Source organism: Mesorhizobium sp. M0833 (genome assembly GCF_040319905.1).
Taxonomy (GTDB): Bacteria; Pseudomonadota; Alphaproteobacteria; order Rhizobiales; family Rhizobiaceae; genus Mesorhizobium.
Genome location: NZ_JAMYOQ010000005.1, coordinates 56581 through 166204, shown reverse-complemented (window position 1 = coordinate 166204; position 109624 = coordinate 56581). Strand labels below are relative to the sequence as shown.

General features: G+C 63.1%; 120 protein-coding genes and 1 tRNA gene (1 of these 121 cut by a window edge). 55 read left to right on the top strand and 66 right to left on the bottom strand.

Annotated features, from left to right (window positions below):
* A protein-coding gene (locus NKH98_RS08335; protein ID WP_352897616.1) for a molybdopterin-dependent oxidoreductase crosses the window boundary here: on the bottom strand, positions 1 to 1890 show its 5' portion. Its footprint begins 864 nt before the window's first position; only the first 1890 of its 2754 coding nucleotides appear in the window; it begins with the start codon at positions 1888 to 1890; its stop codon lies beyond the left edge, outside the window.
* On the bottom strand, positions 1890 to 2750 hold the full coding sequence (locus tag NKH98_RS08330; protein WP_352897614.1) for an FAD binding domain-containing protein: 861 nt from the start codon (positions 2748 to 2750) through the stop codon (positions 1890 to 1892). Before NKH98_RS08330 ends, NKH98_RS08335 begins: the two co-directional genes overlap by 1 nt.
* A 272-nt stretch (positions 2751 to 3022) precedes the next feature.
* Here NKH98_RS08330 and pncA point away from each other — a divergent pair, with 272 nt between their 5' ends.
* Both pncA and NKH98_RS08320 read left to right on the top strand, forming a co-directional pair.
* On the top strand, positions 3023 to 3622 hold the full coding sequence (gene pncA / locus NKH98_RS08325) for a bifunctional nicotinamidase/pyrazinamidase (RefSeq protein WP_352506043.1): 600 nt from the start codon (positions 3023 to 3025) through the stop codon (positions 3620 to 3622).
* Between the two features lie 40 nt (positions 3623 to 3662).
* Complete coding sequence (locus NKH98_RS08320; protein ID WP_352808107.1) at positions 3663 to 5090, top strand: sodium:proton antiporter; 1428 nt, start codon at positions 3663 to 3665, stop codon at positions 5088 to 5090.
* Here NKH98_RS08320 and NKH98_RS08315 read toward each other — a convergent pair whose 3' ends face one another.
* The 8 genes from NKH98_RS08315 to gcvA (NKH98_RS08280) form a co-directional block, all read right to left on the bottom strand.
* Positions 5091 to 5834 carry an ABC transporter ATP-binding protein gene (locus NKH98_RS08315; protein ID WP_352800869.1) on the bottom strand — a complete coding sequence of 248 codons (744 nt, stop codon included), beginning with the start codon at positions 5832 to 5834 and terminating at the stop codon, positions 5091 to 5093. It abuts the gene before it with no gap.
* On the bottom strand, positions 5827 to 6555 hold the full coding sequence (locus NKH98_RS08310; RefSeq protein WP_352897612.1) for an ABC transporter ATP-binding protein: 729 nt from the start codon (positions 6553 to 6555) through the stop codon (positions 5827 to 5829). The genes NKH98_RS08315 and NKH98_RS08310 overlap by 8 nt, the downstream gene beginning before the upstream one ends.
* Complete coding sequence (locus tag NKH98_RS08305; RefSeq protein ID WP_352800871.1) at positions 6552 to 7514, bottom strand: branched-chain amino acid ABC transporter permease; 963 nt, start codon at positions 7512 to 7514, stop codon at positions 6552 to 6554. The genes NKH98_RS08310 and NKH98_RS08305 overlap by 4 nt, the downstream gene beginning before the upstream one ends.
* Positions 7511 to 8392: a branched-chain amino acid ABC transporter permease gene (locus NKH98_RS08300; protein ID WP_352897610.1), complete on the bottom strand. Its 882-nt coding sequence runs from the start codon at positions 8390 to 8392 to the stop codon at positions 7511 to 7513. The genes NKH98_RS08305 and NKH98_RS08300 overlap by 4 nt, the downstream gene beginning before the upstream one ends.
* A gap of 107 nt (positions 8393 to 8499) precedes the next feature.
* The gene (locus tag NKH98_RS08295) at positions 8500 to 9804 is read right to left on the bottom strand and encodes an ABC transporter substrate-binding protein (RefSeq protein WP_352477007.1); all 1305 of its coding nucleotides are present in this window, start codon (positions 9802 to 9804) and stop codon (positions 8500 to 8502) included.
* A gap of 160 nt (positions 9805 to 9964) precedes the next feature.
* A complete protein-coding gene (locus NKH98_RS08290) occupies positions 9965 to 11422 on the bottom strand; it encodes a hypothetical protein (protein WP_352897607.1) in 1458 nt (485 codons plus the stop codon).
* Positions 11423 to 11444: 22 nt separating this feature from the next.
* Positions 11445 to 12749: a nicotinate phosphoribosyltransferase gene (gene pncB / locus NKH98_RS08285; RefSeq protein ID WP_352477005.1), complete on the bottom strand. Its 1305-nt coding sequence runs from the start codon at positions 12747 to 12749 to the stop codon at positions 11445 to 11447.
* A 192-nt stretch (positions 12750 to 12941) separates the two neighbouring features.
* Positions 12942 to 13916, bottom strand: a complete 975-nt coding sequence (gene gcvA / locus NKH98_RS08280; RefSeq protein WP_352477004.1) for a transcriptional regulator GcvA — start codon at positions 13914 to 13916, stop codon at positions 12942 to 12944.
* 183 nt (positions 13917 to 14099) lie between these two features.
* Between gcvA (NKH98_RS08280) and speB the strand changes: the two genes are divergently transcribed.
* The 4 genes from speB (at position 14100) to NKH98_RS08260 (ending at position 17426) form a co-directional block, all read left to right on the top strand.
* On the top strand, positions 14100 to 15161 hold the full coding sequence (gene speB / locus NKH98_RS08275) for an agmatinase (protein ID WP_352897605.1): 1062 nt from the start codon (positions 14100 to 14102) through the stop codon (positions 15159 to 15161).
* A gap of 136 nt (positions 15162 to 15297) precedes the next feature.
* Positions 15298 to 16107, top strand: a complete 810-nt coding sequence (locus NKH98_RS08270; protein ID WP_352897604.1) for a transporter substrate-binding domain-containing protein — start codon at positions 15298 to 15300, stop codon at positions 16105 to 16107.
* Positions 16108 to 16113: 6 nt separating this feature from the next.
* Positions 16114 to 16782 (top strand): amino acid ABC transporter permease, encoded by a 669-nt coding sequence (locus tag NKH98_RS08265; protein ID WP_254815843.1) that lies wholly within the window; start codon positions 16114 to 16116, stop codon positions 16780 to 16782.
* Positions 16779 to 17426, top strand: a complete 648-nt coding sequence (locus tag NKH98_RS08260; RefSeq protein WP_352897603.1) for an amino acid ABC transporter permease — start codon at positions 16779 to 16781, stop codon at positions 17424 to 17426. The genes NKH98_RS08265 and NKH98_RS08260 overlap by 4 nt, the downstream gene beginning before the upstream one ends.
* Before the next feature lie 17 nt (positions 17427 to 17443).
* Here the strand turns inward: NKH98_RS08260 and NKH98_RS08255 are convergent, their stop codons facing one another.
* Positions 17444 to 18847 carry an MATE family efflux transporter gene (locus NKH98_RS08255; RefSeq protein WP_352897602.1) on the bottom strand — a complete coding sequence of 468 codons (1404 nt, stop codon included), beginning with the start codon at positions 18845 to 18847 and terminating at the stop codon, positions 17444 to 17446.
* A 230-nt stretch (positions 18848 to 19077) separates the two neighbouring features.
* Between NKH98_RS08255 and NKH98_RS08250 the strand changes: the two genes are divergently transcribed.
* A complete protein-coding gene (locus NKH98_RS08250; RefSeq protein ID WP_352897697.1) occupies positions 19078 to 19659 on the top strand; it encodes a histidine phosphatase family protein in 582 nt (193 codons plus the stop codon).
* A 19-nt stretch (positions 19660 to 19678) separates the two neighbouring features.
* On the opposite strand, the gene NKH98_RS08245 is transcribed toward NKH98_RS08250, so the two are convergent.
* From NKH98_RS08245 to gcvA (NKH98_RS08205), 9 genes are all read right to left on the bottom strand, one after another.
* Positions 19679 to 21265 carry an FGGY-family carbohydrate kinase gene (locus NKH98_RS08245; RefSeq protein ID WP_352897601.1) on the bottom strand — a complete coding sequence of 529 codons (1587 nt, stop codon included), beginning with the start codon at positions 21263 to 21265 and terminating at the stop codon, positions 19679 to 19681.
* Positions 21262 to 21945, bottom strand: a complete 684-nt coding sequence (locus NKH98_RS08240) for an HAD family hydrolase (protein WP_254815839.1) — start codon at positions 21943 to 21945, stop codon at positions 21262 to 21264. Before NKH98_RS08240 ends, NKH98_RS08245 begins: the two co-directional genes overlap by 4 nt.
* A 15-nt stretch (positions 21946 to 21960) precedes the next feature.
* Complete coding sequence (locus NKH98_RS08235; protein WP_352897599.1) at positions 21961 to 23439, bottom strand: mannitol dehydrogenase family protein; 1479 nt, start codon at positions 23437 to 23439, stop codon at positions 21961 to 21963.
* Positions 23440 to 23509: 70 nt separating this feature from the next.
* Complete coding sequence (locus NKH98_RS08230; RefSeq protein ID WP_254815837.1) at positions 23510 to 24280, bottom strand: L-iditol 2-dehydrogenase; 771 nt, start codon at positions 24278 to 24280, stop codon at positions 23510 to 23512.
* The gene (locus NKH98_RS08225; protein ID WP_352897597.1) at positions 24277 to 25281 is read right to left on the bottom strand and encodes an ABC transporter ATP-binding protein; all 1005 of its coding nucleotides are present in this window, start codon (positions 25279 to 25281) and stop codon (positions 24277 to 24279) included. Before NKH98_RS08225 ends, NKH98_RS08230 begins: the two co-directional genes overlap by 4 nt.
* Before the next feature lie 51 nt (positions 25282 to 25332).
* Positions 25333 to 26157 carry a carbohydrate ABC transporter permease gene (locus NKH98_RS08220; protein WP_352476993.1) on the bottom strand — a complete coding sequence of 275 codons (825 nt, stop codon included), beginning with the start codon at positions 26155 to 26157 and terminating at the stop codon, positions 25333 to 25335.
* 11 nt (positions 26158 to 26168) lie between these two features.
* On the bottom strand, positions 26169 to 27041 hold the full coding sequence (locus tag NKH98_RS08215; protein WP_031195183.1) for a carbohydrate ABC transporter permease: 873 nt from the start codon (positions 27039 to 27041) through the stop codon (positions 26169 to 26171).
* A 114-nt stretch (positions 27042 to 27155) separates the two neighbouring features.
* Positions 27156 to 28466 carry an ABC transporter substrate-binding protein gene (locus NKH98_RS08210; protein WP_254815834.1) on the bottom strand — a complete coding sequence of 437 codons (1311 nt, stop codon included), beginning with the start codon at positions 28464 to 28466 and terminating at the stop codon, positions 27156 to 27158.
* Between the two features lie 214 nt (positions 28467 to 28680).
* The gene (gene gcvA / locus NKH98_RS08205; protein WP_352647861.1) at positions 28681 to 29592 is read right to left on the bottom strand and encodes a transcriptional regulator GcvA; all 912 of its coding nucleotides are present in this window, start codon (positions 29590 to 29592) and stop codon (positions 28681 to 28683) included.
* 110 nt (positions 29593 to 29702) lie between these two features.
* On the opposite strand from gcvA (NKH98_RS08205), the gene NKH98_RS08200 reads away from it, so the two are divergent.
* Complete coding sequence (locus tag NKH98_RS08200) at positions 29703 to 29888, top strand: hypothetical protein (RefSeq protein ID WP_254815832.1); 186 nt, start codon at positions 29703 to 29705, stop codon at positions 29886 to 29888.
* A gap of 76 nt (positions 29889 to 29964) precedes the next feature.
* Here NKH98_RS08200 and NKH98_RS08195 read toward each other — a convergent pair whose 3' ends face one another.
* Complete coding sequence (locus NKH98_RS08195; protein ID WP_023722533.1) at positions 29965 to 30924, bottom strand: sugar-binding transcriptional regulator; 960 nt, start codon at positions 30922 to 30924, stop codon at positions 29965 to 29967.
* 362 nt (positions 30925 to 31286) lie between these two features.
* On the opposite strand from NKH98_RS08195, the gene NKH98_RS08190 reads away from it, so the two are divergent.
* Entirely contained in the window at positions 31287 to 31919 is a 633-nt protein-coding gene (locus NKH98_RS08190; RefSeq protein ID WP_352476991.1) for an HAD family hydrolase, read from the top strand.
* A gap of 22 nt (positions 31920 to 31941) precedes the next feature.
* Here NKH98_RS08190 and NKH98_RS08185 read toward each other — a convergent pair whose 3' ends face one another.
* The 7 genes from NKH98_RS08185 to ureC form a co-directional block, all read right to left on the bottom strand.
* Positions 31942 to 32709 carry a class II aldolase and adducin N-terminal domain-containing protein gene (locus NKH98_RS08185; protein WP_254815830.1) on the bottom strand — a complete coding sequence of 256 codons (768 nt, stop codon included), beginning with the start codon at positions 32707 to 32709 and terminating at the stop codon, positions 31942 to 31944.
* 81 nt (positions 32710 to 32790) lie between these two features.
* Positions 32791 to 33432: an urease accessory protein UreG gene (gene ureG / locus NKH98_RS08180; protein ID WP_254815829.1), complete on the bottom strand. Its 642-nt coding sequence runs from the start codon at positions 33430 to 33432 to the stop codon at positions 32791 to 32793.
* Positions 33429 to 33869 carry a DUF3995 domain-containing protein gene (locus tag NKH98_RS08175; protein ID WP_352476988.1) on the bottom strand — a complete coding sequence of 147 codons (441 nt, stop codon included), beginning with the start codon at positions 33867 to 33869 and terminating at the stop codon, positions 33429 to 33431. The genes ureG and NKH98_RS08175 overlap by 4 nt, the downstream gene beginning before the upstream one ends.
* On the bottom strand, positions 33866 to 34555 hold the full coding sequence (locus NKH98_RS08170) for an urease accessory protein UreF (protein ID WP_352476987.1): 690 nt from the start codon (positions 34553 to 34555) through the stop codon (positions 33866 to 33868). Before NKH98_RS08170 ends, NKH98_RS08175 begins: the two co-directional genes overlap by 4 nt.
* On the bottom strand, positions 34548 to 35132 hold the full coding sequence (gene ureE / locus NKH98_RS08165) for an urease accessory protein UreE (RefSeq protein WP_352476986.1): 585 nt from the start codon (positions 35130 to 35132) through the stop codon (positions 34548 to 34550). The genes NKH98_RS08170 and ureE overlap by 8 nt, the downstream gene beginning before the upstream one ends.
* A gap of 56 nt (positions 35133 to 35188) precedes the next feature.
* Positions 35189 to 35782, bottom strand: a complete 594-nt coding sequence (locus NKH98_RS08160) for a hypothetical protein (protein WP_352897595.1) — start codon at positions 35780 to 35782, stop codon at positions 35189 to 35191.
* A gap of 47 nt (positions 35783 to 35829) precedes the next feature.
* Positions 35830 to 37542: an urease subunit alpha gene (gene ureC, locus NKH98_RS08155; RefSeq protein WP_502894213.1), complete on the bottom strand. Its 1713-nt coding sequence runs from the start codon at positions 37540 to 37542 to the stop codon at positions 35830 to 35832.
* Between the two features lie 179 nt (positions 37543 to 37721).
* Here ureC and NKH98_RS08150 point away from each other — a divergent pair, with 179 nt between their 5' ends.
* On the top strand, positions 37722 to 38105 hold the full coding sequence (locus NKH98_RS08150) for a hypothetical protein (protein WP_023677006.1): 384 nt from the start codon (positions 37722 to 37724) through the stop codon (positions 38103 to 38105).
* 126 nt (positions 38106 to 38231) lie between these two features.
* Positions 38232 to 38726, top strand: coding sequence for a hypothetical protein (locus NKH98_RS08145; protein ID WP_352476984.1), 495 nt, complete (start codon positions 38232 to 38234; stop codon positions 38724 to 38726).
* A gap of 26 nt (positions 38727 to 38752) precedes the next feature.
* Here NKH98_RS08145 and NKH98_RS08140 read toward each other — a convergent pair whose 3' ends face one another.
* The 5 genes from NKH98_RS08140 to NKH98_RS08120 are packed head-to-tail and all read right to left on the bottom strand — an operon-like array spanning position 38753 to position 41145.
* The gene (locus NKH98_RS08140; RefSeq protein ID WP_352476983.1) at positions 38753 to 39058 is read right to left on the bottom strand and encodes an urease subunit beta; all 306 of its coding nucleotides are present in this window, start codon (positions 39056 to 39058) and stop codon (positions 38753 to 38755) included.
* Positions 39059 to 39065: 7 nt separating this feature from the next.
* On the bottom strand, positions 39066 to 39659 hold the full coding sequence (locus tag NKH98_RS08135; protein ID WP_352897693.1) for a HupE/UreJ family protein: 594 nt from the start codon (positions 39657 to 39659) through the stop codon (positions 39066 to 39068).
* A gap of 35 nt (positions 39660 to 39694) precedes the next feature.
* Positions 39695 to 39952 (bottom strand): DUF1272 domain-containing protein, encoded by a 258-nt coding sequence (locus NKH98_RS08130; protein ID WP_352897594.1) that lies wholly within the window; start codon positions 39950 to 39952, stop codon positions 39695 to 39697.
* A 19-nt stretch (positions 39953 to 39971) separates the two neighbouring features.
* Entirely contained in the window at positions 39972 to 40274 is a 303-nt protein-coding gene (locus tag NKH98_RS08125; RefSeq protein ID WP_023677011.1) for an urease subunit gamma, read from the bottom strand.
* 28 nt (positions 40275 to 40302) lie between these two features.
* Positions 40303 to 41145 carry an urease accessory protein UreD gene (locus NKH98_RS08120; protein WP_352897592.1) on the bottom strand — a complete coding sequence of 281 codons (843 nt, stop codon included), beginning with the start codon at positions 41143 to 41145 and terminating at the stop codon, positions 40303 to 40305.
* 203 nt (positions 41146 to 41348) lie between these two features.
* Here NKH98_RS08120 and NKH98_RS08115 point away from each other — a divergent pair, with 203 nt between their 5' ends.
* From NKH98_RS08115 to NKH98_RS08105, 3 genes are all read left to right on the top strand, one after another.
* Positions 41349 to 41603, top strand: coding sequence for an acyl carrier protein (locus NKH98_RS08115; protein WP_023677013.1), 255 nt, complete (start codon positions 41349 to 41351; stop codon positions 41601 to 41603).
* A 4-nt stretch (positions 41604 to 41607) separates the two neighbouring features.
* Positions 41608 to 42816 (top strand): beta-ketoacyl-[acyl-carrier-protein] synthase family protein, encoded by a 1209-nt coding sequence (locus NKH98_RS08110; protein ID WP_352879303.1) that lies wholly within the window; start codon positions 41608 to 41610, stop codon positions 42814 to 42816.
* Between the two features lie 135 nt (positions 42817 to 42951).
* The gene (locus NKH98_RS08105; protein WP_352897591.1) at positions 42952 to 43656 is read left to right on the top strand and encodes a glutathione S-transferase family protein; all 705 of its coding nucleotides are present in this window, start codon (positions 42952 to 42954) and stop codon (positions 43654 to 43656) included.
* A 21-nt stretch (positions 43657 to 43677) separates the two neighbouring features.
* On the opposite strand, the gene NKH98_RS08100 is transcribed toward NKH98_RS08105, so the two are convergent.
* The gene (locus NKH98_RS08100) at positions 43678 to 43806 is read right to left on the bottom strand and encodes a hypothetical protein (RefSeq protein WP_352509367.1); all 129 of its coding nucleotides are present in this window, start codon (positions 43804 to 43806) and stop codon (positions 43678 to 43680) included.
* On the opposite strand from NKH98_RS08100, the gene NKH98_RS08095 reads away from it, so the two are divergent.
* Complete coding sequence (locus tag NKH98_RS08095; RefSeq protein ID WP_352897589.1) at positions 43799 to 44080, top strand: hypothetical protein; 282 nt, start codon at positions 43799 to 43801, stop codon at positions 44078 to 44080. The genes NKH98_RS08100 and NKH98_RS08095 overlap by 8 nt on opposite strands.
* Before the next feature lie 43 nt (positions 44081 to 44123).
* Here NKH98_RS08095 and NKH98_RS08090 read toward each other — a convergent pair whose 3' ends face one another.
* Positions 44124 to 44744, bottom strand: coding sequence for a nucleoside triphosphate hydrolase (locus NKH98_RS08090; protein ID WP_254815818.1), 621 nt, complete (start codon positions 44742 to 44744; stop codon positions 44124 to 44126).
* 76 nt (positions 44745 to 44820) lie between these two features.
* Positions 44821 to 45927 carry a hypothetical protein gene (locus NKH98_RS08085; protein ID WP_352897587.1) on the bottom strand — a complete coding sequence of 369 codons (1107 nt, stop codon included), beginning with the start codon at positions 45925 to 45927 and terminating at the stop codon, positions 44821 to 44823.
* Positions 45928 to 46149: 222 nt separating this feature from the next.
* Between NKH98_RS08085 and NKH98_RS08080 the strand changes: the two genes are divergently transcribed.
* On the top strand, positions 46150 to 47043 hold the full coding sequence (locus NKH98_RS08080; protein ID WP_352897585.1) for a D-alanyl-D-alanine carboxypeptidase family protein: 894 nt from the start codon (positions 46150 to 46152) through the stop codon (positions 47041 to 47043).
* A 37-nt stretch (positions 47044 to 47080) separates the two neighbouring features.
* Here the strand turns inward: NKH98_RS08080 and NKH98_RS08075 are convergent, their stop codons facing one another.
* The gene (locus tag NKH98_RS08075) at positions 47081 to 47890 is read right to left on the bottom strand and encodes an AraC family transcriptional regulator (RefSeq protein WP_352897583.1); all 810 of its coding nucleotides are present in this window, start codon (positions 47888 to 47890) and stop codon (positions 47081 to 47083) included.
* A 291-nt stretch (positions 47891 to 48181) separates the two neighbouring features.
* On the opposite strand from NKH98_RS08075, the gene NKH98_RS08070 reads away from it, so the two are divergent.
* The 5 genes from NKH98_RS08070 to NKH98_RS08050 all read left to right on the top strand — a co-directional run bounded on the left by NKH98_RS08070 (position 48182) and on the right by NKH98_RS08050 (position 51354).
* Positions 48182 to 49102 carry a zinc-binding dehydrogenase gene (locus NKH98_RS08070; RefSeq protein ID WP_352897581.1) on the top strand — a complete coding sequence of 307 codons (921 nt, stop codon included), beginning with the start codon at positions 48182 to 48184 and terminating at the stop codon, positions 49100 to 49102.
* Positions 49103 to 49264: 162 nt separating this feature from the next.
* A tRNA-Arg gene (locus tag NKH98_RS08065) sits at positions 49265 to 49341 on the top strand.
* Between the two features lie 258 nt (positions 49342 to 49599).
* Complete coding sequence (locus tag NKH98_RS08060) at positions 49600 to 50589, top strand: DUF2332 domain-containing protein (protein ID WP_352897579.1); 990 nt, start codon at positions 49600 to 49602, stop codon at positions 50587 to 50589.
* 288 nt (positions 50590 to 50877) lie between these two features.
* Complete coding sequence (locus tag NKH98_RS08055) at positions 50878 to 51087, top strand: hypothetical protein (protein WP_352800915.1); 210 nt, start codon at positions 50878 to 50880, stop codon at positions 51085 to 51087.
* Positions 51088 to 51120: 33 nt separating this feature from the next.
* Positions 51121 to 51354 carry a hypothetical protein gene (locus NKH98_RS08050; protein ID WP_352897577.1) on the top strand — a complete coding sequence of 78 codons (234 nt, stop codon included), beginning with the start codon at positions 51121 to 51123 and terminating at the stop codon, positions 51352 to 51354.
* 109 nt (positions 51355 to 51463) lie between these two features.
* Here the strand turns inward: NKH98_RS08050 and NKH98_RS08045 are convergent, their stop codons facing one another.
* Together NKH98_RS08045 and NKH98_RS08040 are read right to left on the bottom strand one after the other, a co-directional pair.
* The gene (locus tag NKH98_RS08045; protein ID WP_352897713.1) at positions 51464 to 51772 is read right to left on the bottom strand and encodes a hypothetical protein; all 309 of its coding nucleotides are present in this window, start codon (positions 51770 to 51772) and stop codon (positions 51464 to 51466) included.
* A gap of 74 nt (positions 51773 to 51846) precedes the next feature.
* The gene (locus tag NKH98_RS08040; protein ID WP_352897575.1) at positions 51847 to 52365 is read right to left on the bottom strand and encodes a metallophosphoesterase; all 519 of its coding nucleotides are present in this window, start codon (positions 52363 to 52365) and stop codon (positions 51847 to 51849) included.
* A gap of 236 nt (positions 52366 to 52601) precedes the next feature.
* On the opposite strand from NKH98_RS08040, the gene NKH98_RS08035 reads away from it, so the two are divergent.
* Positions 52602 to 52931, top strand: coding sequence for a hypothetical protein (locus NKH98_RS08035; RefSeq protein ID WP_352897573.1), 330 nt, complete (start codon positions 52602 to 52604; stop codon positions 52929 to 52931).
* A gap of 94 nt (positions 52932 to 53025) precedes the next feature.
* Positions 53026 to 53574 (top strand): DNA-3-methyladenine glycosylase, encoded by a 549-nt coding sequence (locus NKH98_RS08030; protein WP_352897571.1) that lies wholly within the window; start codon positions 53026 to 53028, stop codon positions 53572 to 53574.
* Positions 53575 to 53606: 32 nt separating this feature from the next.
* Here NKH98_RS08030 and NKH98_RS08025 read toward each other — a convergent pair whose 3' ends face one another.
* Positions 53607 to 53873, bottom strand: coding sequence for a DUF3606 domain-containing protein (locus NKH98_RS08025; RefSeq protein ID WP_352476970.1), 267 nt, complete (start codon positions 53871 to 53873; stop codon positions 53607 to 53609).
* Positions 53874 to 54042: 169 nt separating this feature from the next.
* Between NKH98_RS08025 and NKH98_RS08020 the strand changes: the two genes are divergently transcribed.
* A complete protein-coding gene (locus NKH98_RS08020; RefSeq protein WP_352897569.1) occupies positions 54043 to 54537 on the top strand; it encodes an EF-hand domain-containing protein in 495 nt (164 codons plus the stop codon).
* 171 nt (positions 54538 to 54708) lie between these two features.
* Positions 54709 to 55050, top strand: coding sequence for an antibiotic biosynthesis monooxygenase family protein (locus NKH98_RS08015; protein ID WP_352897567.1), 342 nt, complete (start codon positions 54709 to 54711; stop codon positions 55048 to 55050).
* Positions 55051 to 55070: 20 nt separating this feature from the next.
* Here NKH98_RS08015 and NKH98_RS08010 read toward each other — a convergent pair whose 3' ends face one another.
* The 11 genes from NKH98_RS08010 to NKH98_RS07960 all read right to left on the bottom strand — a co-directional run bounded on the left by NKH98_RS08010 (position 55071) and on the right by NKH98_RS07960 (position 67210).
* Positions 55071 to 55904, bottom strand: coding sequence for an SMP-30/gluconolactonase/LRE family protein (locus NKH98_RS08010; RefSeq protein WP_352897565.1), 834 nt, complete (start codon positions 55902 to 55904; stop codon positions 55071 to 55073).
* A gap of 14 nt (positions 55905 to 55918) precedes the next feature.
* Positions 55919 to 57694 (bottom strand): CoA-transferase, encoded by a 1776-nt coding sequence (locus NKH98_RS08005; RefSeq protein ID WP_352897564.1) that lies wholly within the window; start codon positions 57692 to 57694, stop codon positions 55919 to 55921.
* Positions 57691 to 58476, bottom strand: coding sequence for an enoyl-CoA hydratase/isomerase family protein (locus NKH98_RS08000; RefSeq protein ID WP_352897563.1), 786 nt, complete (start codon positions 58474 to 58476; stop codon positions 57691 to 57693). Before NKH98_RS08000 ends, NKH98_RS08005 begins: the two co-directional genes overlap by 4 nt.
* A gap of 2 nt (positions 58477 to 58478) precedes the next feature.
* Positions 58479 to 59684 (bottom strand): CaiB/BaiF CoA transferase family protein, encoded by a 1206-nt coding sequence (locus NKH98_RS07995; protein WP_352897562.1) that lies wholly within the window; start codon positions 59682 to 59684, stop codon positions 58479 to 58481.
* A 17-nt stretch (positions 59685 to 59701) separates the two neighbouring features.
* Positions 59702 to 60487 (bottom strand): SDR family NAD(P)-dependent oxidoreductase, encoded by a 786-nt coding sequence (locus NKH98_RS07990; protein WP_352897560.1) that lies wholly within the window; start codon positions 60485 to 60487, stop codon positions 59702 to 59704.
* A gap of 1 nt (position 60488) precedes the next feature.
* Complete coding sequence (locus tag NKH98_RS07985; protein ID WP_352897559.1) at positions 60489 to 61484, bottom strand: ABC transporter permease; 996 nt, start codon at positions 61482 to 61484, stop codon at positions 60489 to 60491.
* A gap of 30 nt (positions 61485 to 61514) precedes the next feature.
* Positions 61515 to 63047: a sugar ABC transporter ATP-binding protein gene (locus tag NKH98_RS07980; RefSeq protein ID WP_352897557.1), complete on the bottom strand. Its 1533-nt coding sequence runs from the start codon at positions 63045 to 63047 to the stop codon at positions 61515 to 61517.
* On the bottom strand, positions 63037 to 64020 hold the full coding sequence (locus NKH98_RS07975; RefSeq protein ID WP_352897556.1) for an ABC transporter permease: 984 nt from the start codon (positions 64018 to 64020) through the stop codon (positions 63037 to 63039). The genes NKH98_RS07980 and NKH98_RS07975 overlap by 11 nt, the downstream gene beginning before the upstream one ends.
* Positions 64021 to 64161: 141 nt before the next feature.
* On the bottom strand, positions 64162 to 65193 hold the full coding sequence (locus NKH98_RS07970) for a sugar ABC transporter substrate-binding protein (RefSeq protein ID WP_352897555.1): 1032 nt from the start codon (positions 65191 to 65193) through the stop codon (positions 64162 to 64164).
* Between the two features lie 23 nt (positions 65194 to 65216).
* The gene (locus tag NKH98_RS07965; protein ID WP_352897553.1) at positions 65217 to 66068 is read right to left on the bottom strand and encodes an IclR family transcriptional regulator; all 852 of its coding nucleotides are present in this window, start codon (positions 66066 to 66068) and stop codon (positions 65217 to 65219) included.
* On the bottom strand, positions 66068 to 67210 hold the full coding sequence (locus tag NKH98_RS07960) for an extracellular solute-binding protein (RefSeq protein WP_352897552.1): 1143 nt from the start codon (positions 67208 to 67210) through the stop codon (positions 66068 to 66070). The genes NKH98_RS07965 and NKH98_RS07960 overlap by 1 nt, the downstream gene beginning before the upstream one ends.
* A 633-nt stretch (positions 67211 to 67843) precedes the next feature.
* On the opposite strand from NKH98_RS07960, the gene cyoA reads away from it, so the two are divergent.
* The 6 genes from cyoA to NKH98_RS07930 all read left to right on the top strand — a co-directional run bounded on the left by cyoA (position 67844) and on the right by NKH98_RS07930 (position 73687).
* A complete protein-coding gene (gene cyoA / locus NKH98_RS07955) occupies positions 67844 to 68767 on the top strand; it encodes a ubiquinol oxidase subunit II (protein ID WP_352897550.1) in 924 nt (307 codons plus the stop codon).
* A 2-nt stretch (positions 68768 to 68769) separates the two neighbouring features.
* A complete protein-coding gene (locus NKH98_RS07950) occupies positions 68770 to 70776 on the top strand; it encodes a cbb3-type cytochrome c oxidase subunit I (RefSeq protein WP_352897548.1) in 2007 nt (668 codons plus the stop codon).
* Positions 70773 to 71411 carry a cytochrome o ubiquinol oxidase subunit III gene (gene cyoC, locus NKH98_RS07945; RefSeq protein ID WP_352897546.1) on the top strand — a complete coding sequence of 213 codons (639 nt, stop codon included), beginning with the start codon at positions 70773 to 70775 and terminating at the stop codon, positions 71409 to 71411. The genes NKH98_RS07950 and cyoC overlap by 4 nt, the downstream gene beginning before the upstream one ends.
* Complete coding sequence (gene cyoD, locus NKH98_RS07940) at positions 71408 to 71836, top strand: cytochrome o ubiquinol oxidase subunit IV (RefSeq protein ID WP_352476953.1); 429 nt, start codon at positions 71408 to 71410, stop codon at positions 71834 to 71836. The genes cyoC and cyoD overlap by 4 nt, the downstream gene beginning before the upstream one ends.
* 281 nt (positions 71837 to 72117) lie before the next feature.
* The gene (locus NKH98_RS07935) at positions 72118 to 73305 is read left to right on the top strand and encodes a DUF3182 family protein (RefSeq protein ID WP_352897545.1); all 1188 of its coding nucleotides are present in this window, start codon (positions 72118 to 72120) and stop codon (positions 73303 to 73305) included.
* Positions 73306 to 73465: 160 nt separating this feature from the next.
* Positions 73466 to 73687, top strand: coding sequence for a hypothetical protein (locus tag NKH98_RS07930; RefSeq protein WP_254815792.1), 222 nt, complete (start codon positions 73466 to 73468; stop codon positions 73685 to 73687).
* 41 nt (positions 73688 to 73728) lie between these two features.
* Here NKH98_RS07930 and NKH98_RS07925 read toward each other — a convergent pair whose 3' ends face one another.
* Together NKH98_RS07925 and NKH98_RS07920 are read right to left on the bottom strand one after the other, a co-directional pair.
* Complete coding sequence (locus NKH98_RS07925; RefSeq protein WP_352476950.1) at positions 73729 to 74052, bottom strand: hypothetical protein; 324 nt, start codon at positions 74050 to 74052, stop codon at positions 73729 to 73731.
* A gap of 109 nt (positions 74053 to 74161) precedes the next feature.
* On the bottom strand, positions 74162 to 74599 hold the full coding sequence (locus NKH98_RS07920; protein ID WP_352476949.1) for an Lrp/AsnC family transcriptional regulator: 438 nt from the start codon (positions 74597 to 74599) through the stop codon (positions 74162 to 74164).
* A 128-nt stretch (positions 74600 to 74727) separates the two neighbouring features.
* On the opposite strand from NKH98_RS07920, the gene rocF reads away from it, so the two are divergent.
* Complete coding sequence (gene rocF / locus NKH98_RS07915) at positions 74728 to 75648, top strand: arginase (protein WP_352476948.1); 921 nt, start codon at positions 74728 to 74730, stop codon at positions 75646 to 75648.
* 3 nt (positions 75649 to 75651) lie between these two features.
* Entirely contained in the window at positions 75652 to 76719 is a 1068-nt protein-coding gene (gene ocd / locus NKH98_RS07910) for an ornithine cyclodeaminase (protein ID WP_352897544.1), read from the top strand.
* A 16-nt stretch (positions 76720 to 76735) separates the two neighbouring features.
* Here ocd and NKH98_RS07905 read toward each other — a convergent pair whose 3' ends face one another.
* On the bottom strand, positions 76736 to 76897 hold the full coding sequence (locus tag NKH98_RS07905) for a hypothetical protein (protein ID WP_352897543.1): 162 nt from the start codon (positions 76895 to 76897) through the stop codon (positions 76736 to 76738).
* A 270-nt stretch (positions 76898 to 77167) separates the two neighbouring features.
* Here NKH98_RS07905 and NKH98_RS07900 point away from each other — a divergent pair, with 270 nt between their 5' ends.
* From NKH98_RS07900 to NKH98_RS07885, 4 genes are all read left to right on the top strand, one after another.
* The gene (locus NKH98_RS07900; protein ID WP_254815786.1) at positions 77168 to 79117 is read left to right on the top strand and encodes a PrkA family serine protein kinase; all 1950 of its coding nucleotides are present in this window, start codon (positions 77168 to 77170) and stop codon (positions 79115 to 79117) included.
* 19 nt (positions 79118 to 79136) lie between these two features.
* Positions 79137 to 80459: a YeaH/YhbH family protein gene (locus NKH98_RS07895; RefSeq protein WP_352647931.1), complete on the top strand. Its 1323-nt coding sequence runs from the start codon at positions 79137 to 79139 to the stop codon at positions 80457 to 80459.
* Positions 80459 to 81997, top strand: coding sequence for a SpoVR family protein (locus tag NKH98_RS07890; protein ID WP_254815784.1), 1539 nt, complete (start codon positions 80459 to 80461; stop codon positions 81995 to 81997). Before NKH98_RS07895 ends, NKH98_RS07890 begins: the two co-directional genes overlap by 1 nt.
* 211 nt (positions 81998 to 82208) lie before the next feature.
* Positions 82209 to 82583 (top strand): DUF1772 domain-containing protein, encoded by a 375-nt coding sequence (locus tag NKH98_RS07885; protein ID WP_352897542.1) that lies wholly within the window; start codon positions 82209 to 82211, stop codon positions 82581 to 82583.
* A gap of 67 nt (positions 82584 to 82650) precedes the next feature.
* Here NKH98_RS07885 and NKH98_RS07880 read toward each other — a convergent pair whose 3' ends face one another.
* Positions 82651 to 82896 (bottom strand): hypothetical protein, encoded by a 246-nt coding sequence (locus tag NKH98_RS07880; RefSeq protein WP_352897540.1) that lies wholly within the window; start codon positions 82894 to 82896, stop codon positions 82651 to 82653.
* Positions 82897 to 82945: 49 nt separating this feature from the next.
* Positions 82946 to 84946, bottom strand: a complete 2001-nt coding sequence (locus NKH98_RS07875) for a protein-L-isoaspartate(D-aspartate) O-methyltransferase (protein WP_352897538.1) — start codon at positions 84944 to 84946, stop codon at positions 82946 to 82948.
* Between the two features lie 304 nt (positions 84947 to 85250).
* On the opposite strand from NKH98_RS07875, the gene NKH98_RS07870 reads away from it, so the two are divergent.
* Together NKH98_RS07870 and NKH98_RS07865 are read left to right on the top strand one after the other, a co-directional pair.
* A complete protein-coding gene (locus NKH98_RS07870) occupies positions 85251 to 87662 on the top strand; it encodes a phosphoketolase family protein (RefSeq protein ID WP_352897537.1) in 2412 nt (803 codons plus the stop codon).
* Positions 87662 to 88843 carry an acetate/propionate family kinase gene (locus NKH98_RS07865; protein WP_352897692.1) on the top strand — a complete coding sequence of 394 codons (1182 nt, stop codon included), beginning with the start codon at positions 87662 to 87664 and terminating at the stop codon, positions 88841 to 88843. Before NKH98_RS07870 ends, NKH98_RS07865 begins: the two co-directional genes overlap by 1 nt.
* Positions 88844 to 88877: 34 nt before the next feature.
* Here the strand turns inward: NKH98_RS07865 and NKH98_RS07860 are convergent, their stop codons facing one another.
* On the bottom strand, positions 88878 to 89960 hold the full coding sequence (locus tag NKH98_RS07860; protein ID WP_352897535.1) for a sensor histidine kinase: 1083 nt from the start codon (positions 89958 to 89960) through the stop codon (positions 88878 to 88880).
* A gap of 130 nt (positions 89961 to 90090) precedes the next feature.
* Positions 90091 to 90306: a KTSC domain-containing protein gene (locus tag NKH98_RS07855; protein ID WP_352897534.1), complete on the bottom strand. Its 216-nt coding sequence runs from the start codon at positions 90304 to 90306 to the stop codon at positions 90091 to 90093.
* Between the two features lie 128 nt (positions 90307 to 90434).
* On the opposite strand from NKH98_RS07855, the gene NKH98_RS07850 reads away from it, so the two are divergent.
* Complete coding sequence (locus tag NKH98_RS07850; protein ID WP_352897532.1) at positions 90435 to 91052, top strand: alpha-ketoglutarate-dependent dioxygenase AlkB; 618 nt, start codon at positions 90435 to 90437, stop codon at positions 91050 to 91052.
* Between the two features lie 42 nt (positions 91053 to 91094).
* Here NKH98_RS07850 and NKH98_RS07845 read toward each other — a convergent pair whose 3' ends face one another.
* Entirely contained in the window at positions 91095 to 91559 is a 465-nt protein-coding gene (locus tag NKH98_RS07845; RefSeq protein WP_352647946.1) for an NUDIX hydrolase, read from the bottom strand.
* Between the two features lie 124 nt (positions 91560 to 91683).
* Here NKH98_RS07845 and ku point away from each other — a divergent pair, with 124 nt between their 5' ends.
* From ku to NKH98_RS07825, 4 genes are all read left to right on the top strand, one after another.
* Entirely contained in the window at positions 91684 to 92517 is an 834-nt protein-coding gene (ku, locus tag NKH98_RS07840; RefSeq protein ID WP_352476937.1) for a non-homologous end joining protein Ku, read from the top strand.
* 93 nt (positions 92518 to 92610) lie between these two features.
* Positions 92611 to 94011: a PAS domain-containing HWE histidine kinase family protein gene (locus tag NKH98_RS07835; RefSeq protein ID WP_352647949.1), complete on the top strand. Its 1401-nt coding sequence runs from the start codon at positions 92611 to 92613 to the stop codon at positions 94009 to 94011.
* A gap of 75 nt (positions 94012 to 94086) precedes the next feature.
* Positions 94087 to 94458: an avidin/streptavidin family protein gene (locus tag NKH98_RS07830; RefSeq protein ID WP_352897530.1), complete on the top strand. Its 372-nt coding sequence runs from the start codon at positions 94087 to 94089 to the stop codon at positions 94456 to 94458.
* 130 nt (positions 94459 to 94588) lie between these two features.
* Positions 94589 to 95005, top strand: a complete 417-nt coding sequence (locus NKH98_RS07825) for an HD domain-containing protein (protein ID WP_352897529.1) — start codon at positions 94589 to 94591, stop codon at positions 95003 to 95005.
* A 31-nt stretch (positions 95006 to 95036) separates the two neighbouring features.
* Here the strand turns inward: NKH98_RS07825 and NKH98_RS07820 are convergent, their stop codons facing one another.
* On the bottom strand, positions 95037 to 95447 hold the full coding sequence (locus NKH98_RS07820) for a DUF427 domain-containing protein (RefSeq protein WP_352820311.1): 411 nt from the start codon (positions 95445 to 95447) through the stop codon (positions 95037 to 95039).
* A 181-nt stretch (positions 95448 to 95628) separates the two neighbouring features.
* Here NKH98_RS07820 and NKH98_RS07815 point away from each other — a divergent pair, with 181 nt between their 5' ends.
* From NKH98_RS07815 to NKH98_RS07785, 7 genes are all read left to right on the top strand, one after another.
* Positions 95629 to 96444, top strand: coding sequence for an endonuclease/exonuclease/phosphatase family protein (locus NKH98_RS07815; protein ID WP_302893445.1), 816 nt, complete (start codon positions 95629 to 95631; stop codon positions 96442 to 96444).
* A 63-nt stretch (positions 96445 to 96507) separates the two neighbouring features.
* Entirely contained in the window at positions 96508 to 97908 is a 1401-nt protein-coding gene (locus NKH98_RS07810) for a phospholipase D family protein (RefSeq protein ID WP_352897528.1), read from the top strand.
* Between the two features lie 471 nt (positions 97909 to 98379).
* Complete coding sequence (locus tag NKH98_RS07805) at positions 98380 to 98682, top strand: hypothetical protein (RefSeq protein WP_352897526.1); 303 nt, start codon at positions 98380 to 98382, stop codon at positions 98680 to 98682.
* A 190-nt stretch (positions 98683 to 98872) separates the two neighbouring features.
* Positions 98873 to 99844: an SDR family oxidoreductase gene (locus NKH98_RS07800; RefSeq protein WP_352897525.1), complete on the top strand. Its 972-nt coding sequence runs from the start codon at positions 98873 to 98875 to the stop codon at positions 99842 to 99844.
* Positions 99845 to 99848: 4 nt separating this feature from the next.
* The gene (locus NKH98_RS07795; protein ID WP_352897524.1) at positions 99849 to 101564 is read left to right on the top strand and encodes an HAD family hydrolase; all 1716 of its coding nucleotides are present in this window, start codon (positions 99849 to 99851) and stop codon (positions 101562 to 101564) included.
* A gap of 107 nt (positions 101565 to 101671) precedes the next feature.
* Positions 101672 to 101824, top strand: coding sequence for a peptide ABC transporter permease (locus tag NKH98_RS07790; protein ID WP_254815765.1), 153 nt, complete (start codon positions 101672 to 101674; stop codon positions 101822 to 101824).
* 24 nt (positions 101825 to 101848) lie between these two features.
* Positions 101849 to 102292: a PPC domain-containing DNA-binding protein gene (locus NKH98_RS07785; protein WP_352897523.1), complete on the top strand. Its 444-nt coding sequence runs from the start codon at positions 101849 to 101851 to the stop codon at positions 102290 to 102292.
* Positions 102293 to 102302: 10 nt separating this feature from the next.
* On the opposite strand, the gene NKH98_RS07780 is transcribed toward NKH98_RS07785, so the two are convergent.
* Together NKH98_RS07780 and NKH98_RS07775 are read right to left on the bottom strand one after the other, a co-directional pair.
* On the bottom strand, positions 102303 to 103565 hold the full coding sequence (locus tag NKH98_RS07780; protein WP_352897522.1) for a DUF763 domain-containing protein: 1263 nt from the start codon (positions 103563 to 103565) through the stop codon (positions 102303 to 102305).
* A 103-nt stretch (positions 103566 to 103668) separates the two neighbouring features.
* Entirely contained in the window at positions 103669 to 104373 is a 705-nt protein-coding gene (locus NKH98_RS07775; protein WP_352897521.1) for an MgtC/SapB family protein, read from the bottom strand.
* A 226-nt stretch (positions 104374 to 104599) separates the two neighbouring features.
* Between NKH98_RS07775 and NKH98_RS07770 the strand changes: the two genes are divergently transcribed.
* A complete protein-coding gene (locus NKH98_RS07770) occupies positions 104600 to 104767 on the top strand; it encodes a hypothetical protein (RefSeq protein ID WP_254815761.1) in 168 nt (55 codons plus the stop codon).
* 30 nt (positions 104768 to 104797) lie between these two features.
* Entirely contained in the window at positions 104798 to 105796 is a 999-nt protein-coding gene (locus tag NKH98_RS07765) for an ATP-dependent DNA ligase (protein WP_352897520.1), read from the top strand.
* 101 nt (positions 105797 to 105897) lie between these two features.
* On the opposite strand, the gene NKH98_RS07760 is transcribed toward NKH98_RS07765, so the two are convergent.
* Both NKH98_RS07760 and NKH98_RS07755 read right to left on the bottom strand, forming a co-directional pair.
* Positions 105898 to 106425, bottom strand: a complete 528-nt coding sequence (locus NKH98_RS07760; RefSeq protein ID WP_254815759.1) for a YciE/YciF ferroxidase family protein — start codon at positions 106423 to 106425, stop codon at positions 105898 to 105900.
* 168 nt (positions 106426 to 106593) lie between these two features.
* Entirely contained in the window at positions 106594 to 107343 is a 750-nt protein-coding gene (locus NKH98_RS07755; protein WP_502894212.1) for a Crp/Fnr family transcriptional regulator, read from the bottom strand.
* A 498-nt stretch (positions 107344 to 107841) separates the two neighbouring features.
* Between NKH98_RS07755 and NKH98_RS07750 the strand changes: the two genes are divergently transcribed.
* Positions 107842 to 108039, top strand: coding sequence for a hypothetical protein (locus NKH98_RS07750; protein ID WP_254815757.1), 198 nt, complete (start codon positions 107842 to 107844; stop codon positions 108037 to 108039).
* A gap of 292 nt (positions 108040 to 108331) precedes the next feature.
* Here NKH98_RS07750 and NKH98_RS07745 read toward each other — a convergent pair whose 3' ends face one another.
* Positions 108332 to 108496, bottom strand: coding sequence for a DUF3309 family protein (locus NKH98_RS07745; protein ID WP_023677107.1), 165 nt, complete (start codon positions 108494 to 108496; stop codon positions 108332 to 108334).
* Between the two features lie 308 nt (positions 108497 to 108804).
* On the opposite strand from NKH98_RS07745, the gene NKH98_RS07740 reads away from it, so the two are divergent.
* A complete protein-coding gene (locus tag NKH98_RS07740) occupies positions 108805 to 109116 on the top strand; it encodes a hypothetical protein (protein ID WP_352647970.1) in 312 nt (103 codons plus the stop codon).
* 77 nt (positions 109117 to 109193) lie between these two features.
* Here NKH98_RS07740 and NKH98_RS07735 read toward each other — a convergent pair whose 3' ends face one another.
* Positions 109194 to 109436, bottom strand: a complete 243-nt coding sequence (locus NKH98_RS07735) for a hypothetical protein (protein WP_352897514.1) — start codon at positions 109434 to 109436, stop codon at positions 109194 to 109196.
* Between the last annotated feature and the right edge of the window lie 188 nt (positions 109437 to 109624).

The window sequence follows — 109624 nt, the reverse complement described above, 5'->3', positions numbered from 1 at the left end:
GCCCGATATCGAGATGCCGACCTTGATGGTCGACGGATTGGGCAGCGAGGTGTTGCCGCAGCCGTACCAGCAAGAAGCGATGCCGACGCCGCGTTTTTTGATGCCGCTACCGGCATTGAACGCTTCGGCATCGCGAACGGCACGCTGCCAATGTGAACGGAGGGCCTCCAGGCAGTCGGCGATGCCGACGCCCGACTCAAGCCGCTGCCCGGTAACTGTTTCGGATCCGTTCCGAAGGCAGTTCTTCAGGCGAAAGTCGAGCCGATCCATGCCGAGCTTGTCGGCCAGCTCGTCATAAAGGGTCTCCTGCATGATCGTCGCCTGCGGCACGCCGAAACCGCGAAAGGCGCCGGCAATCGGGCCGTTGGTGTGGATGGCACGGCCTTCGGCGCGATAGTTCGGCGTAGCATAGGGGCCGGAGGCGTGCACCGGCACGCGGCTGGCGACCGTCGGCCCCCAGCTGGCATAGGCGCCGGTGTTGAAATCGCCGGCGAAGACCATGCCGGTGACACGGCCGTCGGCATTGGCGCCGATGCTCGCTCTCATCAGGGCTGGATGGCGCTTGGTGGTCGAGATCATCGATTCGGTGCGGCTGTAGGCGAGCGCCGCCGGTCGGCCGGTTTTCATGGCGACGAGGCCGATGAGCGGTTGCAGCGAGACGTCGAGCTTCGAGCCGAAGCCGCCGCCGGTCGCGGTCGGCACGATGCGCACCTTTTCCGGGGTAAGGCCGAGCACTTTTGCCGTGTCGTCACGGTCCATATAGGGCGCCTGCGTGCAGGCGACGACGACCAGCGTGTCGCCGTCCATGAAGGCATAGCCGGCTTCCGGTTCGATATAGGCGTGCTCGACATAGGAGGTGTCGATGGCGCCAGAAACGACGAAAGCCGCACCGGCAAGCGCGGCTTCGGGGTCGCCACGCTCGACAAAGCCGGAGGTGAGCAGGTTCGCGGGCCGGTTTTCATGGACCAGCGACGCGCCGCCGGCCTGCGCTTCGCCAGTTTCCAGAAAATGCGGCAACTCGGTCCAACTGACAGGGAAATCGGCTAGGTCGAGATCGAGGATAGCCTCGCGTTCGCCGGCAACCAGCGCCACCGCCTCGCCGCGAAAGCGCGAAACCCCTTCGGCCAGCGCCGGCTGGTCGGCGAAGTGCGCGATGACGCCGAAACAATTCTTTCCCGGAATGTCGGCGGCGGTGAAGACGCCGGCAATGCCGGGACGGGATTTCACCCAGCTGCCGAGATCGCCGAAGCTGAAGGCGGCATGATAGTGCGGTGAGCGGACCACCAGCACGGACAGCGCATCGGCGGGGAAGGAATCGCCGCCGAATTTTTCGCCGCCAGTGACTTTCGGCACGCCATCGAGGCGGATCGGGGAGGAGCCGACGGCATGGCCAGAGGATGGCATGCGCTGATCGAGACCGCCGTCGTGGCGCCAGGCATCCATCACCGCCGCGACGATCTTGCGGTAGCCGGTGCAGCGGCAGAGTACACCGCCGAGCGCATCCTGCGTTTCAGCCTCGCTCGGGTAAGGCGTCCTGTCCAGGAGTGCCGTTGCGGCGACCAGCAGGCCGGGCGTGCAGGCGCCGCACTGTGCTGCGCCATGGCTGAGGAACGAGGCCTGCAGTGCCGACAGCCTGCCATTGCCGAGACCTTCGACGGTCGTCACCACGGTGCCCGAGGCGGAAGCCGCGGGCATCAGGCAGGCGCAGACCGGCTCGCCGTCGACCAGCACCGTGCAGGCGCCGCAATCGCCGGCATCACAACCGATCTTGGTGCCGGTCAGCCGCAGCTCGTCGCGCAACACCGCGGACAGCCGCCGCACCGGCGGCACGCAAACGCTAACGGCGGCGCCGTTGACCTCGAAGGCGATGTCGGCGCGCTCCATCCCCATCAGGCCGCCGCCCTTTCCCCAGGGACTGCGCCCACCGCACCAAGCACAGCACGGGCAACGATCTCGCGCGCCGCATCCAGCCGATATTCGGCGCTGCCGCGCACGTCGCCGATCGGCGACAGCTCGTCCATCGGCGCGGATTGGATCGCACTGGCCAGCGCGGGGCCGACGGGCAGGCCGCGCAGTGCCGCCTCGACACTCGCCAGGCGCCTGGCGACGACCGAGCAGGACCCGACGGCGACGGCCGCGTTCCTGACGATACCATCTTCGACGGCCAGGCGTGCGGCGGCCATGGCGATGGAGATGACGAGATAACGCCGCGCGCCGAGTTTCACGAAGGCGGAGCCGCCGGCGGTCGCAGGTTTGGGAATACGGATTGCCGTCACCATTTCGCCGGCCTGCAGAGCCGTGCGACGATTGCCGAGGATGAACTTTGCAAGGGGCAGATGCCGGGTCGCGACCGAGGAACGCAGTTCGACTTCGGCATCGAGCACCAGCAGCGCCGGCACACCGTCGGCGGCCGGCGAGGCATTGCAGAGATTGCCGGCAATCGAGGCAACGTTCTGGATCTGCACCGAGCCGACTTCCCGCGCCGCCTGCTTCAGCGCATCGAAGGCCGCCGGCAGCGGATGGCGGATGAGATCGGTCCAGGCGGTGCGGGCGCCAATGAGCCAATGGTTCTCGGCTTCGGCAATGCCGCGCAATGCCGCCAAGCCATTGATGTCGAGGATATTGTCGCGGAAAGGCTTGCTGCCTTGAGCCGGATAGAAATCGGTACCACCGGCAAGGATGCGCCATTGCCCTTCGCCCAGCAACGCGAGGGCGTCGTCGACCGTGGTGGGTTTTGCGTAACGGATCACGCTTTGCCTTCCCAGAATGGGCTTCCCGAGAGGGGATCCTGCCGAAAGACTTTCCCGAGCATTCAAGGCAGGAAATTCATTCGTATGCAAATGATATCAAGCCGGCAGGAATTGTCAAAGCCAGAGTTTGCACGGCTGTTGGCACCGGTGCGCCCGGAACGCATTTGTTATGCCGTGAGAGGTTGACGCAGCCGGCCATCTGGTCAAGTTTCTGCGTCCGGTCGCGTTTTCATTGGAGCCTAAGCTCAGGACGAAGAAAATAAGGAGGCTCCATGGCCGACGAAGCGCTTGTCATTATCGACCTGCAGAACGATTTCTGCCCAGGTGGCGCCCTGGAAGTGGCCGGTGGCGACGAAATCGTGCCGTTGGTCAATGATCTGATCCGGCGGACCGAGCACGTCCTGCTGACGCAGGACTGGCACCCTGCCGGCCATTCGAGCTTTGCCTCCAGCCACCCCGGCAAGCGACCGTTCGAAACGATCGACATGCCTTATGGCGAGCAGACGCTGTGGCCTGATCACTGCATCCAGGGCAGCCTTGGTTCGGACTTCCATTCCGGCTTGGCCTGGAGCAAGGCCGAGCTGGTGATCCGCAAGGGGTTCCGTCCTGCAATCGACAGCTATTCGGCATTCTTCGAGAACGACCGGACGACGCCGACCGGCCTTGCCGGCTATCTCCGGGAGCGAAATATCGATACGCTGACCCTGGTCGGCCTGGCGACGGATTTCTGCGTCGCCTTTTCGGCACTCGACGCGGTCAAGCTCGGCTTTGCGACATCAGTGCGGCTCGACGCCTGCCGCGGCATCGATCTCAACGGCTCCATGGAGACGATGCTGGGCCGGATGCGCGATGCCGGCGTGGCACTGATTTGAACGTCATCCAGCCGAACCTGACGGACTTTTGAGGGGCTTCATGCGGTTTGCGGCGTTGACGGCAAGTGCTGCACTTACTGCCGCAATCCTTTCTCCAGGAGCGGTTCTCGCGGCCGAAGCGCACGAATTGCCGGGCGCCGCCATGTCGCTGTGGTGGGTGTTGCCGTTTGCCGGGCTGTTGCTTTGCATCGCGACCGGCCCGCTGCTGTTCCATCATGCCTGGGAGCACCATTACGGCAAGATCGCTGCCTTCTGGGCGGCATTGGTGACCGGGCCGCTGGCAATCGCCTTCGGCATCCCGTCGGCCACGCAGGCGGTGCTGCATGCGCTGCTCACCGAATACATGTCGTTCATCATCCTGTTGTTTGCGCTGTTCACCATTTCGGGCGGCATCTTCGTTGCCGGCAACATACACGGCACGCCGCTGGTCAATGCCGGGCTGTTGCTGGGCGGGGCGGTGCTTGCCTCGATCATCGGCACAACCGGCGCCTCGATGATCCTGATCCGGCCGCTCATCCGCGCCAACGATAACCGGCGCTTCAACGCCCATGTCGTCATCTTCTTCATCTTCCTGGTGTCCAACATCGGCGGCTCGCTGACGCCGCTCGGCGATCCGCCGCTGTTCGTCGGCTTTCTGCGCGGCGTCGATTTCTTCTGGACGACAGTTCACCTGTTGCCCGAGACGCTGTTCGTCGCCGGCGTGGTGCTGGTGGTTTTCCTGGCGATCGACATCATCATGCATCATCGGGAGGAAGGCGCGCCGAAGATCAAGGATCCGACGCCCGACAGCAAGGTGCGCATCCGCGGCCTGGCCAACATCCCGCTGCTGGCCGGTGTAATCGCCGCGATCCTGATTTCTGCTGCCTGGAAGCCGGGAGTGAGTTTCGCTTTTCAGGGCGTCAGCCTCGAGCTGCAGAATCTGGTGCGCGACGCCGTCATCCTGATACTGGCCTTCATGTCGCTTGTCGTCTCGCCGAAGGAGTTTCGCGGCGCAAACGCCTTCAGCTGGGGGCCGATCGCCGAGGTGGCGAAGCTGTTCGCCAGCATCTTCATCTGCATCGTTCCGGTCGTCGCCATATTGCGGGCCGGCCTCGATGGCGCGCTGGCGCCGTTGGTGCTGCTGGTCAGTTCGCCGACCGGCGCGCCCGACAATCTCGCGTATTTCTGGCTGACCGGGGCGCTGTCATCCTTCCTCGACAATGCGCCGACCTATCTGGTGTTCTTCGAACTGGCCGGCGGCGATGCGCAGCATCTGATGACCGAGCTCGCCTCGACGCTGGCGGCGATCTCGGCAGGCGCGGTGTTCATGGGCGCCAACACCTACGTCGGCAACGCGCCGAATTTCATGGTCTACGCCATTGCCAGGCATCGCGGCATCAAGATGCCGAGCTTCTTTGGCTATATGGCGTGGTCGGGCGCCGTGCTGATCCCGACTTTCCTGCTCGCCGGCTTGCTGTTTTTTGCCTGATCAGCCGACGCCGACATAGCGACGGACCGCCGAGGGATCGGCACGCAGTTCCTCGACATCGACCGTCTCGCGGTTGCGGCCGTTTTCGATGAAGCAAACGCGGTCTGCGACCGAGAGCACGGCATCGACGCGCTGCTCGACAAGAATTGTCGACACGCCGAGCGCTCGCAGTTTCGACACGGTTTCACGGATCTTGGCGATCATCGACGGCATCAGCCCTTCGGTCGGTTCATCTAGCAGGAGCACCTGCGGTTCCAGACACAGGGCGCGGGCCATGGCCAGCATCTGCTGCTCGCCGCCGGACAGCGTGCCGGAACGCTGCCTGAGGCGCTGGCGCAGCAGCGGGAAAAGATCGAGCACGTTCTCGCGCGTCGCCTTGCCCTTGTTGCGGGCCATCAGGCCGATCTCGATGTTTTCCGCCACGGTCATCTCGGCGAACAGCCGCCGGCCCTGCGGCACGTAGGCGACGCCAGCCTTGGGCACCTCATGTGCCGGCAGACCGGTCAATTCCCGGCCTTCGAGCCGGATCGAGCCGGCGCTTGCCGGCACTAGGCCCATGATCGCCTTCAGCGTCGTCGTCTTGCCGGCGCCGTTGCGGCCGAACAGGCAGAGCACCTCGCCCTCGTTCAACACAAGATCCAAGCCATAGAGCACCTGGACTTCGCCATAGAAGCAATCGAGCCCGGATATGGCCAACGCCTTGGACTGGGCCTTGGACTGAGCCTTGGACTGGACCTCAGCCATGGGTGGTCCCCAGATAGGCGTCCTGCACCGCGGCATTGGCGCGGATCTGCTCGGGCGTGCCTTCAGCCAAGATCCGGCCGGCGTTGAAGACGGTGATGCGGTCGGCGAGTTGCATGACCACCGGCATGTTGTGCTCGATCAAAAGCACGGTGGCACTATCGGCGATCTCGCGCACCAGCTCGATGAAATTGTCGATCTCGCTATCGGCCAGCCCTTGCGTCGGTTCGTCGAGGATCAGAAGCCGCGGCTTCAGTGCCAGTCCCATTGCCACTTCCAGCAGCCGCTGGTGACCGTAGGACATTTGCCCGGCCGGCATTTGCGCGCGGTCGGCAAGGCCGGTGCGCTCGAGAGCCGCCATGACGCCGGTGTGAACCGCGCCCTTCGAGCGGCCGTCGGTCAGCGTGCGCTGCACCGGCAGGGCAACATTGTCGTAGGCGCTGAGATTGGCAAAGACGCTGGTGATCTGGAACGTGTAGGCGATGCCAAGGCGAACTCGGGCGTAGGCAGGCAGGCTGGTGATGTCGGCGCCGTCGAAGACGATCATGCCCGACGAGGGCTGGATGCGGCCGCTGACCAGGCAGACGAAGGTGGTCTTGCCGGCACCGTTGGGGCCGATGATGGCGCGGATCTCGCCCGGCATCAGCGCGAAGTCGACGCCGTCGACGGCGCGCAAGCCGCCGAAACTGCGCGACAGGCCTTTGGTGGTAAGCAGCGGCATCATGGCAACCACCCGAGCCAGCGCTGGCGGATGCTGCCGAGAATGCCTCTCGGGAAGAACAGCACCAGCAGGATGAGCGCTATGCCGACGATCAGCAGATAGGCCGAGGTGTAGCCGCTGGCGATGTCGATGACATAATACATGAACAGCGTGCCGATCAGCGGACCGAGCGTGGTGGCGGCACCGCCCAGCAGCACCCAGAGCAGCGGCAGGATGGAATACTGCACCGAGGCGAAGCTCGAGCCGACATAGCCGAACAGCAGCGCATAGGCGGCGCCAGAAGCCGCGCAGATGCTGCCGGAGATGACGACGGCGGCAAGCTTGCTGGAGAACGTGTCGTAGCCGAGCATCTTGGTCCGCTCCTCGTTCTCGCGGATGGCGACCAGCACACGGCCATAGCCGGAGCGGACTATCGCCAGGCTTATGAGCAGCACGATCGAGAACAGTGCCAGCGCACTCATATAGCGCACGGTCGGGTTGGTGAGGTCGAATGACGTGCTGCCCAGGACAAGGACCCGCATCGGCTGCGGCACCACCAAGCCCTGGTCGCCGCCGGTCCAGGCGGCGAAATAAAGAATGAGGAGATAAAATACCTGAGCGAACATCATGGTGACGATCATGAAGGCGACGCCGGAGGTGCGCAGCGCCAGCAGCCCGATCACCAGCGCAAGCAGCGCGCCGCAGGCAAGCCCGGCTGCGAAGGCGGCCGGCACGCTCCAGCCGAGATGGATGACGGCAAGGCCGGCGCCATAGAGCCCGGCTGAAAAGAACATGGCATGGCCGAGGCTGAGCAGCCCGACATAGCCGAACAGCAGATTGTAGCCCATGGCGAAGACCGCCAGCACCATAATGCGGGCGAGCAGGCCGTGATGATATTCCGGCAGGACAAAACTAAGCCCGAAAAGCAGGGCGATGACGCCGAGATGCAGCGCATATGGCTTTGCCGGCGAAGCATCCTTCATCGCGATGCTGTCCCGAACAGGCCTTGCGGCCGGAACACCAGCACCATGGCGACAAGCAAGGTGGCTATGATCTTGGCCAGCGTCGGCGAGAAGAACACCGAGATAATGCCGTCGGACAGTCCGATCAGCACCGCGGCGACCACCGTACCGCGCAATGAGCCGAGGCCGCCGATGATGACGACGATGAACGAGAGCAGCAGCGGGTCCTGCCCCATCAGATAATGCGCCTGGCTGATCGGCACGATCAGCACCGCGGCCACAGCCGCCAGCATGGCGCCGAGTGCGAAAACGCCGGCATAGACTCTGGTCACCGGGATACCGAAGGCCTGCGCCGTCTCGCTGTCATATTGCGTAGCGCGCATGACGAGGCCGATTTTCGTGCGCGTCAGCACCAGCCAGGTCGCGATCAGCAGCAGCGCCGACGCGGCGATGATCGACAGCTTGTAGCCGGAATAGCCGAACCACGGCAGGAGGATGCGGTAGCTGAACGGCGGCTCGACCGGCCGCGCCTCCGGGCCGTAGAAGGTCAGCGCCAATTGCTGGATGATGTAGAGCATGCCGATGGTGGCGACGATGGTGGCTTCCGGATTGTAGTTGAGCCGGCGCAGCACCAGCCGTTCGGCGACCAGCGCGATCAGGCCGACGATCAGCGGCGCCAGCACCAGGGCGGCCAGGAAGCCGAGCGCCGGATGGCCGGATATCGCCGTAGAGATTGCCCAGGCAAGCACCGCGCCCAGCATGAAGAACTCGCCATGCGCGACATTGACAACGCGCATGACGCCGAACACCAGCGACAGGCCGAGCGCCGTCAGCGCCAGCACGGCGGAGGTGACGAGACCTTCGAGGGCGGCGAGGAGCAGGTGAGGTCCGAAGTGCATCGGCTAAGCACCGGCGGATGCGCAAAGCACCCCCCTCTGGCCTGCCGGCCTGGCCGCAAGGCCAGAGGGGGGTGTCTTGGCGCTCACGCTTGCTGCGGCAGCCAAGCTCACAGCGCCTGCGTCGTGTAATCCCCTTCCGGCTCGTAGAGGCCGTCCTCGATCTTGGTCTTGTGGACGACATTCAGCCGGCCGCCTTCGACCTTGGAGATGTTCTGGATGCCAAAACACTGGTGGATCTTGCCGTTGAAGGTTTTCGGCCCCTGCGGATGCTCGGGCCCTTCGGCGAACTCGGTCAATGCCTCGGTCGCCTCGACCAGCTTGGCGCGGTCTTCCGGGCCCTTGTAGCCGGCATCTTCCATCGCCTTCTTGACGACATAGAGCGTTTCCCAGCAGCCGAACATATGCGCGGCGGTGGAGACGTCCTTGGGGTCGCCGACGGCGGCACCATTGTCGTCGATGCTGACGGCGGCGCGATAGGCCTTCTGCGCGGGGGAATCGTCGGGCTGGGCGTAGCGCGGCGAGCCTTCCCAGAAATGGCTGCCGTCGAGGAATTCGAGGCCGGGGCTGTTGATGTCCGTAGCTTCGAGCGAATCGATGAAGCCGAACAATTGTGGCCGATTGGAGCCGTAGAACTCGCCGAGCTCCTTGACAAAGGTGAGCACCGCCGGGCCGACCATGACGTGGTAGATCACCTCGGTCTCCGCGGGGATCTGCGGGAAATATTTGGTGAAGGAGGATTCCGTCGGGGGGATGGCGATCTGGGCGATAACCTCGGCGCCTTGCGCCTTCAGGGCCGGCGGCAGGTAGTCGCGATGGTCGTAGCCGAACGCGAAATCGGGAAATATCTGCGTCACCTTCTTGCCGGCATTGGCGGCAATCCACGGCGCCATCGACTGGATCTGGCTCTTCACATCGGTGATGCCGGGCTGGAAGACGTAGCGGTTCAACTTGGTCGACGCGACGTGGTGGCCTTCGCTAACGACGAAATAGGGCATCTTGGCCTCGCCGGCGGCCGGCGCCGAGCCGATGACGACATGCGAAAACAGCGTGCCGTAGACGATGTCGGTCTTGTGCTGGGAGGCGAACTTGCCGACGACTTCGGCGCCCCGGCCGGGATCGGTGCCGTCATCCTCGATGATCACCTCGACCGGCCGGCCGTTGATGCCGCCAGCATCGTTGATAGCCTTGACGGCAGCGGCCGTGGTCTTCTCGTACCAGCGGCCATAGGCGGCGCCGATGCCGGTGCGGTGCGACTGAAAGCCGATCTTGATCGGCGCCGAGCTCTGCGCCTGGCTGTAACGCACGAAACCCGGCGCGACGGCAAGACCGGCGCCGGCGGCAAGGCCCTTCAGCGCCGTGCGGCGGGTGAGAGCGGATCTGGAGAGATCGAAAAACCCATTCTTGTCAGTCACGGCAGTTCCCCTTTTTTGAGCTTTGACCAATGGCTGTAGCAGGCAGGCCACTCTTGTTAAGAGGGGCGAAAATTGCATGTGTACAAACTAAATCACCAAAGCTCTGACGTGGCAAGCGAGCTTTCCCCAAGGTTCGATTGACGGCCATCGCGCACCTCGTTCATCCGGCGCTCGGCGTCGCAAGCAGCCATAGGCCGAGCACGGTATAGGCAATCATCAGCACGGTGAGCGGGAACTGGCTGAGCGCGGCGCGAGCCGGACCGGGATGCAGCCGCCAGGCCAAGCCATGAGCGACAAGCACTGCAAGCATGTGGCCGGCAATGATGACGCCGGCCTGGAGGTTCCACAGCCACCACGCCGAGCCGGCGCCGGCGACAACCCCGGCTTCAATTGGCATATCGGCGGTACCGAACAGGTTCCAGCCCAGCGCAAACGGGTCGGAAAGAGCGGCAATCGCATATTGGCCGTCGACCAGCAGCGCCGTCAGATAATGCGCGAAGTGGTAGGCGAGCGCGATCGGTACGATCGACCAGACCAAAAGCCCGGCGGCGTGACCGAGCGAATGCTTGCTGCCGGCAAGGTGCTGGCCAAGAAAGACGGCGAGCGCGAACACGGCCGCAAGCACGGCAAAGCTCAGCGCAAGGCCGAAACTGCCGATGCCGATCAAAGCGGTGCGTCCAGGAAACTCCAGCGGATTGATGCCGAACCAGCCTAGCCAGAGGAAGGTTTTCGACAGGCCGTCGAAGGACACAGACGATAGCGCAAGCAGCAGGAAAGCGACGCCGCTGAGCGGTAGCGGCGCGGCGCCGAGCAGCTTGGCACCCGGCCAGCAGAGTTTGAGCCGGCCGTCCTCGTTACGCTCGACGATGGCGAAGTGCGCTACCATGGAAAAGAACACCGTCAGGAACTCGCCGCGCTGGCTCCAGTCGCGGTATCCGAAGACCTGCATGGCGGCAAAGCTCAGCAGCCAATAGGCGCCGGCGGCCCAGGCCAGCCGCGCCGGATCGTCGGGCGCAGGGTCGATCAGCTCGAACCAGGCGAAGGCGAAGAACAGCACGAAAGCCGGCCAATAGCCGAGCCACTGGGGGAGCAACTGCGGCTGCGATCTGCCGAACAGCTGCGAGACGATACGGCACGGCCCGTACCAGGGGTTGAGCCACGACCAGAGATCGCCGGCGAGCCCCTGCAACAGAGCCAGGCCAACCCAGAGCAATGTCCATACGGTTAGCGGCAGCGGATTGGAGAGCGGATCGCGGCTGCCGAACAGGCCGGCGGCAATCAGAATTGCAAAGCCGGCAAAGGATACCAGGCTGACGGCAGTCCGCGCGCCGTCGCCGAAGGCGAAAAGCGGCAAGCGTTTGCGCCAGAAGCGGTCGAGGGAGTCCGGCGGGAGTAGGGCGAGGATCAGGAAGCTGGCGGCAACCGCGAGCGCGCCACCGACGACGTAGTAGCCGGTGGGAAGCAGCAGGACGTGGCCACGGTCGGAGGCGTGGGCGAAGGCACGGGTGGGCGAGAATGCAAAGGCAACAACGACGAGAGCTAAACTGTAACGACGGCGCTCTACGGCGCCCCCCTCTGTCCTGCCGGACAGGACAGAGGGGGGCGCGAAGGAACTCATACTACGCAAGAGTTCCCCTACCTCACACTTTCACCAGTTGCTCCACGCGATCCTTCTGGCCGAATATCCGCAAATAGCGCTCGATCTCTTTCTCGTCGCCGGTCGACTTGGCCGGATTGTCGGAAAGCTTGACCGCCGGCCTGCCGTTGGCTTCGGTGACCTTGCAGACCAGCGAGATGGCGTCTAGCCGGTTGGTCTCGGTCGGCGCGCAGCCCTCGAAATCATTGGTCAGGTTGGTGCCCCAGCCGAAGGACATGCGCACCTTGCCGCGGAAGTGGCGGTAGGTCTCCTCGATGGTCTCGACCTCGAGCCCATCCGAGAAGATGAGCAGCTTCTGCTTGGGGTCCTTGCCCTTTTCGCGCCACCAGGAAATGATCTTCTCGCCGCCTTCGATCGGCGGCGCGCTGTCGGGGCGGAAGCCGGTCCAGTCGGCGACCCAGTCCGGTGCATCGCGCAGGAACGCCGCGGTGCCGAAGGTGTCCGGCAGTACGATAAGCAAGTTACCGCCGTAGTAGCGCTGCCAGTCCTGCAGCACGTTGTAGGGGGACTGTTTCAATTCCTTTTCCGAATTGGTGAGCGCGGCGAACACCATCGGCAGTTCATGCGCGTTGGTGCCGAGCGCCTCGAGATCGTTGTCCATGGCGAGCAGCACATTGGAGGTGCCGGTGAAGGCCTCGCCGATGCCCTCCTTCAACGCTTCGACGCACCAGCGCTGCCACAGGAAAGAATGGCGGCGGCGGGTGCCGAAATCCGAGATGCGGATGCCGGGCAGCGCCTTCAGCCGCTCGGTCTTGGCCCACATCTTGGCCTTGGCGCGGGCATAGAGCACGTCGAGCGCGAACGGCCCGAACGCCCGCATGGCCGCGCGCGATCGAAGTTCATTGATAATTGCCAGCGCCGGGATCTCCCACAGCGTCGTGTACATCCACGGGCCGCTGAAGGCGAGTTCGTATTGGCCGTCGCGCTTGGAAAGCTCGTATTCGGGCAGTCGGAAATTTTCCAGCCAGGCGAGGAATTCCGGTTCGAAGATCTGCTTGCGGCCATAGAAGGTGTTGCCGCCGAGCCAGATCATCTCTTTCTTCGAGAAGCGCAAGGTGCGGGCATGGTCGAGCTGCTCGCGCAGCTCCGTCTCATCGATCTCCTCGGCAAGGCGGACCGAGGTGGTTCGGTTGATCAGCGTGAAGGTGGCGTCGACCTTGGGATACATGCCCCAGATCATCTGCAGCATCAGAAGCTTGTAGAAATCGGTGTCGAGCAAGCTACGGACGATCGGGTCGAGCTTCCAGGTGTGGTTGTAGACGCGCCGCGCTATATCGGTCTTTGCCATCGCTCAATGCGCCTTCGCTGCTCGCTCTAGCTTTTGTCTATCGCAATTCCGGACGGAAAACCGCTGCGCACTTTTCCTGGAATTGCTCCAAATGCCTCTTAGCATCGAATTTTTGAACGCGCCTCCCGCTTTGCGGGCTGGCCCGACAAAAAGAAGCCCCTGCGGCAAGCGGCGCCCGCGGCAGTTTCGGCCTCAGGATGCAGTCTTGGAGCCGACCACCTTGAGCGCTGGACGCTTGCGGCGAATGCCGATGCGACCTGCCACCGGCGCGTCGGCGCGGCGGTCGGCCTGCTCTTTCTCGGCAAACAGCCAGTCGATGAACAATTGCACGATCGGCGCCGACCGCATCTCGTTGCGGCAGACGACGTAGAAATCGTCGACCGCCGGCACGGAAAGGCTGAACGGGGCGACAAGCAGACCCCGGGCGAGCAGTCCGCTTGCCGTCACCGTATCGCCGAGCGCCACGCCATGGCCGTGAACCGCGGCCTCGGTCGCCATGCGCGCATCGCCGAGATGATGGCGGCGGCCGCGCTCGAGGTCCAGTGCGTCGGCGGCGGCCAGCCAGGTGTGCCATTCGCGGCCGTCATCGCCATGCAGGAAGACGTGATCGGCGAGGTCGCGGACGGTGCGGATCGGGCGGTTGTTGATCAGCGTCGGACTGACCACCGGGAACAGTTCGAGACCCGACCATTTGCGCATCCAGCAGTCGGTCCAGCTGCCGTCGCCATAGTGCACGCAGACATCGATGTGCGGGGCGCGGACGTCCTTGGCGTCATTGGATGGGATCAGCGTCAGCCTGATATCCGGATATTGCGAGGTGAAGCTGCCCAGCCGCGGGATCATCCACAGCAACAGCAGAGCCGGCACGCACGATACCGACAGCGCGCCGGTGCTGGCCGGCCGTGTCATGCGCTGCGTGGCGGCGGCAATGCCGTCGAAGGCGGTCGACACCGCCGGCAGCAACTCGGCGCCGTGCGGCGTCAGCTTCACCCGCTGGCCGGCACGCTCGAACAGCTTGACGCCCAATGATTGCTCGAGCGCCTTGATCTGATGACTGATGGCGCCGTGGGTGACGTTCAGCTCGGCCGCCGCCTTGCTCAGTGAGGCATGGCGCGCCGTCGCCTCGAAGGCGCGCAGCGGGTTGAGCGGTGGCAAACGCTTGGCCATTTGGAACCTGAGCTCTGTGAGATTTTCTCACAGCGAACACCCTAACAATATCAATTGATTTTTCAATGCAGCTACAGGACACTTTGCCCAGGCATTGCATCAAGACGTGAAATCCGCAGACAGCCGGCGGCTGCGGCTATCGAGGCCGCCGCCCGCGCACCGCACCAGCCATGGAGGACCGACATGGGTTACGACCGCGGCAAGCTCGAAGCGTTGCGCCGCAAATATGGCGAGAGCCATGGCGGCGAAATGTTCGACCCGAAATTCCAGCGTGTCGCCGACAAGATTTTCTCCAAGACCGGCACGCGGCTGGCGCCCTATTCCGGCATCCCGACCTTCCTCGCGGCGCCTTATCGTGAGATCGCCGCCGACAATCCGGATTTCGGCGATCTGCAGGTGGCAATGATCGGCGTGCCGATGGATCTTGGCGTCACCAACCGGCCGGGCGCCCGTTTCGGGCCACGGGCGTTGCGCGCCATCGAGCGCATCGGCCCCTACAATCATTTGCTGGAATGCGCGCCGACGCATGAGCTGAAGGTCGCCGACATCGGCGACGTGCCGTTCCAGAGCCGCTACCGGCTGGAGACCAGCCATGACGACATCGAACGCCGCACCAACCAGATCGTCGACGCCGGCGTCCTTCCGCTTTCAGTCGGCGGCGATCATTCGATCAGCCACCCGATCCTGAAGGCTGTCGGCAAGAAGGCGCCGGTGGGCATGATCCATATCGACGCCCACTGCGACACCAGCGGCCTGTTCGACATGACCAAGTTCCACCATGGCGGGCCGTTCCGCAACGCGGTGCTGGACGGCGTGCTCGACCCGAGCCGCACCATCCAGATCGGCATTCGCGGCTCGGCCGAATATCTGTGGGAGTTCACCTATGAGTCCGGCATGACCGTGGTGCATGCTGAAGAGGTGACCGGCCTCGGCATTCCCGCCATTATCGAGAAGGCGCGCAGGATAGTCGGCGACGGCCCGACCTATGTCTCCTTCGACATCGACAGCATCGATCCGGCCTTCGCACCGGGCACCGGCACGCCGGAGGTCGGCGGGCTGACGACGCGGGAAGTGCTCGAGCTGCTGCGCGGCCTGAAGGGCCTCAACATCGTCGGCGGCGACGTCGTCGAGGTGGCGCCGCAATATGACGCGACCACCAACACGGCGCATGCCGGCGCGCAGGTGCTGTTCGAGATCCTCAGCCTGATGGTGTTCAGCCCGGCGATTGCCGGCAGGGCAGGCTGACGCAGCTCGACCATGATCCCGAAAGTGGGAACCGGTTTTCGGAAAAGATCATGGTCCACTAGAGAATCCAAAGGCGACCGCCGCGCTGGAGCCGGCGGTTGCATTCAACAAACAAGCTTCCAGCAGGGGAATGACAATGACACTTCACATGAAGCTCAAATCATCCATCGTCGCCGTGCTGATGTTCGGCGCGACCGGTCTTGCTTTCACCACCCAGGCCGCCAATGCCGACGCCATCGACGACATCGCCAAGGCCGGTGCCATCAATGTCGGCATCTTTTCCGACTTCCCGCCCTTCTCCTCGGCCAGCGCCGACATGAGCATCAAGGGCTACGACATCGACGTGGCGCAATCCATCGCCGACCAGCTCAAGGTCAAGCTCAACCTGGTCAGCGTGACCGGCCAGAACCGCATTCCGTACCTGACCGACAAGCGCGTCGACCTGCTGATGAGCGTCGGCTACTCCAAGGAGCCTGAGCAGGTGATCGATTTCGCCGCCGCCTACGCACCCTACTACATCGCCGTCATCGGCCCGGCAGCACTCTCGGTCAAAGGCAAGGAAGACCTTGCCGACAAGTCGATCGCCGTCAATCGCGGCACGCTGGAGGACACCTCGCTGACCGAGGCGGCACCCGCCTCGGCCGACATCCGCCGTTTCGACAACTATAATTCCGTCATCCAGGCGTTCATCTCGGGCCAGACCCAACTGATGGTGGTCGGCAACGATGTCGGCGCCCAGGTGCTGGCTCGCCAGGAGGAACTGAAGCCGGAGCAGAAATTCCAGCTTCTCACCTCGCCCTCGCATATCGGGCTCAACAAGAAGGAAGACCGCCTCAAACAAGCGGTCAACGATGCGGTCGCCAAGATGCTGGCCGACGGCAAACTGGACGAAAGCTCGAAGGCCTGGCTGAAGACACCGCTCGATCCCGCCAATCTCAAGGATTGACGGCCAGTGACCTATAGCCTCGACTTCGGCTGGCTTGCCGGGGCGACAGGGGCGATCGCGCGCGGCGCGGCCACGACGATCCTGCTGATCGCTGTGACCACGCTGGCGGGAACGTTGCTCAGCATCCTCGGCGCGGCAGGGCGGCGGAACGGTCCGCTGCTGCTCAAGCGGGCGATCGGCTGGTATGTCGAGGTGATCCGCAACACGCCGTTCCTGGTGCAGCTGTTCTTCATCTTCTTCGGGCTGCCCAGCATCGGCGTCAGGCTCGATCCGGTGCTGGCGGCCATGTTGGCGATGACGCTCAACATGGCCGCCTACACGATCGAGATCGTTGGCGCCGGGCTCGACGCGGTGCCGCCCGGGCAGACGGAAGCGGCACTGGCGCTTGGGCTCAGGCCACGCCAGGTCTTCATCAAGATCGTGCTGCCGCAGGCGCTCAAGGTGATCTATCCGGCGCTGACCAGCCAGATCGTCATCATGATGCTGGAATCCGCCGTGGTGTCGCAGATCGCGGTGCGCGAGCTGACCTATGAAGCCGACATGCTGCAGGCGCGCACGTTCCGGGCTTTCGAGACCTATTTCGTGGTGACGATGGTCTATCTCGCCCTGTCGATTGGGCTGCGCCGGCTGCTGGTCGGCGGCGGCCGCCGGCTTCTTGGAGCCGGCGTGTCATGATCGAATTCACCTTCTGGGACATTCTGCGCAACCTGCTACTGGCCGCGCGCTGGACGGTGCTCTTGTCGTTGGCCGCCTTTGTCGGCGGCGCCGTGGTTGGTATGGTCGTGCTGTTCTTCCGGATCGCCAAGAATAAATGGGCGCGGCGGCTTGCCTCCGGCTACATCGCGCTTTTCCAGGGCACACCGCTGCTGATGCAGCTCTTCCTGATGTTCTTCGGCTTGCCGATGCTTGGCTTGCGCATCGAGTCGTGGACCGCGGCGGTGCTTGGCCTGACCTTCTTCGCCAGCGCCTATCTCGCCGAGATCTGGCGCGGCGGCGTCGATGCGCTGCCGCCCGGCCAATGGGACGCCGGCGCCAGCCTCGGCCTGCACTACCTGCAGGAGCTCAGGCTGATCATCCTGCCGCAGGCGTTTTCGATCACCCGCGCGCCGACCGTCGGCTTCCTGGTGCAGCTGATCAAGTCGACCGCGCTGACCTCGATCATCGGTTTCGAGGAGCTGGTGAGGACATCCAACGCGATCAACAATGCGACCTTCGAACCGTTCAAAGTCTATGGGCTGGTAGCGCTGATCTTCTTCGTCATGTGTTTCCCGCTAACGCAATACGCACGTTCGCTCGAGCAGCGGGCGGCGGCCCGCTGAGCCGGGCGACCAGCAATTCAACGCCCGAACGCCAGCGGCGGCGCGATTCTGTCGCGCCTCAGCCAGCGCGCCAGCAGGAGTGCAGCAACCACCGCCAGTCCCGACGACAGGCCGATCCAGATGCCGACGCCATGGAAGCCGAAACGGAAGGCGAGCAGCACGCCGAGCGGCAGGCCGATGCCCCAATAGCCGATCGCGGCGTAGATCATCGGCACCTTGGTGTCGTGCAGCCCGCGCAGCATGCCGCTGGCTACCGCCTGCGCGCCGTCAAAAACCTGGAACAGCGCGGCAAAAGCGAGGAACGACACGGCAAGCGCCACCACCTCGGCATTAGCCGGATTGCCCACATCGATGAAGGCGCCGATCAAGAGATGCGGCCACAAGATCATCACCAGCCCCATCAGCGCCATGAAGGAGACACCGACGACATAGGCGGTCCAGCCAGCCCGGCTGACACCTTCCGGATTGCCGGCGCCGTGGGCGAGCCCGACGCGCACCGTCACCGCCTGGTTGAGGCCGAGCGGCACCATGAAGGTGACCGAGGCGATCTGGATGGCGATCGCATGGGCGGCAAGCGAAGCCGCATCGATCAGGCCCATGAGAAAGGCCGCCGCGTTGAAGATCGTCACCTCGAACGCCAGCAGGCCGGCGATCGGCAGGCCGAGCCGCAGCAGGCCCTTGAAGCGCGGCCAATCGGCGCGCCAGAAGCGTCCGAACAGACGATAGCGCCGGAACTTCTTCTCAAGCATCACCACCGTCGCCATGCCGGCGAACATCAGCGTACTGGACAGAGTGGTGGCAAGGCCGGAGCCGGCGATGCCCATCGATTGGATGCCGAGATTGCCGAACATGAACAGCCAGTTGAAGAAGGCATTGCAGGCGACGGCAACGAAAACGATGATCAGTGCCCAGCCCGGCCGCTCCAGCGCCGAAATGAACGAGCGCAGGACGATGTAGCCGAAAAAGGGCAGCACCGCCCATTCGAGCCAGCGCAGATAGATACCCGCCTGGTGCGCCAGCGCAGGCTCCTGACCCATGGCCAGCAGCACGCTCTCGCCGTGCCAGAGAAGGGCCCATATCGGAAGGCAGATGAGGATCGCCAGCCACAGACCCTGGCGCACGGTGCGGCGCAGGTCGCGCACCGAGTGGCGGCGACGGCCGAGCTCGGTCGCCATCATCGGCGAGGTCGCCAGCATCAGGCCAAGTCCAAAGATCAGCGGCATGAAATAGAGGTTGGCGCCAAGCGCGCCGCTGGCCAGCGTGTCCGGCCCCAGCCGCCCCATCATCATGACGTCGGTAGCGGTCATCGCGGTCTGGCCGAGATTGGTCAGCACCATCGGCCAGGCGAGCGCCAGCATCGCCCTGATTTCCCGACGCCAAAGGTTTTCCGGCGCGCGAGCGTCGGCTTCGATCGCAGACATTCCAGTTTTCCGCCTATCCGATTGCGGCACGTCGGCAAGGGCCGGAAGCCGCGTCTCAGCGCGGAAACGGCCACGATCGGCCGGATTCCGCATTACGACGGGTTTGTCTATGAAATAGGCACCGGTGGCAAGGGGCTGACTTGCGAAAGGGTTAAGCCAGTCAGCTCAATGCAGGCTGTTGGAGAGGCTGGAAGCCGCTATGGTCACGGTGGATTCATTTGAAAGGCACCCTGATGAGCGCGTTTCCCGAAATCTATCTGGTTCGGCATGGCGAGACGGAATGGAGTGCGTCCGGAAAGCATACCGGCCGGACCGACATACCGCTGACGCCGGCCGGCGAAGACGCTGCGAGGCGGGTCACTGAGCGGCTAAAGGGCCTGTCCTTCTCGGCGGTGTGGTCGAGCCCGTCGCAGCGCGCCTTCAACACCTGTGCGCTGGCCGGCTTCGGCTCTTCGGGCGTAAAGAAGGACGATCTGGCGGAGTGGGATTATGGCGCCTATGAGGGATTGACCACCAGGCAAATCCTTGCCGAACGTCCAGGCTGGCGTCTCTTTCGCGACGGTTGCCCGAGGGGCGAATCAGCCGCAGATGTCGGCTCGAGGGCGGACCGCATCGTCAGCCAGCTGCGCCAGGCCAACGGCAACATCCTGGTGTTTTCAAGCTCGCATTTCCTGCGAGTGCTGGCTGCGCGCTGGCTCGGCCTGCCGCCGCAAGCCGGCGCGCTGTTCGTGCTGGATACCGCCAGCATAAGCGTGCTCGGCTATGAGCATGATCTCGACGAGCCGGTTGTTCGGCGTTGGAACCAGCGATAGCGCGTGAAAGCCGTTGGACCTATATGATCGCGTCCAGCGCCCGCCTTTGCCTGTGCATTTCGAGGAACACGCGGTAGTCGCGGTCGAACCGGCCGGCGGCAGCCGGATTGGGCTCTCGCGTCCTGCCGCCTTGCTGCATGGCGACGCAGGCGGCATTCAAATCGGGAAAAAGCCTGGCCGCGGTGGCGGCAATCATGCCGGTGCCGAGCAGCACCGCCTCGTCCGCCAGCGGCTCGACCACCGTGCAGCCGGTGGCGTCGGCATAGAGTTCCATCAACAGCGGGTTCTTGGTGTGGCCGCCGGTGACGTGCAGCGTGTCGATCAGATAGCCGTTCTCGTTCAGTGCTTCCAGCACATGGCGGACGCCAAGCGCGATGCTGACGGCGGTGCGCCAGTAAAGCTTGCACAGGCTGTCGAAGGAGGAATCCAGTGTCAGTCCGCTGATGACGCCGACGGCATGCGGGTCGGCAAGCGGCGAGCGGTTGCCATGGAAATCCGGCAATACATGCAGCCTTGCGGCGAGGTTGCCACCCTCGGCGGCGCGCAGCTCGGCGACGCGGCGGGCGATCCTGGCATGCATGACGGCATCCGGCTCGCCGCCGGCGCCATGCCAGCGGATAATGTGATCGAGCAGCGCTCCGGTGGCCGACTGGCCGCCTTCCGACAGCCAAAGGCCGGGAAGGGCTGCGCCATAATATGGCCCCCAGACACCGGCGAAAGGCTGCGGATCTGGCGACATCGCCATGACGCAACTCGACGTACCGGCAATCAGGGCCAGATGGCGGCCGATGTTCGTCGCGTCACCGGCGAAACCGCCGAGCACGCCGAGCGCGCCGGCATAGGCATCGATGACGCCGGCGCCGACCCGGCATTTTCCGGTGAGGCCAAGCTCCGCCGCGGCTTGCGCGCTGAGCGGACCGATATCTGCGCCGACCGGGCTCGCCTTGTCCGGCAAATTGCCGTGCTCGAAAAGGTCGCCGAGCCCGACCGCTTCGAAGAAGTCGCGCCGCCAGCCGGTCGCTTCATGGGCCAGATAGGTCCATTTGGCGGTCAGCGTGCATTGCGAACGAGCGAGCGAGCCGGTCGCCTTCCAGGTGAGGAAGTCGGTGAGGTCGAACAGGTAGCCGGCTTCGTTCCATGTTCCGGGCAAGTTGCGCTTCAGCCACATCAGCTTCGGCGTTTCCATTTCCGGCGACATGACGCCGCCGATATAGTCGAGCACGGCGTGGCCGCTTTCGGTGCATTCATCGGCCTCGGCAATTGCGCGATGGTCGAGCCAGACGATGGTGTCCCAGCGCCTTCCGCCTGTAACGGACACGCTGAGCTGGCCGCCATGCCGGTCCCGCACCACCAGCGAGCAGGTGGCGTCAAAAGAGATGCCGACGATATCCTCAGCCTTCACGCGCGCCTTTTCGCGGGCAGCACGCACGGCACTGCACACCGCCGACCAGATATCCTGCGAATCGTGTTCGGCGTGATCGGCCTTCGGCTGTTGCATGGCGATCGGGTGCTCGGCGCGGCCGAGCAAGGCGCCACCGGTGTCGAGAATGCCGGCACGGGCGCTTCCGGTGCCGACATCGACCGCGCAAACGAAACTGTTGGTCAAGGTGTTCTTGCTCTCGCTCCCAGGCCTGCAATCAGATCGGGCAATTGCAGCATGTCAGCGAATATAAAGTCCGGCTCACTCGACGCAAGCCGAGCTTTCAAGGCCGGGTTGCCGGTGTGCGAGCCGCCGGTGAAGGCAAGGACGCGCATGCCGGCCGCCCGCGCCGCTTCGATGCCGGCCGGGCTGTCCTCGACGACGAGGCAGTTTCGCGGGGCCGCTCTCATTTTATCTGCTGCATGGAGAAAGAGATCGGGCGCCGGTTTGCCCCGCGCCACCATGGCAGCGCTGAACAGATGCGGCTCCAGCAGCCCAAGCAGCCCCGTAACCTCGAGCGCATAGCGGATGCGCTCCAGCGTGCCGGAGGAGGCGACGCAGCACGGCACGCCGAGCTTCGGCAGGACCTGTGCGATGCCTGGCATCGGTTTCAGCTCCTGGCGGAACTTGCGCATCAGTTCGGAGCGCATCTCGGTCAGATGCTGGTCGGTGAGATCGAGCCCGAAGTCGCTTGCGAGGATTTCGCGGACGCTCTTCATGCTCTTGCCGAGGAAGTGCTCGTAGGCAATGTCCTCGCTGACGTTGCCGCCGGCAAGCGCGATCATCTCCAGCAATGCCGAGACGGACAGCATCTCACTGTCCACCAGCACGCCGTCACAGTCGAAAATGACCAGTTCAGGCGTCATCGCGCTGGATCGGCTTCAGAGGTCGCCGGCGAGATAGCGCGTCAGTGTCGCGCGCGCGCCGTCCGCCCACAGCGATTTGAGCGCATGGGCGAACGCTTCGGCGAAGGGCGGCGAGCGGCCGACATCGCCATAGATGTCCTCCATGGCAAGCCAGGCGCCAGGCATGTCCCTGGCCGCCTTGGCCGTCGCCTGCAACCGGCCCCAGTTAGGGTCGTTGGGCTCGGTGACGGCACCGGAATCCGTCGTGCCGAAGCAGTAGCGACACCAGAGCGCAGATTCCAGCGCCAGGCCGGTGACGCTCTTGCCAGCCTTCAGCCGGTCGGCGATCGTCGGAATGATGAATTTCGGCTGGCGGTTGGAGCCGTCGAGGCAAAGCCGGCGTATGGTGTCGCCGATCTTCGGATTGGAGAAGCGGTGCTCAATGAGCTGGTAGTAATCGTCGAGGTCGGTGTCCGGAACCGGCGGCACGGTCGGGATGATTTCATTATGCTCGAGCTTGTCGAGGAAGCCGCGTACCAGTGGCTCCTGCATCGCCTCATGGACGAAATGGATGTCCATCAGCCCGGCCGGATAGGCGATGGTCGCATGGCCGCCATTGAGAATGCGGATCTTCATCAGCTCATAGGGCGCGACGTCGCTGACGAACTGCACGCCGACCTTTTCCAGCGGCGGGCGGCCGTCGGTGAAACGGTCCTCCAGCACCCACTGCTTGAACGGTTCGCAAAACACCGGCCAATTGTCGTCGAGGCCGAACTCGCTGGCGAGAATGCCGCGCTCGCGGTCGGTGGTGGCCGGCGTGATGCGATCGACCATGCCATTGGGAAAGGCAACCTTCTCGCTCACCCAGTTTGCCAAACCTTCGTCGATCAGCCGCGCAAGGCCGATGACGCCATCTGAGGTGACATGGCCGTTATGGGGGATGTTGTCGCAGGACATGACGGTGAAGGGCACGATACCGTCGGCGCGGCGGCGTAGCAGCCCGGCGAGGATGAGGCCGAAGACGGTCTTCGGCGTCGCCCCCGGCTCAGCGTCTGCAACGATGTCGGGATGTGTCGGATTGAAGACGCCAGAAGCCGGATCGATGAAATAGCCGCCCTCGGTGATGGTCAGGGAAACGATCTTGATCGCCGGATCGGCAAGCCGCTCGACGATTGCGATCGCGTCGCCAGGCACCAGGAAGTCGATCATGACGCCGGTGACACGCGCGCTCATATGGCCGCTGTCCTGCTCGACCACGGTGGTCAGCCAGTCCTGCTCCTGCAGCTTGCCGCGGCCGACCTTCTCGCCCTCGAAGACGCCGGCGCCGACAATAGCCCAGTCGTGGCCAACCCCCGAGTTGAACAGATCGTCGAGGTAGACGGCCTGGTGCGAGCGATGGAAATTGCCGACGCCGAAATGCACGATGCCGGCCTTAAGCGCGGCGCGATCGTATTTCGGGCCGGCGACCTTGGGCGGCAGCTTGCCCAGGATGGAAGAAGAGAGTTTCACGGTCATCTGCTTTACCCTTTAGCGGGACGGCTCTTCCCCCCGTGGAGGAGACGGGGAGAAGAGCGCCTTCGCCCCCTCAACTCATCCACTGGCCGCCATCGACATTGTAGGTCTGGGCGACGATGTATTCGGCCTCATCGCTGGCCAGGAACACCGCCATGCCGGTGAGGTCTTGCGCCGTGCCCATGCGGCCATAAGGCACGGCTTCGCCGACCAGTCTCTTCTTCTCGCCCCTCGGCCGGTTCTCGAACTTGGCGAACAAGGCATCGACATGATCCCAGTGCTCGCCGTCGACGACCCCCGGTGCTATCGCGTTGACATTGATGCCGTGTTTGATCAGGTCGAGCCCTGCCGACTGGGTGAGCGAGATGACCGCCGCCTTGGTGGCGCAATAAACGGCGACCAGCGCCTCGCCGCGGCGCCCGGCCTGGCTTGCCATGTTGATGATCTTGCCGCCCTTGCCGCGGGCAATCATAGAACGGGCGGCGGCCTGCAATGTAAACAGCGTGCCGGCGACGTTGACCGAAAACAATTTGTCGTAGCTTGTCTTGGTGATCTCGACGATCGGCGCCAGGTCGAACAGGGCGGCATTGTTGATCAGGATATCGAGGCTGCCGGCCCTGGCTTCGACCGCCTTGACGGCCGCATCGATCGACGAGAGATCGGTGACGTCCAGCGTCACCGCGTAGGCATTGCCACCGATTTCGGAAGCCGTCTTCTCGGCAGCCTCGAGATTGATGTCGCCGATGGCGACGGTCGCCCCCTCTCGCATGTAGGCTTCGGCGAACGCCCTGCCGATGCCGCGCGCCGATCCGGTGATCAGCGCCGATTTACCCCGGAGCCTCATTGCAGCATCGCCTTCCCATCGCCGCCGAAACGATGCAGCTTGGCCTTGTCCGGCGTCAGATAGATCGTGTCGCCGTGATGGGCGGCCAATTCGCCGTCGGCACGCACCGTCAGCTGCCCGACGCCGTCCGCCTGGACGTGCAAGAACGTGTCGGAGCCGAGATGCTCGGCAACGCCGACCGTCGCCTTCCAGTCGCCTGACGTCTTCGAAATGTTCATATGCTCCGGGCGGATGCCGACTGTCTTTGCGCCATATTTGGCGGCCGGCGCGCCTTCGATCAGGTTCATCTTCGGCGAACCTATGAAACCGGCGACGAACAGATTCTTCGGCGTCTTGTAGAGCTCCATCGGCGAGCCGACCTGCTCGATATTGCCGGCATTGAGCACGACGATCTTGTCGGCCATGGTCATCGCCTCGATCTGGTCGTGGGTGACGTAGACCATGGTGGTCTGGAGCTGGTGGTGCAGTTCACTGATCTCCAGCCGCATGGTGCCGCGCAGCGCCGCGTCGAGATTGGACAACGGTTCGTCGAACAGGAAGGCCGATGGCTGGCGGACGATGGCGCGGCCGATGGCGACACGCTGCCGCTGGCCGCCGGAGAGCTGGCCGGGGCGGCGGTCGAGGTAGTTGGTGAGGTTCAGGATCCGCGCGGCGTCCTTCACCTTCTTGTCGATGGTCGCCTGGTCCTCGCCCGCCATCTTCAGCGGGAAGGCGATGTTCTTGGCCACCGTCATGTGCGGGTAGAGCGCATAGGACTGGAACACCATGGCCAGCTTACGCTTGGCCGGCGCCTCGCCGGTGACGTCGCGGCCATCGATGATGATGGTGCCGCCGCTGGTATCCTCCAGACCGGCGATCAGACGCAACAGGGTGGATTTGCCGCAGCCCGACGGACCGACGAAGACGACGAACTCTCCGTCCTCGATGACCAGGTCGAGGCCGGGGATGATGGACGTCGCCCCAAAGGATTTGGAGACGTTCTTGAGCGTGATGTTTCCCATGGTTTCCTCCCCCGAAGGGCTATCTTTTCGTTTTGCGTCAGGCGATGCCCGCTACTTTACCGCACCGAATGTCAGGCCTCGGACCAGCTGCTTCTGGCTGAACCAGCCCATGATCAGGATCGGCGCGATCGCCAGCGTCGAGGCGGCCGAAAGCTTGGCCCAGAACAGCCCCTGCGGGCTGGAGAAGGAGCTGATGAAAGCGGTGAGCGGCGCTGCCTCGGTGGTGGTCAGCCGGATCGTCCAGAACGCCTCGTTCCAGGCGAGAATGATGTTGAGCAGCATGGTCGAGGCGATGCCGGGCACCGCCATCGGCGTCAGCACGTAGATTATCTCGTTCCACAGCGATGCGCCGTCCATGCGCGCCGCTTCCAGGATCTCGCCAGGGATCTCGCGAAAATAGGTGTAGAGCATCCAGACCACGATCGGCAGGTTGATCAGCATCAGCATGACCATCAGGCCGATGCGGCTGTCGAGCAATCCGGTGTCGCGGAAGATCAGATAGATCGGAAACAGCACGGCGACGGCCGGCATCATCTTGGTGGAAAGCATCCACATCAGGATGTCCTTGGTGCGTTTGCCCGGCGAAAACGCCATCGACCATGCCGCCGGTATGGCGACGAGCAGAGCCAGGACGGTCGAGCCGACCGAGAGGAACACCGAGTTGAGGAAGAATTTGAAATAGCCGTTCTGCGCCTGGACCTCGGAATAGCTCTCCATGGTTCCCGACGGGAACAGGTTGAAGCCCTGGATGGCCTCCTGCTCCGACTTGAACGAGGTGATGATCGTATAGAGGATCGGGAAGAAGATCAGCAGGGCGACGATCCAGGCGGCCGCGGTCGCAATCGTCTTGTGCCGGGTGGTGACTGCACGTGCCATCTTATCCTCCCTTATTTGTCCAGGTTCTTGCCGACGGCGCGCATGGCGAAGAAGGCGACGATGTTGGCGAGAATGACGGCGATGATGCCGCCGGCGGACGCCTGGCCGATTTTGAACTCCAGCAATGCCTTCTGGTAGACGAGGAAGGGCAGGTTGGTGGAGGCATAACCCGGGCCGCCATTGGTGGTGACCAGGATCTCGGCATAGACCGACAGCAGGAAGATCGTCTGGATCAGGATGACGACGGTTATGGCGCGCGACATATGCGGCAGCGTCAAATAGATGAAGCGGCTGATGAAGCCGGCGCCGTCCATTTCGGCGGCTTCCTTCTGCTCGCCGTCGAGCGACTGAAGCGCGGTCAACAGGATCAGCGTCGCAAACGGCAGCCACTGCCAGGCGACGATGATGATGATCGCCAGGAGCGGGTGCTGCCCGAACCAGTCGATCGGCTGCCCGCCGAAGAAACGCGCAATATCGGCGAAGACGCCGTATTGCGGATGCATGATCATGTTCTTCCAGACAAGTGCCGCCACCGGCGGCATGACGAAGAACGGCGAGATGACGAGGATGCGGACGATGCCTTGTCCCCACATCGGCTGGTCGAGCAGAAGGGCCAGCAGGATGCCGCCGATCACCGTGATCAAAAGCACGCTGACGACGATGGTGAGCGTGTTGAGGATCGACTGCAGGAATGCCGGGTTGGAATAGAACAGCGCGTAATTCGAAAACCCGACGAAGCCGTCGCGCATCGGATTGAGCGGGTTGTACTGCTGGAAGGAGAACCACAGCGTGAATGCCAGCGGCACAATCATCCAAACCAGCAGCAGCACCACGGATGGCGCCATCATGAAGCGGGCAAGCGAACGGGTCTGCTGAGTAGCCATGACGGTCACCCTTCGAGGTCGGCCAAGTTTTTCAGCGGCGTAAAATTGGCCGCCCGAACTGGGATTCGGGCGGCCCGTGCCGGCTGCCATGGGCAACCGGCACCGGGAGGCGCCTTATTTGATGTACCCGCCCTCGGTCATCGTCGCGGTGGCGGCGTCCTGTGCCTGCTTCAAGGCGTCGTCGACGCTCGTCTGGCCGGCAAGGGCCGCCGAGAAGAGCTGGCCGACGGTGGTGCCAAGGCCCTGGAACTCAGGAATGGCGACGAACTGGACGCCGACATAAGGCACCGGCTTGACGGTCGGGTGCGTCGGATCGGCGGCGTTGATGGAATCCAGCGTCATTTTCGCGAAAGGCGCCGCCTTCTGGTACTCCGGGTTGTTGTAGAGCGAGGTGCGCGTTCCGGGCGGAACGTTGGCCCAGCCTTCCTTTGAAGCGACCAGTTCGAGATAGTGCTTCGAAGTCGCCCAGGAAACGAACTTTTGAGCGGCGTCGGCCTTCTGCGTGCCGGCGGGGATGGCCAGCGACCAGGCCCACAGCCAATTGCCGCGCTTGCCGAGGCCATTGTCCGGGGCCAGCGCATAGCCGACCTTGTCGGCGACGGTCGAGTTCTTCGGGTCGGAGACGAAGGACGCAGCGACGGTAGCATCGATCCACATGCCGCATTTGCCCTGCTGGAACAGCGCCAGGTTTTCGTTGAAGCCGTTGGACGACGCGCCCTCGGGGCCGTCGGCCTTCATCAGGTCGACATAGAACTGCAGCGTGTTCTTCCATTCGGGCTGGTCGAATTGCGGCTTCCAGTTCTCGTCGAACCAGCGCGCGCCGAAGGAGTTCGACATGGCGGTCAGGAAGGCCATGTTCTCGCCCCAGCCGGCCTTGCCGCGCAGGCAGACGCCGTTCACGCCGTTGGCGCGGTCGGTCATCTTGTCGGCGGCCTGCTTGATGAAGTCCCAGGTCGGTGCATCGGGCATTTTGAGCCCGGCCTTGTCCATCAGGTCCTTGCGGTACATGACGAAGGAGCTTTCGCCGTAAAACGGCGCTGCGTAGAGCTTGCCGTCGACCGACAGGCCGCCGGCTATGGCCGGGATGATGTCCTTGACGTCATAATCGTCACCGAGCTTGTCGAGCGGCAAAAGCCAGTTCTGCTTGGCCCAGATCGGCACCTCATAGGTGCCGATGGTCATCACGTCGTACTGGCCACCCTTGGTGGCGATGTCGGTGGTGACGCGCTCGCGCAGGACGTTTTCCTCGAGCGTGACCCACTGCAGCTGAATGTCGGGATTTTTGGCGGTGAAGTCGTCGGTCAGCTTCTGCATGCGGACCATGTCGCCATTGTTGACCGTGGCGATGGTGATGGATTCGGCATGCGCGGCGAAAGCGAGGGCGCTGGCCGAGAACAGGCCTAGGGTGAACGTGCGAAGTTTCATCAAAATTCCTCCCATAAACCAAGATGAGCATTTGCCTTGGCTGTGGGCAATTACTCACTTGCGATGAAATATGTCAAGACGGAATCGTTGCTGCAGCGCAGCACGCCGGGTCTCGTGCGGCGACAAGCCGGGACGTTTGCGGCATGTCTGACGAAGAATTTCAGCCGGGCTGATTGGGCCCGGAGCTTTGCTGTCGGGCTTGCTGGGATTCAGCCTATTGGCAAGCGATCTCGCTCAGGATCCAATCGCGGAAGGCGCGGATCTTCGGCACGTTGCGCCGCGCCGTCGGATAGACCAGCCAATAGGCGTGGCCGTCGTCACCGACCAGATCAAAGGGCTGGATCAGGCGGCCGTCGGCAAGTTCGGCCTTGAACAGCGCCTTGGTGACGATCGCCACGCCGTGGCCGGCAATCGCGGCATTGGCCTCATAGGCCTGCGCGCCCATGCTGGTGCCGGGGCGCTTGGCCAGTTCCTCGACCGGCAGGCCGGCGGCGGCAAACCAGTCCCGCCACCAGATGTCGCCCGGGTCGAGGATCGGCAGCCGCAGCAGGTCGGCCGGCTCCTTGACGCCGCCGATGCTTGCCGCGAGCTTTGGACTAAGGACCGGCGTGAAATCGGCCCTGAAAAGCATGTGGGTCTCGACGCCCGGCCAGTTGCCGCCGCCGGAGCGGATGGCGATGTCGATATCCTCTCTGGCAAAGTCGACAACCCTGTTCGAAGTATCGACGCGCACCGCCAGCGACGGATGCGCGACCTGGAACGAACCGAGATGCTGGGCCAGCCAATTGGAGGCAAAGGTCAGCAGCGTCGAAACGCAAAGCACGCCGTCGGCGCCGGTGCGCGCGGCGGCATAGGCGCCGCTCAACAGCGCGAATGCTTCGCTGACCGCGGGCGCCAGGCGTTGGCCGGGTTCGGTCAGCACGATCTGTTTTGGCTGGCGCAGGAACAGGGGCGCACCGATGCGCTCCTCCAGAAGCTTGATCTGATAGCTTGCCGCCGCCTGCGTCATGCCAAGCTCCTGGGCGGCCTTGGTGAACGAGAGATGCCGCGCCACCGCTTCGAATACCCGGATCGCCTGAAGCGGAGGAAGCTGCGAAACCAGCTGTCGTGAATTGAGCTCCGGCATAAGCCCTCCTTATGGGCAGTGATCGACGTTTGATTGGCGGCACCGGCCGGGCCTACCGATATTCCGTATTGAAGATCAACTACGCCTAGAGATAGCGAAGGCTGACGATCATGACCACAATACAGGAAAAGCTGCTTCTTGCTCCAGCCCATGGCTGGTTTTCACGGCTGGCGCGGGGATTGGCAAGGCACGCGGCGCGGAAACGGGCCTATCTCGACGTCCGGGAGCTGCCGCCGCATCTGCAGCGCGACATGGGCTTTCTCGACGGCAACGATCCATGCGGCCGGCACCAGTAGTGACGCTCGTTTTTATCAGGGATTCAGATGCGTTTCGATTTCACATGATCGTTTCCGACCGCCAGCGGCTCGGAGATCATGCGCCCGCTAGCAAGGCGGCGGCGGTCCGCTCATCGGTGATCAGGCCGTTGACCAGCCGCCGGTTGACGGCGGCAAAGATGCCCGGCAGCTTGCGGTCGCCCATGGCAAGCGCGATCACCAGCGACTTTTCGCGCGACGGCAGCGGTGCCGACGACACCCGATCATTGGTAATACCCTCGATCATACGGCCGTCACGATCGAACACCCAGCCGACGATCTCGGCGACGCCGCCGGCCTTCTGCAACGCCTTTAATTCACCCTCCGAAATGAAGCCGTCCTCGTAAAGCGGCGCCTTCGGGCCGAGATCGCCTATGCCGACAAAGGTGACGTCGGCCTCGGCCGCAAGCGCCAGCGTCGGCTGGATCATCGGCTGGCTCAGCAGCATCTCGCGCTCCTCCGGCGAGGAGGCGATGACCGGCAAAGGCATCGGAAACGAGCGCGCCTTGACCCTGTCGGCCATGGTGAAGATGACGTTGTAGAAGGCGGCCGAGCCGTCCGGCGAGATGTTGCCGGTCAGCGACACCACCTTGTGCTGCGGACATTCCATCGGCGGCAGTTGCTCGATCGCGGCCTTCAGCGTGCGGCCGGTGCCGATCGCCATGACGATCGGCGTCGGCGACCGCAGCCGCCGTTCGATCTCGGCCGCCGCAGCCTCGGCGACGCCGATGACGGTGGAGGAAGAGGAAGGGTCGCTGGGCACCACCTCGACCAGATCAAGCGCAAAGCGCGATTTCAGCCGTGCCGCAAGGTCAAGGCAATTGGCGATCGGATGGTCGACGCGCACCTTGATCAATCCTTCGGAGACTGCGAGCGACACCAGCCGCTGCGCCGTCTGGCGAGAGATGCCAAGCGTGGCGGCGATCTGGTCCTGGGTGTTGCCGGCAACGTAATAAAGCCAGCCGGCGCGCGCCGCATCGTCCAGCCTGTTGCCGCCGCTATCCTGCCGCGAATTCAAGTTCCTGCCTCCCAACCCCGCCGGGCATAAGAGGCGGAGCGCCGTAGTTTCGCAGGGAATGAACTTGCGCGCAATTGCCTATTGCAAGAGCAATTGCTTAGGGCTGAGACTTGGGTATTTGGAGCGAAGTGGCGGGTCGACCCAGTCTCGTCGCAACAGCAAGGCTGTGGAGGTCGCATAATCTCGGTCCAAAGCGCGTCGCGTTCAATCGGGCTTATGCGATGCGCTTTAGACTCTTGCTTTCTATGCATGTCCGTGTCGCAAAACCGCTGCACACTGTTGCGCGACATGCATTAGCGGGGACGCCGCGGTTTATCTCCCGCGCCAAACGCTTTAAGGGATTTTTGAGAATGGAGCCTTGCATGACGCCGAAAGCGGTTTTCTGGGATATGGACGGCACGCTGGTCGACAGCGAGCCGCTGCACGAAGCGGCGCTGATCGCGGCGCTGCACAGTGTCGGCATCGTACCGCCGGCCGACCTGCATGACCGCGTGCTCGGCATCGCCGCATGGCCGGTCTACGAAATGCTGCGCGACGAGTTCGGCCTCGACCTGCCTTTCGACGACTGGATCGTGCGCAAATACGATCACTATCTGCCGATGGCCGAAACGCTGACGCCGCGCAGAGGCGCGATCGAGATCTTCAACGAGCTGCGCGCGGTTGGCATACCGCAAGCGGTGGTCTCCAACTCGGACAGGCTGATCGTCGATGCCAATCTGCGCGCCGTCGGCCTCGTCTATCCCGGCATGAAGACGGTCAGCCGCAACGACGTGCGTGAAGGCAAGCCGCATGCCGAACCTTTCCTGCGCGCCGCCTGGCTGGCCGACGTCGATCCCGCCGAGGCCGTGGCGGTCGACGACAGCGTGACCGGCGCCACGGCGGGGCTGGCAGCGGGAATGAAGACGATCTTCTGGCCAGAAGCGCCCATGGAGGGGCCGCCGGGGGCGATAATCATCAACAGCGCCGACGAATTGCGAGCCGAACTCGGGCTTTAAGCCAGGCCCGGCGGGACCGCGCTCAACTCCGGTAGGCAGGCTCCTGCTCGTCGAGGATCGCCTTCAGTTCGGAAAGGTGGCGTTCGGCCTGGCCGGGATAGTCTTCCTGTTCCCTTGCCGCCTTTTCGGCGATCTCATCCGACAGTACCCGCAGCGGCCGCCCGGTCCACAGCGCCTTGATATAGGTTTCGGCGGCGCGCTCGAAATAGAACATGCGGTTGAAGGTGTCGGCGACGCTGTCGCCGATGACCAGCACGCCATGGTTGCCCATCACCATCACCTTGACCTTCGGGTCGACAAGAAGCTGCGAGCAGCGCTCGCCCTCTTCCTCGAAGGCCAGCCCGCCATAATGAGCGTCGACGACATGGCGGTTGAAGAAGATTGCCGAGTTCTGGTCGACCGGCGGAAGCGTCGAGTCGGCGAGCGAGGCAAGCACGGTGGCGTGGATCGAGTGGACATGCATGACGCAGCGCGCATGACGCACATTGCGATGAATGGCACCATGCAGGCCCCACGCCGTCGGATCGGGCGCATTCGGGCCGGAGAGCGTGCCGGGATCGTTGGCGTCGATCAGAAGCAGATCGCTCGCCTTGATGCGCGAGAAATGCACCTGGTTGGGATTCATCAGGAATTGCGAACCATCGTCGTTGACGGCCAGTGAGAAATGATTGGCCACCGCCTCGTGCATGTTGAGCCGCGCCGTCCAGCGGAAGGCGCAAGCGAGGTCGACGCGCTCCTCATAGAACGGCAGGTTGGTCAGCACTTCCTTCTGCAGGCGCGTGATGCTCATCGTAAACCTCCGTGAAAGAAGCAAGGATGCCGCGCGGCTGGAACACGCGCAACCGGTTTCGTTTGGTACAGGCGAGCGCCGTTATGCCGCCGTGCTGGTGGCCGCGCCGACCCGAAGCCCGCCATGCTCGACGATGAAATCGATCACCTCCTGCAGCCCCTTGCCGCGCGACAGGTCGGTGAAGCCGAACGGCCGCTTGCCGCGCATGCGGGCAGCGTCGCGTTCCATGATGTCGAGATTTACGTTCACATAGGGCGCAAGGTCGCTCTTGTTGATGACCAGGAAATCGGACCGGGTGATCGCCGGTCCGCCCTTCCTCGGGATCTCCTCGCCCTGGCAAACCGAGATGACATAGAGCGTCAGGTCGGCAAGATCCGGCGAGAAGGTGGCGGCGAGATTGTCGCCGCCCGATTCGATGAAGACGATGTCGAGATCGGGGAATTTTCTGGTCATCTCGGCGATCGCCTGCAGATTGATCGAGGCGTCCTCGCGGATGGCGGTGTGCGGACAGCCGCCGGTCTCGACGCCGACGATGCGATCCTCGGGCAGGGCCTGCAACCTGGCCAGCATCATGGCGTCTTCCTTGGTGTAGATGTCGTTGGTGACGACGGCGATCGAAAACTCGTCACGCAGTGCCTTGCAGAGCTTTTCGGTAAGCGTCGTCTTGCCCGAGCCGACCGGGCCGCCAATGCCGATGCGAAGAGGACCGTTGGGCGATATCATGCGGGGAACTCCGTGACGGCAAGAATGGCGAAGGCAAGCCCGATCAGCAGGCACAGCGGCGAATAATAACGCAGATCGAGCCGCGCGAAAGGCTGTTCGGGCGTCAGCCGGCGCCACCAGGGCGTGAAGCCGGCAATGCCGCGCGCCAGGAAAACCAGCGCGATGAGCAGCGACGTGGCGGCAAGCCCGGCTTTGGGAAACGGCGTGGCAAAGATGCCCTCGAGCGCCATCGGCCACAGTGTCGCCAGGCCAAGGCAGGCGGCAACGGCGAAGCTGGCGAAGGGTGCCGGCATCTCGTCGACGCCATGAAAGCCGATGACCGCACGAGCGCAGGAGGCGGCGTCCCTGCCCGGCCAGATGCCGCCAATGCCCCAATAGACATGCAGTGCTGTGATCAGCAGCAGGACGAGCGAGACGGCGAAAGCGAGGACGATCATGAGCGGAACAGCCGCGAATACTGGGCCTCGTGCTTCATCGCCGTGATGTCGGAGATAAAAGCGCAGCCGCCGAGATCATCGAGGGTCGAGCCGGCAGCGCGGTCGGACGTAGCCAGGGCAAGCGGCTCGAAGCCGGCGAGCAGCGCGGTGGCGCCGGTCTGGCCGACGGCGCCGAGCCGGATCGCGGCCTGAACAAGGTTGGAGAAGAAGGCCTGCAGGAAGGCGGCCAGGGCGTCCCGCAGCGAAATGCCGTGATCGCCGGCAACAGCGCCGACGGCAACGCAATAGGCACATTCGGTCGGCAGGCGATCCAGCACCTGGCACGGCCAGGCGGAGGCTGCTTTCAGGAAAGCGGCGCCCTGCAGCATCGTCTCGGTATGACGCTCGCGCGAGCCTGCCAGAGCTTCGGCAAGGGCGACGATTTCATCGAGATCGCCGGTTTCGCGCGCCCTGCGCCAGCTTTCGGCAAACAGCACCGCATCATTCCAGCCCGAACCCATTTCGACCAGCGTTTCCAGCCACGCGGCGAGGTCTTTGCTGTCGGCAACCAGCCCGGCATGCACGGCTTGTTCCAGGCCATGGCTGTAGGAAAAGCCGCCGACCGGGAAGGAAGGCGACAGCCACGCCATCAGCCGCAACAAAGCAATATTGGAAGGCTGGGCAACGCTGGAAGGCCGGTCAGTCATGGTCATGGTCGTGCGAATGGCTGTGGGAATGCGAATCGCTATGGCTATGGGAATGCGCTTCGGCGTGGCTGTGCGCATGTGCCTCGGCATGGGCATGGCCGTGCCCGCCAAGCGCGGAATAGGCGCCGCGCACCGGCTTGAACGGTTCGGAGACGTCGCTCACAATGGCGCCCAATCCCTCCAGCATCGCCTTGATGACATGGTCGCGCAGGATGAGGATGCGGTTAGCCTCGATGGCGGCGGCGAGATGGCGGTTGCCGATGTGCCAGGCGAGCTCGGCGAGATGGATCGGGTCGCTGCCCCTGATATCGTAGAGCGGCTCTTCGGCCGCGATGATCTCGATGTGGCGGCCATCCTCCAGCACCAGCCGGTCACCATGGTTCAACGTCACCGGTTCGGGCAGGTCGACCAGCACCTTGTCGCTACCGGCCGTTTCGATGGCACGACGGCGCAGATGCCGCTCGTCATGGGCAAGCACCGCCCGGTCGTATGGCGTGGTGGTTCCGGCTTCGCCTGCGGCCAGGACGGCGACGGCGCGCGGGAATTTGGTGAAGTCGGTGCGAATATCGAGCTTCATGTAAAAACTGCCTCTCCCAAAAGCCTAGCCTATCGCGTGCGCCGCCCCAATGGCGCTCAAACGATCGTGTCGAAGAGCCGCATGATAAACGATACCTGATAGACGAGCGCGCCGGCGACAAAGGCGATGTGAAAGCGGCGGTCGCGCAGCAGGACCGCAATGACGCAAAGCGCGACGAAAACCGGCGTGCGGATCAGATATTCAACGCCGAAATGGGCGAAATGCGCCGGCCCTTTCAGCAGCGTGTCGACCACGTCGAGCAGATAGGTCGCCGCCAGCAGGCCGAAGAACCAGGCCCGGCGCGAATAAAAGAAATCCTCATAGCTGGTGTAGTCCAGCATCGAGTCCGGAAACAGCAGCGCGCAGAGCAGGAACAGCGTGACGGCGTAGAAGATGATGAACAGGTATTTGCCGAAGGTCCAATTCTCGATCTGGAACAGGCCGAACTCCCACCACCAGAAATGCACCAGCATCAAAAGCACCGACGCAACCCAGGCGAGATGCACGGGATAGAGCCGGTACTGGCCGGGATGCTGGACGATACGGGCAAGCCCCGACAAAAGCCGGGTGACGCCAAGGCCGATCACCATGCCCAGGACGATGCGGATATGCGGGAAAATGTCGTGGGCGTAGGAGAGTTGCTGGTCCATAAGCCTGGCGCGGCATGTTCTACATCGGTCGTTCTAACGCCTATGGTTCAGAACAGGAAGTAGCGTTGCGCCATCGGTAGCACGGTGGCCGGCTCGCAGGTGAGCAATTCACCGTCGGCGCGGACCTCATAGGTCTCCGGGTCGACCTCGACATGCGGCGTGGCGTCGTTGAGCACCATCGAGTGCTTGCCGATGCCGCCGCGGGTGTTCTCGACCGCCACCATCTGCTTGTCGACCCCGAGCCTGCCGCGCAGGCCCGAATCCAGCGCTGCCTTCGAAACGAAAGTTACGGACGAATTGGTCATTGCCTTGCCGTAGGCGCCGAACATCGGCCGGTAGTGCATCGGCTGCGGCGTCGGGATCGAGGCGTTGGGATCGCCCATCGGGGCGGCGGCGATCATGCCGCCGATCAGCACCATGTCCGGCTTAACGCCGAAGAAGGCGGGGTTCCACAGCACAAGGTCGGCGCGTTTTCCCACCGCCACCGAGCCGATGTCCTTCGACAGGCCATGCGCGATGGCCGGATTGATGGTGTATTTGGCGATGTAGCGGCGGACGCGGAAATTGTCGTTGTCGCCGGTCTCCTGCGGCAGCGAACCACGCTGGCGCTTCATCTTGTCGGCGGTCTGCCAGGTGCGGATCGCCACTTCGCCGACGCGGCCCATGGCCTGGCTGTCCGACGAGATGATCGAGAAGGCGCCGATGTCGTGAAGAATGTCTTCGGCGGCGATGGTTTCCTTGCGGATGCGGCTTTCGGCAAAGGCGATGTCTTCGGGGATCGACGGCGACAGATGGTGACAGACTATCAGCATGTCGAGGTGCTCGGCCAGCGTGTTGACCGTGTAGGGACGCGTCGGATTGGTCGAGGACGGAATGACGTTGGGCAGACCGCAGACCTTGATGATGTCAGGCGCGTGGCCGCCGCCGGCGCCTTCGGTGTGGAAGGCATGGATGGTGCGGCCCTTGATCGCCGCGACCGTGTTTTCGACGAAGCCGGACTCGTTCAGCGTGTCGGTGTGGATCATCACCTGCACGTCGTAATCGTCGGCGACCGACAGGCAGCAGTCGATTGCAGCCGGCGTCGTGCCCCAGTCCTCATGCAGCTTCAGCGAGCAGGCGCCGGCGAGCACCATCTCCTCGAGTGCGGCAGGCAGCGACGCGTTGCCCTTGCCCGACAGGCCGATATTCATCGGGAAGGCATCGAAGGACTGGATCATGCGCGCCAGATGCCACGGCCCCGGCGTGCAGGTGGTGGCCAGCGTGCCATGCGCCGGGCCGGTGCCGCCGCCGAGCATGGTGGTGATCCCCGACATCAGCGCTTCCTCGATCTGCTGCGGGCAGATGAAGTGGATATGCGCGTCGAAGCCGCCGGCGGTCAGGATCTTGCCTTCGCCGGCGATGATCTCGGTGCCGGGACCGATGATGATGGTGACGCCGCCTTGGGTATCCGGATTGCCGGCCTTGCCGATCGCGGCGATGCGGCCGTCCTTCAATCCGATGTCGGCCTTGACGATACCGGCGGTGGCATCGACGACCAGCGCATTGGTGATGACGGTGTCGACCGCGCCTTGCGCGCGCGAAACCTGGCTCTGGCCCATGCCGTCGCGGATGACCTTGCCGCCGCCGAATTTCACCTCCTCGCCGTGAACGGTGAGATCCTTTTCGACCTCGATGAACAGCTCGGTGTCGGCGAGCCGGACTTTGTCGCCAACGGTCGGGCCGTACATCTGCGCATAGGCGGCGCGGGTGATTTTAGCCATCAGCAATTGCTCCCGAAATACAGCCCGAAAAAACCGCTTGTCGAAGGCGGGCCCCACATTGCTGCCATCCTATGGTCACGCAATGACCCGCTGAGCGACACTTTCCGATCCCATTTGGCGTTTGAGGTGGCCGGGCCACCCCAAAACGACCATTTGCCAATCGATGGAAAGGAACATCCATGCGCAAAACGACCCTTCTGGCAGCCGCCGCCACGCTGGTGCTTGCAACCGCCGCCAGCGCCCAGCAACAGCCTGCGCAGCAGCCCAGTCCGGCGCCGGCCGCGCCTGCTCCTGCCGCGCCCGGAGCGCAGCCACAGGCGCCCACCATCCAGGCGATCAACGTCGTCGACATCAAGGATCTGCCGGCGGACACTCAAGCCAAGGTCAACGAGGTGATCGCCAAGCGCAGCGACGCCGATCTGCAGAAACTGCGCGGCTCGATCGACGCGACACCGCAGGTCAAGTCCGCACTCGAAGCCAAGGGGCTCACCTCGGCGCAGGTGATCGCCGCCAGCATGAGCACCAATGGCGCGCTGACGCTGATCACCAAGAAAGCGAGCTGACGAGACAAGGCGGCGGGCCGGCGCCCGGTCAGCCCGCCGCCTCGCAAAGGGAACCTTCACGGGGGACGTTTCGTTTCGGTCCTGTCGCCCTGACACAAGCCTCGAAAAGGACCCTGAGAACGAGCGATGGCGATCACCACCTTCTCCGACACCAGATGGCTGCATGGCATTGCCGCGACCGCGTTTCTGGCCGCCAGCATTCCGCACGCCGCGCTGAACGCGCAGAGCCTCGACAGCGCCGAGACCGTCAACCGGATCGTCGGCTCGGAGGTCGGCCAGGAGGAGACCAAGACAAATGCGGAAGCCGGCAAGGTCAGCTCGGCGATCGACCGCACGCGTGAGAACATCGCTGCCGTGCGAAAGACATCCAAGCTCGACAAAGTCGATATCGTGTTTCTTACCGACGCAGCGCGCACCGAAGGCGGCCCGCCGCCGGCGATCGAAAGCAAGGTCAGGCAACATCGGGACGACATTGCCGAGCTGCGCAAGGAGATCGAGGCGAACGCATTGCTGTTCAACGCTATCGACTCGCGGCGAGTGCAGACCGAGGACGTTCTGGCGGTTGAATTCGACGATTCGGGAAAGGTCGTCATCTATGCGGCGGCCAAGCCGCCCGGCTGAGCCGAAACTGCTCGACGCCTTCGATCTCACAGCTTGCCCATGATCTTCTGCTGAAATCCGTAGACCTCGCGCTTGCCGCCGAACGGCACTAGCGTAACATCGCGCTCCTGGCCGGGCTCGAAGCGCATCGCGGTGCCGGCGGCGATGTCGAGGCGCATGCCCCGCGCCTTGTCGCGATCGAATCTCAGTCCTTCATTGGTCTCGAAGAAATGATAGTGGCTGCCGACCTGGATCGGCCGGTCGCCGCTGTTGGCCACCTTCATGGTGACCGTCGGCAGTCCCTTGTTCAGTTCGATCTCGCCGCTTGCCGTGATGATTTCGCCGGGGATCATCACGGCCTCACAGGATGCCGAAGGCGAGGCCGGCGCCAATCGCGGCACAGGCGGCGCCAGCGGCGCGGGCAAGCCCACTGAAGCGCCAGCCGAGGCCGAGACCAGCCGTGATGCCGACGGCATGGAGCAACCCGGTGGCAACGGCAAAGCCTGCGGTATAGCCAAGCCCAGCGGCATTTTCAGGCACCTCGGTGCCGTGGGCGTAGCCATGGAACAGCGCAAACAGGCCGATGACGGCGACGCCGGCCGAGACGGGAAGATCGACGGCGAGCGCAACCAGAAGCCCGAGTGCCACGACGGACGCCAATATGGCCGGCTCGACGAAAGGCATCGGCACATGCAGCATACCGAGCGCGCCGCCGGCCAGCATGACGCCGACGAAAGCCAGCGGCCATGCCCAGATCGCCTTGCCGCCCCTGAGCGCCGCCCACAGGCCGACGGCAATCATCACCGTCATATGATCGAGGCCGGAGAGCGGGTGGGAGAAGCCGGCGGTGAAGGACGAAACCGTGCCGACGCCGACGTGGGCATAGGCCGGCATAGCTGCCGCCAGCAGCAGGGCCGCCGACAGTGTCGTGCATTTCATCGTAGCGGGGATCATCGGCGTAGCTTCCATCTTCGAGATCATCATGCCTCTCACGCCGCCTTGCGGGCCGGACCGCAGCCTTCTGCCTTGAGGACGCGCTTGGTGGAGGCCGGATATTTCGTCAGCAGCGCTGCCGGACGGATCGGGCGGGCCGAGAAGTTGCCGCCGCAATTCGGGCAGGCGCTGCCGAGCATGTTTTGTGCGCAGTCGGCGCAGAAGGTGCATTCGAAGGTGCAGATCACCGCGTCCGTCGCATCGGGCGGCAGATCCTTGTCGCAGCATTCGCAGTTCGGACGCAGCTGAAGCATTTTCCTCTCCTTGGCAGTGTTATCTGATCGGCTCGTGCACGGTCACCAGCTTGGTGCCGTCTGGAAACGTCGCCTCGACCTGCACATCGTGGATCATTTCGGCAATGCCTTCCATCACCTGGGCCCGGGTGACGACATGGGCGCCGGCCTCCATCAGCTCGGCGACCGCGCGGCCGTCGCGGGCACCCTCGACGACGAAATCGGTGATCAGCGCGATCGCTTCCGGATGGTTGAGCTTGACGCCGCGTTCGAGCCGCTTGCGGGCCACGATCGCCGCCATGGCGATCAGCAGCTTGTCTTTCTCCCTCGGCGTCAGATTCATGCGTTTTCCTGCAGTGGCACAATCGAAATCAGAGTGACCATAATTTGGGCAGGCCCGCCCGTCCGTTGAGCAATTCGACAAGCGGCACCAGCCGCTTGCGGAGCTGGTAGCCATCCTCGGCGAACAGCCGAGCAAGAAGCTTGCCAGATTTCCGCACGCTCCAGAAACTGACGCCGCCCTGGCCGGTGACCATGCCCCGGGCCGGCTCGAGCAAAGCTTCTGCCCGCGGCGACACCATCAGCAGCGTCGCCACGGCGATGCCGCCACCGGCAACCGCCGGACGATTCAAGGTGGCGGCAATGTCGGGGCCGATGCGGAACTCCTCGGCGTGAATCAGCGCCCCGTCCTGGCGGACGCGCCAGCGGTCATGGAATTGGCCTTGCGAAGCCCGTTCACCCATGGCCAGGCGGCCGAAGACGGTAGCTTCCAGGATCAGCGCCTCGGCTCCGGCGGCAAGCTCCACCTCAAGCGTGCGGGCAAAGGCCGAGCGGTCGAAGACGATGGTTTCCTGCGGCAGCCAGGCAATCTGGCCGCCTTCGCCGGCGCTCAATTGCACCCGCACTTCGGCGCGGTCGGATGCGGCGCGGTAGATTTTCTCGCAGGCCTGCGTCGTTATCGTTGCGGACGCGCCGGCACCGACATCGACCTCCCAGGCGAGACGGTCGCCACCGGTCAGCCCGCCGGCGGTGTTGATCAGGACGGCTTCGAGCGGATCGGCCGAGACTGCCGGCATGCGGATCTTGGCCGAGCCGTCCTGGTACAGGCGCCGAAGACGCGTGCGGCCTCCGTTCCAGTCGCAGCCAAGCCGCGCAAGCCCGGCAACGCGCTGGGCCGGCGGCACTGAGGTCAAGCTATATGCGATCGTGTCCACGACACCAACGTTAAGCACTGCGGCGGCTTTGTCGATATATAGCTTGTTGCTTGACAGCGTTTCGGTTTCTATAGAGGGAGCCACCTTGGTACGGTCACCGGCGCCTGGCGGGGGGTAAAAGGCGACGATGACGACGTAATCGAGGACAAAAGGGGCGCTGATCAGTTGGCGTCGGGAAACGACAGAGTTGGGGAAGAAACCGAATGGCTGACCAGCTGGCAAACGATATCATCGCCAAGATCAAGGCTCATGCCGAGCCGGGCGGCGAGGAAATCACCACCAGTACCGAACTGACCGCCCTTGGCATCCATTCACTGGAACTGACGGAGATCATCTTCGACCTCGAGGAAGAGTATGGCATCGAAATCGAGATGAACACGGTCGATGCCTGGAGCAATCTGAAGAATGTCGGCGACATGGTCGAGGCGGTTCGCGCGCTGATCGCGAAAAAAGCCTGACTGAATGCACAAGCGCATCGTCATCACGGGCATCGGCGGGTTATGCGGCCTCGGCACCAATGCACCGGCAATCTGGAATGAGATGCGCGCCGGCCGTTCGGCAATCGGCGCGATCGACAATCCGCTGCTGCATGATCTGAAGGTCAAGGTCGGCTGCGAAATCAAGGCGCTTCCCGAGCACGGCATCGACCGCAAACAGGTCGTGTCGATGGACCGCTTCAGCCTTCTGGCGACGATCGCCGCGCGGGAGGCGGCACAGCAGGCGGGATTGAACCCGCACGCGGCCAACACCTACCGGATGGGCACCATCGTCGGCGTCGGCGTCTGCGGCTGGGAGGCAATCGAAGAGAACTATCGCGCCATCCTGCTCGAAGGCAAGAACCGCGCCGGCATCTTCACCGTACCGAAAGTAATGCCGGGCGCAGCCGCCGGCCATGTCAGCATGAATCTTGGTCTGCGTGGACCGGTGTTCGGCATCACCTCTGCCTGCTCGTCATCCAACCACGCCATTGCCTCGGCGGTCGATCAGATCAGGCTCGGCCGGGCCGACGTCATGGTCGCCGGCGGCACCGATGCGCCGCTGGTCTGGGGCATCCTCAAGGGCTGGGAGGCCCTGCGGGTATTGTCGCCGGACACCTGCCGGCCGTTTTCGGCCGACCGCCAAGGGCTCGTGCTCGGCGAAGGCGCCGGCATGGTGGTGCTGGAAACGTATGAGCATGCCATGGCGCGCGGCGCCGCCATCCTTGCCGAAATCGCCGGCGTCGGCCTTTCCGCCGACGCCTCCGACATCGTCGCGCCAACGATCGAAGGACCGGAGGCGGCGATGCGCTTCTGCCTCGTCGATGCCGGGCTCAATCCGGAGGACGTCGACTATCTCAACGCGCATGGCACCGGCACCAAGGCCAACGACCAGATCGAGACGGCGGCGATCAAACGCGTGTTCGGCGACCATGCCTACAAGCTTTCCATCTCCTCGACCAAATCGATGCATGCCCACTGCCTCGGCGCATCCGGCGCGCTGGAAATGATCGCCTGCGTGATGGCGATCCGCGAAGGCATCGTGCCGCCGACCGCCAATTACCGGGAAGCCGACGCCGACTGCGACCTCGACATCACGCCGAACGTGGCGCGCGAGCGCGCGGTGCGCACTGCAATGAGCAACAGCTTCGCCTTCGGCGGCACCAATGCGGTGCTGGCGGTCAAGGCCGTGTGACCACACCCCTGGCGGCCCTTCGCCGGGGCCGGTGAAACTTTCCATGCGCGTATTGATCGCGCCAGGCGTCGCGCCTAACTCTCTGCGACCCGCCATGACCATGCCGCTCGGCGCGGTCCCCGACCAGGAGTTTCGATGACCGATCTGTCCGCGTTTCCGATCGCCAGGCGCTGGCCGGCGAGCCACCCCGACCGCATCCAGCTTTATTCGTTTCCGACGCCGAACGGGGTGAAGATATCGATCGCGCTGGAGGAACTTGGCCTGCCCTACGAGCCGCATGCCGTCGACATCGGCAAGAACGAGAGCTGGACGCCGGAATTCCTGTCTTTGAACCCGAACGGCAAGATCCCGGCGATGATCGATCCGGACGGCCCGGGAGGCAAGCCGATCGGCCTGTTCGAATCCGGCGCCATTCTGCTTTATCTCAGCGACAAGACCGGCAAGCTGGTCCCGGCAGACGCAACGCTGCGTTACGAGACGATCCAGTGGGTGTTCTTCCAGATGGCTTCCATCGGGCCGATGTTCGGCCAAGTCGGTTTCTTCCACAAATTCGCCGGGCGCCAAATCGCCGACAAGCGCCCGCTGGAGCGTTATCGCGACGAGTCGCGACGGCTGATCGGCGTCCTCGAAACGAGGCTCAAGGGCCGCAGCTGGATCATGGGCGACGATTACACCATCGCCGACATTTCGATGCTTGGATGGGTGCGCAATCTGATCGGCTTTTACGAGGCGCGGGACCTCGTCGGTTTCGACGATTTCCCCGGCGTGGGCGCATGGCTGAAGCGTGGCCTTGCCCGGCCGGCGGTGCAGAGGGGTCTCACCATTCCCGCCAGAGCCTGATCAAAACCCTGACTGCCCCGGCTATTTTGCCTTGGTCCGGGATTTCGAGCCGCCCTTGCCGACTACGGAAGCGGCAAGCGACGCCGCACCTTTGGCGGTCGCAAGCACGGCACCGGCGGCGACATTGGCCGTTGCCTTAACGGTGCGCATTGCGCTGCCTGCGATCGATCCTCTGCTGCTTGCCGATCTTTTGGGCTTGGGTGCGGCGGCTTTGGCCGCGGCAGGCATCACCTTTTTCGGCGCCGCCTTGCCAAAGCTGGGCTTTGCCGCATCCTTGGAGCGGGCCGCCCCTGCCGGGCCGGCGCTGGTTTTCGCTCGAGTGATTTTTGATCGTGTTGCCCTGCCCTTGGCGGGCGCAGGCTTTCTTGCCATGGTCTCCATCGAACCGTTCCCTCATGCGGCACAATTGCCGTGTCAGGGATAACGGCCTGAAAGTGTTAAGGTTCCGGCCGAACAGTCCTTACAGATCAGGCCTGTCCACCGACCACCAGGTCGGCGGGCCGCCGACGGGCAAGCACGCGATCGATGTTCGGCATGTCGTTGGAAGCAATCCAGGCGCGCGCGTCCTGGTCGGACCGGCCGTGCTCGTGCCATCGCTCGAGCAGTCGGCGCTCGAGCTCGGCGCGCGGCACGTCGACGAAGATGGAGTAGTCGAACAGCGGCGCCAGCCGCGTCCATGGCTCTTCGTCGAGCAGCAGGTAATTGCCTTCGACCAGGATGAATTTGGTCTCGGCAGCGATGATCGCAGCGGCGGCGCGCGACAGCTCCATGCTGCGGTCGAACACCGGGATGGCGATATCCGGCTCGCCAGCGCGGATGCGCTTCAGCAGCGCTTCGAAGCCGGCAAAATCAAAGGTTTCCGGGGCACCTTTTCGCTGGCGAAGGCCGCGCCGCTCGAGGACGACGTCATCGTAGTGGAACCCGTCCATCGGCACGACTTCCGCCGTGCCTTCCGGCAGCAGGTCGTGCAAGCCTGCCGACAATGTCGACTTGCCGGCGCCGGGCGGACCCGCAATGGCAACGATAAAGCGCGGCGCCTTGCCGGCGCGCTTGAAAATGGTAGCGGCGAGATGGGCGATTTCTGACATTGGCATCCGTTAAGATGGTTCTGGCGCATTTTGGCGGCAGTTTTCGAAAATTTCAAACGCGGCTTGTGCCAGGCCTTCAATCGGGCCTGGACTGGCCGATCCGCAGGAAATCGCTGTCGAAGCCGATGTCGCGCTCGGCACCGTCAGCCGCCAGGATGCGCATGCGGCCCGGCGAGGTCGTGACGTCGCGCGGCGGCTCGCCGGATGGCCATGGCAGCGCGCCGATGACATGGCGGAACGAGAAGCTGCGCCCTTCAGCAAGGGCAAAGGCGGTCGCCACGCCTTCATGCTTCAGCCAGTTGTCGCCGAGCGACGCGGCATGGCCGACGGCGGTGCGGCCGTCCTCGATGCCGAGCACGCCGCGGTGGCGGCTGCTCCATGGCGCGTAGTCGCGCCCGCCATTGCTGACCCACAGCATGGTGACCGGCAGTTCGGCCGGGTTCTTCAGCACCAGCACGAGGTCGGCTTCCGCCTGGCGCGCCAGCGCGGTCCAGCCCGGTCCGCCATGGTCGGCCTCGACCAGCGTGACGAAGTCCTCGCGCAGCTGGTCCATGCGATAGGCGGTCAGGTCGATCGTGCCGCCGTCGGCGGCGGGAAAGCGCGTCAGGTCGGTGCTGCGCGCCGGGTAGGCGAGCAAAGAGCGGCCGCGGGCCGGATCGGGCTCCGGCGGCTCGTTCGGCGTCGCGGCAAGGCGCTTCGGCGAGAAGGCCAGGCTGCCGCCGGCCTTCATCACCGTCATCGGGTGATGGGCGACCGGAATGGCGCCGGCCCCGCCGGAAAAGACGTGTTCCTGATAGAGAAAGGGATGATCGTCGCGCACGATCAGGATCTTGTCGACGGTTGCGCCGATGACCCGGCGCTGCAGCCGCAAGACGGCGCGCCAGCCATCGACCGTTGCCGCGCTGTCGACGACGTCCCAGCGACTATTGGCCGGCCAGCCATGCAAAGGTGCCGCTTCGACGTCGCTGGTCGAGAACGGCGCGCAGAGGAAATCGCCGGACAGGTGGACCGTCCCTTCGGGCAGGTCTTTCGGCAGCGTCTCGCGCGGCTCGCCGACCCAGGGGGCGCGATGCAGCGGCTTCAGCCGGCGGCCCTCGATATCGATCGCCATATCGGCGAGATGGCCGACGGCAAGATCGACCGATACCGAAATGCCTTTTGCCGTGATCGTGACCGTATCCATGTGCACCTACCGATTCTGCCGGCGCCAGCAAAGCCCACTCGTCGCCGGTTGCGCAAGCGCGATGGCCGGCAATTCTCCCCAGACGGCTCGGAACAGCGGCCATGTTCGGCCTGTGGACAGGGCATCAATCCAGGGCCCCGACCGATATTAACCAAATGGACTGCGCCTTTGCGGTAGGATAGCTTCGCCTCGTCTCAGAAACAGCCTGCCTTCGGAACCGACTTGTCCGCCTTGCGCTTCTTTTCGCTCATCCACAATTACGTCGCGGTGCTGGCGCTGCTGCTGTTTGCCGCCGGCTGCACGACGGTGGCGCCGCCCGACAGCGTGCTGGCCGTGCCGGCGCCGCCGCAGAAATATGCCGCGATGGTCATCGACGCCGGCACCGGCAAGACGCTGTTCGAGGTCAATTCCACGGCGCCACGCTATCCGGCGTCACTGACCAAGATGATGACGCTCTACCTTCTTTTCGAGGCGCTGGAGTCGGGGCGGATCAGCAAGGAGACGCAAATTCCGGTGTCGGACTACGCCGCGCGGCAGCCGCCGACCAAGCTGCGGTTCAGGCGCGGCGAGACGATCGACGTCGATTCGGCGATCCGCGCCATCGTCGTCAAATCGGCCAATGACGTGGCGGTCGCCGTTGCCGAATTTCTCGGCGGCAGCGAAGAGGCGTTCGCCGGCATGATGACCGCCAAGGCGCGCCAGATCGGCATGAGCAGCACCGTCTTCCGCAACGCCTCGGGCCTGCCGGATGGCGACCAGCACACGACGGCGCGTGACATGGCGGTGCTCGGCATGGCGCTGCACACCCGCTTCCCGCAGCATTTCCACTATTTCTCCGACAGCGACTTCATGTTCCGCGGCAGGCTGGTGCGCGGCCACAACGACATGCTCGGCCGGGTGCGCGGCGTCGACGGCATCAAGACCGGCTATATCAGGGCTTCGGGCTTCAACATCGTCACCTCCTATAATGCGGACGGGCACAGGCTGATCATCGTGGTGATGGGCGCCGACAGCGCGCGCCAGCGCAACGACCACGTCGAGGCGCTGATCCAGCGCAGCCTGTCGACGGCGACGGCGAATGCGACGACGCGGCTGCTGTATGCCGAGCAGCAGTGAGGGTTGACGTCCGGGCGGGCGGCGGATCGGGGGCTCATCAGGCGACAAACGCAGAGCCGCCGTTTTGCGCGACACTGCTGAGATACTTTGCCGGCGGCTTGCCAAGCGCTTTCTTGAACATGGTGATGAAGGCGGTGACCGATTCATAGCCGAGATCGGCCGAAACCTGCTGCACGCTGGCGCCGGAGGCCAGCGCGCGCATCGCGACGATCAGGTGCAATTGCTGGCGCCAGCGCCCGAAGGTCAGCCCTGTCTCCTTGACCACGAGACGTGCGAGACTGCTCTCGCTGAGCGCGACGCGATTGGCCCATTCCGCCAGGGTGCTGCGGTCGGCAGCATCTTCCGCCAGCGCCGCGGCGATGCGCCTCAAGCGCGGCTCGGACGAGATCGGCAAATGTAGCTGCTGGACAGGCATGCGCGGCAGTTCGGATAGCAGTACCCTGGTCAGGAGCTCGCCCCTCCTATCATCGTCCTCACCGCGATCCGCCAGCTCGATGATGAGCTCGCGCAGCAACGCCGAGATCGAAAGCGTGCAGCACCGGTCCGGCAGGTCGGTGGCTCCAGGCTCGATATAGACGAAAAAAATCCGGGCATTGGCGGTCGCGACGTTGCTGTGCTGCATGCCACCCGGAATCCACACCGCGCAATGAGGCGGCACCATCCACAGCCCGCTGGGGACGCGACATGTGACGCCACCGCCGAGCGCGAAGACGAGTTGCCCTTTGCGGTGGTGGTGGTCCGGTACCTCCGCCCTGGTCTCGGGAACGTCGACGCGCACGGCAATTGCCGGTGCAAGGACGTCATCGGGATCGAAATTCGGCCAGGGGTAGCGAAGCGGCTGTCTCATTTTGACTGATTTTAGCGATCATGTGACATGATAGCTAAATTATTCCATCGGCAAAGTCGATAGGCTCCGACCCGGAATGAGTCAGGAGCCTGCAAAAGCGATGAGAAAGATTGTTCGGACGCGCGGCGGTCGTACTGAAAGACCGGGCGGTGGATCGCATCGTCAGCGGCCATCGGAGACGGCGACGGCTTGGCCTGTTCGGCCCGCTGCATCGACGTGCGGCTGGGCTCCGAGACCCTCCGTCCCGCGCCTGTCCCGCCAAGCCGGGCACGTCCGAGGAGCCATGACGCCATGCTGGCTTTAATCACCTCTCTCGACAGCGCCACAGGGTTGAAGCTCGCCGAGCTTGACGAACCCGAGCCCGCCCCGCACGAGGCGCTGGTCTCGGTCCGGGCTGTCTCGCTGAACCGCGGCGAACTGCGCCTGCTCAACATCCGCCCGAACGGCTGGGTGCCTGGCCAGGACGTCGCCGGAATTGTCGAGCGCGCCGCGGCCGATGGCTCCGGGCCGGCCGTCGGCGCCCGCGTTGCGGCTCTGGTCGACCAGGCGGGGTGGGCCGAAAATGTTGCCGTTCCAACCGACCACCTTGCCATCCTGCCGGACGACGTCAGCTTCGTTGCCGCCGCCACTGTTCCGGTCGCAGGCACGACCGCGCTGCGGACCCTGCGCCTTGGCGGCGAGCTGGCCGGCCAGCGGGTCCTGATTACCGGCGCAAGCGGCGCGGTCGGCCGTTTCCAGGTCCAGCTCGCCAGCCGGCAGGGCGCGTCGGTGACGGCGGTCGCCGCCTCCCGGCATGCCGCGGATCTCCGCAACCTCGGAGCCGAGCGGGTCGTCGAAACGATCGAGCTGGCCGAAGGACTGTTCTCGCTGATTACTGAATCGGTCGGCGGCGATAGCCTCGCCCACGCGATCGAACGGGTGGCGCCTGGCGGGACCGTCGTCATGTTCGGCTCGAGCAGCGGCGAACTCACGCCCATCGGCTTCCGCCAGTTCGTGCCGGGTCATGAGGGCGCGCGGCTTCAGACCTTCGCCTACTACACGTCCGGTCCGGAGGTCGGCGCCGACATCGCCTCGCTGCTCGCGCTGATCGCAGCCGGCCGGCTCGAAACGCGCGTGGTCCTGACCGTGCCGTGGCGGGACGTCGGCCGGGCCCTCGACGCGCTGCGGCAGCGCAGCATCAGCGGCAAGGCGGTGCTTACCGTGACCGCATGAGCAGCCGCGGCCGCCGGACGGGACAGGTATCTATCCCATCGGCCGCTACGGCAACGTGAGTCCGTCCGCGATTGCCCGTTGAAGCCCGGCCCGGCTTCCGCTAAGAAGCCGGGGCTGGCCGGTTTACCGGCTGGTTCGTTTTCCGGATCGCCGATCCTGAAAGCACCCGTAGCTCAGCTGGATAGAGCGCTGCCCTCCGAAGGCAGAGGTCACAGGTTCGAATCCTGTCGGGTGCGCCAAATCTCAAGGGTACGGCCCGGAGACATGGGTAATGGTTTATACCGGAGACATGGTGGACTGCACCCCTTGGATGAGCCACTAATTACGGACAGTTCCCTAGATTTTGGATTGCGTACAACCTCCTAGCGCAACGGTTAAGTAGGCGACCGCGGGAAGTCCGCGGAGGGTCAAGCTTGTGCAAAAACGCCGGGCCTGGCTCCAATAAGATCCGTGGATCGTGTACTGTGATGAGACGCTAGGACCGAGGATCAGCGGATATGGACGAGGAGGGCTTGGCCGAGATCTCAGCCCGATATATTCGCTTCGCCGATACCGAAGCTCGCGGTCGCTCGCCGCTCTACGAGGAGTTGGCTCGGGCAGTCGCTGGGGATCGGGAGGCGCTCGGTTTCCTGTCGACCCTTCCGGACCTAAAGCGGCAACCGAACCTTCTACTTGCAGCGGTGCGTCACCTGTTCGGCACGCCGACAGGATGGACCGAGTTTCGCCAGGCGCTTCAGGCTAATCCCGACGCTATCCGCTCGCTCATGCTCGAGCGCTCAACGCAAACCAACGAGCCGGGAAGATGCGCCACCCTGCTCCCCGTCCTGGCGCGGTTGCCGCAGCCGCTGGCGCTCATCGAGGTCGGGACATCCGCAGGGCTCTGCCTCATGCCGGACCTCTACGGCTATGACTATGGACGCACGGTGATCCGCGCACCCGCGATGGCCTTGGAGCAGCCTGTCTTCCGATGCTTCGCCAGCGAAACAACGCCATTGCCGACGGCCTTGCCGCAAGTCGTCTGGCGGGCGGGATTGGACCTGAGCCCGATAGATGCTTCGGACGACTCGCAAGTCGCATGGCTTGAGACACTGGTCTGGCCGGAACAGACAGCACGGCTCGCCAATCTGCGGGCGGCCCTGAAGATCGCTGCCACAGTCAAGCCTCGGGTGGTGAAGGGCGACCTGCGCGGGAGCGACCTCGTGCAACTCTGCAACGAAGCGCCAAACGACGCTACACTCGTCATCTTTCACACAGCCGTCCTCGACTATGTCTCCGACCCTGGTGACAGAGAAGCTTTCGCCGAGCAGGCGATGCGTCTCTCGCCTTATTGGGTATCGAACGAGTTCCCTCGCGTCTTCCCGTCCATCGCAACACGCGCCGGAACAAGCTGGCCGCCCGGCCGCTTCCTCCTGTCTGCGAACGGCTTCCCTGTAGCTTGGACTGACCCGCATGGCGCCTCGCTCGAATGGATCGCGGACGCGGCGTAGGATATAGGTGGTGGATTACCGTCCTTGGCCAGAGGCGCCATCAGTTCTCAGCTTTATTTAGGCTCGTTTCGACTGCTCGCGTCTCGAATTCATTGGAAGCGACCTCTCCGACCTGCCCTGTGGCCGCCTCTACCGGACGGCTGAGAACGAGAACGGCGCGCTGAGGCCTACGAAGACCGCTGCAAGTCGGGAACCACAGCTATCGACAAGCCGTTTACGCTGCAAACCCGCCTGGCGATCCTCAGAGGCCGGGCCGAGTTCTCCGAGATCACAAATTGGAGATTGATCATGACAAGCGCTGCCGACGGCGATCCGCGCCACCACACGCAGAAGATGCAGAAGAAATTGGAGGAGGTGAAACAGCACCTTCGCGAGGACATCGAGAAGGTCGATGAGCCGCAGCTGAAGGCGATGTTCGAGACGTCCGCCGAGGTGATCGGCGGTCTCCAGAAAGCGTTCCAGGACTATGAACAAAAGAATGAACCCGCTTGGCGTTGAACGACTTCTTCGTGACCCCGAAGGGAGCGCCCCGTGCCCGCACCGCCCGAAATGGATGTCATTCTCGAAAAGCTGCCGTTGAGGATCGGCGCCTACATACCGGACGACCTGCTGGAGGACTGGTTTGCGCCGGGAACGGGCATGAACCCGGTCAGCAAGGAGGCGCTTGCCGCGGCGAAGAACTACGGTTGGCGCTTCGAATGCGAGTTCAAGCACTACCCCGAACGCAAGGAAGGCGTGTTCTGGAAGTGGGTGCCGGCGATCTGACCGGTGCTGGACGGTTCATCGTTTCACGGAAACGCAGAACCGGTCTATCTTTTTTGACGCAATTCCGGACGGAAAACCGTTTCACACTTTTCCTGGAATTGCTCTAGCCTCAGCCTATCGGCGTCGTCACCTTGCCGGTTCCGCCGCATTCGGGGCAGGTCCGGCCGTCAATCATGCCTGACCCTGCACAGCGGCGGCAAATGTTCTCGCCAGCGCCGGGAACGCCTGCCGGAACCTCGTCCGTGTTAGTTTGAGCGGCTTGCCGGGGCTTGCCCTGCAGCTTGTTTCTCAACCGGGCGACCCAGCCTTCGTCGACCTCGAGCGGCCTGCTGCTATCGTCCGGCAGGCCTTCGCCGGATTGGCCAATGGTTTCATTGCGCGGCCGGTCATTCATGCCTGTCGTGATCTTCTGAGCCATTGCCGTTGCCTTTACGCCTTGCAATTTTTCGAACGCCTCAGCTCCGCAGAGGTTCCGGTTGCGGTCAGCCGCCTTCAGCCGGGTTTTGCCCGCGCCGGCCGGCGGCCGCGGCTGGCGAGGATGGTGGGAAGCGTGACCGGACGAAAATCCCAGCTGTCGACACCGACGTCATACTGGCGTGTGACCGGGGTGAGCCGGCCGTGCGAATGGCCATGCAGGTCGATCGACCTCCTGCCGATCTGGGTCCAGGTGCGAAAAGGATAGTGGCAAAGGATCAGCAGGCTGCCGTCGAGCGTCAGCTCCTTGTAGTGTTGCGTGCTGGTCCAACCCGTCGCGTCAATGGTGGCCGCAGCATCGTTGTTGCCGATGATCAAGTGCTTGCTGCCATGAAGAGACGACAGCAGCGACGACACGAAGGACGCCGAGCCCTTGGCAAAATCGCCGAGGTGCCAGACCTCGTCGTCCGGCCCGACAGTCTCGTTCCAGAACGCAATGAGCGCCCGATCATGCTCCGCCAGCGAGCCGAACGGGCGGCGGTCGATGCGCAAAATGCGCGGGTCGCTGAAATGCGTGTCGGCGGTGAAGTAGATCATGCGCGCTCGCTGGGGCCCGTTGTCGAACTGCCGCGCATGTAGGCGCGTGGCGCACCAAGTCCATCTTGCTCTCCCGATGCTTGCTCAACCCGCTCGATCGCCGGTTGTTCCTGGAAGCAGGCCCAGGTGGCTTCCGCTTGTTGGAACTTTAAGAAGGGGGAACTTTGAAACGGGGAACTTTGGAATGAGACGCAGGTTAGAATGCTTGAGGCCGATGCTCTGAAAGGACCTCGACGATGACCGACGCAGCACCTCTCGGGCGAAGCCCGGCTCAAGCGCGGGGCGATATCGAGGCCGGGCGCGAAGGGGATAAGACACCGGGGATCGATCCGGCTGCGGCTCCCATGGAAACGGACGCGGAATCGGCCGGTAGCGTTCCGCCGAAGAGCCCTGCCGCGCGCCATGAAACGCCGAAATTTACCAACCAGGCGAGCTATGCCAATGCGATGCGTCCGCTGAAGGATGAGCCAGACGTCCGGCCGCGCCGATATGGGCCGGTGCTGGTGATTGCCGCCATCGTCGTGCTGGCCGCGGCGGTTTTCATCGGCGCAGCCATGCTGCGTTGAATATCGCAGATCCGAGAGCAGTGGCTGGACATTTTGCTTCCGGTCCGAGAATTTGTTGTCGCGCCAGGCCCAGGCGCGATCAGTCCGGTGCACAGTGACTACTACCCATAAATTCTTTGCCCGTGACGCCACCATCGTGGCGCGCGACATGATTGGCGCCTCGCTGCTTTTGCACGGCGTTGGCGGCATCATCGTCGAGACCGAGGCCTATCGCCCGGATGACCCGGCTTCGCATGCTTTTGGTGGCAGGACGGTGCGCAATGGCGCAATGTTCGGCACCCCAGGCAGCGCGTATGTCTATCGCTCCTATGGCCTGCACTGGTGCCTCAATGCCGTGTGCCTGCCCGGCAGTGCCGTGCTCATCCGCGCAATCGAACCGCAATCCGGGCTGGAGGTGATGCGGACCAATCGCGGCGTTGACGACCCCCGGCTGCTTTGTTCGGGACCCGGTCGCCTTTGCCAGGCGCTGGCAATCGACAAATCCCATGACGGGCTGCCGCTGGACGTGCCGCCATTCGAATTCAGGCGGCCGGGCGATGCCAGCGCCATTCTTACAGGCCGCCGGATCGGCATTTCCAAGGCTGTCGATGCCGAGTGGCGGTTCGGCCTGCGCGGCTCGGATTATCTGAGCCGCAAATTCTGACGCCTGCGGCAGCGGCAGAGCAGCTGCTGGCATCACTCGTCGGGTTTGCCGAGATGCATGGGTGTCGCCTGCTGGCGGGCTTCCCTGGTCACCTCGTCGGCTCCGGCAGGTGAAATCCCTCGCAACGCCTTCGCGGCTTCGACCAGGCGGCCGCGATCATTGCCGAAGCTCTTGATCAGCTGACGGACCTGGTCGGCGGTGATGCCGTTCTGCTGGGCAAAATACTCGACTTCACGGTCGTCTTCCGCCGAAACGCGATCGCGGTCGCGGAAATCCCGCTTGCTCTTATCGTCGGCCATTTTTTCCTCCTGGTGGAGCTTCGCATCAACGGCAACGTGGGCAAGCGGCTTTCGTTGCCGCGACCAGGCGGACTTTTGCGCCGTCGAGCCGACTGACCAGGAACCATGAGGCGAGCAGCCGGTTTGGCTTGGATGCAGCAGCCACCAATTCATACCGATGGAGATTACGATGACGCTCGCAAGCAAAACCACTGTAGTTGCCGCGGCGCTGGCTATGTTGGCCGCGCCGGCATTCGGCCAGACGAGCCCGCCCGCGCCCGCAGCTCCGGCGCCCGGAATGAGCGGGCAGAGCCAGGATGCCATGCGCGAAATGATGCGCCAGATGATGACCGAGATGCTGGAGGAGAGAATGCAAGAGGATCGCGCGCCCCGGGCGGAACGGCGCGGTCGCGACCGCTGGCATCACGACTACAGGATGGGCCCGCCTGACCGAGATTGGGAGACGGGAGGCCGCGGTGGCATGGGACGCGGGATGCACGGCGCGAGGATGCGAATGATGTTCGCCATAGTAGATGCCGACGGCGATGGCGCGCTTTCCCAGAGCGAAGTCCAGGATTTCGTCGGGCGGATATTCAACGCCGTCGATGAGGACGGTGACGGCAGCGTCGACATGCAGGAAATCCGGTCCTTCTTTCACGGAGGCGGCGCGGAGGATCAGGAGTAAGTCCCTAGCGGTCGGCGAGGAAGCCCTGTCTGGGCAGCGCCACCTACGTCGGCCGGGAAGATGAAAACCGCCGCTGGCAACGGGATACCAGGCTGTCAGCCGGGGAGATCCGTTCCTTGGCTGGCATTCGAACGCCGGCGGACCAATCAGACCAGCAGGGATTCGTTGGCCATGACAGAGAAAATTACGGAGAAAACTCCGACCATCGCCCGTATCTGGCGCGGCAGAACAATGCCTGAAAAGGCGGATGCCTACGAGAGTTACAATTACGAAGCCGGCATCAAGCCGCTGATCGAGAAGGCACTTGGCGTGCAGACCTTTCGCGAGGACACGCCGAGCCATTCGGAATTCGTGACGATCTCCTATTGGGAAAACGTCGAGGCGATGGCGGCATTCACCGGTGGCGATCCGACAAAAATCCATCATCTGGAGCGGGACGAAGAGTTCCTGATCGAGCTGCCGTCGCGGGTGCAGGTGCTGCGCATCCGCACCAGTCACGGCCGGCTGGCATAGGGCGCCGCCGCTGCCCAGATCTATGGAATCGCCGTCAAGTCGATTTCGGTAATGTGCCAGCGGCCGAGATTTGCGGTGTAGAGCTTGTCGCCCTTGAAGGCGATGTTGGTGGGATGGGCGAGCGTGGTTGCCGCCGGATCCTCGATCAGCACCTCGAGCCCGCTATTCTGTCGCCAGCGATAGATGCGGCTCGGCTCGTAGCACGAGATGAACAGCGAACCGCCCGGGGCCACGGCGACGCCATCGGGGACGTTGTTCACGCCGTCCACGACGAGCTGGCGAGGTCCTGCCGTGCCGTCGGCACGGATCGGCACATAGCTGACGCAGGCTGCATGGCTTTCCACGACGTAAAGCCCATTGCCATCCGGCGCCAATGCCATGCCGTTGGCGAAGGCCATGGCCTCGCGGCACCACAGGCCGCCTTCGCCGGTCTTCAGATCATAGCGGAAGATACCGGAGCGGTTGTCTTCGCCGAGGCTATCGGAGACATAGAGCCAGCCGCGCGCCTCGTCGACGATCGGATAGTTCGGCACGCGGATGCCGGCCGAAGCGAAGCGTTGCATCTCGGCCACCGCGGCATCCCAGCGAAAGACCGCCGCATGTCTGAGATCGCAAGCAAAGCAGTTGCCTGTGCTATCGAAGGCGATGCCAAGCAGAAAGCCTTCCGTGCCACCCATACGTTCGACCGAGCTGCCATCGGCGGCCAGCCGCAACAGGTCGCCGGTTTCGGTGCCGCACCAGATCGAGCCGTCGCGATGGATGGCCACGCCTTCAGGATGCGCGACGCGCGGGTTGGTGAAGATGCCGTCGAAGAAGACCTTCGCCGCTGACATTTCGAGCAACGGCTTTGCCATGCGCCGCCCCCTCTTCAGCCTGTTTCGGTATGCGATTGCTGCGCGGCAATACAGCGCTCGACCATCAGCCGGTCGGCCGCGAGTATCTCGGCGATCAGCGCGCCGCGCTCCTTGGCGCTGACGAATTCCAGTCGCCGCAGGCCGAGCGGGTCGATCCGGTTTCGCAGGACATCGAGCGTTTCGCTCGCGGGCAGCGGAACGTTGCGGCAATCGGCAGCGAATATCAGAGCAAATCCGGTGGCATCCTGGATCTGCTGCCGCGTCACGCCCGGCATGGTCTCGATGACGGCCAGTTGCCGGCTCTCCCGGTCGAGCCGAAACACGCAAAGGTCGGTGAACACTAGCGCCGCCCCGGTCCGATAGCCCATCGGCTCGCGTTCGGCCTGCGTCAACAGTCCGCGCGCCGAGCTGGCGATCTCGACCGCATCGACCAGCGACTGCACGGAATGGCGGGGGACGTAGAGCAGATAATCGCGGTGCATGTTGGCGACATCGGCCATGCCGCCTTGCCCGGGCAGCCGGATGGCGCTGCCATCGCGTTTGCGCAGCGCAATGGTGTTGACGCGGCCGCGTCGATCGACCTGCGCGGCACCGACGATCTCATGCGTCACTGCGCCGGCCTGATAGTAGGTCGAATAGGTGTCGTCGCCGCCGGCATGCGCCACCGCCGTTTCGCAATCGAGGCTTTCGATCAGCGACAGGATCATCGGGCTCGGCGCGATGTCGAGATGGCCGCAACTCATGGTGGCGATGATCATGTCCGGCGCGTGCGTCGCTTTGGCCAGCCGATAGGCGACATTGGCCAGCGGCGACACCGCGCCGGCACTGGCAAAGCTCGCATTGTCGAGTTCGGCGGCGATGCGGGCGGCGATGATCTCGTCGATGGACGCCTGCTTTTCGCGGTGCACGAGCCCGGGCATGGCGAGGACTGTCTCAGCCCGGACTTTTGCAGCATCTTGAACCCGCTCCGGCACGCCTTCCGAAGGCATGCTCAGGCTCTCCGACAAAGGTATTTCCTTTGCCGCGAACGCCCCCGCCAACGCTTGATAATCCGTCACATAGAAAGGCAGGCAGGAGGCGGGATAGGCGCCGCCCGGCTCCAGCGCTATGGCCGACACCTGATTGCGGGTCAAAATGCTCTGCCGGCCGTCATGCCGCAGCGCCCCGACCGGGACAATTTCCTCAACCGTGACCAGCACCTGGCGCGCCGCTCCGGCCATGGCGAAGTCCAGCGCCCGCGGCCCGATGATCTGGACATTGCCGCTCTCGTCGGCGCGCTGGGCATGGACGACGAACGTGTCGAGCCGCAAGGCCGGGATGAACCCGATCGTGATTCCCGCGATCGGATCGGGCGCGGCGATCGCGCCCGGCATGCGCGCCAGCATGTCCGAGCCCTCGGGAAGCTGAAACAGCATCGACGGCAGGTTCTGCTGCGCCGCCCGCAGCGCCTGGATCATGGCCAGCGCCGTCCAGTCGCGGACCGGGACGGCATTGGTCTCGGCGGCCGCGCGGAAGCGCGGCGGCAAGCCAAAAATGTCGAGACTGGAAAAGCAGATGTCGATCTCCGCCACGGCATTCGCTTCGAGGAGCAGTTCGAGCGGCAGGCCGCCGGCCCAGCAGACATAGCGAAGGCCCTTGACGCCCGAGCGGGCGATGGCGCGCAGCAGGGCGATCGGCAGCCGGGCAAAATGATGCCCGCCGACGCCGAAGACATCGCCGCCGCCGACCATCGCGGCCAGGCCCTCGACATCGGTGAAGCGCGGCCGGTTCGGCTTGACCAGGGATGTCATTGCCCAGCCTTCGCCCGCGCGGCACTTTTTTTGGCGAACGCCTTCACCCGATGCTGGCCGGTCTCGCTACGATAAAGCCCGCCCAGTACGTCGCGCTCCATGGCAAGGCCTCCCGCCAAGTCGCCCGACACGGCGTGCGCTGTCAGCGCCTTCAATGCCTCGATCGCGGCAGCCGGTTCGGCGGCTATCATGCCGGCGAGTTCCAGCGCCCGCGGCATCAGCCTTTCGGCGTCGACGACCTCGTTGACCAGCCCGGCGGCGACGAGCTCGGAAGCCGGCACGATGGCGCCGGTCATCAGCAAAAGGTTGGCGCGGTTGCGGCCGAGCTTTTGGACACTGCGCTGCGTGCCGCCGCCGCCGGGGACCAGCCCGAGCTTGATCTCGGGCAGGCCGAGCTTCGCGAACTGGTTGGCGATGACGATGTCGCAACACAGCACCAGCTCCATGCCGCCGCCGAGCGCAAAACCATTGACCGCGGCGATGACCGGCTTGCGGTTCTGCTCGATCGCCGCATACATGCGCGTGCCGGCGGCCTGGAAGACGTCGAACTCGGCAGCTGTCTGGGCGGCGTATTCCTTGATGTCGGCGCCGGCCATGAAGCCGCGCCCCTCGCCGGTCACCACGATCGCGCCGATCCCGTCATCCCTTGACAGCGCCTCGAAAACATCGGTGATCTCGCTTTGCATCAGCCGGTTCATGGCGTTGAGCTGATCGGCGCGCCGGAAGGTGACGACCGCGACGCGCCCGGATATCTCCAAGCTGAGTGTCTGGTAAACGCTCATCGTCAGACAGCATCCACGGTCATGTCGCCGGACGCCTCAAGTGCTGCAATCTCGCCGCTGGAGAGGCCGAACTCGGCCAGTATCTCGCGGCCATGCTGGCCGACCAGCGGCGCCGGCCGCTCTATGGTAGGCGGCGTCTCGCTCATCTTGACCGCCGGTGCGACCACCCTGACCCTGCCGCCGCGCGGATGATCGTAGCTGGTGATCATGCCCAGGTGCTTGACCTGCGGGTCCTCGGCTGCGCGCCTTATGTCCTTCACCTCGGCACACCAGATGTCGGCTGCCAGCAGCCGCGCCAGCAGGTCCTGCGTGGCAAACTTCCTGGTTTCGGCGTTGACCTTGTCGAACACCTCGTCGCGCTTGTCGAACAGCGTCTTGAGATCGTCATAGACAGCAAGCTGCGGCGCCTCCAGCACTTCATACAGCGTCTTGAACGGGCTCATGGCGATCGACACATAGCCACCGTCCTTCGCTTGGTAGATGCCGAACGGTGCCTGCATGCCGGGGTGGCCGATGCCTGAATTCGGACGCACGAAATCCTCGCCGAGATTGAGCACGGCGACATATTCCTGATTGAGGTGCGCCAGCATCCCGGCCAGCAGATTGACCTCGATCTTCTGGCCCTTGCCGGTCTTCTCGCGATAGTAGAGCGCCGACAATATGCCGTAGACCATGTTCATGGCACCGATCTGGTCGGCGAGGCCGGCACCGGCCGGAACAGGAGCCTGATCGCCGCGGCCGGTGTTGGAGATCAGCCCGGACAGCCCCTGGATCAGCATGTCCTGACCGGGACGCTCGACATAGGGGCCTTCCTCGCCATAGCCGGAGCCAGAACAATAGATGATGGCGGGGTTGACCGCCTGGAAATCCTCGTAGCCATAGCCGAGCCTGGCGAGCACGCCGGGGCGGAAATTCTGCACCACCACGTCCGCCTTCTTGGCCATGTCCATGATGATGGCATGCACCTTGCGGCTTTTCAGGTTGAGCGCGATGGAGCGCTTGTTGCGGTTCCAAGCGAGGAAATTCGGGCTTTCGGAGCCGCCGACCCATTTGGCGAAGAAGGTCATGCCGCGGAACATGTCGCCGGCGCCTGAACGCTCGATCTTGATGACGTCGGCGCCCATGTCGCCGAGCAGCTGCGTGGCGAACGGCCCCTGCAGCAGATGGCTGAAATCGAGGATGCGGATGCCTTCGAGGGCCTTGTTCATTTTTGTCTCATTGGTTGTCAAAGCAGGTCGGGTACGTAGCGGGGTGCCGCGGTGAGGCCGCCGTCGACGCGCAGGTCGGTACCGGTGGTGAAGCCGGCGGCGTCGGAGGCGAGATAGACGGCGGCTTCTGCCACTTCGGACGGTTTGCCGATGCGACCGAGCGGATGCATTTTCACCCAGGCCTTGGCGAGATTGCCGCCGATCTCCTTGACCAGTTTGTCGTTCATCGGCGTGTTGATGGTTCCGGGCGAGATCGAGTTGACGCGGATGTTGAGCGGGCCGAACTCGACCGCCATCTGACGCGTCATCGCCATCACCGCACCTTTGGCGCCGGCATAGGCGGTCCAGCCGTCGAGCCCGATATGACCTTGCGCCGAGGCCATGTTGATGATCGAGCCCGATTTCTGCGCGATCATATGCGGCAGCGCATATTTGCAGCCGCGGAACACGCTGGTCAGGTTGACCGCGATCAGCCGGTGCCACTGCTCGTCGGTCATCTCATGGACCGGCATGCCGCCGATGGCGATGGCGGCATTGTTGACCAGAATGTCGAGATGACCGGTCTTGCCGATGGCGCCGTCTATCAGGGCGGCGATGTCGGCCTCCTCCGCCACGTCGCAATGGATGTAGTCGGCGCGGTGGCCGGCGGCGCGCAGCTCGGCTGCGAATTTTTCGCCCTTCTCATCATCGATGTCGCCGAGGAAGACGTGCGCGCCCTCACGCGCCATTGCCTCGCTGATCGCATGGCCGATGCCTTCGGCGGCGCCGGTGACGATTGCGGTTTTCCCTTTGAGACGATCCATGTCAGACTCCAATGGCGCGCCGGCGCTTCGCTTCGTCGAAAGCGACGGCGGCAATGATGATCATGCCGGTGATGACCAATTGCCATTCGGTCGGCAGGCCGAGACCGCGCAGCCCGTTGGACAGGAACTGCAGGATCAGCACGCCGAGCGCCATGCCGGTCAGGCTGCCGATGCCGCCGGCAAGGCTCACCCCGCCGAGCACGGTGGCGGCGACGACCTGGAACTCGAAATTCAGCCCGGCCGTATGCTGCGCCGAGCCGACGCGGGCGGCCAGGATAATGCCGGCTACCGTTGCCAGCAGCGCGCTGATGATGAAGCAGATGAATTTGACGCGGCGCACGTCATAGCCGGCCAGCCGTGCCACTTCGGGATTGCCGCCGACGGCATAGATCTGCCGCCCGAACGGCCTGTGCTGCATCACGTAGGCGAAGACGGCGAGCAGAACGATGGCAATGACAGCCGAATAGGGAACGACGTTGAACAGGCGACCGTCCGACAGCACGATGAAGCTGTCGAGCGCGGCATCGTCGGGAATGGCGCGCTGGCCGGTGTAGAGGTAGACACCGCCGCGCATGATGAACATCGTGCCCAGGGTCACGATCAGCGAGTTGATGCCGGCATAGGCCGTCAGATAACCATTCACAACGCCGATGATCAGCCCGAACAGCAACGCGCCGCTGATGCCGAGCACAAGCGAGTTGGTGTCGTTCATGATGATGATCAGCGGCAGCGCGATCGTCGCCAGCAGCGAGCCGATCGAGATGTCGACCTCGCCGGAGATGAAGACGATGGCGCAGCCTATGCCGGCTGTCAGTGCTAGCGAAGCCTGACCGAGCACATTGGTGATGTTGCGCACAGAGAAGAAATTTTCGGCGGTGAAGGAAAAGAACGCGATCACCAGGATGAGGCAGAGGAGCAATGCCACTTCCTGCCGTGCGACGAGCCGCGCCAGCATGGACGGCCCAGATTTCGTGGTGTCGGTGCTTGCCAGGCTCATCACTTGGTCCCTTTGCGAAGCGTCATCGTCTTAGCCGATCGCCGCATTGAGGATATTCTCCTGCGTGGCCTCGTCGCGGGACATGATAGCGGTGAGGCGGCCTTCGCAGATCACCGCGATGCGGTCGGCAAGCCCCAGCAGCTCGGGCATTTCGGACGTCATCATGACGACCGCCAGGCCTTCGCCGGCAAGCCGGTCGATGAGCGCAAAAATCTCCGACTTGGCGCCGACGTCGATGCCGCGGGTCGGTTCGTCGACGACGATCACCTTGAGACCGCGCATCAGCCAGCGCGAGATCAGAACTTTCTGCTGATTGCCGCCCGACAGGTTCTTGACCTGCTGGAACAAGCTCGGCGTCCTGATGCGGAAGCGGTCGACATAGTCCTGCACCGCTTTGCGTTCGCTTGCCTTATCGACGAAGCCCATCCTGGCGAAGGCACCGAGCGAGGCGAGGCTGGCATTCTGGTAGACCGGCAGCTCGCCCATCAGCCCTTCGCTCTTGCGGTCTTCGGTGAGCAGGCCGATGCCGAGCCGGACGCCGGTGTGCGTGTCGTGCGGCAGCAGCGGGCTGCCATCGACCGAAATCGTGCCGGAGGTGATCGGATCGAAGCCGACAATCGCCTTGGCGAGCTCGGTCCGGCCCGCCCCCATCAAGCCGAAGAAGCCGAGGACTTCGCCGGCATGCGCTTCGAACGACACGTCCTTCAGCTTCTTCGCCGTGCTAAGTCCTTGCACGGAAAGGGCGACCTTGTTGGCTGGTGCACCGCGCTTGCGCGGGAACAGGTTTTCGATGCGCCGGCCGATCATGTCCTGGATCAGTGTATCGTTGGTGTGCTCGCCGATCGGCCTGGTCGAGACATGACGGCCGTCGCGCAGTACGGTCACGGTGTCGGCGATCTCGAAGACCTCGTCGAGCTTGTGGCTGACATAGAGCACGGCGATGCCGAGCGCGGCCAGCCGGCGAATGACGGTGAACAGCAGCGAGACCTCGTTCGGCGTCAGCGAGGAGGTCGGCTCGTCCATCACCACGACGCGTGCTTCATGGGCGAGTGCGCGGGCGATCTCGACCATCTGCTGCTGGCTGACCGGCAGCGATCCCGTGCGCGCCGCCGGGTCGACGTTGAAGCCGATACGCTTGAACAGAGCGGCCGCATCGGCACGGATCTTCTTCCAGTCGATCGACCCGCCTTTGCCGGTCGGATAGCCTTCGAGGAAGATGTTCTCGGCGACGCTGAATTCGGCGATCAGCGCGATCTCCTGGAACACCACCTTGATGCCCTCTTTCAGGCTGTCGCGCGGCGACTTGATGTCGGCCTCGCGGCCGCGCAGGCGAATGGTGCCGGCATCCTTGCCGTAGACCCCGGCCATGATCTTGATCAGCGTCGACTTGCCGGCGCCGTTCTCGCCCATCAGGGCATGGATTTTGCCGGGTTCCAGGGTCAGATCGACGTTATCCAGCGCCACCACGCCGGGAAAGCGCTTGCCGATGCCGCGCATCTCCAGCGCCGGCACGCTTTTATCGACAGCCACGGTTTCGGCGGGGTGAAGGAAATCAACCGACATTGGCTCTGTTCCGCACGATGTCGAGATAGCTCGCCAGGATGATGACGATGCCGGGCACCACCATCTGCAGATCCTGGTTCCAGCCGAGAATGATGATGCCGTTGTCGATGACCTTCAGCACCAGCACGCCAAGCAACGTGCCAAGCAGCGAGCCGCGGCCGCCAAGCAGGCTGGTGCCGCCGAGGATGACGGCGGCAATCACCGTCAGCTCGAAGCCGCGGCCGGCGGTCGGCTGGCCGGCATTCATCAGCGACGACAGGATCATGCCGGCAATGCCGACGCAAAGGCCGGTGACGACGAAAGCGAAAATTTTCAAGCGTTGCGACCGCACGCCGGAGAGACGAACCGCGCGCTCGTTGGCGCCGACAGCGTAGAGATAACGGCCGAGCGTGGTGAAGCGCAGGGTTGCCGCGGCCAGCGCGAAAATCACCGCGGCAACGACCACGGGCAGCGGGATCGCGCCGATATAGCCGGCGCCGAGATCGGTGAAACCGGCAAGTCGGTGGTGGTTCTGCACCGCCTCGCGGGTGAACAGATAGACGCCGCCCTGCAGCATCATCATGGTGCCGATGGTGGCGATCAGCGAGTTCACCTTGAGCATGGTGACGACCAGCCCGTTGAACAGACCGACCGCGCCTGAAAAGGCGAGTGCCGCCAGCAGGCCGAGCGTCAGGCTATGTGTTGAATTGAGCACGGCCATGCCGATACAGCCGACAAAAGCCAGCGATGCACCGACCGACAGGTCGACTTCCGCGGTGATGATCAGCATCGTCATGCCGGAGGCAACGATCAGCACCAGCGCGCATTGGCGCAGGATGGCGATGATGTTGGCCTCGGAATAGAATTGCGGCGCCGCAATCGAAATGGCGATGCAGAGCACGGCCAGGATCACGCCGAGCACCAGCTGGCTGCTGCCCAGCAGCTGGCCGCCGATGAAACGCCTTGGCGCAGAGGATTGCGTAAGCTCGCTCATGTCCATTTCATCTCCGGGCCCGTATCGGTGCCGTCGCCGTTTCGAAACCTGCCGGCCAAAACAGGACGGTTGCCCTGTTTTGCCGTCGGCATATCCGATCCGCTGCCCTTCCCGCCGTGTGGGAAGGGCTACCCGGAATCCTTACTTCTTCAGATCGGCGGACGTTTTCATGCATTTTTCCGGTGGCTGAAGCGCATTGACGGCATCCCATTTGATTTTGCGTATGGTGCCATCGTAGTCGTAGAACTTCTTCCAGTCGTCACCGTTCATCGGCGCGGTCGGGCTGACGATGTGTTCCGGCACCTCTTCGCCGTTGAAGAGCTTAACCGCTGCATCGATGGCGGTGTAGCCTTCCTTTTCCGGGAACATCGCGGCCTCGATCCGGTAGGACGGCTCGTTCTGCATCGCATTGATGAAGGCGAGGCCTTCGCCGCCGGTGCCGACAGTCAGCAGGCCGTCCTGCGGCTTGCCGGCCGCTTTCCAGGCCTGAAGGCCGCCGAGCGAGGAGGAATCGTTGATGCCGTAGATGATGTTGATGTCGGCGTTCTTGGCAAGAGCCGCCGAAGAGACTTCGAGTGCGCGATCGGGATTGCCGCCGCCGTCGAGGTCGTGGACCATGACCGCGTCGGGGATGATGGTCTTCAGGCCGTCCATGAAACCCTGCGACCGCAGGACGGTGGCGGACAGCAGCGGCAGGCCGACATTCATCACCTTGGCTTTGCCTTCGAGCTTTTCCTGGGCGTATTTGCCGGCTTCGACGCCGGCGGTGTAGCCGGTGTCGTAGTCGCAGATCGCGACCATTGTGGTCATGCCCTTAACCGGATTGCCTTCGAGCACGACCGGAACGTTGTTGGATTTCGCCTGGCGCAGCAGCGGCACGACGCCTTCCTCGTTGACGGGCGTGATGATCAGGACGTCGACGCCCTTGGCCATGAAATCTTCGGCGGCGGAGACCTCCTTGGCGACGTCCAGATTGGCGTCCTGCACCTCGAGCTCGATACCGAGTTCCTTGGCGCGGGCCTGCATGCCCTTGATGACGTTCTGATACCACTCATGCGTGGCGTAGTTGGTGACGTAGCCGATGCGCTTCGGCATGTTTTCGGCCTGTGCCGCGGCGGCGCTCAGAGCCAGCACGGACGCCGAGGCAAACAGCATCGATTTGGACCAGTTCATGTTTCTTCTCCCTGTATTTCTTGTCAGTTGCTGAACGGATAGTCCCGCCGTTCCGGGTCGGCACGTGAAGAGACGGCAGCTTCGCCCGCGCCCAGCGCCGCCGATATCGTCTCGGCCGCCGCCTTAGTCCGTTCAAAGACGGTGCTGCGATCGAAGCGCGCGGCCTTTTGCGGCAGGAACGGGACGGTGAGCGCGGCAATGACCGCGCCGGTATGGTCGCGCACCGGCGTCGAGATGTTGATGCAGCCCTCGACAGCCAGCGAGGCGCGCATTTCATAGCCGAGCCTTGCGACTTCGTTCAGCCGCGCTTCGATTTCCGCCCGGCTGCCTTGGCCTTCGCCTGCAGCGACGATCCGCTCCACGATGCGGTCGCGCTCGGCGCGGCTCGAATGCGCCAGCAGCACCGCGCCGGAACTCGTTTCGAGGATCGGGAAATGCGAGCCAAGGGCAACCGAATAACGCATCGGCAAAGGCGAATCGATCTGCAGCACGACCAGTGCGCTCTCGCCTTCGCGGACGACCAGATGGCAGCTCTGGTCGGCATTGGCGGCCAGGCCGCGCATCACCGGCAGCGCGCATTCGACCAGGCGGTTCACCGGGGGATGCATATGCGCCAGTTCGAACAGCTTCAGCGACAGGCGGAAGCGGTCCGATTGCGTCCGGAAAATGTAGCCGCGCTTCTCCAGCAGCAGCAGGATGCGGTAGATCTCGTGAATGGAGCGCCCCATTCCGGTGGCGATCTCGGTCTGGGTCAGCGGCTCGCCGCTGGCAGCCATGAATTCCAGTATGTCGAGCGCCTTCTCCACAGCGGGCACGCGGTAGCCGTTGCGGCCGCTTTCGCCTTCGTCGACGATCTGGGCAATATCGGTGGCCATTACGCGACGCTCCGTTGCGGCTGGCCATGCCTGGTCTCGCGATAGAGCCGGTTCAGCCGGTCCGCGAGCTCCGCCGCCGGCAATTCGCCGGTGATGGCGGCCGCGGCGTGAGGGGCGCATTGGCGGAAGAAGCTGATGAAGCCCGGATGGGTCGGGCGCAGATAGGAAGCTTCGATCGTCGCCAGCGTCGAGGCGAAGAAGCCGCCTGAGAGAGCATTGACCTCGGCATCCTGCCACGCCGCCAGCGATCCCGGCTGTCCGCCGGATTTCACGTAGTCGCCGCGCTGATAGCCGGGCGAGCACAGAAACAGCGCGTAATCGATGGCTGCCTGCTTGTGTTTCGATTGAGCGCTGACGCCGATGCCGGCGCCGCCAAGCAAGGCGCCGGCGGATCGCGGTGTCGGCACGTCGGCGAAGCGCAGATACGGCCTGTCTGCCCTGGAGGCGTAGTTCACATAGCCGAAGGCGAACGGCACGTAGACCACGTCGTCATGCGCGATCATATGATCGTAGCAGCGGATCGGGTTCCATTTCGGCGAGTTCGGGTGCGACAGCGCCGCAAGCTGGCGCAACTGCCCGACGGCCTGCTCGATTTTTTCCCCAGCAATGAACTCGTCGCCGTCTTCGCGGGGCTCACCGAGCGTCAAAAGCAGGCACATGGCGTCAGTCGGCACCAACGGCAGCCCAAGCCATTTGCCGTCCTTCAAGGCGCGCCGGCCGAGCTCCAGCACCTCATCATGGCTGTGCGGCAACGAACCGTAGCGCTCCAGTAGATCAGGGCGATACGAGGCAACCTGGCAGGCAGCATCGATTGGCAACGCCCATTGGCGCCCGTCCCTCGCGTAGGATTGCCAGGATGCGCCGACCGAATCCCGTTCGAAGCCGCGGCGCTGCTCAGCCGACAAATCGAACGGCACCATCAGCCCGCCTTCGGCAATATCGCCGATGAACGGATGATCGAACACGACAAGATCATAGGCGCCGAGCACCGGACCAAGCGCGCCCTCGCCGAACTCATAGAGGCTGCGGCGGTCCCATTCGATCTCAAGACCGGGATTGGCGGCGCAATACGGCCCGATGCTGGCCTCGAGCGGACCCCAGCAGCGTCGGTGATCCCACGCGAGGCCGCGCAGTCTTGTCATGCCGAAATTCCTCCCAGAGCCGCCCATGCGCCGGCCCAGCTGATTAGTAGCAACTATTTTCACCTACACAAGTAGTTTTTACATACGCAAAGCCGAACTCCTTCCGGTTTGGCAGAAAGCCGCCCAGCCGCCCCTGGTTCGCATCGCGTTGCTGCTCTGCGCTGCAACCAAAGGCTGCGGTGGATCTAGGTTTTTGGGAACTTTCGCGACGAACATTCGTTCGGTTGGCGCAGCCCTCCAGAGCAGCATCACTGGAACCAGCAGCCACGTCGCAGGGAGCGGACTAAATGGACCAACTATGGGCGCGGCCATGAACCGGTTTGCCGCCTTGGCATTCGCCACGTTTCTGGCGATAACTTCGATCTGGGTACTGTTTCTGGTTTCTTAGGGATTTGGTTCTGGTTTCTTAGGCTTTGGCTCTGGTTGCTTGGGATTTGCCGCTGGTTTTTAGGATTTGGAGGGGTTCTCGACAGGTCGACCGCTTAACGATGACATCCGCCGCATGTGGTTCCGCCAGCCGGAGCCTCGTGCGTGAAGAAACTGTCGCCAGGAGCACACCGGCGCGCACATTCGGGGTTGGCAGCCACGCTGCCTGCAACGTTCCAATCGGTTTTCAGGACACGGCGAGATCTCATGTTGCTGAGGGCGATCGTTCGAAATTGTGCGGCCATCCGTGTTGGCCGCGTCGGCGCGACGATGCTGCTTGCCGCGCTGCTTGCCGGCTGCCAGGGCGGCGTACTCGACCCGCAAGGACCAGTCGGCGCCGCGCAGCGGACGATCCTACTCAATTCGGTCGCCATCATGCTGGCCATCGTCATCCCGACGATCCTGGCGACGCTCGGTTTTGCCTGGTGGTTCCGGGAAACCAACACAAGGGCGCGGTATCTGCCGGAATGGGCCTATTCCGGGCGCATCGAACTGGTGGTCTGGTCGATCCCCATCCTCGTCATCCTGTTTCTGAGCGGCATCATCTGGATCGGGTCGCATGACCTCGATCCAATGAAGCCGCTGGATTCCCAGCAAAAGCCGCTCGAGGTGCAGGTCGTGTCGCTCGACTGGAAATGGCTGTTCATCTACCCCGAGCAGAATGTCGCGAGCATCAACCAGCTTGTGGTGCCGGCGGGCAGGCCGGTGCATTTCTCGCTCACCTCGGCAAGCGTGATGAATGCGTTCTTCGTGCCTCAGCTCGGCGGCATGATCTACACGATGAACGGCATGACGACGCAGCTTCACCTGCAGGCGGATCAGCCCGGCGAATTCTATGGGCGGTCGGCCCATTTCAGCGGCGACGGTTTTCCAGGTATGCAATTCGTGCTGCATGCCGTCGCAGCGGATGCCTTCGACGCGTTCGTCAATTCGGCGCGAAGCCGGGGACAGGCACTCGACAAGGCCAGCTACCACGAACTAGCCAGACAGAGCATCGACGTGCCACCTTCAACCTATCGCTCGGTCGAGCCGGACCTTTTCCATGAAATCGCGACGCAGGGCGTTCCGCCCGCGCCCGGTCCCCAGGCCGATCGCCCCGAGCCGGGCATATCGCCCAAGACAGGAGGTTGACAATGCTCGGAAAATTGAGCTGGGACGTCATTCCGTTCGATCAGCCTCTGCCGATGATCGCCTCGGCGGTCGTCGCCCTGACAATCCTCGGCGTGCTGGCCTGGGTCTTCCTGGCCGGCCATTTTCCCTATCTGTGGCGCGAATGGATCACCAGCGTCGATCACAAGCGGATTGGCGTGATGTACACGCTGCTGGCGCTGCTGATGCTGCTGCGCGGCTTCAGCGACGCCGTCATGATGCGGTCCCAGCAGGCCCTCGCCTTCCAGGCGCCCGGCTATCTGCCGCCCGACCACTTCAATCAGGTCTTTTCTGCCCACGGCACCATCATGATCTTTTTCGGGGCGATGCCGTTCGTCATCGGCCTGATGAACCTGGTCGTGCCGCTGCAGCTCGGCGTCCGTGACGTTGCCTTTCCAACGCTCAACTCGGTGAGTTTCTGGCTCACCGCCACCGGCGCGCTGCTGGTCAACATCTCGCTGGTGATCGGCGAGTTCGCGCGCACCGGATGGCTGCCCTATCCGCCGCTCAGCGAGACCGCCTACTCGCCGGGCGTCGGTGTCGATTACTATCTGTGGGCGGTGCAGATAGCGGGTGTCGGAACGCTGCTCACCGGCATCAATTTCGTCACCACGATCCTGAAGATGCGGGCGCCCGGCATGAGTTACCTCAGGATGTCGATGTTCTGCTGGACTTCGCTCGCCGCCAGCCTGCTCATCGTCGCAGCGTTCCCGATCCTCACAGCCACGCTCGCGATGCTGACGCTCGACCGCTATTTCGGCTTTCATTTCTTCACCAACGAAGCCGGCGGCAACATGCTGATGTTCGTGAACCTGATCTGGGCCTGGGGCCATCCCGAGGTCTACATCCTCGTCCTGCCGGCGTTCGGCATCTTCTCGGAGGTCATCTCCACCTTCTCCAGCAAGCCGCTGTTCGGCTACCGCTCGATGGTGGCCGCGACACTCTTCATCTGCATCGTTTCCTTCATGGTGTGGCTGCACCACTTCTTCACCATGGGCGCCGGCGCCGACGTCAACGCTGCGTTCGGCATCGCAACCAGCATCATCGCTGTCGGTACCGGCGTGAAGATCTACAACTGGATGTTCACCATGTATGGCGGCCGCATCCGCTTCGCGACCCCAATGCTGTGGTCGCTGGGCTTCATGGTGACGTTCGTCATCGGCGGCATGACGGGCGTGTTGCTGGCGGTGCCGCCGGCCGATTTCCTGCTCCACAACAGCCTGTTCCTGGTGGCGCATTTCCACAACGTCATCATCGGCGGCGTGCTGTTCGGCGCCTTCGCGGGATATACCTACTGGTTTCCCAAGGCATTCGGTTTCCGGCTGCACGAGGGCTGGGGCAAGCTGGCCTTCTGGCTGACGCTGATCGGGTTGTACGCCACCTTCGTGCCGCTCTACGCCGTCGGCCTGCTCGGCATGACCCGCCGCATGCAGCATTTCGACGTGCCGGCCTGGTATCCCTGGGTGCTGGTTGCCGGCGCCGGCATGATCATCACCACCGCCAGCGTGGTCGCGCAGATCATACAGCTCGTCGTCAGCATCCGGCAGCGTGCGGCGCTTCGAGATTCCACAGGGGATCCCTGGGACGGGCGCTCGCTGGAATGGGCCACGCCCTCACCGCCGCCGGTCTTCAACTTCGCCGCGCTTCCGCACGTCGAGGGCGAAGAGCCCTACTGGAGCATCAAGCAGCGGGCACGCGAGCAAAACCGCCTGCGCGACGAGCCTGAATACGAGCCGATCGAGATGCCGCGCAACAGTCCCACCGGGTTCATCTGCGCCTTCTTTGCGACCGTGATGGGTTTCGCTCTCATCTGGCACATCTGGTGGATGATGGCGCTCGGCGCGCTCGGTGCTTTCGCTACCTTCGTCGTATTCGCATGGCGCGACAAACCCGAATACGTCATTTCTGCCGCCGAAGTCGCCCGGATCAACCGCGCCAACCGAAGCGCGCGCCGCGAGGCACTGGCTACCTACACGGGGCCAAGGCCATGACCGCGATAGACGTTCGAGAGCGTGACCCTTACCGTATCCATGGCGGGCACGGCCATGCACTCGGCGGCCCGGCCCCGATCCGGATCGTCGTCGGCTATGGCTTCTGGATCTTCCTTCTGAGCGACATCGTGATGTTCTCCGCCTTCTTCGCGGCCTATGCCGTGCTGGCGGGCAAGACGGCGGGCGGACCAAGCGGGGCCGAGCTGTTCAACCTGCGCAACGTCGCGATCGAGACGGCCGCTTTGCTGTTGTCGAGCTTTACCTGCGGTCTCGCCGGCCTTGCCGTGACAGCGCGGCGAAGCTCCTGGTTCTATGTCGCGATGACTGTCACCTTCGTGCTCGGCGCCAGCTTCATCCTGCTCGAGTTGCGCGAGTTCGTGCATATGGTTGCCAGTGGTGCCGGACCGACGCGCAGCGCTTTCCTGTCGGCGTTCTTCACGCTGGTGGGATGCCATGGCCTTCACGTCACGGCGGGGCTGCTGTGGCTGCTCACGATGATGGCGCAGATCTTCGCCAAGGGATTCCGCGACGATATTCTTCGGCGTTTCATGTGCTTCAGCCTGTTCTGGCACGCCCTCGACATCATCTGGGTCGCGCTGTTCACCGTGGTCTATCTCCTGGGAGCAAGTCGATGAGCAATGCGGATGATCGCCACGCGCAACGGCGCGACACCCATGGCCTGGAGCGCTACGACATCGATACGGCGCCGGGTGACGAATACCTCGGCGACACCGACGTCGGATCCGGGCTACGCGGCTATGTGATCGGCCTCGGGCTGGCAACGCTGCTGACCATCGCCTCGTTCTGGTTGCCCGGAACCGACCTGGTATGGGCACCCGGCGTTCCGGTGGCGCTGGTCGTGCTGGCGATCGCCCAGATGGGCGTGCATCTCGTCTTCTTCCTGCACATCACGACGGGACCGGACAACACCAACAACGCCCTGGCGCTTGCCTTCGGCGTGCTGATCGTAGTTCTGGTGATCGGCGGCTCGATCTGGATCATGGCCAATCTCGACCACAATTTGATGCCGATGAACGCGATCATGAACATGAACCGCTGATTTAGCGATTATTCCGGCCATCGGCCGCAGTTCATGCGACAGCGAACTCCGGTCTCAAGCCCGTTCGAATGTGCCGACGACGTCGGCGTCTCCCAGGACGTGTGGGGCGGCCTCCTTCAGCACGTCGTCTACGGCGGCCTTCTCGCCGGGACGCAGCGTCTCGACGTCGACCGCAAGAAGCTCCGGGCAGCCACCCGGTCAAACCCGCAGCCGGCCGTTGGCCGGAACATTCGCCGCGCCAACGGGTTTTTTGGTTCGGACGCATTGCCGCGGAAACGGCAATGGGCTCGGCAATGGACGAAGGGCGCGACATGACCGGGCTAAGCGGTAGGCAACCAAGCGGGGCGAAAGGTGTTGTGGTCGCATTCTCCGCGCCGGGCGGCGAGACCATCTACGCCCATGAACGGGAAACCGTCGCTGCCGTCGCGCGCACGATTGCAGCGTTGAAGGGATTTTCCTTCCGCCAGGGCCTGCGTGAAGGTGGCGGTGACAGCGGCGGGCTGTATTTCGTGCCGGACGACAGCCTGCTTGCTGCCGATGCGGTTCAACTGGGCATAAACGGGCCCGACGATCTCTTCGGCGGGGTGGTGCCCTGGCGCCTCGCAACCACCAAGGCCATAACCCACGAGCTGGTGGACGGATCGGCGGCACGGCCAAAAGAATGGCCCGCCGGCTTCGGCAGCGCCGTCGCCGCGGCCGTACTGCCCGGCTACACTGCATTTTCACGCCATGACGCGCTGCGCGCAGCGCAACGTCTGCTGGAGCTCGGGCTGGTCCGGTTCAAGCCACCGCGCGCTTCGCGGGGCCGCGACCAGCACACCGCCGCGACAGTCGGCGATGTCGAAAGGCTGCTGGACCAATATCCATCGTCTGAGCTAAGCGAATACGGCCTTGTTCTCGAAACGCAGCTTCGCGACATCGTTACGCTGAGCGTTGGCAGAACCATGATCGACGAATTGTCGATCAGCTATTACGGCACCCAGCGGACGACGACCGACAACGACGGACAGCCCGTTTACGGCGGATCCGATCTGGTTGTGGTGCGCGGCGGATGGGAGGCGCTGGATGAGCTGCGATTATCTCCGGCGCTGGGTTTGGCCGTGGCGCAGGCGAGGACCTATGACGCAGCGATGGATGGCTATCCAGGATTCTTCGCTTCGCGACGCAACTACGACATCGGCCAAGGTGTCGATTCCTCGGGCATCTGGCGATCGGGTGTGCTGGAAGCCAGCTGGCGGATCGGTGGCAGCAGCAGCGCCGAGCTGGCAGCGATGGACGCCATGACGCGCGACCCCGACATGCAGATCGTGCATGTCTCCGCCGTCAAGCAGTTCGGCAGCACTGCGCGGCTGCCGCCGAACGCGGCAATCCATTTCCACGGGGAGGACCCGGAGGAGGGTCAAATCACGCGTTACACCGTCGTGACCCAGGCGATCCGAGGGCCGATCGGAGAAGCCGGCCGATTCTAGCCATGTCAGGTTGAAGTCAAGCACGCCTCCGGCAGGGAACATCCACAAATGGCCCGAGTTTGTTTCGGGCAGGCAGCAAGTCAGAAAAGGCCCAGGCCCTGAAATGGGTGGCGGGCGTGCAATGGCGGCCTTGCCTGCAGGAGTGGTTACGGAAATCGCCATGCCAACCGTTTACGACAAACGACAGGATCCGGAAGGCCTCTGGGAGGTCTATGACAGCGAGAGCGACGAAGCCGTCGTGGTCGATGGCTTGCCGCTTTCCGGTCTCGACGAAAGCGAAGCCGATGAAGCGATTGAAAAGCTCAATCGCGGCGAGCTGACGTCGGACAACATCCCCGAGACAGCTCGGTCAGGGTGGCCTCCGACCAAGGATGGATTGTGATGACGGCCTGACGGACGTCACCGAGGCGATCGGTCGCGGATCTACGACGAGGCCTTGACCCCGAGCTTGCGGGCCTTGTCCTCGAAGTCGTCACGAATGTCCTCGATCGTCGGCAGATGCAGTCGGCGCAGCTGGGCGTGCAACTTTTTGGCAGCGTCGGAATTCAGGTCGCGCCTGAAGTTGGTCGCGACCTCCTCGGCCGAGCCGTAGCGGCGATAGCGCTCAATCTCGGTCTTCGTGGCCTGCTGGACGTGTTCGAGCGTCTTGCGCTCGGCATCGGATTTTCCGTCCGGTTTGGCTCGCATGACCGGGTTGAAGGCTTTGCTGATAACGAATTCGACCAGTTCCTGCTGGGCGTGAGCCATGATTGTTCTCCCTCGAAGGAGGCCTGTCCGAGCCCAACCACGGCGGCAATTGAAGGTTCCGCGGCTTCGGATTTCGTTGCCGCTACAGGGCAAGGTGGTTACTCGAGGATCACAGCCGAGCCTTGGTGGTGCGTGGCGTTGCCAGGAGCAGGCTTGTTTCGCTGCCGGTAATTCCGGGGATCAGGCGGATACGTCTCAGCACCGCGTCGAACTCGCTCAGGGTCTGGGTTCCGAGTTCTATCACCAGATCCCAGCGGCCATTGGTGGTGTGGATGGTCGAGACCTCGGAGAAGCCACCCAGCGCCCGAATGACGCGATCGGCGGCGTGGCCTTCGATCTCGATCATCATGATGCCACGCACGCGCTGATCGACCGCGTCGGCGCGCAGAATGACGGTGTAGCCGACGATGACGCCGTCCCTTTCAAGCCGCTCGATCCGGGACCTTACGGTTGCCCGGGAGACACCCAGGCCGACAGCAAGATCGGAAATGCTGCGCCGGGCGTCGTGCCGCAAAGAGGTGATGATCTGCTCGTCGAGCTGGTCCATGATTGCTCACAACGGAAGTAGATGATGCCACTATGGTAAGGCATTTCGACAAATTTGCCAATTTGACATGTTCATTCTGCCAGCGATGCGGGCTTCAATAAAGGCATCGCAATTGGCGGGGTATGAGAATGCATTGCACGATCGTGGGCGCACCGATCCAGGCCGGCTCAGGCCGCATGGGCTGCGAGATGGGGCCGAGTGCGCTGCGCACGGCCGGCCTGGCCACCGCATTGACCGAGCTCGGCCATACGCTGACCGACCTCGGTACGATCGTCCCGGCCGACATGCGTCCTGTCGTACACGGCAACGCGGCGGTGAAGGCGCTGCCGGAAATTGCCGCCTGGACGGCAGCAATCAGCGAAACGGCCTATGCCGCGAGCGCCGATGCGATGCCGATCTTTCTCGGCGGCGACCACAGCATTTCGGCCGGTACGCTCGCCGGCATTGCCCGCCGGGCGGCGAATGCCGGCCGGCCGCTCTTCGTGCTGTGGCTCGATGCGCACCCCGATTTTCATACGCTCGACACGACCACCAGCGGCAATTTGCATGGTGTGCCGCTGGCCTATGCCAGCGGGCAGCCCGGCTTCGAGGGCTATTTCCCCCGCCTTGCAGCGCAGGTGGACCCGGCTCGCATATGCGCGCTGGGGATCCGCAGCGTGGACCTGGCGGAACGGGAAGCGTTGCGCAGAGCCGGCGTGACGGTCCATGACATGCGTTCGATCGACGAGCACGGCATTGCGCAACTCCTTCGCGCCTTTCTCGAACGGGTGAGCGCCGCCAACGGCATGCTGCATGTCAGCCTCGACGTCGATTTTCTCGACCCGTCGATCGCCCCGGCGGTCGGCACCACCGTTCCCGGCGGCGCCACCTTCCGCGAGGCGCATCTGGCGATGGAAATGCTGCATGACAGCGGCCTCGTCACCAGTCTCGACCTGGTCGAGCTCAACCCTTTTCTCGACGAACGCGGCCGCACCGCCACGCTTCTGGTCGACCTGACCGCGAGCCTGATGGGCCGGCGGATCATGGACCGTCCGACGAGGGGGTTCTGAGCCATGACCGTGAATTTGAACATCGTCCCGTTCGTCAGCGTCGACCGCATGATGAAGCTGGTGCTTGCCATCGGCATCGAGCGCTTCCTGCTCGAGCTTGCCGCCTATATCGAAGAGGATTTCAGGCGCTGGGAGCTGTTCGACAAGACGCCGCGCGTCGCCTCGCACAGCGTTGACGGCGTGATCGAGCTGATGCCGACCAGCGACGGGCAGCTCTACGGGTTCAAATACGTCAACGGGCATCCGAAGAACACGCGTGACGGCCGCCAGACCGTGACCGCATTCGGCGTGCTTGCCGATGTCGGCAACGGCTATCCGATGCTGCTTTCGGAAATGACCATCCTGACGGCGCTCAGAACCGCCGCAAGCTCGGCGGTCGCGGCGAAATACCTCGCTCCCGAGGCCGCCAGGTGCATGGCGATCATCGGCAATGGCGCGCAATCGGAATTCCAGGCCATTGCCTTCAAGGCGCTGCTTGGCGTCGACAGGCTGCGTCTCTACGATATCGACCCGGCGGCCTCGACGAAATGCATGAAGAACCTTGCCGGCATGGGTTTCGACATCAAGCTCTGCCCGTCGGCGCAGGAAGCCGTCGAAGGTGCAGAGATCATCACTACGGTTACCGCCGACAAGCGGTCGGCAACAATCCTGACCGACAACATGGTTGGATCCGGCGTGCACATCAACGCGGTGGGCGGCGACTGCCCGGGCAAGACCGAGCTGCATCGCGACATTCTGCTGCGCTCGGACATCTTCGTCGAATATCCGCCGCAGACGCGCATCGAAGGCGAGAGCCAGCAGCTCGATGCGGATCATCCGCTCACCGAATTGTGGCAGGTGATAACAGGAAAGGCAGCAGGCCGGACGGACGCCCGACAGATCACATTGTTTGATTCCGTCGGCTTTGCGATCGAGGATTTTTCCGCGCTGCGCTACGTCCGTGATCAGCTGCAGCGGACCGGGCTTTACGAGGAACTAGACCTTCTGGCGGATCCCGATGAGCCGCGCGACCTGTTTGGCATGCTGCTGCGCGCCGAAAAAGCGACCGGGCTGGCGGTTGCCGGCAGCTGAGCTGCGATCCCGTCGGTCAGTCGTTCTTTTCCTGATACAGGCGCTCGGTCGCACGCTCGCCTTCCCTGCGCTCCGCCGGGCCGCGACGGCGCTGCGTGAGCAGGGCGTAGGCGATCAGGACTGCCAGCAGCAGTGGACCGCCTGCAACAACGAGCAACCACAAACTATTCCCAGACATCGACCGTCTCCTTTCCCTCACAACCGGAAAGGACCCGAACCGTTCCTCCGTCTTGTTGGATATCGCCCGCAGGACGTGGTGTGATTCAGGATTTTGTGCCGCGAGCAGGACGTTCCACGCCTTGTCTGCACTCAGGATGCCCTTATCTAGACTCTTATCGTTCGGTCACATGCACTCTCTGCGAAGTGAAGGGAACCACAAGGGCTTTCCAACATTTGGTTGTTCAAGAGACAAACATGCAGCCACATCGGCTCCGGGGCTAGGAATACCATGCGTGAGAATCAATCCGACGTCTTCGATCTGTTTTCCGAGGTTTACAAGAATGCGGCGCAGGAGGAGATAAGCCTCCAGCAATATCTGCTTGCCTGCCGCGAGGACAAGTCGATGTACGCCTCGGCGCCCGAGCGGATGGTCGAGGCGATCGGCGAGCCGACCTTTGTCGATACCAGCAAGGACGAGCGGCTCGGCCGTATTTTTTCGAACCGGACGATCAAGATCTATCCGACCTTCGCCGACTTTTACGGCATGGAGGATACGATCGAGCGTATCGCCGGTTATTTCCGCTACGCCTCGCAAGGGCTCGAGGAACGCAAGCAGATCCTCTATCTCCTCGGCCCGGTCGGCGGCGGCAAGTCCTCGCTTGCGGAGCAGCTGAAAAGGCTGATGGAGCAGCGTCCGATCTATACGCTGAAGGTCGGCGGCCAGGTCAGCCCGGTCTTCGAATCGCCGCTCGGGCTGTTCGATCCCGACCGCATGGGCGATCTTTTGGAGGACAAATACGGCATCGCCCGGCGGCGGCTGACCGGCCTGATCTCGCCCTGGGCGGCCAAGCGTCTCGACGAATTGTCCGGCGACATCTCCAAATTCAGCGTCGTCAAGCTGATGCCGTCCAGGCTTCGCCAGATCGGCATCGCCAAGACCGAGCCGGGCGACGAGAACAACCAGGACGTTTCGGCCCTGGTCGGCAAGGTCGACATCAGGCAGCTGGAAAACTTCAGCCAGTCCGATCCGGACGCCTATTCCTATAGCGGCGGGCTGAACCGGACGACGCAAGGACTGCTCGAATTCGTCGAGATGTTCAAGGCGCCGATCAAGGTGCTGCATCCGCTGCTGACCGCCACCCAGGAAGGCAGCTACAACGGCACCGAGAATTTCGGCGCTTTCCCCTATCAGGGCATCATCGTTGCCCATTCCAACGAATCGGAATGGCTGCAGTTCAAGAACAACAAGAACAACGAGGCGTTCCTCGACCGCATCCTGGTGGTCAAGGTGCCGTATTGCCTGCGCGTCACCGAAGAGCGGCAGATCTACGAGAAGCTGTTGCGCGAAAGCGAATTGGCTAACAGCCCCTGCGCTCCGGAAGTGCTCGACATCCTCAGCCGGTTCACCGTCTCGACCCGCCTGGCCGAACACGACAATTCGCCGCTCTACACCAAGATGCGCGTCTATGACGGCGAGAACCTCAAGGAAACCGATCCCAAGGCGAAGTCGGTCCAGGAGTACCGAAACGCGGCCGGTGTCGATGAAGGCATGACCGGCGTCAGCACCCGCTTCGCCTTCAAAATCCTGTCGCAGACCTTCAACTACGACACCGAAGAGGTGGCCGCCGATCCGGTGCATCTGATGTACATCCTGGAAGAGGCGATCAAGCGCGAGCAGTTCCCGAAGGAAACAGAGGCGGACTATCTCGATTTCATAAAGTCGGAGCTGGCCACCCGTTATGCCGAGTTCATCGGCCACGAGATCCAGAAGGCCTATCTGGAATCGTACAGCGAATACGGCCAGAACCTGTTCGACCGCTACATCGCCTATGCCGATGCCTGGATCGAGGATCAGGACTACAAGGATACCGATACCGGCCAGATCCTCAATCGCGAGGTCTTGGACAATGAACTGTCGCAGGTCGAAAAGCCGGCCGGCATCGCCAATCCCAAAGACTTCCGCAATGAAGTGGTGAAGTTCACGCTGCGCGCGCGGGCCAGAAACCATGGCCGCAACCCGTCATGGACAAGCTATGAAAAGCTGCGCGAAGTCATCGAGAAGCGGATGTTCGGGCAGGTCGAGGACCTGCTCCCGGTGATCAGCTTCGGCTCCAAGCAGGACAGCGTGACGGAGAAGCGGCATACCGAATTCGTGCAGCGGATGATCCAGCGCGGCTACACCGAGCGCCAGGTCCGCCGGCTGGTGGACTGGTACATGCGGGTGAACAAGGCGGGTTGAAGCCAGCCCGGGGTAACATATGCCGATCTTCATCGATCGCCGACTGAACCCGAAGGACAAAAGCCTCGGCAATCGGCAGCGTTTCCTGCGGCGGGCGCGCGAAGAGTTGAAGCGCACCATCCGCGATCAGATCCGCACCGGCAAGATCGCCGACGTGGACGCCGAGCATGCCGTTTCGATGCCGGCGCGGGGCACCGGCGAGCCGAGCTTCAACGATGCCAGGAACAGCGGCAGCCGCCAGCACGTCCTGCCCGGCAACAAGCATTTCTCCCCAGGCGACCGGCTGCCCAAGCCCGGCCAGGGCGGCGGCATGGGGTCCGCCCCGGGGAGAACCGAATCAGAGGACGATTTCCGTTTCGTGCTGTCGCGCGAAGAGGTGCTCGACCTCTTTTTCGAAGACCTCGAACTGCCTGACATGGTCAAGCTCAACCTCAAGGAGATCCTCGCCTTCAAGCCGCGCCGGGCCGGCTTCGCCGCGACCGGCTCGCCGACCAACATCAATGTCGGGCGCACGATGCGCAACAGCCATGGCCGCCGCATAGCGCTCAGGCGTCCCAAGCAGGAGGACCTCGATGCGATCGCGCAGGAGATTGCGTCGCTGGAGGCGAAGCCGCAAAACGTCGAGACGCGCCAGCGCGTCGTGGCGCTGCAGGAAGAGTTCGATCGACTGGAGCGTCGCCGCAAGCGGATCGCCTATGTCGACCCGGTCGATATCCGCTTCAACCGCTTCGACGCACAGCCGGTGCCGAACGCCAACGCGGTGATGTTCTGCCTCATGGACGTGTCCGGTTCGATGGGCGAACGCGAGAAGGATCTGGCCAAGCGCTTCTTCGTGCTGCTGCACCTGTTCCTGAAGCGGCGCTACGACCGGACCGAGGTGGTCTTCATCCGCCACACCCACGAGGCGCAGGAGGTCGACGAGGAAACCTTCTTCTACAACACCCAGAGCGGCGGTACGGTGGTTTCCACCGCGCTCGAGGAGATGCACCGCATCGTCGAGCAACGCTATCCTAGCCGCGAATGGAACATCTATGTCGCCCAGGCCTCGGACGGCGACAATTTCGTCACCGATTCCGAGCGCTGCATCGCCCTGCTCGACGAACAGATCATGCGGCTCTGCCAGTATTTCGCCTATGTCGAGATCCTCGACGAGCGCGAGAGCCATATCTTCGGCGCTACCGACAACGGCACGTCGCTGTGGCGTGCCTACAGTGCGGTCAAGCTGAGGTGGTCGAATTTCCAGATGAGCCGCATCGCCACCGCGGCCGACATCTACCCGGTTTTCCGCCAGCTCTTCGCCAGACAGCCGGGCTATCAAAAGAGCGGTGAAAGAGGGGGCTGATGGCGAGCAGATCCGGGCTGCTGTTTTCCGGTTCCGACTGGGATTTCAGGACGCTGTCGCGCGCCTACGAGACCATCGAGGCGATCGCCACCGAAGAGCTCCACCTCGACACCTATCCGGTACAGATGGAGATCATCTCGTCCGAACAGATGCTCGACGCCTATTCCTCGGTCGGCATGCCGCTGATGTACCGGCACTGGTCCTTCGGCAAGCACTACCTCTACCAGGAACTGCTCTATCGCAAAGGCGGGCGAGGGCTCGCCTATGAACTCGTCATCAATTCGAATCCCTGCATCGTCTATCTGATGGAGGAAAACACCATGGCCCTCCAGGCCCTGGTGACGGCGCACGCGGCACTCGGCCATAACCATTTCTTCAAGAACAATTATCTTTTCCGGCAGTGGACGGACGCCGGCGCCATCCTCAGCTATCTCGACTTTGCCAAGGGCTACATTGCCCGCTGCGAGGAGCGGCATGGCGTCGATGCGGTGGAAGAGATCCTCGATGCCGCACACGCGCTGATGGAACAGGGCGTGTTCAGATATCACCGGCCGCCGAAGCTGTCGTCGGAAAAGCAGCGCGAGGGCCTTCGCGAGCGCCTGGAATACGAGGAGCGCTCCTACAACGATCTGTGGCGCACGCTGCCGCCGTCCAAGGACGGCACCAAGGTCCGCGAGACGGACACCATGGCGGAGCGCAAGAAATCGCTCAAGCTGCCCGAGGAGAACCTGCTTTATTTCCTGGAGAAGAACAGCCTGATCCTGGAACCGTGGCAGCGTGAGGTTATCCGGATTGTCCGCGTTATCGCGCAGTATTTCTATCCACAGCGCCAAACGCAGGTGATGAACGAGGGTTGCGCCACCTTCGTGCATTACACGCTGATGAACCTTTTGTTCGACCGCGGGCTGATCGGCGAAGGTGCCATGCTGGAGATCCTGCGCAACCATTCGAACGTGATCTTCCAGCCGGGCTTCGACGATCCGCGCTTTTCCGGTATCAACCCTTACGCGCTGGGTCTTGACATGATGCAGGACATCCAGCGCATCTCGACCGCGCCGACGGCCGAGGACCGCGACTGGTTCCCCGATATCGCCGGCAACGGCGACTGGCGCCAGACCTTGCTGGACGCCTGGGCCAACCATCGCGACGAGTCCTTCATCCGCCAATATCTGAGCCCTACCCTGATACGGAAATGGCGGTTCTTTGTGCTTGCCGACGCTGCCAACGACCCCCATTACGAAGTCGCCTCGATACACAATGAGCGCGGCTACGAGAGTATCCGCAGCGCACTCGCCCACAGCTACGACATCGGCGCCAGCCGGCCGGACATCCAGGTGGTGGATGTGGACCTGCTCGGCGACCGGCATCTGCGCCTGCAGCACAAGGTCAAGGACGGCATCGTGCTGGAAGGCGGCAGCCGCGACGCCACGCTGCGCCACATCCGCAAGCTCTGGGGCTACGAGGTCAGCATGGTCGCGGTCGACGCGCAGACCGGCGCCAGGCTCCACGAACGCTCGACCAGCCAGATCGGGGAATGACCGAACAGCCCGCCGGCGAAGTCGGGCGCCTTTTCAGGATCACCAACCACCCTATCTACGCGCGGAGCACGAGGGCATGGTCGGGAAGCAGGAAACATGCGCGCATTGACGATCGCCACGCTTCTGTTGTCGCCGTCTCGATGGCGCTCTCGCTCGCGCACGCCTTGGAATTGCCCGGCAAGTTGCGCCTCAAGGGGCCACCTACAGATCAGTGCAGGCGATCTACTATCCCGGCTTCACGATCGGCGGGTTCGCCGAGATCGGCGGCATCATTGCACTCGCCGTCCTGCTTTACCTGACGCCCTATCCAAGCGCGCGATTCTGGTGGACCTTGGCGGCGCTTGTCTCGTTGCTGGCGGAGCACGCGACCTATTGGTTGGTCACACACCCCGTCAATAATTTCTGGGTGCAAGACACTGTCCTGCCGAAATCCGCCGCGACGTTTTTTTCAATGTTCTCTCGAAAGCAGACCGGCGACTGGAGAGATTTGCGCAACGCCTGGGAGGCTTCGCATGTCGCCAGGGCAGGCCTGGCAATGCTGAGCCTCGTCTCAATTGCTGTCGCCGCGACATTTTTTGCCGAATAGCCCCAGGCAACAAGGTCAGGGGACGGACCCGGCGCCGTATTGTCTTAACGTCAAGCGATCCGGCCGTTCAGCGGTCGGCGCGATGCTTGTTGTGGGCGCTTTCCTGGTGCTCGCCGCGGATGATGTGGCGATCGTCGGGATCGGCAATATCCTTTGGGTCCGATCTGAGCTCGGCACCGCGCCGGAACGCCTCGCGCTCTTGCCTGGTCTTTTTCAAATCCGCTTCCGCGTCGAAATCCTTGCCGGCGTTTTTCGTGTTCTCGCGCTCTTCGATGATGCGCAATTGCTGCTCATGAGTCTTCTTTCCGGCCATTGGTGACCTCCTTCCTTTCGATTTTCCGCTTGCCCAACGTCCAGATTCGCTACAGCCCGAAAGGATAAGTCTCGGGAAGGCCTGTCCCCGCATGCTCCGGCCCTAGCGGCGTGACGGCATTGGTTTCATCGAACCAGACGAAAGCATCGAACTGGCGGGCGAGCGAGGCGTCCGCATAGTGGCTGTGCAGCTCGGTCTCGGGCCGATAGATGACGCCGATAAAGCGTTCCAGCCGGCGCTCCAGAAGCCGTTGGCGCAGCGTGTCGTCGCGCTCGAAATCGAGCAGGAAAGGCGAGACGCCGCTGTCGTGGCAAAGCCGCTCATAGCTGTCGTTGTGGGAAGGCCGAACCGGTTTCACTTCCATGTCGCCGTCCCAGTCGGTGGCAGCGGCCACCGTCCCGGAATGCGTACTGAGCCCAATCAAGGCAGCCTCGTCGCCAAGACGCTGGCGGCAGAGCTGGCCGATGTTCAATTCGTCCCTGACGATCCCCATCTCGGTATAGCGGGCATCGCCAATATGGGAATTATGCGCCCACACCACCGCCTTGGCGTTCGGGCCGCGGGCCTGCAGCAGGTGCTCCAGCGTTTCGAACATGTGGGTGTCGCGCAGGTTCCAGGATTGCGCGCCGCCATAATACATGGTGCGGTAATAGCGCTCGGCGGAGGCGACCAGGCGGGCGTTCTGGGTGGCGTCGAGGAAATCGAACCCGTCCTGCTGCGCATAGTCGAGCTCTCTGGCAAGCAGTTCCCGGCATTGCTCGAGCACGGCCTTCTCGCATTTCTGGTAGCCGGAAGTGAGTGCGACACGGCCATAGGTGGCCGGGTCGTTCTGCCACGGCGTCAGGCAGCCGTAGCGTTCGCGTGCGATCCTCGCCGCCTGCGGATCGACCCGGTCGAGATATTGCAGGACCGCCGCGATCGACCCGCCCATATTGTAGATGTCGAGGCCATAGAACCCGGCCCGCCGGGAGGATATCCTGATCCGCTCGTTATGCTCTCGCATCCAGTCGACGAACGCAGCGACGTCGGTGTTGCGCCACATCCAGGTGGGAAAGCGCTGGAACGGCGGATCGGCGCCCGGCCGTGGTGGCCGGTGGCGGACGTAACGGTCGATCGCCGCGGCATCGGGCCAGTCGGCCTCGACCGCGACGATGGTGAAGCCATGCTTCTCGATCAGCCTGCGAGTGATCGCCGCGCGCGCACGGTAGAACTCCGACGTGCCGTGGCTGGCTTCGCCGAGCAAGACGACGCGGCGGTCGGCAAACCGGTCGAACAGCGCACCGAAGGCCGGATCGTCGAAATCCGGAAGCGGTTCGGCGGCGGCCGCTATCATCTGCGGCAGGCTGCTCCTGCGCTGATGCCGGTGCGGAAGATCGGCCGCTATCTGGCTGTCGCTGCCTGGCTCGCCCCAGCCTTGCTCGCCGATCAGCGGAACAAACCGCACGCCGCCGAAATCCTCCTCGGTGTAAGTTGCTGCGCCGGTCCGGGTGACCTTGAGCAGGCGCTGCGCGTCGAATTCGTCGCCGACCGGGATGATAAGCCGGCCGGCGACGTCGAGCTGTTCCTGCAGCGCGAGCGGTGCGCCGGGTCCAGCGGCGGCAACCAGGATAGCATCGAAGGGTGCAGCCTCTGGCCAGCCCTTGGTGCCGTCGCCAGTGCGGACTTCAATATTGTCGTAGCCAAGCTTTTTAAACCGCTGCCTTGCCGCTTCAGCCAACGCGGCGTGGCGCTCGATGGTGTAGACACGTTCGACGATCCGGCTCATTACGGCAGCCGCATAGCCCGAGCCGGTGCCGACCTCGAGAACATGGTCACCGGCTCCGACCTCGGCCATTTCGATCATCAACGCAACGATATAGGGCTGCGATATCGTCTGACCTTCGGCGATCGGCAGCGGCCCGTCTTCATAGGCAAATTCTTCAAAACCGGGCTCGACGAAAGCCTCGCGCGGGACCTCGCGCATCGCCTGAAGGACATTGCGGTCGCGAATGCCACGGCGGCTTAGGTGAATGTCGACCATTTGGTTGCGGGCATGGGAGAGATCGAGCATTTTTTGCTCCTCCTACGGGCCTCCGCCACAATCGCCCAAGCTGCTCAACGGCACTTTGGCCAGTCGATGTCCCGGGGGCCTCGGCAGTCCCCTTGGATTCATGCAATGCGGTGCATCTTCCTAACCGTTGGCAAGCCCCGAGGTTCCTCAAAAGACCGACCCGCTTTTTGTCGGGCGAGGCGGATTGCAGGATCGGCGAGCGGGAGCTGGCCGCGCCCGCCCAAACTTATTTCGAGGCAAATCCTTTCTCCGAGGCGACGCCACTCCAGATAACGACGGACGAGGGTATTCCGGAGGCATTTCCATGAACGACGAGGCCCGCACCACTGCGCAAACAACCGGCCTTGACCAGATGGATCTGATGGACCGCTACTGGCGCGCCGCGAACTACATTTCGGTTGGCCAGATCTATCTGCTCGACAATCCGCTCTTGCGCGAGCCTTTGCGGCCCGAGCACATCAAGCCGCGGCTGCTCGGCCATTGGGGCACGACGCCCGGCCTCAATTTCATCTATGTGCATCTGAACCGGATCATCCGTGAACGTGGTCTCGAGGTTCTGTTCATCTGCGGGCCGGGTCACGGCGGCCCGGCAATGGTCGCGAACACCTGGCTCGAGGGCACCTACAGCGAAATTTATCCCGAGATCGGCAGGGATGAAGACGGCCTGCGAAAGCTGTTCCGGCAGTTCTCGTTCCCCGGTGGTGTGCCGAGCCACGCTGCCCCGGAGACACCCGGCTCGATCCACGAAGGCGGAGAGCTCGGCTATGCGCTGGTCCATGCCTTCGGCGCCGCCTTCGACAATCCGAACCTTGTGGTTGCCTGCGTCGTCGGCGACGGCGAAGCCGAGACCGGCCCGCTCGCCGCGGCCTGGCATTCCAACAAGTTCCTGAACCCGGCATCCGACGGTGCCGTCCTGCCGATCCTGCATCTCAACGGCTACAAGATCGCCAGCCCGACGATCCTCGGCCGTATGGAAGACGAGGCGTTGCGCAGCCTGTTCCTCGGCTATGGCTACGAAACCTTTTTCGTGGAAGGCCACGAGCCTGCCCCGATGCATCGGGAGATGGCCCGCACGCTCGATACCGTGCTCGACCGGATCCACTCCATCCAGGAGCCTGCACGAGCCGCGGGCTGGAAGGGAGAGCGGCCGCTGTGGCCGATGATCGTGCTGCGCAGCCCAAAGGGCTGGACCGGGCCGAAAGAGGTCGACGGCAGACGAGTCGAGGATTTCTGGCGCTCGCACCAGGTCCCGGTGTCGAACGCACGCGGCGATGCGGCGCACCGCCAGATCCTCGAAGACTGGATGCGCAGCTACGAACCGAAGACGCTGTTCGATGAAGGCGGGCATCTCCTGGCGGAGCTCGCGGCGCTGGCGCCCACAGGGCCAAGACGCATGGGCGCAATCCCCTACGCCAATGGCGGCCTGCTGAAGCAAGACCTCGTGCTTCCCGACTGGAAAGGCCTGGCGCTCGACGTACCGCGTCCGGGCGGCACTGTTGGGGAGGCAACGCGGACCGTGGGGAGCTATCTTCGCGACGTGATCCGCTTGAACGCCGAGGCCAGGAATTTCCGGCTGATGGGACCCGACGAGACGTCCTCGAACCGCCTCGACGACGTGTTCGAGGTTACGGACCGGGTCTGGATGGAGCGGATCGAGCCTTACGACGTTCATCTTTCCCGCGGCGGCCGCGTCATGGAAGTGCTCAGCGAGCACCTTTGCCAAGGCTGGCTGGAGGGCTATCTGCTGACCGGCCGCCACGGCCTGTTCTCGTGCTACGAGGCGTTCGTCCACATCGTCGATTCCATGGTCAACCAGCACGCCAAATGGCTGAAGACCTCCGGCGAACTTGCCTGGCGCAAGCCGATCGCCTCGCTAAACTACCTGCTGACCTCGCATGTCTGGCGGCAAGATCACAACGGCTTCAGCCATCAGGATCCGGGCTTTGCCGATTTCGTCGCCAACAAGAAGGCCGACACGGTAAGGCTCTATTTCCCGCCGGATGCAAACACGCTGCTGTGGATCACCGACCATTGCCTGAAAACCTATAACCGCATCAACGTCATCGTCGCCGGCAAGCAGCCGGCGCCGCAATGGCTGTCCGCCGAGGACGCGGAAGCGCACTGCAAGGCCGGCGCGGGCATTTGGGAATGGGCCGGCACGGTTGCCAAGGGCGAAGATCCGGATGTGGTCCTGGCTTGCGCCGGCGACGTGCCGACGCTGGAGACGCTTGCCGCAGCCGACATCCTGCGCTCGGGCATTCCGGACCTGAAGATCCGCGTCGTCAATGTCGTCGACCTGATGATTTTGCAGTCGAATTCCGAGCATCCGCATGGCTTTGCCGACGACAGATTCGATGCGCTGTTCACCAAGGCCAAGCCGGTCATCTTCGCCTATCACGGCTACCCCTATCTCATTCACCGTCTGACCTATCGGCGCGCCAACCACGACAACATGCATGTGCATGGCTTTCGCGAGGAAGGCACGACGACGACGCCGTTCGATATGGTCGTGCTTAACCAGCTCGACCGCTATCATCTGGCGCTCGCCGCGATCGCGCGTGTGCCGGGGCTGGCCGAGCGGGCGAAGGAGCTTGCCGCGGCGCTGCATGGGAAATTAGCTGAGCACAAGGCCTATGTCCGCGAACATGGCGAGGACATGCCCGAGATCCAGAAATGGTCCTGGCCACAGGACGGCGCGACAAGGGTCGGCGATTGATACTACGATCGATCCTTGCGTTGAATGCCGGCTCGTCGAGCATCAAGTTCGGACTTTACGACCTTGCAGCATCCGCCGAGCTGGATCTTGCGTCGCGCGGTTCGCTGGATCTGGGCGATGCGCCAAGGCTGACCGCAAAAGCCGCCGATGGCGAGCTGCAGTGCGATCGGCCACTTGCCGCGGACGCATCGCCCGACATGGGCCTCGGCCAGATGCTGCAATGGATCGAGAACGAACTTGGCGGAAGGAAACTGATCGCCGCCGGCCATCGCATCGTCCATGGCGGACGCGAGTTCGTCGAACCTGTCCGGCTGAGGCCGACAGTTATCGAGGCTCTCGACGGGCTGACGCCGCTTGCGCCACTGCACCAGCCGCGCAGCCTCGCACCAATCCGGGCGCTTGCCGCGCTGCGGCCCGACCTGCCGCAGGTCGGATGCTTCGACACGGCCTTCCATAGGACCATCGAGCCTCTGGTCAGCCGTTTTGCGCTGCCGCGCCGCTATGAGGCAGACGGCATCCACCGCTACGGCTTTCACGGGCTTTCCTACGAATATGTCGCGGGCCGGCTCAAGCAGATATCGCCCGATCTGGCGGCGAAAAGAACCATCGTCGCCCATCTCGGCAACGGGGCGAGCCTGTGCGCCATGCGCGACGGGAGAAGCGTCGATACGACGATGGGCTTTTCGGCGCTTGACGGCCTGGTCATGGGCACACGCTGCGGCGCCATCGATCCGGGCGTGCTTTTGTACCTCCTGCTGGAAAGAGGGGTTTCGGGAGAGGCGCTGCAAGACATGCTCTACGAGGAATCCGGCCTGCTCGGCGTGTCCGGCATTTCCGGCGACATGCGCACGCTGGAGGCCAGCGATGACCGCCGGGCGCGCGAAGCGGTGGAGCTTTTCGCCTTCCGCGCCGCCAGGGAAGTTGCCGCCATCGCCAATACGCTGGGCGGGCTGGAATGCCTGGTCTTCACCGGCGGCATCGGCGAGCACTCTGCCGCGGCCCGCAAAGCGATTTGCGGCAGGCTTGGCTGGCTCGGCGTGGCGATCGACGAAGCCGACAACAGCTCCCATGAAGCGCTCATAAGCCAGGCGGACAGCAAGGTCGAAGTCCGCGTCATCGCAACCGACGAAGAAGGTGTAATCGCCCGCCACACGCGCAAGGTGATCGACGGGCCTGGCTGATGCGGATGGCCTTGAATGGCGCTTGCTCGGCCGGCTACGTCGCGACGGCGGCCGATCTGTTGAACACGATGGTCACCCGCGTTCCTTTGCCGGGGGCAGAATCCACCTCGAACCGGGCTTTGGCATTTTCAGTCAGCGATTGAGCGATCAACGCTCCGAGCTTGCCGGGTTTCGGCCAGGTCTCGCCTTCGGGCAGGCCGATGCCGTCATCGGCGACTACGATGCGAAAACCGTCTCCGTCGACGATGCTGCGCAGCGTGATCGTCCCGCCTTCGCGACCCAGAAAGGCGTGTTTCAGCGCGTTCGTTAAAAGCTCATTGACCACCAGACCCGTTGGCATCGCCACGTTGATGGACACGGGATAGGCATCGACCTTCATGTCCAGCCGGATGCCTTGCATGGCGTGCGACGTCATCACGGCGGAAGCGATCTGGCTGAGATAGACGCCAAGGTCCACTTCGGCCTTCTGTTCGTCGACCGACAGCGTCTGGTAGAGAATTGCGAGCGCGTCGACGCGGCCGGCCAGGCGCTCGAAGCGTTTCTGATCGGGTGACGCCGCACTGCGGGCCTCCAACCTGATGAGAGCCGTGATCATCTGGAGATTGTTCTTCATCCGATGCTGCAACTCGCGCAGCAGCATGTCCTTTTCCCGAATGCGTTGTTCGATGGCCTCGCTGTCGCTTGCCTTGTGCGCGGTAACGTCGACAAGGGCGACCAGTCGAAAGGACCGTCGCCCGCGCTCGTCCTCGATCAAGTTCGAATAGACATCGACGATGGCTGGCGCTGCGGCGGCACGTTGTATCCTGAATGTTCCCGCACGATCGATATCCTCGACGATGGCCCGGGCCAGCGGCCGGTCCTTGTATTCGCTCAAGCCTTCTCCGCTCAGTGCGGCCCAGTTCCAGCGCTCGAGCTCGGCGACTGATACGCCTGACAATTTCTGGAACTCGGAATTGACATAGACGACACGTTCGTCGCCGCTGAGATCGGAAATTGCGATCGCGATCGGCAGCTGGTCGAGAAATCTCTTGAATTGTTCGCTATCCAGCACGCCCGCCAGATGCGGGGTATCGAGCAATTGCTGGAGCTGCTCGGTTGTTTCGACTTCGGCGGGCATTCCAGGCTTTCGATGTTTCTGGTGAAACCATGATCAATATCAGGTCGCCCACCAACTGCGAAGTCCGCTCATTGCCGCGCGGCTACGAATGGTGGAGAGCCGAGATCATGGTTGAGAAGCGTCGGAAGACTCAGCTCGAATGGCTCTGCTCGACCAGATGGTATTTATACCGGTCGCGAATATGTTCGTTGAAGAACCGGCCCTTCGACGAAGCCTTGCGGAACGCGGCGTGGACCTGCGGCGGAACGTCCTCGTAATCATAGCGGTTTCCGCTCGGGACGAACCACACCGAGAGTAGCCTCGTCGCCGGCTGGTAGTCGATGTTTCTGATCGCAGTTGAAGGCATCTCGACAGCTCCAATGCTCGGCAGTGCTCCAATCCACGCCATCGTGTGAATAACCCTGCACGGAGAGCGAGGTTCCTTGCTGCCGAAGCAGCCTTGCCGCTACGGGCCGGCTTCACCAAGTACAGTTGATGCCACCGCTCAAGACATCGGCTGCAGCCCGTCAGGGCGATCTCTTTGCCGCCACCGACGACCTGCCGGAAGGATTCCGCTACCGGCCCGAACTGATCACGCCGGACGAGGAAGCAGCGTTGGCAAGCCAGCTCGACGGCCTGCCTTTTCAGCCCTTCGACTTTCACGGCCATCTGGCAAACCGGCGGGTGGTCGGCTTCGGGCTGCGTTACGACTACGACCGGCGCAAAGTCGTCGAAGCACCGCCGATACCCGGCTTTCTGCTGCCGCTCAGGGACAAAGTTGCAGCCTTTGCCCGCCTGCCGGCCGAAACCTTCGTGCAGGTGCTGATCAACGAGTACCGGCCGGGCGCCGGTATCGGCTGGCACCGCGACAAGCCTCATTTCGAAGTGGTCGCCGGCGTTTCGCTGCTGGCCGCCTGCAGCTTCCGCCTGCGCCGGAAAAACGGCACGCGATGGGATCGCAAGACGGTCACCGTCGAGCCAAGATCAGCCTATTTGATGACGGGTGCTGCGCGCAACGAATGGGAGCACAGCATTCCGCCGGTCGCCGAGCACCGCTATTCGATCACATTACGCACGCTGCGCGCGCAAAATTCGCTTGGGATAGCGCCGTAAGGCAAGCCAGGCGCCGCCCTGAAGTACTGAGCCGATACGATTTCATGGGTCGCCATGCCGACCGGCCAAATCCGCCAGCATGGCGCGCTGGCCTTTCAGTATCTTGAGGTTGGCTTCAGGCAGGGAGAACCAGCCCGCTCTGTCGACTTCGGCAAATTCCTTCATCGAGCCGGACCTTGGCGGCCATTCCATGACGAAGGTGTTGCTGCTTATGGCGTCGCTGTCGAAGTCCGCTTCGACGCACCATGCGACGACGAGCTTGCCGCCCGGCTGCCGGTAGCTGCCAAGGTGTTCGAAAACTCCATCGATGGCGACCCCGAGCTCCTCTTCGGCTTCGCGTTTTGCCGCCGCCAGTTCGTCCTCGTTCTCGTCGACCAGGCCCTTCGGGATCGACCATGCGCCGTCGTCCTTCTTCGCCCAGAATGGGCCGCCGGGATGCACCAGCAGGACCTGAAGTGAACCTCGGCTTTGGCGATAAATGAGCAACCCTGCGCTGCGTTTGGCCATTCCGCTATTCCCCTGACGAAAATGAACGAATGTTCTCGTCCGGGCCGGCGTATGGACCAGCCTGCCACGGCGGAACGATTTCGGCTCGCAGCCGTTCCGTCCGTTCGGCAAATGAGTGATTGACATGGCGACGCCGCGAGCTGCCTGGAAGGGCTTTATGAAAGTCGGATCGGTTTCCTGTGGCGTCAAGATCATCGGCGCCGTCAGCGAGGCCGAGAAAGTGCATTTCAGGATCCTGAACCGCAAGGACGGTCTCCCGGTCAAGAGCGCTTATATCGACGAGGAGACCGGCGATACGGTGGAGGCTGCCGACCAGGTAAAGGGCTATGAAGTCGAGAAGGGCGAATTCATCCGCATAGAGCCGGACGAAATCAAGAAACTAAAGATGGTATCGCAGCACACGCTCGAGATCGGCGAGTTTGTGCCCACCGCCGAAATCGACGCACGCTACCTCGAAAAGCCCTATTATCTGGTTCCGGCCGACGCGCCCTCCACTGAGGCCTTCGCGGTGATCCGGGACGCCATGGCCAGGAAGAAAGTGGCAGCCCGGTCCTGCGTCGTGCTGTACCAGCGAGGCCGAGAGGTGCTGATCCAGCCGCTGGGCAAGGGCATGGTGATGACGGAATTACGCAACCACAATGAAGTGGTCGCAACCGACGCGGTGTTCGAAGGACTGAAGGCTCGCAAGGTCGATCCCGAGATGCTGGAAATCGCGCAATTGCTGATCGACAAGAAGCCCGCCAAATTCGACCCGTCGAAGTTCGAAGACACTTATGAACAGGCGCTGGTTGCGATGATCGAAGCCAAGCGCAAGGGCAAGAAACCGCCCAAGCCGGCACCTGCGCCGAGGACGAATGTCGTCAACCTCGCCGACATTCTGCGCAGAAGCCTGGCGCAGGAAGGCGGCAAGGCTCCTAACAAAGGTCCGGGAACGGCCGCGAAACGCAGATCAGCCTGAATGTCCGAAAGCGGATCGAACGGAACCGAAAACGCGCGCGCGCATTTAGATGACGTAGCAATCCGTCGGCAAGCCAAGCGGAGCGGGGGACTGGTGGACGTCGTTGAACTAAAGACTGGCGGAATCCCGCAAGTTTCCTCCGCCGATCTGATGCAGGCGTTGCCTGTGGCTGTCTACACCACCGACAGACAAGGCTACATCTCGTTCTTCAATGAAGCCGCTGCCGATCTCTGGGGATATCGTCCGGTTATCGGCCAGGACCGCTGGTGCGGATCATGGAAGCTTCGCCACCTCGACGGACGGCCGATGGCGCACGACGAATGTCCGATGGCCGTTGCCTTGCTGGAGGAGCGGGACGTTCCTGGGGGCCGGGCGATCGCCGAGCGGCCGGACGGCCAGTTCATCCCGTTCAGCGCGCATCCGGTCCTGCTTCGCGATGCGAACGGCGAGGTCGTCGGCGCCATTAACACCTTGCTCGACCTGCGCACCCAGGCGCTGGCTGACGACGCCAGCATAAGGCTCGCTGCCATCGTCGAATCTTCGATGGACGCGATCGTGTCGAAAGACCTGAACGGCATTATCACCAGCTGGAACGACGCGGCACAACGCCTGTTCGGCTACACGCCCGCCGAGGCGATCGGTCGCCCGGTGACGATGCTCATCCCGCCCGACCACCTGGATGAGGAAGCCATGATCATCAGCCGCATTCGCGCCGGCGAGCGGATCCCTTCATACGAGACTATCCGGCAGCGCAAGGACGGCACCCTGGTACCGGTTTCGCTCACCATCTCGCCGATACGCGACGGCATTGGGCGTATCGTCGGCGCTTCCAAGATCGCGCGCGACATCAGCCCGCACAAGGACAGCGAACGGCGTATCCGCACACTCATGCGGGAAGTCAACCATCGCGTTAAAAACCAGTATTCGGTGATCGTCTCGATGATCCGAGAGACCAGCAAGCTGGCGGGTACGCCAGAGGCTTTCCTTTCCCAGGTCCGGGAACGCATCATGGCACTTTCGGAATCACACGATCTGCTGGTCGATGCCGAATGGCGTGGCGCGACTATCGGCGAATTGATCCATGCCCAGACCAAGGCCTTCGCGACACAGGCCAGGCTGTCGATGAGCGGACCGATGATCATGCTGCAGCCGAATGCGGTGCAATATCTCGGCATTGCCTTTCACGAGCTGGCCACCAATTCGGTAAAGCACGGAGCGCTGTCGCGCCTTGACGGGCGGGTCGAGGTCGAATGGACCGTGACGCCAGCCGCCGATGGCAGCGACGGCTTCCGCCTTGTCTGGCGGGAACTGGACGGACCATTGGTCGATGAAAACACGCGACGCGGTTTCGGAACGGTCGTGCTCAAACGCGTCACCCCGCAGGCGCTCAGCGGCACCGGCCGCCTGGAATTTGAGAGGCACGGCATCACCTGGACGCTGGAAGCGCCGCTGCGCTTCGTTCAGATGTCGATGGCTGGCATTGCGGCTGATTGAAAGCCGCTATCTCGGCCGCGGCTTGGAGGCCGTGTGGCAACGCAATCGCTATGGCAGCAATCAGGAGGAGCAGCGATGAGTTGGCTGGGCACCTGGCGGAACCAGTACGGGTCGGTCGTCGAACTGACCAGCGAAGAGGGCGGACGGATAAGCGGAACCTTCAGGACAGCGCTAGAGGACAGCGCCTTCTTCGGCACGACGGTGCCGCTGTTCGGAGCCTGCCATGGAGATGTCATCGGATTCACCTGCGCAGCCGAAGGGCGTGTCGGAGCCGTAGCGGTGAGCTATACCGGCATCCTCAGGGATGGGAAGCTGGAAATGCTATGGCACACCGTTGCGGATGCCGCTTTGTCGGCGGAAAAGGAAGGTGCCCCGGCCCGAGCCAGGAAACTCCCCGCCTGGCGTGCCTTTGGAACCAGCCTCGACAGTTTTGAACGCGTCTCCTGACTATTCCGCCCGCCACCGCGGCATTCAGCTCGCAAGCGAGGCAGCAGGGTCCGGCGGCGCGTAGGAACTCGCACTGACAATGGCGCGTTGGTGCGCCAGGACATGCGCTGTTCTTTACGGGGTCGACCCAATGAGCGTGCTTTATCGCGCAGCGAAAATCGCCGAACAGGCTCATGCCGGGCAGACGGACAAGACAGGGCGGCCTTATATCGAACATTGCCGCCGGGTCGTCGATGCCGTCGAAACGCTCGACCAGAAAGCCATCGCCTATCTTCACGACGTCATCGAAAAAGGCGACGGCTGGAATCGCGACCGGCTTGAGGCGGCCGGGTTCGGGCCGTCCATCATATCGGCCGTCGACGCACTGACACGGCGGCCGAACGAGGACGATGCTGTGTTCGTTCGCAGGGCTGCGGCCAACCCGCTGGCGTTGCCGGTCAAGCGCGCCGATCTCGCCGACAATCTATGGCAGGCACGGCAGATCGGTGCCTCGGCAGCGAAATACGAAGCCGGCTTGCGCATTCTCAGAGAAGAGTTCGCGAGCTGACGGAAAGCTGACGGCTGTCGCCGATGTGGGTCTATTCGGTGACGTGCGGCGTATGCCGCTTGTCCTCCGCGGGATCGGCCTCAATCCGCGCCCGGCCGGGATCAAACGCGCCGTGGCGGGCGATCGCCAGTGCCGCGGTGTCGGGCGTCTCGTAGGCCCACATGAAGTCTTCTGCCGACGAGCCGACCGCATGAACACGCCAATAACTTGCCGTGCCCTTCAGCGGGCTGTGGCTCGTTGTGTTTGTCTTCTCCAGAAGGTCGAAATAGATGTCCTCGAAGGGTATGTAGAAGACAGGATCATGACCATCTTCGTAGAGCAGCTTTGCCCGCGCGCTCGACGCAATAATGGCGTCGGAGAACCGAACGGTTACGGTTCCATCGAACGGGACAATCCTGAGCGGGCCTGAGCGGGGGGCGGAATTTGCGGCTAAGGGCTGCATTCGACTTCTCCGTAGACTGCGCTGCCCTCCCGAAACGTGTTGTTGCCCGTCAGGGTTCCAGACCGCGGGCGCGCCGACGCCGGCGGTGGAACGGTTTTACAAGGTCGTCGTTGTTTCAGACCTCCGCACGCGCCATAATCGCAATGGCCGCCACTCGCCGACTCAAAAGCAAATGGATCAGATGCTGGATCGATCGCCTACCCTTCCAAGGTCGCTTGGCGCTGCGCTGCGAAGGGAAGTGCCGCGGTTTACGGCGCCCGGCAACGAAATTTCGTGCACCACGGTTGCATCCTACAATGTGCATAAATGCGTCGGCACCGACGGCAGGTTCGATCCGGAGCGGGTCGCGGCCGTGGTCAAGGAACTCGACGCCGATATCATTGCCTTGCAGGAGGCCGACGAAAGAACCGGAAGCAGGCAGGGTTTGCTCGATCTCGCAGCGCTCGAGCGGGATAGCGACCTCGTCCCCACACATGTCCCGGAAAACCGCCGCAGCCATGGCTGGCACGGAAATCTGATCCTGGCGCGCCGCGGCGTGGTCGAAAGCGTGAACCAGATCCGGCTGCCCGGCCTTGAGCCGCGCGGTGCGGTCATCGCGGATCTGGAGCTGAAGGGCGTCTCGCTCAGGATCATAGCCGCACATTTTGGCCTGCTGCGGCGGTCGCGCTCGCAGCAGGCCAACGCGCTGGTCGAAGCCACACACCCGGTTCTGCGGCCAACCATCCTGCTTGGCGACCTCAACGAATGGCGCGTCCGCAACAGGTCTTCGCTGCTGGCCTTGCTGCCGCATTTCGGTCCGATCGATGCGGTTCTGCCGAGCTTTCCGTCGCGCTTTCCACTGTTTGCGCTCGACCGCATTCTGGCCAGGCCGCCCCACCTGATTTCCAGCATCGAGGTGCACAAGACGCCGCTGGCGCAGCGCGCTTCCGATCATCTGCCGATCAAGGCCCGGCTGAACCTGGACGCGATACGGCAGCCGCGACTGCAACCAGAATGAAGCTGAAGGGTTGTTAGTCAGATTTCAGACCGTTTGCTTCGCTGATGTTTGCCGGTGCACTTGATGGATACAGCCATTTCGCGGTTTGCCCGGGACAAGATCGCGGCCGGCAATAGCGGGTTGCTGCTGATCGCCGACAATTATGACGCGTTTGCCGCGCGAATCCTTGCTGCGCGCAGTGCCACAAGCAGCCTCGACCTGATGTACTATCTCTGGCACGACGACCATAGCGGCCGGCTGCTGATGCAGGAGGTCGTCAAGGCGGCGGAGCGCGGTGTCCGCGTCCGCCTGCTGCTGGACGATATAAATCCGCGCAACAGCGACGCCGCTTACCTGGCGCTCAACAGCTACAAGAACATCGAGCTGAGGCTGTTCAACCCCAGCGGCATGAGGAACGGCAGCATCTTTCGCTCGCTGGAGATGGTCGCCCGGCTGTTTGCGATGACCCGCCGCATGCACAACAAGGCCTGGATCGCCGACGGGAGCCTGGCCATCGTCGGCGGAAGGAACATCGGCGATGCCTATTTCGACGCTGCGGAGACGAATTTTCGCGATCTCGACCTGTTGCTTCTCGGTCCTGCCGTAGGGCAGACGATGCAGATCTTCGAGGCGTTCTGGAGTTGCGAGGCGGCAAAGCCGATCGAACTGCTCAACCCGGCTGCAGCGGGCTCGCGCGCCGATTTCCTAGACAATCTCGATGCGACCGCGGACGGCCAGCTTTTGAACAGCCTGCGTGCCTGGCGCACGATCACGGAGTTCATTGTAGCGCACAGCGACGTCTGCTGGACGAAAGGCGTTCGCGTCATTTCCGATCCGCCGGAAAAGGTGCGCGGCAAGAGGCGCAGGAACTGGCTGACAAAGGAGCTGCTTCCCGCTATCGCGGCGACCAGGCAGCGCCTCGAAATTGTCTCGCCCTATTTCATCCCCAGCCGCACCGGGTTGGCCATCCTGTCGAAGCTGGTGGACCGTGGCGCCGAGGTTGCAATCCTGACCAACTCGCTCGCCGCGACGGACGTCGCCGCCGTGCACGGCGCCTATGCCAAATACCGCCGCAAGCTGCTTAAAAAAGGTATCCAGCTTTTCGAATTGCAGCCCTTCGACCGCCAGGCCAACATCTCCGTTTTCGGCTCAAAGGGAGCCAGCCTGCATACCAAGGCCTTTACGGTCGACGACACGCTGGGGTTTGTCGGTTCCTTCAATTTCGATCCGCGTTCGGTGTCGTTAAATGCGGAAATGGGCGTACTTTTCCACGATATCAATCTGGTAATGGAGTTGCGCCGGCTGTTCGAGCACGAAAAGTCACCGCAGACGAGCTACCAGCTGATCCTGGACAAAGGCGCCTTGCGGTGGCTCGGCTTGGCGGATGGCGAGATGCGGCAATATTCGCATGAACCGGAGGCCAGTCTCTATCGGCGCATCATTGCAGCACTGGTTGGGTGCCTGCCGATCGAATCGCAATTGTAGAAGTGACGGATTTGTCGGAACGCGACTCTTTGTCGGAACGGAAATGCGGGATCACGAGTTGTAATCCGGTCCGGAGCATGCCGATGAAGACCACGCTATACAGTTTTCTTGCCGAGCTCTTGCCGTTCTGGATGGCGCATAAACGCAAAATGCGCGCCGACCGTGTCGCTGAGCCGCCGACACGATCTACCGCAGGTGACGATGTTCGGCCGTCAGGCGACCCGAACCGCGCAACACCGGCGCGACGGCGCAACGCGTCTTAGGGCGAGATGCCTGCAAATTACACGCCGCCCCAAATGTCTGGTTAGCGGCATTCTGCGACGCCAAATGATTTCGCTTGACTGCAAAGCTCTAGCTCTTTGGCGATCACGCTATCGTTAAGTATCGCTGTTTGAAATTCGGCGTTGCCAAGCATCCATTTTGCAGCACGTACGTTAATGACACTACAGTTTGCCGCTACAGGTGAGCACCATGAGTGCTAATGCGATAGAATTCTTGCAGGACTGGATTCACGAAAACGTTCATGTGCCGCCGCCTCCGATCAGGCTTGAAAAGGAGGCGGAAATCCTCGCCAGGGAATGCAAGCAAGAGGCGGCCAACGCCGGGGTACCCATCGAAGACATCGAGGAAGAGGTTGGCGACCTCAAGGATCTGCTCGTCGCCAAGCTCGAAGACGCAGCCGAGGACGAGGCCAGGCAACTCAATGGCAAGGGCAGCGACATGAATAGGACGGCTGGAGCCAGCGGTCGGGCGATACTGCAGAACAATCTGTGATTCAGGGCGGGCCGAACAAATGCGCCGCTGAGGACGCCGCAATCTCCTGGGCATTTTCAGCGGGTTCGTACTGCAGCGGGTTGCCGTGGCTCAGACTTCGCACGATCCGCTCCGGACTGAAGGAATGACGCCATGGCATAAACCTTTTCGCCGGACATGCGTTGTTGGGTTTCAAGCCAGGGAGATGACCATGCAGATGAAATCGGAAATCGCCGGCGAGGCCGCCAAGCAGCGGCATATCCAGCGCCGTATCGACGAGAAGGACAAGTCCAAATCCAATGGCAAGCAAAAAGGCGCCATGCAGGCCGGCGCCCGCAAATATCCCGAGCCGCCCTTCCCCGAGCAGCACCAGCCGAAGCCGGGGCATGAATGGGCGATCGAGCCGGCGCCGCTTTATGATGCGCCATTTTATATCGGATCAAAAAAGCTCGACGGCAAAGTGGCCGTCATTACCGGCGGCGATTCAGGCATCGGCCGTGCGGTGGCCGTGCTCTATGCGCGTGAAGGCGCCGATGTGGCGATCGTCTATCTCTCGGAGGACAAGGACGCCGAAGAGACCAAAAGGGCCGTCGAAGCCGAAGGCCGGCGCTGCATCCTGATCAAGGCCGATGTCAGCGAACGCGACCACTGCCACAACGCGGTGGCTGAGATCGTGCAGGAGTTTGGGCGCATCGACGTGCTGGTCAACAACGCCGCTTTCCAGATCCACTCCAGCGATTTCAGCGAGCTGACCGAGGAGCATTTCGACACGACGCTGAAGACCAACCTCTACGGCTATTTCCACATGGCGCAGGAGGCGGTACCGCACATGAAGCCCGGTTCGGCAATCATCAATACCGGCTCCGTGACCGGCATCGATGGCTCGAAGCAACTGGTCGATTACTCCATGACCAAGGGCGGCATTCATGCCTTCACCCGCGCGCTCTCGGGCAACCTTGTCGACAGGGGCATAAGGGTCAACGCCGTGGCGCCAGGCCCGGTTTGGACGCCGCTCAACCCCTCGGACAAGGAAGCCGGCGATGTTTCGAAATTTGGCGCCGATACGCCGATGAAACGGCCGGCCCAGCCGGAGGAGATCGCGCCGGCCTACGTGTTCCTCGCCTCGCCGCACTGCTCGAGCTATATCACCGGCGAGATATTGCCGATCGTGGGCGGCTACTGACGGCATGTATTTCATTGCCCTGGCCACTGACTATGACGGCACGCTGGCGCATGAGGGGATCGTTGCCGAGAAGACGCTTGCGGCGCTTGAACGCTTCAAGAAGAGCGGCCGCAAACTCATTCTCGTCACCGGGCGCGAGCTGCCCGACCTCAAACGCGTCTTTCCCGAAGTCGCGATCTTCGACAAGGTCGTCGCCGAAAACGGCGCGTTGATCTACACGCCGGCCAGCGAGGAGGAGCGGACGATATCTCCGCCGCCCGCCCCCGAGCTCATCGCCAAACTCAGGAAACGCGGTGTCAAACCGCTTTCGGTCGGACGCTCGATCGTCGCAACCTGGGAACCGCATCAGGCTACCGCGCTCGAGGTGATCAAGAAATTGGGGCTGGAGCTGGAAATCATCTTCAACAAGGGCGCGGTGATGATCCTGCCCAGCGGCATCAACAAGGCGACCGGCCTGACAGCCGCGCTTCAGGACCTCAGATTGTCGCCGCACAACGTCGTCGGTGTCGGCGACGCCGAAAACGACCACGCCTTCCTGCGCGCCTGCGGGTTCAGCGTCGCCGTCGACAACGCACTGCCGGCAGTCAAGGAAACGGCGGATCTCGTGACACGGGGCGCGCGCGGAAAAGGCGTCGAGGAACTGATCGCAAAGGTGGTGGAGCGCGATCGCGAGCTTGTGCCGAGCCGCGACGGCATTGTGCTTGGCTCGGAGGACGGCAAGGAGGTGCATCTGTCGCCAACCGATACGGTGCTGATCGCCGGGAGCTCCGGCATCGGCAAATCGACCCTGGCGACCGCACTGACGGAGCGCTTCGTCGAGAGAAAGTTCCAGTTCTGCATCTTCGATCCGGAAGGCGACTACGATGGCCTCGAAGGCGCGGTCCGGCTGGGCGACGGCTCGAACGCGCCGACGAAAACGCAATTGCTCGATCTCCTGGAGAAGCCCGACAACAATCTTGTCGTCAATGGCCTGGCGCTGCGTGTCAACGAGCGGCCGGACTTCTTTGCCGACCTGCTGCCGGGCCTTGGCAGTCTTCGTTTCCGTACGGCACGACCGCACTGGCTGATCATCGACGAGGCGCATCACCTCCTGCCGAAGCGGCGCGACGATACCCCGATGGTGCTGGCGATGGAATTGCCCGGCACGATCCTGATCACGGTTCATCCGGATGCGATCTCAACCGATGCGTTGCGGCTGGTCACCGCCGTCATCGCACTCGGCCCCAAGGCAAAAAAGGTCATCAAGACGTTCTGCCGCGAGACCGGCACCGAACCGCCAAAGGACAAGGATCTGAGCTCTCCAAAAGACCAGCGCGTGCTGTTCTGGCGGCCGCAGGCGCACAAGAAACCTGCCATGGTCGAGCCGATCGAGCCGCGGCAGTCGCTCAAGCGCCACAGCCGCAAATATGCCGAGGGCCAGCTCGACGAGAAGGGCAGCTTCTATTTCCGCGGCCCCGACAATGCAATGAATCTCCGCGCCCATAATCTGATGATTTTCGCCCAGATCGCCGAGGGCATCGACGACAGGACCTGGGAACATCATCTGCGCGCCGGCGACTATTCCGAATGGTTTCGCCACCAGATCAGGGACAAGGAACTGGCGCGCGAGACCGCGGAGGCGGAGAAAGACGGCACACTTTCGGCGCAGGAGAGCCGCAACCACATCCTGGACGCAGTGCGCCGCCGCTATACCGCGCCCGCCACCGCGCCAAAGGAATAGATGCAAACGGCGCCCAGCCGTGGAACCTCATCCGCCAAACGAAATTGTGTTCTATCGGGCGCCAGATCCAATCAATGCCGAACAATTGCCCCGGAAAGAGACGATGGATGAGCAGCGACCCGGACAAGAATGGTCCTGTCTTTTCGGCGGAGCAGGCGCGGCAGGGCGAGATCATCCTGCGGACGCGGGCGCGCCGGATCATTTTCATCGCCGGCCTGGTGGGTCTCGTCTTTCTGGCATTGCTGGTGTGGTGGGTTTGAATTCCTGACGGCTGGAGCGAAATCATGAAATCACGACTTGTTGCCGAAAGCGCCGGGCAGAGAACGTTTGTGGTTGTGCTTGATCCCGGCGAAGAGGCGTTTGCGCAGCTGACGTCGTTTGCGGTCGAGCGTGGCGTCGGCGGCGCGTCGCTGACTGCGCTCGGCGCTTTCGAAAGGGCAACCGTCGGCTGGTTCGACCCTGGAGAAAGGACCTACCGGAAAATCCCCATCCAGGAACAGTGCGAAGTGCTGAGCGCGATCGGCGATGTTGCCATCGGCGACGACGGCAGGCCCAGCCTGCACGTCCACGCAGTCCTTGGATTGAGTGACGGCACCACGAGGGGTGGCCATCTGCTGGACGGCATCGTGCGGCCGACGCTCGAGGTCACATTGGTGGAGACGCCTGGCCATCTGCGCCGCAGGCATCGTCCCGAACTCGGCGTCGCCCTGATCGACTTGGAGCCTTGATCCGAGCCGATCACTTCGTTGATTTGACTGCGGCCGTTTCGGGTACACCCTCCCAACCGAAGACGCTGCGGCCGCCGAGCAGATGCGATTGCTCGAACTCCCCGGCGACGATTTCCTTCAGGCTTGGGCCGGTGACATAGCGCTCGACCTGCCGCGACTGGTCGTCCAGCCGCCGCAAGGCGCCGATCTCTTCGTCACGGCCGAGCCTGGCCTTGTGGACAGCCGACTTCAGCACGCCGATCGTCTCGTCATAGACCTTCAGCGGCACAGGGAACGGGTGCCTGTCCTTGCCGCCATGCGCCAGCGAGAAGCGTCCTGGATCGGAAAAACGGCACGGCGCGCCATGCACGACTTCGGCGACCAACGCCAGCGCCCGCACCGTGCGCGCGCCGACATTGGGAACCAGGAGAAGCTCGGCGAAATCCGTCGGGCCGCGCTCGGCCGCCGCGGCGATGTTGCCGTGCAGGCGGCGCATGACGACATCGCTTTCGCGTACATCGTGGTGCGCCGGCATCACCAGATGCGGCAGCAGCTTTTGTTCCGGCTCCGGCGCTGGCGCCGAACCCCGCTCCAAAGCGGCAAGTTCCCTCACGATGCGATCCGGTCCAAGGTCGTGCAGAAGGTCCAGTTGTCCCTGGCGCGACGCTTCGGCGCGGCGGTCGGTCAGGTTGACGATCTCGCCCTGATTGGCGCCCTCGATGGCGGCATGCGGCTGGTCGACAAAGCTCTTCAGGCCCTCGGACAGCCAGTGATAGCGGCGCGCCACCTTGCTGTCGCCGTTCATGCCTTGCTGCACCACCACCCACTTGCCGTCGTCGGTGACGATAAAGCCGTGCAGATAGAGATCGAAACCGTCCTGGACCGCGGCGCTGTCCACCTTGGCGACAAGCCGGCTGGCAGTCGCGAGGCCTTGCCCGTCGAGACCGACACGCTCGCCGATCAGGGCGAGCTCATGCGGGGTCTTGCGCGAATGCGCGCCGCGGCCGCCGCAAACGTGGATGCCGAGTTCGCCGGAAAGTGGCGACAGACCGCGCTTCAACGCTCCGACGACGCTGGTGGTGATGCCGGAAGAGTGCCAGTCCATCCCCATCACGGCGCCAAAAGACTGGAACCAGAACGGATGCGCCAGCCGGCGCAGCAATTCATCGCGGCCGTAATGGTGGATGATCGCCTCGCACATGACCGCGCCAAGCCGCGTCATGCGGTCGCCAAGCCATTTCGGTACGCGCCCGCCGTGAAGTGGGAGATCAGCACTTCCCGATCGCTGTGCCACGGTCTTTTGCTTGCTCCTTGAGTCCTGCCTCGACAGATAGGTATCGAAAGGGGTGTGGAGAAGCTATGGCCTGATTCAGGCCGCGATCGTTGCAAGCCGCCAGCTAGCGGGCAGGTTCGCTGAGGAGATCAAACTTCTGGATCTCGCAATGCTCGCCCACCGATTCCAGCAGATCTATTGGGGGTGCGCCACTGTCCGGCCGCCTCCAACTGATCTCGAACGAGAAAACAGGGTCTTTGATATCCGGGCGCCTCTCTATCGCGACGAGGCGTGCCCGGTAGCCAAGCGGCCCGATCATCGTATCGAGTTCCTGTCGGGCTGCGGCCTTCCAGGTCACTGCCAACTGGGCGTGGTGTTCGCGCGAAATTCGAAGATCCACCCATTTCAGGACGAGCAAGGTGGCCAGCGTCAGTGCGGTGCCGGCCGCGCCCAAGCCGTATTGGCCACCACCGAAAGCCAATCCGATCGCCGTCATCACCCACAATGTGGCCGCCGTGGTGACGCCGCTGACAAGACTGCCACGGCGAAGAATGGCGCCACCGCCGATAAAGCCGACCCCGGTCAGCACGCCCAGCGGAAAGCGCAAGACGTCCATCGATGCAAACGAATCCGGGTGCTTGCCAACGGTTCCCAGCAGAATGCTGGCCTGGACCATTGCGATGGCGGCCGCCAACCCGACCAGCACGGTGGTGCGTAGCCCCGCCGCGTGCCCCCGCGCCTCCCGGTTGAGGCCTATCAACAGGCCGGCGAGCGCGGTCAGAAGTAGTCGTGCTGCGATGTCCTGCCAAACCGGAACAACGAGGAGCATTGCGGTCACCCGTCGGGCCAGGCGCTGCTGGCCAGGAATAGCGCCATGGTCAAAGCGAACAAGGGCAAGAGCGTCTTCATCGCAAATTCTTTTCGTCGATAAGCAACAAACGATGCGCCTGGATTTTGGTTGCGCCGCCGACGATTCACCCCGGCGATGGGCGGCGGCGGAACAAAACCTTCGGCCTGCGGGTTGGTGGGTTCACGCCAACGAAGGATTTGCAGTCATGGTCCGCTTGCTGCTTGCTGGAGCCGTCGCTTATCTGGCCTATCGCATCACCAAGGAGATCGGTGGGTCCGGCGAGGTCGATCCGCTGTCGCCTTCGGCCGACCAAGCCGGCCGCAAGGCGCCGAGGCGGCAAAGCGGGGCACAGAGGAATGGCCGACGGCGGTAGCGAATGGCATAGCGGCGGCACTGACCAGCCATGACCGCATTTCCGTTGCCGCTCGACCTTCGTCCGATGGAAGCCAAAGCCGCCGATGCAATTCCTGGCGGCGACGGGCTTTGGCAATACGAGCCGAAATGGGACGGGTTTCGCTGCCTCGCGTTCAAGGGCGACGATGCCGTCGACCTGCGAGCAAAATCGGGCAAGCCGCTTGGCCGCTATTTTCCCGAACTGGTCGCGGTGCTGCGCGATGTGAGCTCGCGACGGTTTGTTGCCGACGGCGAGATCGTCATCGAGGTCGACGGATCGTCCTCGTTCGAGGCCCTGCAAATGCGCCTTCATCCCGCCGAAAGCAGGATCCGCAAGTTGAGCCTCGAGACGCCTGCCATGCTGGTCCTGTTCGATATGCTGGCCGAACCCGGCGGCAGGATCATCATCGAAGAGCCTCTCACCACCAGGAGGCAGGCGATTGAGGCCTTTGTCGCGACGGCGGCACGGCCCGAACTGCACCTGTCCAAATATACGCACGACGCCGCCACCGCCGAGCGCTGGCTGCAGGGCGCCGGCTACGGCTCCACCGACGGTGTTGTTGCAAAACTGATCGCCGGGCCATACCGGCCCGGCGAGCGCGCCATGGTCAAGGTCAAGCGACTACGCACTGCGGATTGCGTGGTCGGCGGCTTTCGCTATCTCGCCGGCAGCAACGAAGTCGGATCCCTGCTGCTTGGCCTCTACAATAACGAAGGCAGGCTGGACCATGTCGGGTTCACCTCGACCATCGGCAAGGACGACAGGGCGGCACTGACCAGACGGTTGGAAAAGCTGCGGGCCAAACCGGGTTTCACCGGCAAGGCGCCGGGCGGACCAAGCCGCTGGAGCACGGAGCGGAGCGGACAATGGGAACCGATAAAGCCTGAACTGGTGGTCGAGGTTCGGTTCGACCATGTGACAGGGGACCGGTTCCGGCACGGGACAAAGCTGTTGCGCTGGCGGCCGGACAAGGAGCCCCGGCAATGCACGTTCGAGCAGATCGAGTAAGTCCGCTCCGAGGCACCGCTTCAAGACTCCAGCTGCCCGCTCTACCGCCGCGGCCAACCGAGCCTTGGCAACATTTCCGAGGCTCGGTTGCGGTTTTGAAATCAAGCGGCTTCTTGCATTGCGCGTTCGTTGACACCGCTTTCGCCGAGCTTGGAAAGCGCTTCGTCGGTCGCGACCTCTTCCTTGAGAGTTGCCCTGAGCAGCTCGACAACGTCGCTCTTGCCAAGTTCTTCCGCCCACGCGATCAAAGTGCCGTAGCGAGCGATCTCGTAATGTTCGACAGCTTGCGCCGCACCGACAAGCCCGGCGTCGAGCGCGGGAGCACCATTATACTCCTCGAGCATTTCCGAGCCCTCTTCGATGATGCCGTCAATCGCCGGACAGGTTTTGCCGCGGGCCGGCTTGCCGAATTTCTCGAACACCTCCTCGAGGCGGTCGACATGTCCTTCGGTTTCCATGCGGTGTTTCTCGAAAGCGGCGGTCACTTCTTCCGACTCCGCGCCCTTGGCCATTTTGGGCAGCGCTTTCAGTATCTTCTTCTCGGCGTAGTAGAGGTCTTTGAGCCCGTCGAGGAACAGATCCTCAAGGCCCTTGCTTGCCGCCTTCGCGGCCTTTTTCGTGGTCGCCATGATCCTCTCCCGAATGGTTGGTGCCGCCTCGCAAAGTGGAGGCGTCCGATAACCCTCCGACGGGAAACAAGTTCCCTGACGCGACGGGAGCTTTGAAAATTTTTCCGAACCCGCGTGTGGTGTCGCAAGGGCCTCGACCTGCGGCAGCAATCGGCGAGGAAAGCGCCGTCAGCGCTCGCCGATATGCTCGACCAGGCGGATGTATTCGGCCTCGGCCAAGCCGTAGCCGCCATCTGCCAGTGCGACGAGACCATCGCGGTCGCGGATGATAATTTCGCCGCGGCGGGACCGGATGAGCCCTCGCCCCTCAAGCAGCTGCAGCGCGACCGTGACACCCGGGCGCCTTACGCCAAGCATGATCGACAGGAATTCGTGAGTGATCGTCAGCCGGCCGCCGTCCACCCGATCGTCACACATGAGCAGCCAGCGCGCCAGCCGGTCTTCAAGTTTCGATCGCGCGTTGATCAGCGCGGTAAAGCCAGTCTGTACATGCAGATATTGCACGTAGCGCAGCAAGAACAGCCGCAGCGTCGGACTTTGTGTCAGCGCCGCTTTGAACGGCTCGGCGTCGATCTTGGCGGCTTCTCCCGCCAGCTGCACATAGCAATCATGGACCGTACGGTCGTCGCCCATTATCAGGGCCGAGCCGGTCATACCTTCCAAGCCGACAAGGCCGACTTCCGCATCGCTGCCGTTCGGCATTTTCGCAACCACGGAACCGATACCCTCCTCGAGGAAATAGATGGCCTCGATCGGCGACCCGGACACTTCGAGCGATTGCCGTAACTCCAGCGAACAGCGCCCGATGTGCGGCTCGAGAGATGCGAAATCGCCGGCGCTCATTCGGCGCAACAGCTTGTTTTTGTATGGATTTTTATTGGAATATGGATTCTTATTGGAAGTTGCTGGATCAGACATAGCTGGGCCCAAAACAGGGCAAGAGCTTTTCTATCTCCCAGCCGTCCGCGCCCGGTATAACCTGCGAACGATAGCGCTTATATAAGCACTGAAAGGTATGGAGCCTACTAAATAAAAAAATGAATCGATACACGGCAGTTCTCCTGCCGCTTGCCTACGAAAACATCCGACTGAAAGTTAGTGTTGAAAACGTACCAAAGACGGTTTCGTACGAAAACGACAATTGAGATCGCCGAACTCGAAAGAGCCCGTCGCGAGGGATGCAACGGGCTCCATTCGGGCGTCGTGGGCTACGCCCAGTGATCCAAATGAGGGTGGGTTGGATCGCAGCAACAATGCAGGTGCGAGACAGTCGTTCCCAAACTGTCTGCTTGGTAATTTCTGTACATTGAGTTTGGACGAGAGCGGCGCTAATTGAATTGGAGGCGTTCACACAGGCATGGCGAGTGGACGCTTGAAAGACGCTTCGCGCTTTCGCCCTTTTCAAGGGAGGATGGCATGTCGATGCAAGGTGCAGCAACTCCAGCCGAACTGAGCGTGCTGAGAAAAGCGCTCGACGACTGCTGCCGCGAGTTGGGTGTTGCGGACGACAGTCCTGTCCGCGAGCGGTTGGCAGCCCGTATCATGTCGCTGTTCAACGAGGGTGTGCTCAGCGCCGATCTGAAAGAAGCGCTGGCCGCCGATCGCCAACACTAAGCTGCTGCTATGGTGGCGTCCTCGGCGCCGAAAGGTTCGGCACCGAGTCGCCCTTTCTAGCCAGGGTCCCGGTTTGCCAAGGATACTTGGAAATCTTGTCTTTTCACGACAAAACGCCCGGCGCTTATTACCAAGCGGCAGGCGTTTTTGTCGCGAGCGTGACACTAACGCGTGTCGCGCTTGACCGGCCTAATGCGACGCACTTTAGGTTCCTGTTTTATGCATGTCGTTATCACAAAACCGCTGCACACCCTCGGGTCAAGCCCGAGGGCATGCTTTTGCGCGACATGCATCAAATGCGCCCAAGCAGGACCAGGATAATGACGATAAGCAGCACCAGGCCGAGGCCGCCACCACCGTAATAGCCGGTGCCATAGAACGGTCCGCCGCCCAAGCCGCTGAAGCCGCCAAGCAAGGCAAGGACCAAGATGATGATGAGAATGGTTCCAAGGCCCATGATGTCTGCTCTCCTTGTTTGCGCTGCCGCCATTCGCATCAGCGCGTCGCATTGTACAAAGGTATGAACTCGCAAGAAGCATTCCTGTTCCGGCGGGACGGTAAGGCGTACACTCATGCGGCAAGCAAAATGCCGGGCCGTGCCGTCAGAAAAGTCCACAGATGCATGCCGGCGGAGAATGGCATGGCGGCCGCCTTGAACACCTGAGAAGATGCTGAAATTCATGGGGAATTTGTCGGAACCTTCGCCCGCCCGAACGGTTGTTTTCGTAGTCGCAACGCGACGACCCTCGTAAAAGGAGAAGCATCATGCTCACGAAAATTCTCGCAGCTTCCGCGCTTACGATCGGTCTGGCCACGTCAGCGATGGCCCAGAACGTCGGCGATCCCTCCGGAGACGCTACCGACGGCAGCGGGCGGACGATCGTAGTCCCGAATAATGGCGGCCCGGACACCGGCACGGATTCGACCATCACCAACAGCATTCGCGATTTCTCAACGACGAATTCGAATGCCGACCGGAATTGCCCGCCAGGCCCGCAGGGGGCTCTGCCCGATGCGACCGGCAAGGCTCCTGGCACGATGGCTCCGACAGTGAACGACAACCACTGCGGCAAGTAAGCGCCCGGTGATCACAGCCTGACCAGGCCGCGGAGCATAGGCTCCGCGGCCTGTTGGTTTTTGCCGCAAATTAGCGCCTATCGGCCGCGGTGTTCGAAGCTGACGGCGATCTCCCGACCGTCCAGCGCGCGAACGATAAAGCCAACCAGCTCCTCGTCGGTTTGCCGGAACCAGGGAAAGCGTCTGCGCAAATCGGCTATGACGACGGTGGTCGAGAGAATGTCGCCGGAATGGTAGTCGGCCATGACGGTATGAACGGCAGCGTCGGTATCAATACCGATTCCTAGCGGCGACTTGATCTGCCCCACGGAAGCCTCCACCCATCTCTCCCGACCGACGATAGCAAGACTGCGGCAAAGCGAAAGAGCTTGTGCGATTCCGTACGATCTCGCCGCGTGCGTTGCGATTTGCGGGACGCAGCCGGCGTTCTTTGTTTTGCGTTTCCAAACTATTGTCTGGCGTCGCGGCGGCTCTGGCGCCACGACCAGGCAACCTCGCCGCAGCTTCC

What these genes read in the sequence shown, in the direction of transcription:
- pncA (WP_352506043.1), top strand. Translation starts at nt 3,023, where the DNA reads ATGGCCGACGAAGCGCTTGTCATTATCGACCTGCAGAACGATTTCTGC.
- NKH98_RS08320 (WP_352808107.1), top strand. Translation starts at nt 3,663, where the DNA reads ATGCGGTTTGCGGCGTTGACGGCAAGTGCTGCACTTACTGCCGCAATC.
- NKH98_RS08315 (WP_352800869.1), bottom strand. Translation starts at nt 5,834, where the DNA reads ATGGCTGAGGTCCAGTCCAAGGCTCAGTCCAAGGCCCAGTCCAAGGCG.
- NKH98_RS08310 (WP_352897612.1), bottom strand. Translation starts at nt 6,555, where the DNA reads ATGATGCCGCTGCTTACCACCAAAGGCCTGTCGCGCAGTTTCGGCGGC.
- NKH98_RS08305 (WP_352800871.1), bottom strand. Translation starts at nt 7,514, where the DNA reads ATGAAGGATGCTTCGCCGGCAAAGCCATATGCGCTGCATCTCGGCGTC.
- NKH98_RS08300 (WP_352897610.1), bottom strand. Translation starts at nt 8,392, where the DNA reads ATGCACTTCGGACCTCACCTGCTCCTCGCCGCCCTCGAAGGTCTCGTC.
- NKH98_RS08290 (WP_352897607.1), bottom strand. Translation starts at nt 11,422, where the DNA reads ATGAGTTCCTTCGCGCCCCCCTCTGTCCTGTCCGGCAGGACAGAGGGG.
- pncB (WP_352477005.1), bottom strand. Translation starts at nt 12,749, where the DNA reads ATGGCAAAGACCGATATAGCGCGGCGCGTCTACAACCACACCTGGAAG.
- gcvA (WP_352477004.1), bottom strand. Translation starts at nt 13,916, where the DNA reads ATGGCCAAGCGTTTGCCACCGCTCAACCCGCTGCGCGCCTTCGAGGCG.
- speB (WP_352897605.1), top strand. Translation starts at nt 14,100, where the DNA reads ATGGGTTACGACCGCGGCAAGCTCGAAGCGTTGCGCCGCAAATATGGC.
- NKH98_RS08270 (WP_352897604.1), top strand. Translation starts at nt 15,298, where the DNA reads ATGACACTTCACATGAAGCTCAAATCATCCATCGTCGCCGTGCTGATG.
- NKH98_RS08260 (WP_352897603.1), top strand. Translation starts at nt 16,779, where the DNA reads ATGATCGAATTCACCTTCTGGGACATTCTGCGCAACCTGCTACTGGCC.
- NKH98_RS08255 (WP_352897602.1), bottom strand. Translation starts at nt 18,847, where the DNA reads ATGTCTGCGATCGAAGCCGACGCTCGCGCGCCGGAAAACCTTTGGCGT.
- NKH98_RS08240 (WP_254815839.1), bottom strand. Translation starts at nt 21,945, where the DNA reads ATGACGCCTGAACTGGTCATTTTCGACTGTGACGGCGTGCTGGTGGAC.
- NKH98_RS08235 (WP_352897599.1), bottom strand. Translation starts at nt 23,439, where the DNA reads ATGACCGTGAAACTCTCTTCTTCCATCCTGGGCAAGCTGCCGCCCAAG.
- NKH98_RS08230 (WP_254815837.1), bottom strand. Translation starts at nt 24,280, where the DNA reads ATGAGGCTCCGGGGTAAATCGGCGCTGATCACCGGATCGGCGCGCGGC.
- NKH98_RS08225 (WP_352897597.1), bottom strand. Translation starts at nt 25,281, where the DNA reads ATGGGAAACATCACGCTCAAGAACGTCTCCAAATCCTTTGGGGCGACG.
- NKH98_RS08220 (WP_352476993.1), bottom strand. Translation starts at nt 26,157, where the DNA reads ATGGCACGTGCAGTCACCACCCGGCACAAGACGATTGCGACCGCGGCC.
- NKH98_RS08215 (WP_031195183.1), bottom strand. Translation starts at nt 27,041, where the DNA reads ATGGCTACTCAGCAGACCCGTTCGCTTGCCCGCTTCATGATGGCGCCA.
- NKH98_RS08210 (WP_254815834.1), bottom strand. Translation starts at nt 28,466, where the DNA reads ATGAAACTTCGCACGTTCACCCTAGGCCTGTTCTCGGCCAGCGCCCTC.
- gcvA (WP_352647861.1), bottom strand. Translation starts at nt 29,592, where the DNA reads ATGCCGGAGCTCAATTCACGACAGCTGGTTTCGCAGCTTCCTCCGCTT.
- NKH98_RS08200 (WP_254815832.1), top strand. Translation starts at nt 29,703, where the DNA reads ATGACCACAATACAGGAAAAGCTGCTTCTTGCTCCAGCCCATGGCTGG.
- NKH98_RS08190 (WP_352476991.1), top strand. Translation starts at nt 31,287, where the DNA reads ATGACGCCGAAAGCGGTTTTCTGGGATATGGACGGCACGCTGGTCGAC.
- NKH98_RS08185 (WP_254815830.1), bottom strand. Translation starts at nt 32,709, where the DNA reads ATGAGCATCACGCGCCTGCAGAAGGAAGTGCTGACCAACCTGCCGTTC.
- ureG (WP_254815829.1), bottom strand. Translation starts at nt 33,432, where the DNA reads ATGATATCGCCCAACGGTCCTCTTCGCATCGGCATTGGCGGCCCGGTC.
- NKH98_RS08175 (WP_352476988.1), bottom strand. Translation starts at nt 33,869, where the DNA reads ATGATCGTCCTCGCTTTCGCCGTCTCGCTCGTCCTGCTGCTGATCACA.
- NKH98_RS08170 (WP_352476987.1), bottom strand. Translation starts at nt 34,555, where the DNA reads ATGACTGACCGGCCTTCCAGCGTTGCCCAGCCTTCCAATATTGCTTTG.
- ureE (WP_352476986.1), bottom strand. Translation starts at nt 35,132, where the DNA reads ATGAAGCTCGATATTCGCACCGACTTCACCAAATTCCCGCGCGCCGTC.
- NKH98_RS08160 (WP_352897595.1), bottom strand. Translation starts at nt 35,782, where the DNA reads ATGGACCAGCAACTCTCCTACGCCCACGACATTTTCCCGCATATCCGC.
- ureC (WP_502894213.1), bottom strand. Translation starts at nt 37,542, where the DNA reads ATGGCTAAAATCACCCGCGCCGCCTATGCGCAGATGTACGGCCCGACC.
- NKH98_RS08150 (WP_023677006.1), top strand. Translation starts at nt 37,722, where the DNA reads ATGCGCAAAACGACCCTTCTGGCAGCCGCCGCCACGCTGGTGCTTGCA.
- NKH98_RS08145 (WP_352476984.1), top strand. Translation starts at nt 38,232, where the DNA reads ATGGCGATCACCACCTTCTCCGACACCAGATGGCTGCATGGCATTGCC.
- NKH98_RS08140 (WP_352476983.1), bottom strand. Translation starts at nt 39,058, where the DNA reads ATGATCCCCGGCGAAATCATCACGGCAAGCGGCGAGATCGAACTGAAC.
- NKH98_RS08135 (WP_352897693.1), bottom strand. Translation starts at nt 39,659, where the DNA reads ATGATCCCCGCTACGATGAAATGCACGACACTGTCGGCGGCCCTGCTG.
- NKH98_RS08130 (WP_352897594.1), bottom strand. Translation starts at nt 39,952, where the DNA reads ATGCTTCAGCTGCGTCCGAACTGCGAATGCTGCGACAAGGATCTGCCG.
- NKH98_RS08125 (WP_023677011.1), bottom strand. Translation starts at nt 40,274, where the DNA reads ATGAATCTGACGCCGAGGGAGAAAGACAAGCTGCTGATCGCCATGGCG.
- NKH98_RS08115 (WP_023677013.1), top strand. Translation starts at nt 41,349, where the DNA reads ATGGCTGACCAGCTGGCAAACGATATCATCGCCAAGATCAAGGCTCAT.
- NKH98_RS08110 (WP_352879303.1), top strand. Translation starts at nt 41,608, where the DNA reads ATGCACAAGCGCATCGTCATCACGGGCATCGGCGGGTTATGCGGCCTC.
- NKH98_RS08105 (WP_352897591.1), top strand. Translation starts at nt 42,952, where the DNA reads ATGACCGATCTGTCCGCGTTTCCGATCGCCAGGCGCTGGCCGGCGAGC.
- NKH98_RS08100 (WP_352509367.1), bottom strand. Translation starts at nt 43,806, where the DNA reads ATGCGCACCGTTAAGGCAACGGCCAATGTCGCCGCCGGTGCCGTGCTT.
- NKH98_RS08090 (WP_254815818.1), bottom strand. Translation starts at nt 44,744, where the DNA reads ATGTCAGAAATCGCCCATCTCGCCGCTACCATTTTCAAGCGCGCCGGC.
- NKH98_RS08085 (WP_352897587.1), bottom strand. Translation starts at nt 45,927, where the DNA reads ATGGATACGGTCACGATCACGGCAAAAGGCATTTCGGTATCGGTCGAT.
- NKH98_RS08075 (WP_352897583.1), bottom strand. Translation starts at nt 47,890, where the DNA reads ATGAGACAGCCGCTTCGCTACCCCTGGCCGAATTTCGATCCCGATGAC.
- NKH98_RS08070 (WP_352897581.1), top strand. Translation starts at nt 48,182, where the DNA reads ATGCTGGCTTTAATCACCTCTCTCGACAGCGCCACAGGGTTGAAGCTC.
- NKH98_RS08060 (WP_352897579.1), top strand. Translation starts at nt 49,600, where the DNA reads ATGGACGAGGAGGGCTTGGCCGAGATCTCAGCCCGATATATTCGCTTC.
- NKH98_RS08055 (WP_352800915.1), top strand. Translation starts at nt 50,878, where the DNA reads ATGACAAGCGCTGCCGACGGCGATCCGCGCCACCACACGCAGAAGATG.
- NKH98_RS08045 (WP_352897713.1), bottom strand. Translation starts at nt 51,772, where the DNA reads ATGGCTCAGAAGATCACGACAGGCATGAATGACCGGCCGCGCAATGAA.
- NKH98_RS08040 (WP_352897575.1), bottom strand. Translation starts at nt 52,365, where the DNA reads ATGATCTACTTCACCGCCGACACGCATTTCAGCGACCCGCGCATTTTG.
- NKH98_RS08035 (WP_352897573.1), top strand. Translation starts at nt 52,602, where the DNA reads ATGACCGACGCAGCACCTCTCGGGCGAAGCCCGGCTCAAGCGCGGGGC.
- NKH98_RS08025 (WP_352476970.1), bottom strand. Translation starts at nt 53,873, where the DNA reads ATGGCCGACGATAAGAGCAAGCGGGATTTCCGCGACCGCGATCGCGTT.
- NKH98_RS08020 (WP_352897569.1), top strand. Translation starts at nt 54,043, where the DNA reads ATGACGCTCGCAAGCAAAACCACTGTAGTTGCCGCGGCGCTGGCTATG.
- NKH98_RS08015 (WP_352897567.1), top strand. Translation starts at nt 54,709, where the DNA reads ATGACAGAGAAAATTACGGAGAAAACTCCGACCATCGCCCGTATCTGG.
- NKH98_RS08010 (WP_352897565.1), bottom strand. Translation starts at nt 55,904, where the DNA reads ATGGCAAAGCCGTTGCTCGAAATGTCAGCGGCGAAGGTCTTCTTCGAC.
- NKH98_RS08005 (WP_352897564.1), bottom strand. Translation starts at nt 57,694, where the DNA reads ATGACATCCCTGGTCAAGCCGAACCGGCCGCGCTTCACCGATGTCGAG.
- NKH98_RS08000 (WP_352897563.1), bottom strand. Translation starts at nt 58,476, where the DNA reads ATGAGCGTTTACCAGACACTCAGCTTGGAGATATCCGGGCGCGTCGCG.
- NKH98_RS07995 (WP_352897562.1), bottom strand. Translation starts at nt 59,684, where the DNA reads ATGAACAAGGCCCTCGAAGGCATCCGCATCCTCGATTTCAGCCATCTG.
- NKH98_RS07990 (WP_352897560.1), bottom strand. Translation starts at nt 60,487, where the DNA reads ATGGATCGTCTCAAAGGGAAAACCGCAATCGTCACCGGCGCCGCCGAA.
- NKH98_RS07985 (WP_352897559.1), bottom strand. Translation starts at nt 61,484, where the DNA reads ATGAGCCTGGCAAGCACCGACACCACGAAATCTGGGCCGTCCATGCTG.
- NKH98_RS07980 (WP_352897557.1), bottom strand. Translation starts at nt 63,047, where the DNA reads ATGTCGGTTGATTTCCTTCACCCCGCCGAAACCGTGGCTGTCGATAAA.
- NKH98_RS07975 (WP_352897556.1), bottom strand. Translation starts at nt 64,020, where the DNA reads ATGAGCGAGCTTACGCAATCCTCTGCGCCAAGGCGTTTCATCGGCGGC.
- NKH98_RS07970 (WP_352897555.1), bottom strand. Translation starts at nt 65,193, where the DNA reads ATGAACTGGTCCAAATCGATGCTGTTTGCCTCGGCGTCCGTGCTGGCT.
- NKH98_RS07965 (WP_352897553.1), bottom strand. Translation starts at nt 66,068, where the DNA reads ATGGCCACCGATATTGCCCAGATCGTCGACGAAGGCGAAAGCGGCCGC.
- NKH98_RS07960 (WP_352897552.1), bottom strand. Translation starts at nt 67,210, where the DNA reads ATGACAAGACTGCGCGGCCTCGCGTGGGATCACCGACGCTGCTGGGGT.
- cyoA (WP_352897550.1), top strand. Translation starts at nt 67,844, where the DNA reads ATGTTGCTGAGGGCGATCGTTCGAAATTGTGCGGCCATCCGTGTTGGC.
- NKH98_RS07950 (WP_352897548.1), top strand. Translation starts at nt 68,770, where the DNA reads ATGCTCGGAAAATTGAGCTGGGACGTCATTCCGTTCGATCAGCCTCTG.
- cyoC (WP_352897546.1), top strand. Translation starts at nt 70,773, where the DNA reads ATGACCGCGATAGACGTTCGAGAGCGTGACCCTTACCGTATCCATGGC.
- cyoD (WP_352476953.1), top strand. Translation starts at nt 71,408, where the DNA reads ATGAGCAATGCGGATGATCGCCACGCGCAACGGCGCGACACCCATGGC.
- NKH98_RS07935 (WP_352897545.1), top strand. Translation starts at nt 72,118, where the DNA reads ATGGGCTCGGCAATGGACGAAGGGCGCGACATGACCGGGCTAAGCGGT.
- NKH98_RS07930 (WP_254815792.1), top strand. Translation starts at nt 73,466, where the DNA reads ATGCCAACCGTTTACGACAAACGACAGGATCCGGAAGGCCTCTGGGAG.
- NKH98_RS07925 (WP_352476950.1), bottom strand. Translation starts at nt 74,052, where the DNA reads ATGGCTCACGCCCAGCAGGAACTGGTCGAATTCGTTATCAGCAAAGCC.
- NKH98_RS07920 (WP_352476949.1), bottom strand. Translation starts at nt 74,599, where the DNA reads ATGGACCAGCTCGACGAGCAGATCATCACCTCTTTGCGGCACGACGCC.
- rocF (WP_352476948.1), top strand. Translation starts at nt 74,728, where the DNA reads ATGCATTGCACGATCGTGGGCGCACCGATCCAGGCCGGCTCAGGCCGC.
- ocd (WP_352897544.1), top strand. Translation starts at nt 75,652, where the DNA reads ATGACCGTGAATTTGAACATCGTCCCGTTCGTCAGCGTCGACCGCATG.
- NKH98_RS07905 (WP_352897543.1), bottom strand. Translation starts at nt 76,897, where the DNA reads ATGTCTGGGAATAGTTTGTGGTTGCTCGTTGTTGCAGGCGGTCCACTG.
- NKH98_RS07900 (WP_254815786.1), top strand. Translation starts at nt 77,168, where the DNA reads ATGCGTGAGAATCAATCCGACGTCTTCGATCTGTTTTCCGAGGTTTAC.
- NKH98_RS07895 (WP_352647931.1), top strand. Translation starts at nt 79,137, where the DNA reads ATGCCGATCTTCATCGATCGCCGACTGAACCCGAAGGACAAAAGCCTC.
- NKH98_RS07890 (WP_254815784.1), top strand. Translation starts at nt 80,459, where the DNA reads ATGGCGAGCAGATCCGGGCTGCTGTTTTCCGGTTCCGACTGGGATTTC.
- NKH98_RS07880 (WP_352897540.1), bottom strand. Translation starts at nt 82,896, where the DNA reads ATGGCCGGAAAGAAGACTCATGAGCAGCAATTGCGCATCATCGAAGAG.
- NKH98_RS07875 (WP_352897538.1), bottom strand. Translation starts at nt 84,946, where the DNA reads ATGCTCGATCTCTCCCATGCCCGCAACCAAATGGTCGACATTCACCTA.
- NKH98_RS07870 (WP_352897537.1), top strand. Translation starts at nt 85,251, where the DNA reads ATGAACGACGAGGCCCGCACCACTGCGCAAACAACCGGCCTTGACCAG.
- NKH98_RS07860 (WP_352897535.1), bottom strand. Translation starts at nt 89,960, where the DNA reads ATGCCCGCCGAAGTCGAAACAACCGAGCAGCTCCAGCAATTGCTCGAT.
- NKH98_RS07855 (WP_352897534.1), bottom strand. Translation starts at nt 90,306, where the DNA reads ATGCCTTCAACTGCGATCAGAAACATCGACTACCAGCCGGCGACGAGG.
- NKH98_RS07850 (WP_352897532.1), top strand. Translation starts at nt 90,435, where the DNA reads ATGCCACCGCTCAAGACATCGGCTGCAGCCCGTCAGGGCGATCTCTTT.
- NKH98_RS07845 (WP_352647946.1), bottom strand. Translation starts at nt 91,559, where the DNA reads ATGGCCAAACGCAGCGCAGGGTTGCTCATTTATCGCCAAAGCCGAGGT.
- ku (WP_352476937.1), top strand. Translation starts at nt 91,684, where the DNA reads ATGGCGACGCCGCGAGCTGCCTGGAAGGGCTTTATGAAAGTCGGATCG.
- NKH98_RS07830 (WP_352897530.1), top strand. Translation starts at nt 94,087, where the DNA reads ATGAGTTGGCTGGGCACCTGGCGGAACCAGTACGGGTCGGTCGTCGAA.
- NKH98_RS07825 (WP_352897529.1), top strand. Translation starts at nt 94,589, where the DNA reads ATGAGCGTGCTTTATCGCGCAGCGAAAATCGCCGAACAGGCTCATGCC.
- NKH98_RS07820 (WP_352820311.1), bottom strand. Translation starts at nt 95,447, where the DNA reads ATGCAGCCCTTAGCCGCAAATTCCGCCCCCCGCTCAGGCCCGCTCAGG.
- NKH98_RS07815 (WP_302893445.1), top strand. Translation starts at nt 95,629, where the DNA reads ATGCTGGATCGATCGCCTACCCTTCCAAGGTCGCTTGGCGCTGCGCTG.
- NKH98_RS07810 (WP_352897528.1), top strand. Translation starts at nt 96,508, where the DNA reads ATGGATACAGCCATTTCGCGGTTTGCCCGGGACAAGATCGCGGCCGGC.
- NKH98_RS07805 (WP_352897526.1), top strand. Translation starts at nt 98,380, where the DNA reads ATGAGTGCTAATGCGATAGAATTCTTGCAGGACTGGATTCACGAAAAC.
- NKH98_RS07800 (WP_352897525.1), top strand. Translation starts at nt 98,873, where the DNA reads ATGCAGATGAAATCGGAAATCGCCGGCGAGGCCGCCAAGCAGCGGCAT.
- NKH98_RS07795 (WP_352897524.1), top strand. Translation starts at nt 99,849, where the DNA reads ATGTATTTCATTGCCCTGGCCACTGACTATGACGGCACGCTGGCGCAT.
- NKH98_RS07790 (WP_254815765.1), top strand. Translation starts at nt 101,672, where the DNA reads ATGAGCAGCGACCCGGACAAGAATGGTCCTGTCTTTTCGGCGGAGCAG.
- NKH98_RS07785 (WP_352897523.1), top strand. Translation starts at nt 101,849, where the DNA reads ATGAAATCACGACTTGTTGCCGAAAGCGCCGGGCAGAGAACGTTTGTG.
- NKH98_RS07775 (WP_352897521.1), bottom strand. Translation starts at nt 104,373, where the DNA reads ATGCTCCTCGTTGTTCCGGTTTGGCAGGACATCGCAGCACGACTACTT.
- NKH98_RS07770 (WP_254815761.1), top strand. Translation starts at nt 104,600, where the DNA reads ATGGTCCGCTTGCTGCTTGCTGGAGCCGTCGCTTATCTGGCCTATCGC.
- NKH98_RS07765 (WP_352897520.1), top strand. Translation starts at nt 104,798, where the DNA reads ATGACCGCATTTCCGTTGCCGCTCGACCTTCGTCCGATGGAAGCCAAA.
- NKH98_RS07760 (WP_254815759.1), bottom strand. Translation starts at nt 106,425, where the DNA reads ATGGCGACCACGAAAAAGGCCGCGAAGGCGGCAAGCAAGGGCCTTGAG.
- NKH98_RS07755 (WP_502894212.1), bottom strand. Translation starts at nt 107,343, where the DNA reads ATGTCTGATCCAGCAACTTCCAATAAGAATCCATATTCCAATAAAAAT.
- NKH98_RS07750 (WP_254815757.1), top strand. Translation starts at nt 107,842, where the DNA reads ATGTCGATGCAAGGTGCAGCAACTCCAGCCGAACTGAGCGTGCTGAGA.
- NKH98_RS07745 (WP_023677107.1), bottom strand. Translation starts at nt 108,496, where the DNA reads ATGGGCCTTGGAACCATTCTCATCATCATCTTGGTCCTTGCCTTGCTT.
- NKH98_RS07740 (WP_352647970.1), top strand. Translation starts at nt 108,805, where the DNA reads ATGCTCACGAAAATTCTCGCAGCTTCCGCGCTTACGATCGGTCTGGCC.